Raw genomic sequence first — 110,810 nt, forward strand, 5'->3', positions numbered from 1 at the left:
CTATCTATACCAATCCAACTTCAGATTACGGCTTGTAAGTCAATGTGACTGTTTATATCTCCCCGCATAGCAGGGGAGATATAAGACGCATTCTGAAAGGCGATTGGTATAAACATTCCATTAATATGTTGATTTTTAAAGAGTCACCGTGACTTTACATTATTGTCCATTTATAGCCATAGCATGTGTTGGTTTTAATGATAAATAACTTTATCTTCTAGGCCATGGGTAAAAGCAAAAGGTAATTGTTAATTACCACATAAAATGTCATTTTCATCCAGTTAATTCAAATCACTTTTATTTATCAGCTAATAATTATTTTTTATCAATCAGATCATTTGATTCAGAAAACAATTAGAACTATAAATTATCACAAATATCTCAATTAAAACTCAATAAGTAATAAATAGGTTTTCATAATACTGAGAGTATCAGATATTGGAGTTCCTTACCCCGCGCAGAGCGCGGGGTAAGGAATACTCCTATCATTTTGAAACGCTATTTATTACTTGTAAACTATACCAATCTAACTTTAAGACACGTGTGATTTCTCCCCACGAAGCGGAGAAAAATCAGGTTTCATATCGTGTTGTAAACTGCAACTTGAAGTTTAATGCGTATATGTGACATTTGCATTTAAAATGGCAATGGATTGTCAAATAGTATTCAGAAATAAAAAAATAGGCTATCAGACCTATTTTTGTAAAAATTTACAGATTGCGATTAATGAGTTACACCTAAAGAATGATAAGCATTTTGAACTTTCCATAAATAACGCGAAGCCTGTGGTGCAGGATGATTATTTTGAACATACTGATAGAACTCATTTGGAGTCATTCGATTAATTTTATTAATTGCTAAAGCCCGGTTTGAGTCAAACGTTCGCAATAATGCCCCGGCACCATTTACATAAGCAACTATCGTTGCATAGTACAGTGTTTCTGGATTAGAAATACCTTCCAGATGCTGTTTTTTCAAAATGCTGATATAAGCAGTACCAAGGTCGATATTGGTTTCAGGATCTTTCAATTCACGTGTTGTTGGTTGTCCTGGTTTCCCTTTCACTCTGTAAGCATCTCGTCCAGCCGTGGATGCCTTAATCTGCATGAGTCCAACTGCATTCGATTTACTAACAACCTCTGGACGAAAATCTGATTCCACCTGAATAATCGCTTTGATGAGCGTTTCATCAACACCATAACGTTTTGCAGCTTGCGCAATAAGACCATCAAATGGGGTGGATTTAAACCTATTTGTCAATTTACGGCTACCAAAAACAGCTTTATTGCCATCAAGCATACGCTTTACCGTTGTTTGTCCATTACTGTCTGATTGCTGTACTTGTTGGCTTGCACATCCAGACAATAACAATGCCACCGCAATGTAACGGAGTTTTAATTTCACCCTGCTTCCCCTAAATAAAATTAATCTTATAAAGGATATATAATTTTACTGATAAACCAAAAATATTTTTCTATCGCTTATACCCATCTAACTTCAAGATGCGTGTGATTTCTCCCCGCGAAGCGGGGAGAAATCGTGTTGTGAATTGCAACTTGAAGTTTAATGCATATATCAAAATAAATCTCGTTATTGCTCGTGGTTAACGCTAGACAACATGCTGTTTTTCTGTTCGCATGAAGTGCGCCATTGTCATATCAATCAATAAGAATTTAAGGAGCGTCTATCGAATTTATTGTTAATTTTCTCTCTATCGCCTTGACTTTATACAAGTGATACTGATAATCATTATCAATAATTATATGTACAACAAGTAAGGGTTATCATAATGAATAAAAAATATTCTCTTTCTGATTTTCCGATATTCAATCTGATCCTTGTTCTATTCACAATGGCGCTATTTAGCCAGCAAGCTCATGCCGAGAAAACATTCAGAGTGGTTACAACATTTACTATTATTCAAGATATAGCCCAAAATGTCGCAGGAGACGCAGCAATTGTCGAGTCAATCACTAAACCTGGTGCAGAAATCCATGATTATCAACCCACTCCTAAAGATATCATAAAAGCGCAGCGTGCAGACCTTATCCTCTGGAATGGCTTAAATTTAGAACGCTGGTTCGAACGTTTCTTTGAAAACATGCAAGATATCCCTGCTGCAGTGATAACCGAAGGTATTACTCCTCTACCGATTCGTGAAGGACCTTACAATAAAAACCCTAACCCCCACGCCTGGATGTCGCCCAAAAATGCGCTGATCTATATCGAAAATATTCGTAAAGCCTTTGTCAAATACGATCCCGATAATGCCGAAATTTACAATCGTAATGCCAAAGCTTATGCAGAAAAAATGGCTCAATTGGATGCGCCTCTTAGGGAACGTCTTGCTCGTATTCCTGAAGAGCAACGCTGGCTAGTCACCAGTGAAGGCGCTTTCAGCTACCTCACACAAGATTATGGTTTCAAAGAAGTTTACTTGTGGCCAATTAATGCTGAGGAACAAGGTTCCCCACAACAGGTTCGCCGTGTTATTGATACAGTAAGAGCTAATAAGATCCCAGTTGTCTTCAGTGAAAGCACTGTTTCAGATAAACCAGCAAAACAAGTCAGTAAAGAAACGGGAGCACGTTACGGCGGGGTACTTTATGTAGACTCCCTCTCCACTCAAAAAGGACCGGTTCCAACTTATATTGATCTACTTAACACCACTGTAGACACTATCGCAAAAGGATTTAATCAATGAATCGCTCATCATTAAACCATCTATCGTTATTTGAGCATCCTCATTTAATTGTGGATAACGCCACTGTCACTTACAACAATGGGCATACGGCTATTTATGATGCCAGTTTTGACATTACTGGCGGCACAATTTGTGCACTGGTAGGTATGAATGGCAGCGGCAAATCCACATTATTCAAAACCATTATGGGATTAGTCACACCTTCACAAGGAAAAGTGACTCTCAACAAGCAACCTATCAAAGCTGCATTAAAACAAAATATCATCGCATATGTTCCTCAAACTGAAGATGTAGATTGGAATTTTCCGGTTCTGGTTTCTGATGTTGTAATGATGGGACGCTATGGAAAAATGGGATTTTTGCGCCGCCCCAGTAAGCGAGATCATGAAATCGTCAATAAAGCCCTTGAACGTGTTGGGCTGACGGACTTGCGTGATCGCCAAATTGGTGAACTTTCTGGCGGACAGAAAAAACGCGCATTTTTAGCCCGTGCATTGGCTCAAGAAGGGAAAGTTTTGCTACTGGACGAACCTTTTACTGGGGTAGATGTTAAAACAGAAAATGCCATTATTGACTTACTTCGTGACTTACGTGACGAAGGGCATTTGGTCTTAGTGTCAACGCATAACCTCGGCAGTGTACCTGAATTTTGTGATCACGTTATTTTGATCAACCGCACGGTGCTCGCCAGTGGCCGAACTGAAAATACGTTTACTCAAAAAAATCTGGAAATAACCTTCGGTGGCGTCTTGCGCCATATTAATCTTTCCGCGCCTGAGCTGCATAAAGATGACGATCCACGCTCACTGACAGTAATAACCGATGATGAACGTGCTGCCGTCTTTTACGGACATGATCACCATATTCCACCGCGGCAAAACCCCAAACAAAAGGAAAACCAACCATGATGGAACTGCTTTTACAACCATTCAGTTACAACTACATGGTGAAAGCCATGTGGGTAAGCACCATTGTTGGGGGTGTCTGTGCTTTCTTATCTGCTTATCTGATGCTAAAAGGTTGGTCACTAATGGGAGATGCCCTTTCCCACTCTGTTGTGCCTGGTGTCGCAGGTGCATATGCTCTCGGTTTACCTTATGCAGGTGGTGCTTTTTTTACAGGGATGCTCGCTGCATTATCAATGACATTGGTGCGTCATATCACTCGGTTACGTGAAGATGCGGTGATAGGTTTTATATTCTCCACTTTTTTTGCCGTCGGATTATTGATCGTTTCTTTAAACCCTACATCCGTGAATGTACAAACCATTATATTAGGCAATATTCTCGGGATCGCTGATGAAGATGTTTTACAAGTGGAAATCATTATTGCCGTTTCCTTCATCATCTTAATGGTACTTTGGAAAGATCTGTTGGTTGTTTTCTTTGATGAAACTCACGCACGCTCTATTGGATTATCACCGTTACGGTTGAAAATCATTTTCTTCACTTTATTAAGTGCCTGTACTGTTGCTGCATTACAGACAGTAGGCGCTATCCTGGTTATCGCAATGGTTGTAACGCCTGGTGCAACCGCCTATTTATTGACAGATCGATTTAAACATTTGTTGATTATTGCCGTCGCTATCGGCTCACTCACGAGTGGTATCGGCGCATATGTGAGTTATTTTCTCAACGGTGCAACTGGAGGAGTGATTGTCACCATACAAACAGTCATTTTCTTACTCGCGTTCTTCTTTGCCCCTAAGCATGGCACGTTAGCCTCCCGCAGACGAGCCAGAAAGGAATCTCTGGCATTGATTCAGGAGCAACGCTCATGAACACATTTATTGAATTAATAACTGAACCTTTCATGCATGAGTTTATGCGACGAGCTATCTATGCGGCCATTATGGTGGGCGCTGTTTGTGCTGTACTTTCCTGTTACTTAGTCTTAAAGGGTTGGTCATTGATGGGAGATGCCATTTCCCATGCTGTTTTGCCAGGGATAGTGCTCGCTTTTGTAACCGGCATACCACTTGCAATAGGTGCTTTCCTTTCTGGTATATCTTGTGCATTCGCGACAGGCTACCTAAAAGAACATAGCCGAATCAAAGAAGATACTGTCATGGGAATCGTTTTCTCAGGTATGTTTGCATTTGGGTTAGTCCTGTTTACTCGTATCGATACGGATCAACACCTGACACACATTTTATTTGGCAGCATACTCGGCATTACCCAGCATGAATTACTCCAAACCTTGTGTATTGCCGGGATCACGCTGGCTATTGTGTTGCTAAAGAGAAAAGATTTCATGCTCTACTGCTTCGACCCCAACCAGGCACGAGTGGTTGGTCTTCCCGTAAAACTTCTCCATTACGGGTTATTATCACTGCTGGCCCTAACAATTGTCGCATCGTTGCAGGCTGTCGGTATCATCCTGGTCATTGCGATGTTAATCTCCCCCGGTATTATTGCTTTTATACTTTGCCGGAGCTTTGATCGCATGTTGATTGTAGCAATGGTTGCTTCTATATCATCCAGTGTACTTGGCACTATCATCAGCTTCCATATTGATGGTGAAACAGGCCCCTGTATCGTCATCATTCAGGCAATTTTCTTTGCTATTGCACTGACTTATGATCAAATAAAATTAGCTTGCAAGAAAGCAAACAAAAGATCGTTTGAGAAAATCTCATCCCAAGAAGTATCAATTCCAGAAAAATCAAATTAAAAAATAATAGAGTGCCATATCAAATTTGAGATATGGCCTTATTAATTCCTATTAAAACGCCTTTTATCCTGTTCAAATGTTACATCTGTCTGTAATATAAGCATAGCAACTGTCAACTTAATGAGGTGAAACATGTGGCAAACAGTGAGCCGACTATTAAGTGAGCATTTTGGTGATGCTGAAATTCACGATAAAGAGGAATTGACAGGAGGAGATATTCACCGCGCCTGGCATGTTAAATATGGTGAACAGCATATCTTTATCAAATCCAACGTGAAAGAAATGCTGCCAATTTTCAAAGCAGAAGCAGAGCAACTGGAATTATTAGCTCGCAGCAAAACAACCCGAGTTCCCGACGTTTATGGTGTAGGTCACGACCGCAACTATAGCTTCCTGCTACTGGAACATTTGCCCATAAAACCCTTTAACCCACACAGTGCGTATCTTTTTGGTCAACACCTTGCGAAGCTACATCAATGGAGCGAACAACCTAAATTCGGTTTTGATTTTGATAACATGCTGGCAACGACCATACAACCTAACGGATGGCAAAAGCGTTGGGCCCATTTTTATGCCGAAAAACGCATTGGATGGCAACTGCAACTTGCCGCTGATAACGGGATGGTGTTTGGAGATATTAACCAAATTGTTCAAGTAATCAGCGATAGACTGCACAATCATCACCCTCAACCCTCTCTCCTGCATGGCGATCTATGGCCCATGAACTGTGCATCATTGAACGATAATTGTGCCGTCACTTTTGATCCTGCCTGCTATTGGGGAGATCGCGAATGCGATCTGGCGATGCTGCCACTTTACCCAGATCTTCCTTTGCAAATATTTGATGGTTACCAAAGTATTTGGCCATTGCCTAAAGATTTTCTTGAACGTCAACCCATTTACCAACTTTACTATTTGTTAAATAGATGCAATCTTTTCGGAGGAGAGAATTTTATTCTAATCCAAAAGATAATTGATAAAATTTTATCTGAGCAGACATAAGAGAACTTAATATTTAATTATTGATAATAGTCCAATGATTCAAAAAAAGATAAAATTTATTATATTAACCCCAACGTGACATTGAGCATCCTTGCCGTGTTATTAACTATCGCATTACCATCCTAAAAATTTAAATAAGAAGTACGCAATTACACCGATAATGATTGGTGATATGTAAAGGATAAAAATCTGGCTAAATAAAGAATGAGAGGGGAACGCAATTTTAGCTTCCAATTGTTCCTTAGTTATTCCACTCTCCTGCGCGTGTTCAAAGACCATTTGATCTTCAATACGTTCTTTGACGAATTTAAATTGACGATACATTCTCAATCCAGATGCACTCATTGCCAGCCCCACAAACATCAGCATATAAATGACAAAAAAGCTGATATTCTCCCCAGTTATGCCAGCAACACGCTCAGGGGTTGGAGAATGCTTCCAGAAAAAATCCAAAAATGGTGTATTGAATTTAATCATTTCTGTCATCATCTGAAGAAAATCATTCAAGACAGCATTAACTCCACCACCTCCAATACCGTCACCTTTAACACCATGCTGCCCTGCGGCTAGATTAATCACTGAGACAAAAGTTGACAACAGGGAGGGGACAAAAATAATCCAGCCCAAAATTCGCTTAGCGATAGCAATATATCTGGCTTGTTGATACGTCATGACATTCTCCATTGGCATAAATAATTTTATTTTTTAGTCAATGATAGCTCATAAAGAACCAACTTTAATCCTATTTACGGAGTCAATCTCTTACTTTACTGATGAAACTATCTCTTTCTTTGCTATCACCCATAACGAGATTTAATTTATTGGAATTGTTACAATCAAACTTCTTTAATCACTGTTATCATCGCGGAGAGATTTGAGATGTCATTTTGTTTATCTATGGAAGCTGCTATTTTTGATATGGATGGTTTACTGATTGATTCTGAACCTTATTGGGCACAGGGAGAAAAAAGCGTATTCAGTGAACTAGGACTGGATTTAAATTTAGCCAAAAACCTACCTGACACATTGGGATTACGAATCGATCACGTTGTTGAGTTATGGTATCAAGCATCACCCTGGCAAGGTGCCTCTAAAAGTGAAGTTGAACAACGTATCATCGATTACGTAGTTCAGTCAGTTGAAAAAAACCGTCCCTTACTGCCTGGAGTAGAACATGCTTTAAATCTCTGTCGCGAACGTGGGTTAAAAATTGGTCTGGCCTCCGCCTCACCCTATGAGATGATCAAAAAAGTGCTCGAATTGTTTAACCTACGACACTACTTTGATGTTGTCGTTTCTGCTGCACACTTACCTTACAGTAAACCACATCCCGAAGTTTATTTGCTGGCAGCCAGTCAACTTGGAGTCAACCCAACTAACTGTCTTACATTAGAAGACTCATTCAACGGTATGATCGCAACCAAAGCAGCAAGAATGCGCTCAATCGTCGTCCCCGCCTCCCACCATTTTGATGATCCCCGCTGGTCATTGGCTGACGTTAAACTGAATTCGCTGGAAAAATTAACAATAGAAAATATTACTTAATAGCCACTGCGCTGCCCTATTTCTCGTATAAGGCAGCGCAAATATCAGCTGTCTCCTCAACCAACCAAGACACAGTTTCAAAATTTTCCTGGTTACCCTCTATCTTCCTCAGACAAAACCCTCTATACTGCCTCACTGTATGTATAAACAGCAATCAGCATAAATAATTAGTATAAATCGTTATGACAGCAGAAGGGCATCTTCTTTTTTCCGTTGCCAGCCTTGTATTGGCTCACCAGCTAGAAATCACACCAGAAATAGCACAGGGAGACTGGTTACACATGCTTCCCGGCGTACTTCTGGCTTCATTGTTACCAGATATCGACCATCCAAGTTCAACCTTAGGCAGATTGTTCCGCTTTATATCCATTCCAATCGCGCGATTATGTGGGCATCGTGGATTTACACATAGTTTATTAGCACTGCTTGTGGGGGTTACCCTATTCCAGACTGAAATACCGTCTAGTTGGCCCATTCCAACTGACTTTGTCCATGCAATGGTTATCGGTTATATCAGTCATCTTATTGCTGATATGCTTACTCCCGCTGGTATCCCACTGTTATGGCCGCTAAGAATACGTTTTTGCTTACCTATTCTTAGAGGTAAGGAACGTAAAAAAGCCGAACGTTTTATTGCCGTACTGATAGTAGTTATCGCTATTATCCTTCCACAACACATCGATTTCTCATTCGCACGCTATTTCGACAGCTTACAATTTAACAAAATACAGTTTGATAAATTACCTATCGATAAGCTACAGAATCTCTACAAATAACTGCTCAATATTCACATACAGCAAATACCGCAACCCCATTTTAAAATGGGGTTGCCTGCAAAATATCAATCATTTTTATTCACTTCCTGTCACCTTACAAAAACCTTTAACTCAGTAAGATACAAAGTTAACAGTTGCAATTGAGCAATAAACCAACACCGATAGATTAAGATATATAATCAATTTCACTAGCTAGTGAAAAATAATTATATTAAATTCCATTTAATTATAAGGAAGTAACTTCTTATACTGATAATATTTCACTTTAAGCATTTCAGGGTACGTAGGCGATAGATTCAAATTGGAATAAATCTATATTCCAAACTACATACCGCAGCTCGAAATAGAAAGAGTATATAATTTTTGGAGACTAGAGATGGATTTACCACTCATCATCAACGTGCTCGTTTTTGTAGCACTGCTTATTCTATTAGCAAAAACGAACTCAAATAAATGGAGCTTATCCAAAAAAGTTCTTGTGGCTCTAGTCGTGGGCGTCGTTTTTGGACTGGCACTAAACATCATTTATGGAGCAGATAATCTTACCGTAAAAGAGTCAATTAAATGGTTCAATATTGTAGGTAATGGTTATGTACAACTGCTACAAATGGTTATCATGCCATTGGTTTTTGCTTCGATCCTAAGCGCCGTTACCCGCTTACACAAAGCATCTTCCTTAGGAAGGATCAGCTTCTTCACCATTGGTACATTATTGTTCACTACAGCAATTTCCGCTTTAATCGGTATTGTCATTGCCAATTTATTTGGGCTAAGTGCAGCAGGACTCATTCAAGGCACGCAAGAAACTGCACGTTTATTAGCAATTGAAAACAATTATATTGGCAAAGTTGCAGATATGAGTGTGCCTCAAATCATTCTCTCCTTTATCCCTAAAAATCCTTTTGCTGACCTGACGGGAGCACGCCCTACTTCTATTATTAGTGTGGTAATTTTTGCGGCATTTTTAGGCATCGCTGCGCTACAAATGATTAAAGATAATCAGGAACGCGGTAAACTGGCTCTCGTTGCCATTGATACTCTGCAAGCATGGGCAATGAAACTGGTCAGGTTAGTTATGTGCCTCACTCCATACGGTGTAATGGCCTTAATGACCAAAGTTGTCGCCAGCTCCAATATCCATGACATTACTCAATTAGGTAGTTTTGTTGTGGCTTCCTACATTGCCCTTGGTCTGATGTTTGTAGTACATGGCGGACTTTTGGCATTCACGGGTATCAATCCTCTGAAATTCTTTAAAAAAGCAGGTCCTGTACTGACATTTGCATTTACCAGTCGTTCAAGCGCTGCAAGTATTCCCTTGAATGTCGAAACACAAACTCGTCGCCTCGGTGTACCTGAGTCTATTGCCAGCTTCTCCGCTTCTTTTGGCGCGACTATTGGGCAAAATGGCTGTGCTGGCATTTATCCAGCTATGTTGGCAGTGATGGTAGCGCCAACTGTAGGCATTGATCCCTTTGATCCATTGTGGATTGCAACGCTTGTGGGAATTGTGACTATCAGCTCTGCGGGGGTTGCTGGTGTTGGTGGTGGTGCAACATTTGCTGCATTGATTGTTTTACCTGCTATGGGCTTACCTGTCACCTTAGTGGCACTGCTTATTTCTGTTGAGCCTCTGATTGATATGGGACGTACAGCATTAAATGTTAATGGCGCTATGACAGCAGGGACTATCACCAGTCAATTGATGAGAAAAACGAATAAAGAAGTATTTGAACAAGACGAAGACGTGGTATTAAATCAATCTTAATTCAAAATAAGAATTAGTAAATATAATATATTTTTATCGAATAAGGCAGGTATATTAACTGCCTTATTCGTTAGCTTGTTTGATTTTTAGTTTTAATATACCAATCTAACTTCAAGATGCGTGTGGTTTCTTCCCGTGAAGTGGGAAGAAATCAGGTTTCATAGCGTGTTGTCAATTACAACTTGAAGTTTAATGTGTATATAACGATTTTTAAATAAAAATTAACACTATTACTGAAGTATTTATTAACTAAACTCATAATTCATAAATAGACTGCAAACAATTAGTAGAATATGACAATTCTACATAAAGATACATGGTATCACTACTAAGTGTTAGCAACACATCCCCATTATCGTTTGGGGAGATATTACAATAGAAATTACTTTTTATTGTATATACACGCAGATTTTTTGTCGTTAACATTATCCACCAATAATCGAAATCAGGAAAAAAGAAGCTTACATCATAAACAATATTCATGACAAATCTATGTGCTTCAAACATACCAACATTATCTAAACGCATATGTTCTTCTTTACTAGAATCATTCGCTCTGCGGTGACGTATTATCACTGAGTCAACATCGTCCTTCCAATAATTAGAAAGGAAAACGGTCATGCTTCCAAAAATTAGATCATCCGGCAAGATAGTATTCTCACTCAATGAACGTTCCGATGACTTTGTCGTGCATCTCTTCGGATTTGGAATAGCCATACATGCGCGATAACAGTTTTTCGTTCAGAATCCCAAGCATACCAGAGCCAACGTGGGTTTTTCTTGTTACCGACAAACGACCCCATTATTTATCACCATATTAACGATCTGTGCTTTTACTCCGGGGTTGCAGGCTTGATAGGTGTAATTTAATTGAAAGGTTTTATGGCAGGCGTAGCAGTGATAACACTGATGACTACTGCTGCCTTTTCCATGTCTTTCGCCATATCTCACCTACCATAAAAAACGGGGATCTTACCACAACATCTAATTATTGGGTGCATGCCCCTTTAAATCCGGATCAAGCCAAAAATTCATCAAAAATAAATGTTGCAAAGAGGAGGGGAACCATGATTCTTTGATTCCCCTACCATTTTTAAAAACTATTTAGACCTGAAATTAAATAATCACAGCTTAATTCCTTATACTTTTTGTCTCCCCCATAAACCAACGGATCAAAGGCGTTGTAATAAACGTACTCAAAATAGCCATAATAACGAGCATGGTAAAAATATTAGGCGGTAAAATTCCCAAATCATAACCAATATTGAGAACAATAAGTTCCATAAGCGCTCTTGTGTTCATTGAAACACCAATAGTTGCCGCAATACGACGATTTTCACCTAATAATCTACTTGCAATGTAGGTTCCGCCAAACTTTGTCGCAAATGCCACTAAACAGACCAATAGACATATCATCCATTCATCGGAACCGTTCAGGCTACCAATGTCTGTACGAAGTCCTGTGTACGTAAAAAATATAGGGAGAAAAAATACATGTACCAAGCTACCAATGCTTTCTTTCCAACGTACAACAAACTCTCTATTGTCATGTAATATGATACCAATAACAAAGCTACCGATTAGAGCAAAGATCCCAAGGTAACTTGTTACAGAGGCAGATAAAAACAGAACAATGATCATGTAAGCCATAACGGGATGACTGAGCCGTTTTTCTTTTTTTAACCTCGAAGAAAGCCAACGACGCAGAAGTGGTCTGACAATCAAAAATATCAGTATGATATAAATAACTATGCCAAACATGTTAAACATAAATTGATCAAACTGATAATTGGAGACAAAGAGCGTCAGTATAGCGCCCAACAATATCCAGCCGATGATATCATCAATTGCGGCGGCTCCGATGATTAAAGCGGCTGTTCGCGTGTGAGCCAATCCCAACTCCATAAAAATCCTTCCCAGCACAGGAATAGCCGTAATCGATAGTGCTAAAGCAAAAAATAATTGGAAAGCTGTTTTATCGGGACGAGACGCTGCAATCGAGTTCCATATCCATTCAGCAGAAAAGAAACCCACCGTAAAAGGCAAAACAACACCCGCAATGCTTATTACAGCGACCGAAAATCGACTCTTCTTTAGTTTCTCTCCGAATTCAAATTCAAGCCCTATTTCAAACATCAATAAAATAAGTCCAATCTGGGCAATACCGATAAAAATCGTTGAACTTTCTTTTGGAAAAATACTTCCCATCAGTTCCGGAAAGAATGCGCCCGCCACACTTGGTCCTAAAACCAGACCTGCTAATATTTCTCCTGCAACGGCGGTTTGCCCTAAAAAAGAGCGGCTAATCCAAACAAAGAGTCGTGTAACAATAAAAATAATAATTAACTGATAGAGCAATCTAAATAAAATATCTTCAGCTGAAGAAGGAACAACCGACGCCCCCTCATTGACCAATGTGTCAATGAGCGTATTACTTTTTTCATTCATATCAATAAATTCCATTTAATGTTAAATGGAATGAAAGACCCAAGGCCATTCATTCATAAATAAACCATTATTGAAGACATATAGAAACCCAGCCAGCGCTTGTAACTGTAATTATTCGCCTCTCTTTTTTAATAAACAGAGCCACACACAATAAATAAAATTAATTTGGCATTTAAAATGCACGCCACATTTAGATTATTTATATCGTTATCACTATTTATCTATACAATTATCTCTGATATTTATTAAATATTTCTTTCTTCCTAATAAACTTAACTTAGCCATTAAAAAAGTATATTGGGGAGTACCTTAATATATTTCAATTATGATGACTAAGGATAAATAATAATTGATTACTTTTAAGTTAATTATCTCAGGCAACTTTATTATAGTTGCCTGTGTGCATCTTAGTAAGAGAGATTATCCCTGTAACATACAGAAGACATTCAATTTATTACCGTCGAGATCTCTAAAATAGGCGGCATAAAAACCATGCTCGCCACGAGGTCCCGGTTTTCCTTCATCCGTTGCTCCAAGAGCAATTGCTTTGTTATACACTTTATCGACCTTCTCCTGACTATCAATATTGAGCGCGATCATTCCCCCATTACTCACCGTTGCCGGATTGCCATCAAAGGGCTTAATAATGCACAAATTCGTCATGTTAAAATTCGGGCCCCAGGCGATAAAAGCCGGTGTTTCCATGACACGCTGGGCACCGAATTCGGCAAGCAGCTCATCGTAGAATGCGGCTGCACGGGAAAAATCATTCGTACCCAATGTGATATAACCAATCATTTTTACTCCCCCATGTTCTATTTTTACAGATATCAAAATTTATTTTATTAGAGGCCAGCAAAAACCGCAATTAATTACTCCACTCTATAAATTGATGATGAAAATAGAACAGGGATAATCTTAATGTAATATCTGATCGATATAATCACTATAAGTTTAAATTACACTATTGTCATTTATGTCATCTTTACCCCATCCAATCTGATTTAAGTCCAACTTTCCGTTTTTATTCATCGGAAATTCCACAACGCTTGCTGTAAAATCAGGCAACATATAATCAGGAAGGTATTTTTTTAATAACTGTCTGATCTCTTTATGCTGAATATTATCAGCGGTGTTAGATTGATATAATACAACAATTTTTAAGTCATTAGAGTCCTGTCGATAGGTTGTAGCAATAGCATCTTTTACAAAACTTAATTTTCGCATTGCAGATTCGATGTCACCCAATTCAACCCGAAAACCTCTAATTTGAATCTGATTATCGATACGCCCCAGATAATATAACCCCCCATTTTCCTTATATCGAGCAAGGTCACCAGTACGATATAAATTTAAAGATGATTTATCAAAGGTATTAGGAATGAATCTCTGGCGACTTAACTTTGGCCGATTTAAATAGCCATTGGCAACACCTAAACCTGCAATATACATTTCTCCAGCTTGATTTTCTTGTACTGGTTGACCGTCTTCATTTAATAAATGGATGATCACACCTGGTAAAGGCAAACCAATCGGACTTATATTACTGACCAAATCATCGGGTTTAATCTGATGAAAAGTCACATGCACTGTAGTTTCGGTAATACCATACATATTAATTAATGCAGGTTGTTCATACCCATACTTATCTATCCATTGACGGAGGCTCGATACATTCAACATTTCTCCACCAAAAATAACGTATCGCAAGCTAAGAGGTTCTGTTCTGTTTGACATATAATCATCAGTTTGAATCAGTAACCTAAATGCCGTTGGTGTTTGATTTAATACCGTGACTTTTTCACGTACCAATAACTCATAAAATTTTGGCGGATTCCGACTGATATTATAAGGCACCAATACCAGCGTTCCTCCTTTCAAAAGTGCCCCCCAAATTTCCCAAACGGAGAAATCAAATGCTATCGAGTGGAAACAGGTCCAGACATCTTTATCCGAGAAGTCAAACAGCTTCTCTGCCGCACGAAAAAGATGAACCACATTGTAATGTGCGATTGGCACGCCTTTGGGTTCTCCCGTTGAACCCGAGGTATAAATAACATAAGCCCATTGTATGCCTTTAACCTCTTTCTCCGGATTTACTGCCCATGAAGGTAAAAGTGCCGGATAATCACTATCAAAACAAAAAGTCTCAACTGAAAAGCCGGATAGCGTTTTCAGATATAAACATTTTGTGATGACAATATCCGGTTTTGCATCATTAAGAATGGATTTTATTCTTTCACCGGCATTATTAATATCCACTGGCAAATAGGCGTAACCCGTTTTTAATATCCCTATAATACTGATCACCATTTCAAAGGAGGGTTCTAAAAAGATACCTATACATTTGCTTTCCGGTGCTTTTTTAATTAAATAATGGGCAACTTGATTTGCTCTCCTATTCAGCTCACCGTAACTCATTCTCTCCTGATTTAATACCAATGCTGTTTTTTCATCATGGTGTTCAACGATTGATTCAAACCATGAAATCAGTGAAATATTATCCAAATCATGCTGGGTTAATCGCTCATCCAGATCCTCAGAATCATTCTGAGAAGAACTTAAACCAAGTAATTGCGATAATACTTTTTGTTGATGTCTTTCAGACATATTCAGAAAATTTTCTTTATCCATTTTTAACCTTTTAATGAATGCTAAATAGGTTTTCATAATACTGAGAGTATCAGATATTGGCGTTCCTTACCCCGCGCGTCGCGCGGGGTAAGGAATACGCCTATCATTTTGAAACGCTATTTAGATACCAAAGAAATAGATGAATTTCATTCCAATATAACTTTCATTACGGAAGCCATATAACAGCTCTTCGGGATTTAAATTTTCAAAAATGGCGCCATTCAATGACAATTTGAAATTATCTCCCAATCGGCGACTGCCATTAAATATCCATGTCCTGGAACCGTAGCGCATATCCTGAGTTACACCTAAAAACAAAGCTGAGTCCTGTTCATCATTGGCAGAAAATTGAACACCGGCAAAAACATCATTTTCAAAAGGTGTATCTGAAAATTTATTACGGGTATCTTTCATATACTCCAGAAAAAAAGTCAAATTAGTACTGCTACCCAAAACTCCATAATGGGTATATTCCAAACCACCCGAATAAACTAAAAATGATGTTTTAGGGCTTCTCGAAAAATGAGGATCTTTTTGCCGATAAGCCCCTTCTTCCCATTTAACAATCAAATTATTAATGTTCCATTGGTATTCCAATCCAATCTGCTGAATTTGCCCATAATAGGGAACCAATTGATGATGGTTATTTAAAACAAACTCCGGTGTACGTTCAGTGCCATTAAAGTAGGATAATCCTAAATCAACATTACCGAATGTATGATGGCTGCGTACAGCAAAGTCCAGCTTTGATTTTTTATTCGCATACTGATAAACGGTATTGCGCGTGTCAACATCTAATTCGGCACGTAACCTTGCTTTGTGACCGGGAAACGTTCTCTCTCTGAATCCAGTAAGCAGAAACAGATCAAAAATACCCCAGTCATTTACTTTGGTTAAATTAATCATTGGCTGACCAAGTTTTTCATTTCCAAAAGGATCATCGACCAAATCTGACTGATTAATGATATCTACCGGGTGACTAAATTCTGTCACGCCCCAAAATACTTTTCTGAAACCCGCATAAAGTTCCCACGAATTATGGATATACCCCCAATATAAATCTCGTGGCTCAAAAGGCTCTCGGTTATTGCTGCTGGAGTCTTTTCGGTACAGTGCATCCATAACGACGTGCTGTTTACCGTCATCCCACTCTGTAAAGTATTTGCCTCCGACCTGAAAGGAATGGCTTTCCCTTTCCTGCTTATCTGATAAACCCTTCTCAAAGAAAACCCGCTGTTCCCATCCGACAGAAACATCGAGTTTTCCAGCGGATACATTCCAACAAATGAACACGGCCAACGCGCTGATCAGCTGTGAAATAACGCGCCCCTTTGTCCTTATTATTGACCGCATCAAAATATACCTCCGAGCACTATCTCGTTCTCTTCAAGGCAGCAATATCAAAATCCCGATCGGTTAAGCCAGCCTGAAATTGGATATTTCTCACAGATAATTTCGTTATTTTGTTCGATTGATGATTCTTCATCGTAATGTTTAAAGAACGCCAGTACTTATCCATATAAAGTTGATAGTCGTCGAATGTTCTTGTTTTCAATAGCGCATTACGGCGGTCGTAATAATCAATTCTGATAAACCGGTAGAATTCTTTGTCTATCCACACGATTTGCCGGACATAGCCTGATTCTTTATCAACGGGTTTTCTCTCAACAATAAAGCAGAATTGTTGTCCACACGGTTTTTCCCCCAGATAGTTGTACATTTTGTATTTCTCTATCTCTTCAGAGGCCAAATCTTCATAGGCAAATTCGCTTCCCATAAAAGATCCCGATTTATTGCTGGAAGAAATACGTTTTACCCGTCGTGACGCCGGCAAATATATCCATTGCTCATCATCCCGATCTAAATGTGTAAAGGCCAATAAAGCGGTTCCTTTTATATCTCTGGGCTGCTCAAAAAAAGTTAATAATTTGTCTCCATCCCCTGTCACTTCTAGCGTATTAATCTTTAAATAACGATAACTTTCCTGGCCTTCTGCATTCAATAGCGTCATTTTAAGATCAGTGATCGTATCACCGAAACCGTTATCTCTGGCGATAGCCTCCTGAAGAATTTTTTTCCCCCGTTCTTCCGAAGCTAATGTAGGGAAACTGAATAAACCTAAAATAAATAGAGAGACCAACGATAATCCTTTTATTCCGACAACGCATTTTTTCATTATATGTTCTCCTAAAAACATGCTAATTATTCGTTTAATACCAACAACGCCATATCGTTATATTTTTATCATCAGGGGTTCATCAGGAACGGAAGGTCTATTTTTCTTACTGTCTATTGCTATTAACAACGTTGGCAATAAAAAGAAATCAAGCAAGAGGGCAAAAATCACCGTCATCACGGTAAAAATCCCCATTTGGGCATTCATTAAGAAATCTGAGTGCACCATCGAGCCGAAACCACAGATAAAAATGATGCTGGTTGATAGCAGAGCAGTCCCCACCGTTGAGAAGGCATAGCGTACGGCGTCCTCTGGCGACATATTGTGTTCACGACGTGCGCGAAGGTATTTGTAAACAAAGTAAACCGTGTCATCGACAACAATACCTAACGTCATGGTTGCGATGGTTGCCGCTGCAAGCCCCACCACCCCGTCAATAATGCTCCATAAGCCGAAGGCCATAAAAATGGGCAATATATTCGGCAGCATGCTAATCAATGCATATTTCGCACTACGAAAAACAATGCCTAAACAGAGTGTAATAATCAGAAACGAGATCACAGTACCCACTAATAGCCCTTTAATATTGGTGTTCATCAGGTAGGTGTACATTAAAGATGCGCTGGCAGCATGAGTATGCATGGATGAAGGCGCATTATTGATCAGCCATTTTTCATGAGCCTCTTTTGTCCTTTGCATTTCAAAGGTACTTAAATCAGAGAAAGTTACCGTCATTTTGGTTGCAGAACGTCTGACATCAATCTGGTCGTTAAGATCCAGCCCCAAAGGAAGAGACATTTCATAAAGCAAGAGGTACTGAGCAATGGCCTCTCTGTCTGTCGGTAACTTATAGTAAGCGGCATTATCCCCATTCATACTTCGGTTGATGCGTTTCACGGTGTCAGTGATCACATTGACATTCATAACAGCCGGTTGAGCACGTGACCAATTCGCAAACTCATCCACTTTTGCCATATATTCAGGCTCATTGATTCCACCTTCTTTCCCTGCTCCTAACGAAAACTCCATATTGAAAAGTCCCGTTAAATGATCTTGGGTAAAGTCAGAGTCATCCCTGATTTCAAGTCCTTTGGCAAAGTTTTTAACAAAGTTTTCATCAACCGTCAGTCTAGGTATAAAGGCCAGCATGACAAGCCCGAACGCCACTGTACCAAACTGTAGTTTTCGCCTGTTATCGATAATCCAATTCGCCAGAAATGCAATGGATAACTGCGTTTTCTGGATACCAGGTTTCACTCTGACAGGTAAAACAGCAATCAGTGAAGGCAGTAAAAATAAGGCATAAAACAGTGCGGCTCCCATACCTATTGCCGTCATATTACCCAAATCATGAAAAGGTGGCGCATCACTCAAATTCAGACCTAAAAATCCAACAGCAGTGGTCACACTGGTAATCACAACCGGAGAGAGATTAACCCGCAAACTTTCCCTGATTGCGTCATGTTTGCTATCCCCCTGCTTCATACGGTGAATCACAGTCACTAAAATGTGAATACTGTCAACAACCGCCAGCGTCATGACAATGATCGGCACATTGGCGGAAACCTGAGTCAGTTTTATGCCTATGTATCCGGCTGCACCCAATGCCGCAATGATGGAAAAAATAATCACCAAACATACAACAAAAGTTGCACTAAACGATCTCAGCACCATAAAAGTCAGAATAAGTACAATCAGAAATACAATAGGTATTGTTGTTGACATTTCCTTAATGCTGATTTCAGGAAAGGCATTTGACATCATTGCCACACCCGTTAGGTGGATATCAATATCCGGATACATTTGTGTGTACTGGTTTTTCAGTTGACGCACATACCCTGCGACTTCAGCAACAATTTTGTCGTCTCCATCGGGCAAGCGTACTGACACATTTACTGCGGTCACATCACCATTTTCAGAAATGATGCGTTTGACTAACAAAGGCTCATCCAACGCTGTCTTTTTGATCTCCACCAAGTCATGTTTTGTTAACTTTGCCGCATCAGGAACCAGTTTCCTGATTTCCAGATTGTCATCATCTGCTTTAGTGACCTGAAAATTAGTTATAGAGTCAACACGATACGCATTTGGAACTTGCCAGGCATCTTCTGTTAACTTTTCAACTATAGAAAGAAACTGTTTACTGAAAACATTGCCATCCTTTGGTGCCAGTACAATCAACGCACTATCACCATTACTATAAGTCTTCTGCATTGACTCATACGCATTCAAAAATGGGTTTTCCCGGCTAAAAAAAACTTTATAACTACTGGGGCGTGTTGACGTTTCGTGGAGGGAAGTTTGAACAGCATGATGATCTGGTATCATTGTCTTCGCGAAAAAACCATTACCCCAGCTCATCATGCCAAGAACAATGTTATCAAAATCTTTATGGAATACGCTAGCTGTATTAATGCAACAACATGGATGTATTTACCACAAAGACGCGCATTACCTGACTTTCGAAGGGATCCTTTATCGAATGAGAACGGGATGTCCGTGGCGGGATTTACCCGATGAATTTGGCAAATGGAATACGCTTTTTAAGCGCTTTAACGCCTGGTCAAAGAAAGGTGTTTTTGAATTATTATTCAAATTGTTATCTGAAAATACAGACACCGAATGGTTATTCATTGATGGGAGTATTATCCGCGCTCATCAACATAGCTCAGGGGCAGCTTCAACAGAAGATGAAGCCATCGGTAAAAGTCGAGGTGGACGTTCGACTAAAATTCATTTGGCCGTAGACAGTTATGGTTTGCCTGTCCATTTTGAGCTGTCAGGGGGTCAAACGCACGACATTGTACATGCAGAAAGTTTGGTCACCCATTCACCCGCATCCGATTTTGTGATCGCGGATAAAGGTTACGATAGCGGTACTTTCAGAGATTTCGTTGAAAAACAAGGTTCAAAAACGGTCATTCCCTATCGAAAAAATAGCCGAAAACCCGATAAAAGTATTGATGAAGTTTTATACTGTTATCGGCATTTGGTCGAAAATGCGTTTGCCAGAATAAAACATTTTCGAGCTATTGCGACAAGATACGATAAATTGGCGCGAAATTACGCCAGTATGTTGGCACTGGCGTTTGTCATTATATGGTTACCGATGTGGGTTGAGTAAATGGTGAACTCAAAACGTCAACAGCCCCTAGTTTTTTCATTCAGCATGTTACTAAAAATAAATGCCATCTAGAAGTAACCCTTCACCAGTGGTTCTGTCGCATTAACGGAGGCCAAACGGAGTAATGGTGGGGAGGTTATCTTTTATACAGTCATCAGGTAAAATTGTTCAGCAGGCGATGTTCTGCTCAAGAGCTGGACATGCTGAAACTCAATTGTGAACTGAGAAGACCGGGGCGCGAACCCTATGACGTAGTTGAATACCTCACGTTACTTATCCGCAAAGATGACGCGGAATTACGTCAAACAATGGAAACACTGGCAGAGCAGCAATGTCAAAAATGTGGTGATGCACTTCCGGTGACAGAATGCTGCCTGTCTGGTGATTCAGCCTGTTGGGCAACTTTAGGCTGGCATGAAGTAAAATTGTGACATGTCACGGAATGGTGTTCAATCCCGTCAATGATAGGCAGGATGGGAAATGCATTAAATCTGCGTTAGTGTTCGAGTGCCCAATGCTGTCTCACGCGGTGGACAGCATTTTGTATGTGTCTGGGGAGTTGATTTAAGGCAATGTCAGACCACATATCGTTTTGAAGTAACACAATAACGCCTAACGAGTAGGACCGACGGTAGAATATTTCATCTAAGTCGCCAAAGGCATTATATTTTACAACTAAACGGGGAATATTATTTTGAGGAGCGAGCCCCCAGGAAGTGATACCGCGATTGTCTTTGAGAACGATTTCATGCCTAAAAGCATTATTTTCCCAATTGGTTTTATAATTTTCCCTTTCTGAGTCAATAAAAGTATTAATATACTTATTAGTTGTGTGTAATCGATCCATAAAACCTCCTGCAAACTATAATGTAATATCAGTAAAACAGTTGCCGTTTTTGAATGAAATATAAACGATATTTCCCTTGCATAAAACTCACCATTCTGTGCACCAATCCGCAAGATCAAACAAGGATCTCATACCTCTTCAAGCCCCAGCACTGGCGCGCTTTAAACGATCTCGTGCAGGTGCATAAAAAGCACTGCATTTAGTGGGCAGGCGCGGCGGGGGTTATTGGCTATGCCGAGTGCTAATTTCATAATGACATTATTTCTATTTGAAATCATCTTTTTTTAGGTAAAAAAATGACCGCCTTCACAGACAGTCACTGCATCAGGGTAAGCAAGAATAAGGATTAACTGTCCCCATCCAGCGAGTAAGGCTCAAACCGGATCACCTCTTCCCCGAGCCAGTCATTGAGCTGTTTCATTTTGCTCTGTAGCGGCAGCAGTTCATTGCGCACAAACACTTTCGCCGCTTTCTCCACATCCCCAAAGCCGCCAGTGTTCTGCGGGATAATGCCCATCATCGGGGGCGGGACGCGGTGCGCCGCCAGATATTCCGGCAAGCCGTACAGTTCCTGATTAATATCCGGTTCAATCAGGTGGAACACCTGTCCGGTCGGGAACGGGTACGGCTGGCCGAGGCGGTTTTTCCGTAGTTCCAGATAGGAATTACCGAACAGCAGAAAATCCAGCGCCCACGAATCGAAGGTCTGGCGGTTCAGCAAACGATGAGGCATAAAGGTGTTGTACAAAATATTACGTTTCACATACACCGCGCTGCTGTGGTGCGGGGCGGGGTCATGCTCCCAATGATTAGATCTTGTGATAAACTCCCTACTTTTTATTCTGGGTGAGATATGGCTAAAGTGGATGTGATTTGTCGTTACTGTCATAAAACAGACGAGGTTAAAGGGCATGGAAAAGGACGTACTGGACATCCTCGCTATCACTGCTATGCCTGTCGCAAAACCTTCCAACTGCACTATACCTATCAAGCCTGCCATCCCGGTATGAAAGAGCGAATTATTGATATGGCCATGAATAACGCCGGTGTTAGGGACACGGCTCGGGTTCTGAACGTCGGCATTAACACCGTCATTCGCACATTAAAAAGCTCACACCAAGACAAGTAACTACGCTGCCGCTTGCGGGTAGTGGCACATGTGTTTGGGGATCGCAGCAGGAAAACGTTGAAAAAGCTGCTGGCTCTCTTGTCTCCTTTTACTATCCGGTTTTACTGTACAGATGATTATGCCGTTTACGATTGTCTGCCTAAAGAAAAACACCTCACGGGAAAGAAATTTACCCAACGTATTGAGAGAACAAATCTTACGCTTCGTATCCGGATAAAGAGGCTGAATAGAAAGACAATAGGTTATTCCAAATCCGAAGAGATGCATGACAAAGTGGTCGGTACGTTCATTGAGCGTGAATACTATCTTTCATAACAGATCTAACTATTGGGAGCATGACCCATAAATATACCCGCGATGGTTTTAACAGCCGCTGGAAAAAAGCCAGAGCCGCCGCAAAAGAGGCATTTCCTCATCTGGATTTTAATTTCACCTTTCACGACTTAAAGGCAAAAGGCATCTCCGATCTGGAAGGTACGCTGGCCGAAAAACAGGTAATTTCGGGTCATAAAAACATTACCCAGACCGCAAGATACAACAGAAAAATTGAAGTGGTTCCGGTTGTTGGCGGCCAACACACGGGATAATATTAGGAAAGGATATTAGGAATTTATTAGGAATGTGATTTGTGTCATGAAAAAAGCCACCGCGAAGGTGGCTTTTTCTAACCCTAACTCAATGTTTTACATCAAGTTTTTATTTGGTGCCAGGGCGGGACTAGTAAAATGCTATAACTAATTGAATATACTTAAGTTATATTAATAAATTTATTTTATGCCCCCTTTTATGCCCCGGAGTTTTTTTTGCTTCTTGAATCTGTATATTTAAATAACTTTACTTTTCTATGTGTTTTTTTGCTCGCTTTAGGGCAAAAATATGCCATTATCTCAGAGCGTAATGTTTAGAGAAAGTAGTATCAACTCTAAATGAACGTATTACAGTCAGGGACATGGGTTTTCAATTTATAATAGATTGTGGCTAATTTTGAACGCACTTGCAAAGCACTATACGGATATTGATGTATCCGTATAATGGAATAGTAAGACATTAAGTTTGTTTTTGAAATTTTGAGGCAAGGTCTATAGCTGCAAGAAGACTTGATAAGAGAGTTTCAGGATCGTCTGTTGTGTTGTTTAATTGTTCAATATACGCCAAGAATGCTGCATCAGCTTGGGGATAGTATTTTGTGTAATCAGCTTTAATAGACTTAAATATATCTTGTGCAGCATGACCACTTGCCCCAACTGGAATTACAACAAGACCGAGATTATGTGCAATTTCAAATTCCTTGATGCATCCATCGGCTACAACGATCTTATCACCTTCGCTTTTGTTACCCATGAAGAAAATTGCAATACCAGCATAACTAATAACTTCTTGACGGTATTGTTTCCATATTCTTTGTCGTTCATCTATCTCTTTGATGTATTGCGGAAATGGTCTCATTATTAGATGATCAGCAATACTATCACCGTGATTTTGATATACCTTCTGAATAGCCCCTGTAATCAAAGCATTTCCAATGCCTAAACCGATTCCTGATGAAATACGATATCCTTTTTCAATCAGGATATGCCCTAATCTACACAAAAATCCTTCAACTTTAGTTCGTGTCCAAGGTTCAAATACATGAGCACTCCCGGACAGAAAAATGGTATTACATCGATAAGTCATTTCGATTCGCCTCAAAATCGTAGCTATCTGGTCATAGCTGTCGATTAAGAGAACTTTAACTTGGAACCGCTTCAGATCGTTAATGACTAGTTGTTGTTTAATCTCTGCATGGTTAAAGTCTTCGTCATTGTCGTAGTCTGTTCGACTACATGTTTTAAATATGCAGTAATGCTGCCGTTGATGTTCATTAAAATGAATTCGAATTCGACTCATAACATAATCGAGATTCGGGTCAGTAAAACTAAAGCCAAGGAAAAGAAATGTTTTTGATATTAGATCACCACTTAATGCATTGATGAAAGGCCCAAATGACATTTGGTAACGTTCATAGTCATCTTTCGTTATTACAGCTTTATCTGGATGGTCGATATCACCGTGCATTTTGTAGATAACTGCATCTCGCTTTTTTTTAGTTATCGCTAGTTGGTTAGTTGTGTATTTAACATCTGGGATTTTCCCTGCCTGCTCTAGTGCTTTTTCAATAAGCTTGTCATAATTAGTCGTCCAATATGTTGAAATCGGCAATCGAGCGAGAATATTATGGTTCATTGTTGGTTCTCGACTTACCCCTATTTCATCCATCAATTGCTGATTAAGTTTTCCCCTACCATTCGCATTATTGTGATATTGAGCAAGACTCACTAGGTCATGTTCGCGTTCAATATCGATTCCCAGCTCTTCAGCTAATGGGGTTAACAGTCGCTTCCAGTTTACATAACCAGCAGGTACGGATAGACCTGCCCCAGCAAATATTGCGGCGTTATTCTCGTTAAGCTCTTTAACGAAGTCTCTTATAAAGAGATCTATAGGTTGGTTATTTAAACTTGCCATTAACCTTCCACCCAATCAGAGAAATTGTTGTAACCATCATTTTCCACCCAGTCGTATACAGCTTTAAGCTTAGATAGCTGAATGCATTTGCCTCGATATTCAACAGGTGCTAGATTTTCCAGTCGGTAGCTTGCCGAACCATCAATTTGAGTATACGGATTCCATTTACCATTTTTCCATTCAAGCATTGTGACTGTTTTACCTGACTCACTCCACTCCACAGCCAGATAATCAAAAGGATTTTTTCCAAGCTCTTTAGTGGTACTGTCTTTGCCTTTGATGCTATTGATGTGAACCCCTAGTAGATTGTTTTCTCGTTTAAAGCTTTTAAATATTTCATAACGAACCCATGGGCGGAGGTAAGTCTGAGATCCAATCAAAACGCACGTGGTACTGGTATTTGTTAGCCCTCCATTGATAAGACGTTTTAATTCAATATCGCCTTTTTTCCTCGCTTCTTCCCAGATAGATGCATCGAAGTAACCTGCTTGCTCTCTATTTGGTTTCATTCTCCAGTGATTGCGCACGACATTTGCTCGAAAATCGATTACATCTTGGTAATGAAAACTGAAAAATACTCGCTTTGCCATAGTTAGTCTCATGATTTTATTGTACTTATAAAATCCATGTTGGGCTGCGAAGCCTTAAAAACAAGTATTAATGTTAGATTTATTTGAAGATTGAGAAGTTGTATCCATTAACAAAACACGATGTGCTTATCTGTTTCTCATTAGGTTCCCAGGCATACCAGAACCAGCTCTGATTCTTCTTGTTACCGACAAATGACCATTGTTGGTGAGTAGACCTGCCCAGTCACCCGGGCAGATCCCTCCTCAGAACCGGACATGCAGAACTACCGCATCCGGCTCCCGACAGATCCCAGTCGTCACACCTATTCAGCAAGAATTGAACATTGAATGGACTTTCCAGCTTGAAGGATAACCCAGCACTTTCAGGATCAGAGTCAGCTTTTCCCACGTTAGCCCCCGACGCCCTCCCTTCCGGTTAAACCATCTGTAGAGTACCCGCTTGCTTTGGTAGATAAATTGCCCGACTCGTCTCTGGTTATCAGAAATACCGTGATAATTTATCCAGCCTTTGATAACCCTGATGACGATAGTCAGAACACGCCTTTTGTCAGGTGTATTCAGGTTCTTCCAGAGGAAGTCCCTGAGCCCCTTCAATTTGGCGGCAAAACGGTCTTTTCGACTGGTCAACTTCAGTCGCCAGAAACCCTTTCGCGATACCCCCCAATAGCAGGTAAATCCCAGAAAGTTAAACGTAGGTAAGCGTCCGCCAGACTGGTTAGCTCTCATTGCTGCTACGTGACCCGCCGGAATTAATTGCGATTTGTCACTGTGCAACGCCAGACCGTATTGACTCAGTCGTTTCGGTAATATCTTATAAAAGCGTTTTGCCTCACTCAGGAACTCAAAGGTAAACACCCTATCATCAGCGTACCTGACCATTTCTGCCCGACCATGAATGTGTGAACGGCTGATTTCATCAAACCATTCATCTATCACATAGTGCAGGTAGATATTGGCAAGTACTGACGATACGATTGACCCTTGGGGACATCCGCACACATTGTCGGATATCTGTTTATCCTCGATAACGGGTGCCGTTATTAAGACCTTGATGAGTCTGAGGAAACGGCGATCTGATATCTTCTTCCGCAGTCAATTCATCACCTCAATATGAGGTATCGTGTTAAAGTACTGTCGGATGTCAATTTCCACAACCGCCCCATTCCAGTTACGGTATGTTTGCTGTTGTAGTGCCTTCAATGCCGCATGGCAATTTAATCCCGGCCGAAACCCGTATGAACACGGCAGAAACAGCGGCTCATAAATTTGGCTGAGAATATCACTGACCGCAAGTTGCACCAGTTTGTCCTCTATGCACGAAATTGCCAGTGGCCGTTGACTACCATCCTCTTTCGGGATCTGCGTGATTCTGGCGGCTTTCGGGCGATACGTCCCTCTGCGTATTTGCAGGATGAGATTGTGAATATTCCCATCAAGATGTTCACCGTAAGCGGATTTTGTCATGCGATCAATACCTACCGCTTTATTCCCGTCAAGCCGTAGGAATTGTCCTTTCAGCATGTCACTGTTCAGCAGATGCCCTAAATTATTGAACACTTGCTGTTTGTTACAGGCTGATTTCTTGCCTATACGCTCAAGTTTTGTTAACCATGGTTGTCCGTCGTTGCTGTGTACGGTCATTGTTTCCCTCTCACGTTCGATCTGTCTGCCAGCCCTTCGCTCCGCGATCATTACTCGTTTCATTACTACTATGGCTGACTCCGACTTCCTGATACCCATCTCTCAGGCCTTGTGTTTTGGCACTTGTGCCCGATATACTCATTCCCTTGAGAGGTGTCAGGATCTCCTGGGTTCCGCACTGTTCTCTACAGACTCGCCGACGCCTGAGACTCCGGTGTGTGCTTCTGACTGGAAAAAAAATCGCCAGTGTGCCCATTCAGAAACTATTGCCTGCTGGTTCGACGATACCATCGGCACAACACAATCAGTGAATTTCGGAGTTATCACGTTCACCTATTGGTTTCGGCTCGAATGTTTCGCTGTCTACGCTTCATCTCCTTTGTTACCGCCGGAGATGCAAGACTCGCTACGTAGTGATCTGGCTAATCTTCTACGACGGGACTTTCACCCGCAAGAAACAGTGCAGCTTTTCCCAGCGCACCATCAATTTCACAGATAATTTGGCTTTTACTTCCCGCCAGAGGCCTTGTAGTTGACTGTTTTTGCTCAATTTTTAACATGCGAAGCACTGTATTTATGCCCACCTTCAGAACACGAGCGGTGTCTCTGATACTGCCGTTATTCACTGCCATACTCTCAATCTGGTCTTTCATTCCAGGTTTGCAGGTTTGGTAGGTGTAGTTCAGTTGAAAGGTTTTACGGCAGGCATAACAGTGATAATGCTGGTGTCCACTGCTTCCTTTTCATGCTCTTTGACCTCCTCTGATTTGTGGTAGTAACGACATTATAGTTAATATATTAATTTATGTGATAAGTAGTAGGCAATTATGTAATTAATCTCTTCCCCAGCACCAACTGCACATATATGATATATGTAGAGTATAAAACTGAGAGCAATGTAGAGCTAATAACTTCTTAAAGGCTGCTAGGTATTATAGAAGAAAATTATTTATGAATTAACAGCAGCCTTCTTAAGCCACATTGCAATAATGTGAAATCTATAAAAACACTCTATCAACTAAGAAAATGTTTATTTCATAGCATGAGGTTTTGTTTATGCACGTCGTTTACGGAGAAACTATTAACGGTGTAATAATGAAGGTTCTAGAAAAAGTGCTCACTGAAGGTGTCAGAGTATCTACTAGAAACGGGGATGCAATAACTATCTATGATGTCAGTATGATCTTGCAGAATCCGAGATCAAGGCATTTAAGTTTAGTTGGCCGAAAAAACAACATATTCTCCACTTTCGCTGAGACTATGTGGGTTCTAGCTGGTGACAACAGGATTAAACCATACCTAACTTTTTTTCTCCCGAGGGCACCCAAGTATTCAGATGATGGTGTTATTTGGCGAGCAGCTTATGGAGAGAGGCTATATGCCTATGGACAATTAGAAAATGTTATACAACAGTTTAAAGAAGACGGAATCTTTACTAGACGTGCAGTCATTAGTTTATACATGCCCGACAGAGATACTAATAAAAGTCTCAGAAATGTATACAATTTAGGAAATAGTTTAGATATACCCTGTAATAATTTAATACACTTCTTTATCACTCCAGACAAAAAGCTAAATATTAAAATTATTCAAAGAAGTGGAGATCTGATATTTGGTGTAAGTAATATAAATATTTTTGAGTTTAGCTTACTTCAAGAAATGGTACTTTGCATATTGCAAAGGGAAGTTGACAGCCAAATACAATTAGGATACCTGCATCAATCAGTCACAAACCTACATATTTATGAAAACAGAATACAGCAAGCTGAAGAAATATTAAAAAATAAAGAGCAGCAAATAACGAATCTCATAAATAATGATGAAATAACATTCCCTCCATCAGTATCCGAAACAAAGTTTTTATTTAATGATATAGTTTTATTTATAGAGAAAAAAATAACATCTAAATCCACCAAAATAAACACCTTTAATAAGGAAGTCGAAGAGTTAAAGGATATATTCGATAAATATTTTGTAAAAACTGAGGGCAACTTACTTTGGGGATACGCAGAAGCAACTTTAGCATATATTTTTCAAGAGAAACTTAATCAACCAATCGTATTAACCACCAAATTAAGTGATGATTTTAACTTAAGTGTAAGTTCAAGTTATTTCAATAAGTTCACTAAGGAAAATATATGAAAATTGCATTTATGGGAGTGTCAGGTAGTGGTAAGGATTTCCTGGCTGATTATTTAATATTAAATAAGAATTTTATTAAATTATCGTTTAGTGACCAGCTTAAGAAATTAGCTAACTATATTTACCCATGGATGGAAAAAGACTATCCTCCTGAAAGAAAAATGTTACCACTAAATATTACCCTACCTACAGGTGAATCAATCCATCACTCTCCCAGAGATATATGGCTAAACCTCAACAATCTAAGAAATATTGAAGAAAAAATATTTATCAGAATGCTCTCTGAAGAGTTAAAACTCTTGGAAGAAAATGGCAAAGTTAAAAAAAATATAATCATTACTGACATAAGGTCTAATGAAGAGTTTTTATGGTGTAAGAATAACCATTTTACTGTGGTTCATATCAACAGAAAAGACAATGATTATGAGAATTATGATATTGACAAGTATATAAGTAAAAATAAAATAAGAGCAGATTATCAATTTAATAATGATATAATAGGAATAAATAAATTTAAATCTTTCTTCGAAGAGGTATTATTCTGTGAATAGCAAAAATGATCAGCTTTTTTGTAATGTCAGAGAAAAGAAAATAAAAAACGCTAATCCTAGTTTGAATGAGGATGTTATTAAGGAATGGTTTCATCATCAACGAGAGCGAACGTCCATATATTATAAAAAAGAAATACTTAACCTTCCTCCTTTTTGGACAAATGACGAAATATTGAAAAAGTATAAATTTGTAAATACGAAAAGAATATGGGATAGAGAAACAAAGTGGTTATTAAAAAATGTAATTAAAAATAATTATGTAACTTATGAGAATAAGCTTCTTAATTCATTTTTGTTTAGAGTTATAAACAAAAGTAGCACCTTAACGAAAATTAACGCTCCTTTTGATTTCTCAAGAATGAATATTGATTACATCAATACAACAATCAGAGAAAAAACTCACACTATACATATAACAAATCCAGACTATGTGTTTTTTAGTGCCGCTTATATTTTAGGAGGTCCTAAAGTTAGTTTTGGAAGATTTCTATAAATAGAGGAGGGTATAACTGAAAAAGATATGGTTCTTAGGATGATAAAGTTTGTGTTTTACAACCAAGAAAAGATAGTAAAAGGAATCAAAGTAGCGGCGAATCAACTTGAAGTATTTAATCATCTTAAATCATTCCCTGGGATTGGGGACTTTCTTGCATATCAGATATTTATAGATTTTACATACATAGCAGTTTTCCCTTTTACTGAGATGAACTTTGTTGTTGCAGGTCCCGGATGTGAAAGAGGGATAAATTGGATTTTTTCTAACAGAGATGGAATGAACAGTGAAGAGTGTTTGTTTTGGTTTACAATGAACCAAAATAAAATTGCAGATAAGTATAATGAAAAATGGATCATGGATGAAATTTTTCACTTTCTACCTAAAGAAGAAAGAATCTATACTCTAATGGATATGGAGAACAGTGGCGCATGTGAAATTGACAAAAGATGCCGCACAAAGTTTAGTAACAAAAGACCAAAACAAAAATATCATTACCAATGACAATAATAACTTGAGATTATTTTGATATAACCAATCTCTTAGAAAAGGTTTAGAAATGACTAAAGAAATTAGGAAAAACGTCTTTGTTAGTCATCATCACAAAGACGATGCTAGTGTTGATGGAATTTCACGTTTAGCTGCTACAAAGGGTTATCAACTAAGAAATAGTTCTGTAAGAATGAAACCTGAAAACCAACGAAGAGTTGAGGAAAAAAAGGTTAGTGATAGAACAATAGCGCGTTTGCTGAGAATGAAAATGAGATGGGCTAGTCAAGTTATAGTCGTTATCGGCAAAGAAACACATACAAGACCTTGGGTAAACTGGGAAATTAAAGTAGCTCACCAACTTGGAAAACCAATCATAGGTGTATATGAAAATGGTTTAAAAGGAGATGTCAAACTACCAGAAAATCTCGAAAAATATGCAACCTCTATCGTAGGTTGGAGAAGTGACTCCATTATCAACGCATTAGAGGGTAATACTAGCTTTCAAAATCCCGATGGGACAGAACGAGATAAAATCCAAGGTAGGAATGTTGTATGCTAATCGAACCAGACTCTCATCTCTATGCCTATGCGATAACACGAGACTTCGGTTTTGCTCCTAACCCATTTCAAGGCAGGTGTACGTTGGCTACATGCAAACCTAAAATTAGGCAGTCTGCTAATGTAGGTGATTGGGTTTTAGGAATTGGTGGAGCTAATTTAAAACTAGTCAAAAGGAATTGTATTCTCTTAATGAAAATTACTGAAAAAATTAGTTTTAATGATTATTGGGAAGATCCTAGGTTTTCTATCAAAAAGCCAGTTCGAAATGGGAGTCATGTACAGATGTTGGGAGACAATATCTACCATCACGATGATAACGGTGAATGGATACAAGAAGATTCACACCATAGTAATGCTGATGGTTCATTTAATATGGCCAATTTAGAGCGTGATACTCGTTCTGATCAAGTATTGATTTCAGAACATTTCTATTATTTTGGAGATAAAGCTGTTGCAGTAGACTTAGAGTCAATTGGATATCATAGGAAAATTAGAGACTATATAAAAATTCGCTTAGATGACTGTATACCTGCTATTAATCTTATAAAAAAAATAGATCTTGAGTATAGAGGCGATAAAAATTTAGTCATTTCAGATCCATGTCAATTTTCTGATTTCTATAAGCGTGTTGATCAGAAAACTGGAGAGTTCTACTGAATATAAGAAGGTGATAGAGAGGCTCACTAGAGCCTGTAATGAGCTCTGGCAACATCAATACCGGCACAAATCATTTCAGTCATGGTTCTTCGGCTCCCATTCTTGCAAATGCGAATTTTGTTTCAAGCACTGTTCGGGTTTCTCGAAGAAAAGTAACAACCATGCGTCGAAAGCTCATTAACGGGCTTAATCCCTTGATGGTTATCTGACTGCATGATTGTTGCCAATTACCGGTCCGACTGGCGGTTATTATTGAAACCGCCACACTCAATGCGACTGAATTGGCTGAATATTGCCGTCAGAAAAGGTTCTATCATTTCACGCTCAAGATTTTAGGTGAAAAATTATCATTTACAAACTAGATTACAAATTAAAGTAGATTATTTCTATAATTTATTGCGAATCTTACGCTCAACCAGCTGGCCATGCTGATCAAAATATCGACTGGGCCAGATCTCTGAGGGATGGATGCCAAGGTAATTTGCGATAATCCATTCACCTTTAGGCCACGGCCTACTAAATGTATTTGCTAATGTCGATGAACTGAGTCCTGCCTCACGAGAAACTGCGGCTAAGGTTGTGCCACGTTTACGCAGTGCAGCGATGATATCGGCCTGATGCCAATCATTTCTAATGTTGTTATTCATTCCTGCTACCCCTTCCATTAATTAATATTGATGGTGGTGATTCAGACAGGGTTCGCAGTACCGGGACACTCGTCCGGCGAGACCGAAGTCTCCCCCGCCTGAACCACCATTGAAAAGGCGATAACAGGCACACTGGTAGAAACATCCTACCAGTGGAGTGTCTTTAAGGCTGCGAAACCTTACCATTAGATTTTGCTAATGGCGGGAATACTTTAACTGATTGTTTTATCTAACTCAATAACCGAACGGCTAAGTTGAACGACTATAAACCCGCTCAACATAACGCCCGCGGCCATCACCGTGCCCCAAATCCATTGAAACCAGCGCTCTTGCTTCCTGATGGCTAAAACCATTTTGTTGGTAAAAATTAAGCGCATCCTGCGCCCACGCATAGCGCAAACTATGGGGAGAATAGCAGCCGATTAAACCAATCTTTGTGGTATGTGCCCGCCAGTAGTTCATGGCCTGCCGGAGATCGGGTTTATCAATCAACCTGCCGCCACGTTGTTCTGTAATAACAATCGCCTGTTCAACAGCCTCTTTCACCGCTGCAATATCCAGTACGCGGGTTTGCCTTGGCCGGCCTCCTTTTGTACCAAAAACAACATGCAGTTTTGGCTCTGGTTGCTCTAATTGTTTGCGCCAGCTTTTCAATGACGCACTACATTGCACAGCTTCCTGAGAACGTAATCCCAGTAAGCGGGCAAGTTTCAAGGTGACGGCAAATCCAACATCACGTTCAAGCGCTTTCTGATAAACAACCTGAAATGTAGTATCAGGGATCGCCTGTTTCGTTCCGGCGCGGCTGGTGCCGCTTAATCCTAATGCCTGATTACTCAAGCGCGGCGAAGTTTCCAGTTTCTCACGACCAGCCATACGGAAGATATTACGCAGTGCCGCCATTTCATTTTGCACCGTTCGCTTAGCAATGCCTTGAGATAAGCGGGCATCAACATACTGTTCTACATGCTTGGTCTTCAAATGACCGAGACTTTTCACCTGAATATTCAGGCTCAACAACAATGCGCCCAGACGTCCGGCAATCCGAATGCGGTCATGGCAGGTTTTATGGCTGCCGCCGCCTTGCCGGGCAAAAAACTTTAATTCTTTCATCAATCGACTCATCCATTTTTCTCCACTGATATCCTACAACCTACGATCTCTGGCGCGCGTCAATGTGGCAAAACAAAATGCACCGGTTTTGCCCTTGACGAATATCTGTGCGCCAGAGTGAACGCAGGTTGAGGTATTGCGGGGTATCGGTTGAGTACACGGTACTGCCGCCTGTATGAACAGGTCATCCCCACCGGCGAAAAGCCAGCCTCGATATCGTCAAGTTCTCCTTTTCCAATCTAAAAATGCAGTGTCAGATTCACTGTATAGTGAAGCAGGCGTGAGTCTGTCAGGGTTGGGTTGTGCTTTGGCTGCGGCGTCACTTTCAGCGGTAACCCGCAAAAAGTGACGCCTTGAGTTTTCGAACAATCAGCAAAGACTATGAAAGCGTTGAAATACCAACGGGTACAGCAAAACGCCGCCAGATTCAATGTCAAACGGTAGTCATGCGTTAATGGTTTAGCGGTAGAAAAATTGTCTGTTGAATAATTCAAACAGGGATAGATAAAAGTATGAACGGATGCGCAAAAGCCATCCTGTTGTTCATTGAAGATAAATAGGATTTATGTTGATTTGAAAAGTCAGTGTATGAACCCACGTTCAACACCCTTCGGCGACAAGATAAAAACACCTTTTGGGCGTATTTTTAGTTTAAGAAACCTTCATTACCAGACAAGGGTTTTATGTCTGACAATATCTGCTTCCAAAGGTGGGCAGATGTACCGCAATCTTGCTCTCCCTTTCAGGCTACAGGAGTTTTGTTTCGCCACCCGAAGGCGATCCTGACAGGCGATGGATCTTTGATAACAATTAAATATTTTATCGGTTGGAACGAGTAGGGTCAAATTTTTATTTGATATGAAATTGAGAAAAAACGATAGGGATAATCTAGGTAACAGCTCTTCCTACCGCTTTCAAAGTAAATTTTCTTATTGAGGTCTGTGATGATTCCCTTATACTTATCTGCTATGCAGCCATTCGCTCTCCATTAAAGGAGACATATGTCCTCCTATCCAATTAATTAACCGTGCATTTAGTCGGCTGGCAAAAGTATGTTGTAGTAAAGGAGGTGTTAGCAAATCTTGCTGTGTGATTACATAGCTAACTGGACAGCTCAAGTTAGTTATACGTGGTGGTGGCGGAGCAAGTAATAACTGCACTGGCTCACTTGGTGCTAAAGGAACAGATTGGCCTAAAAGTGTGAGGAAGCGTTCAGGTTTATGTAAGTGGATACGACCACTACTTATATCCAACCTACAAATTTCTGATAACGCCTCTTGTCCACTCTCTTGATAGCTTTCAAAAGCACTGCCACCTTGGCTAGTCAGCGCACTCAATAACCATAAATGGCTAACCTTTTCTCCCAATCGTGCTGCCAGGCATTGTGCTAGATATCCTCCGAAACTGTGACCAATAATTTCTATTGGTTTATTAAAAGTCGAGGCAAGCATTTCTGCTTCATCTAACCAATATTGGAGGTCACACTCTGATTGGTCTCTAATATCATCTACATCTTCCCCAATCAAATTTGGAGACCAAACACCACGACGTAAAAAAAAACCTGAAATCAGAATACGTGCAGTCATAGTGTAGTTACCCCACTTTGTGTCCGTTTCATCGCATTTACAGTACGTTGTAGTATCATGGTGAGCAAACAAAGCCCAGCCAGACTAAGAAAAAGTATCTGGTGGTTGCCAAGATCCAACATTAAACCACCATACAATGGAGCAACGGCACTACCCAGTAGGTAGAGGTTAGCGGCACCAAAATAGCTCCCACGTAACGCATTTGGGGTTATCTGATCCACTTCAACACTGAAGGTAGGGAATACTACCAATTCCCCCAGACTAAGGATGATCGTTGCTATAGCGAGCATATAAAATTGTGTAACAGGAGCAAAAGCGAATAACAGCTGTGCCAGTAACATCATTAATAGTCCTGTTATTAGCCTAACTCCAGTCGAATAACGTTGTAACAGACGTAATAAGGGAAACTGAGAGATAATAATAGTCAGAGCATTAATCGCAATCAGGGTAGCAATCAACGACATAACATTTGGTACATGACTACGAGTGAGATATTGGACCAATGTGGAATCAAAGCTGGCATATACTAAGGCTGCTAACATATTACAAAGCATCAACAAAGCAAAAAGTCGATGACGGATCATTTGTCCGCAGGCGGCAAAAAACGTAGAAGATGTGGTACTAGTTTGCTTTGGTGTAGTACTTCGCCATACGGTATAGTGCAGTGAGCGCCATAGTAACAGACCATAAATAAAATAGATTGAGGCAGTGATTAAAAAGGTTAAGCCTTGTTTGTCAACACCTAAGGTCACCCCAAATAATGGGCCTACCGCAGCGCCGGCATTGATAGCGTAATAACGGCAATAGAGTGCCAGCTCACGCGAAGCCTTATCATTAATACGATCTCCTATCAATGCCTTGCAGCTGGATTCAAGTAGAGCACAACCGATACTGACACCAGCAATACCAATGCCATACAGTGCGGGGTTATTACCATAGCTTAGCAAGACAAAAGCCAGTGCACTCAATGTGGTTCCACAAAGTATAAGGCGTTTACGACCAAAACGATCTGATAACCAACCAGTATAGACGCCGCTGATTGCACCAAAGATGATAGCTATGGAGAGTAAGGCACCAATGGTAGTTGCAGAGAAGTTGAACTGGCGGTACAAGATCACTGCTAAAAAAGGCCAGATCATAAAATAGGCTCCCCGCGTTAGCAGGGTGCCTACCAACATCAAATGAATTTCTGCAGGTAGAGCACGAAAACGTGCCAAGGTAAAGGTTTTACTCTGCATCGGATCACCATGTCTTATCTGCCAGGACGCCACCACGCAAAGTTCCTGCGTCTACACTATGAAACAAAGGCAAAAAACTTGTGGGTAATGGACGAGTAAACTCACTGCTAAGCCAACAACGCAACAAGCAACGATCATGTTTTTCATCATTTTCAAAACAAGTGCGAGCATGTAATGTAATGTGGTTATTGACCATTACCAACATTCCTTTACTGAAGTTCAGTTCAGCGTAATGACCAGGCTGTTCAACAATTGAATCCATATCTGTTAACATCTGTTTGATTTCTTGTGACTGCTCTATGCCATGGCGAACTACTGAGTCGTTAAATTTACGTATATAACGTAAAACGAATTGATCATGATTTTCACTCAATAGCGGCAAAGCAATCCAAGATTGATCACCTTCATCACGCAAATCATGAGGAATGGGCTTTTTTAGGTGAGAAAGCCAAGTAAACTGGCGTTGTTCTGCTTGCAATACTACATCGGCAGAAGAACGAATGCGAAAAGCACCTCCGCGAGCAGCAGGGCTCCAACAACCCAGCACAGTGATATCTGCCCTATCAGAATGAAAAGCGAGCTCTTGATTAGTTAAGTGTCCACGTTGTGGCATATTAAGACTATCGCGTACACCATGATCACGAACTTCTTTTAAGTAATGTCCTTGTTTGTTAATTGAAACTGGAATACCAAACCAAAGGCAAAACTTATTAAACAATGCTCGAAATGGCTCAGCCGATAGAGATTTGAGCATTGGGGAATCATGCACTACTACACCACTTTCCAACTCAAGTTCTCGATGCAAATTACGACGCAATATATCATCGCTTTTATCAGGTTGATAGCCTTCCGCCATTGCGCTAAGCAGAGCTTCCAGCGACTGATTAAAACGAGCCGAACGTTCAAACACGATATTTCCTCGCCAGGCAATCGGGCGCGGGTAGGAAGAAAAACTCATAAATTCACCTCATATTCTTGTTGCCAAAGGGAAAGCGTAGTTAGAGTAAAAAGTTGAGTATTATCCGCCGTTTCTATATATGCAGGCGTTAAATTCACCAGACCGATATTGCGTAATGTCTCGCAGTGTTCCTGCAGATAATGACGCATTTCCTGTACTGCTTTAGGCCAATAGGCGAAGGGTAATCGGAAGTGCTGCTTAGGTTTCCATTGCCAGTTTGGTAGCCGTTTCTTGAGTAAATTACATAGTGGGGCTTTAGTTATACCATCCACAAGGCGTGTAGAACGACTTGCCAGCATACCGAGTCCAGCATGTAAATAAGGTGTCCGAGCTTCAATTGTGCGTGACATCAGGAGATGATCAGCTCGACGCAGCAGAGGCTCCAAAGAGTAATGCAGATCGAAATAGTCAATAGCTGCTTCATACCCTTTCTTTAGGGCTGAATGAGAAATTTCTTCAATTTGATCATTCAATTCAGAAGCAATTTTAGAAGAAAATAACTTTGCTTTGTTTTGGTAGTCGCCGAACCAAATGCGAGCAAAGCTGCCTGCATCATGTATCTTTGATTGTTGTAGGTCAAGGTGGCGAGGATAGCCCCAGAACAACTCGTCAGCACCCTCCCCCAACAATACACAGTGGTATCCTGCATCCCCGACTGCATCCGCTAATTGTTGATACATCAGCAGGCTAGACATACGGGTTGCTGTACCAAAGTTTTTTACCGCCTTTCGCAACACAGGCATAAAAGCGGCTTGTTCCAGATAAATCCGATGCAAATTGGGTTGTTGGTGCACTGACTCCTCGGCACTTTCTAAGGCCAAAGTGAATTTAGCTATATCAGGCTTCATCCAGGTATTAAGCAGAGTTGAGTCTATCCCTCCACTGAGTAACAGTGCTGATGGACGAAATGTCGCTTTACAATGGCTGATAGCCTCACCTAATGTTTCTTCAATTGAATGCGATGATGGTTCAGTTTGAGGAGAAAAATGCTGGCGTTGAATCAACTGTGCTTGCCCTTTGCTAAGCGTAAATCTTAACTGCTCCCCGGGGGCGACAAGGCGTATACCGGAAAATAAACTTTCGCCTTCTAAAGTAACCCCTGTTGCCACAGCCTGAGCTATCGCAGCGATATTTGGTGCACACTCACCCAACAAAGTCAGTATCGGTGTAAGCTCGGATGAAAATATCAGCCGTCCACGATCTGCTTGATAAAAATAGTAGAGAGGTTTGATGCCGTAACTATCACGTTGTAGTGTCAATGAAGCACTATGCGGTTGCCATAATGCCAGCGCAAACATTCCATCTGGCAGTATTCCTTTTTTTATTCCCTCACAAAGCAAGCGAACTTCATCCACAATTCCCACATTTGGAGAGTAAACTTCACCATTATATGCGGCATAAGTTTCTCCATATTTCACTGGTATTGGTAGTGAGGCTGCACTAGACATTGGCAGGCGTGTCATTCCTAATGCACCTGCAGGCAAGTCAACAAATCCATTACCATAAGGACCTCGATGATGAAGATCCTGAAGTGCTTGACGAAAACGAGCACCATCAAACCCTGGTCCAATATCACCCAAAATGCCACACATTATGATACTCCCTGGGTAATAAGTTCAGTAATAGCGCATCGGTCGTGTTTACCGGCACCATTTAGTGGGAGTTTTTTATTGAGGCAAAAAACAGAACGCGGGGCACGGGATATACCTAAATGCTGCTGTAACCAAATTAGCAGAACACTTTCTTGCCCAAGTTCTCCTTGAATAACCGCGATGTAATCTTCACCATAAATATCACAGTGCACTTTCAGACAACATACATCTATCACATCACTACGGGTATTTAACAATTGTTCACATTCGTTAAGGTGGAACAGATTTCCCCCTTTATTTACCGTTCCATCCACGCGACCCAGCACATAAAACCCACCCTGCTCATCGAAATAGGCTATATCTTGGGTATCCAACCAGCCATCATGTACCATTTGTGCCGTTAGCTCAGGCTGATTTACATATCCTGAAAACAGACTGGGTGTTTTCACCCATAATCGCCCGCGAAAACCAGGTTGGGTAATTTCATGGCCCTGTTCATCAGTTAAACGTAGTGTCAGGCCAACAGCAGGTCCTACCGTATTGTCAAATCTATTTCTATTTAAGCGACCAAATAAAAAGGCAAAGCCACACTCACTCAATCCATAAATGTTCGCTAGCGGAGCAAAATTACGCTGAAATTCATCTTGTAAACCAGCATCCAAGCGAGCTGAACCAGACACGCACAATAAGCGGGATAATGGAAAAGGAACCGTGAGCGGAACCCCTTCCTTAACCATAAAATTGACAATGGGTGGAACCATATAGAGAAAACTGATATTGAATCGTTCTACTAGCGACCAAAATTGTATGCAGTCAGACCAGCAATGTTGCGGAAGTAGTACTACACTGCCACCATATAGTAAGGGAAACAGGAAGTTGATACCAAGTATCCCTAATCCGCTAACTCGATAAAAGCAGCCGGCACGAGTATGTTCTCCTATCTTTAGGCAGCGCTGACCAATGGCATAAGCGCTCACCATAGCTTGCTGACTGAGAACGATACCTTTAGGTTTACCTGTAGTTCCTGAGGTAAAAATAATCATTCTGCTATTTGCGGCTGCATGCTCATCAAACATCTCAACAGAATCGAATGAAAAGTCAGGAATAAATTGCAATGTGGCAAACTCATCCTGAATAGGGACAGCACTTACCAATATCTGTAGCACCATCTCATCAATAATTGCCTGTTTTGCTGTAATACCCCATTCAGGATCGATTAGGACCAAATCTTTTCCTGAACGGATAACGCCATAAATCATACACAGGCAGTTATAGCTGTTGTCCAGTATCACACCAATACCTTTGCCAGGTAAATCCGCAAACTGCCAAGCCAAAGCATCGACAAGCATATTGGTTTCTTTCCATCGATATTCAATAGCTGATTCGGGTTTTAAGGCATCAATCAACAAAGATTGCTGTGGCGAACTAAGGGCTTTCTTACGGAGTGTAGTATCCAGCGTGATAGGCAGATATTCCATCTGTCCTCCTAGCGCTTTACCGCAGTAAAAGCATGGATATCAAAGTTAACAGCAATCGGATTGACACCGCCAATTGTCATGACATTTTCCATAAATTCATGAGCGTAAGCCTCCCCGCCTTCCAGTTCAATATAGCGAGTCACGTAGCTAGTCGACAAAAAAAACAAGGCTATTTCTTCCGCAGAAAGGAAAATAATATTGGCAAACACCTCACGTTGTGCGTTATGCAGGTGTGGACAGTTACGCATCAGTTCGAGCGTATCATCATATTGTGTCAGACGGGGATCTCGGTGTTTTGCCCAGCGCGAGATCAACTCTTTTTCTATATAATCGCGCAATGGCCCATAAACCATTGGAAAATCATATTTATAGGCGCAAAAAAGCCCTCCGGATTTTAACCACTTTTGTAAATTCATTAACACTACTTGACGATCCATCCAGTAAAATGAGGTTGCACTGGTTATCAGGTCATAATTGCGTGGCGGAGAAAAAGTTTCTGCTGGAGATACGCTAAACGTTATATCAGGATAGCTATGACACGCTCGCTCAATAAGAGCATCACCAAGATCACATCCTTGAACATAAACAAAATACTCTTTCAGACGAATGGTAGAAACCCCATTACCGCAGCCAATATCCAATGCAGCTTCATTTGAAGGTGCTCGGACAGAGAGTGAACGATATAACTCATCGGGGTAGGTGATCTTTCCTCTTACGACATCATAAGATCCTGCATTTTTATTAAATTGTTTCACTGTGTTATCTCCAATAAACTTTCATGGTAATCGCCTTTATGAACAAAGTTAATATAGGTGCCACAACCGCGAATAAAGCGATAGGAGTGAGCCACACCCGCTGGGATAAAAACACTGGCTGGGCTATGTATATGACGAATATCACCCCCAAGATCGACTTCCACCTCTAGGCCGATATAGTCCTGACCATCTCCTAAGAACAAGAATACGGAGTCACAATTATGAGTGTGGCTATCAACATGACCTATCTCTGCAGACTCATCAGCGCCTATCATCGAAAATTGGCGGGCAATAAAATAGTAGGGAGACCCATCTATCAACCGTTTATCCAACATCACAAAACGTTTTCCTGGACCGTGGCGGTGATACTTAAGTTCTGTTGAAGATTTTTCCAACGGAACCAGAAAAAGTTCTTGTTCTTGTAAGGGAGTAAAATGCTCCAGAGAGATGTGTCCCTTGATGAGTTTTGGATCAAAAATGCTGTAAGCAGCACTGTCTTTCTGCATAGCAAGTTGGTGCAAGCGGGCAACATGTACAAACGCATTTTTACCTACAACCGGTTGCATTGGAGACATGGGTATTCGGCTATACGCTTCTACTAATTCAGAAAGCGCCAAAATTCGGGAAATATCAAAACGATTTTGTTCAAAACGTGTAGCAAGCAGCGTAATCAATTGGAAAGTATCAGTGATACCTGCACGTTCACCTATGCCATTGCAACTCGTAGAGATCCATTCAACTCCCGCTTCAATCGCTTTTAACGTGTTAGCTAGCGCGAGTCCTCTATCGTTATGAACATGATATTCAAGAACAATATCAGGAAACTCATAGCGTAATAGCGATAACACATCAAAAGTTTCATCAGGTAGTAGAATACCTACACTATCAGCGAAACAAATACGATTAGCACCTGCTTCACGAGCAGTTATAATCATACTGACCAAGTCAGGGACTGCAGTACGCCCGGCATCTTCAATGGTTGCCCTAACTAACAACCCTTGTTCACGGGCATATCGGATAGAAGAACCAAACATGGCTAACAACTCTGCGCGGCTCTTACCTTTAAACTTCGTTGCCATTGAAATTTCATTAATAGAGGCGAACAATCCAACCCAATGAGCCCCAGTTTGTAACACGGCATCGATATCTTCCAAACGAGCTCTGGCGTGAGCTAATACTGGCACAGGTGAGGTTGCTACCACAGCTTGAACACGTTCTACTTCTTTCGACGAAATAAAAGGATGTCCACACTCAATCGTATCTACCCCTAATGCTGCTATTTCTCGGGAAAGTAATACCGACTGTTCAGTAGTAAAACAACACTGGCGAGTTTGCATGCCTTCTCTCAAGGTGCAATCAATAATACGTATCATGTAGGGTGCTCCATACTTCTGACCAAGGTTTCAAAACAAGGTGCAGCCTGAAAATCCATAATTTTTGGTGCATGATTAAATTGTCGAGCAAAGCGTGCTAGAAAAGTCACCATTTTCATTGAATGATTTAATAGTTCCTTGAGGGATTCATCAATATTGGCTTCTGAAATCTCTCTATCAGGGAAAATAATTTTTAGATTATCAATTACCCATACTTTCATATTTGCCTCACATTAGTCTTTGATATTCGTTCTCTTCAACAAACACTATTGGCATGCCTATACGCAATTGACCGCTGATATTCATGTAACTCCCATGGGGGGTTTTTGCAGGCCATACCGAGATATCTCCTGCTTGAAGTGATACATCCTTTAGTTCTTCCTGAGAAATTCGGTTTTTTTCGAGGTCTATACACTTAAACATGGGATAATTTAGATCGAACTCATGCGGATAAACCACATCAGTATCGGGCAGATAAAACATACCTCCGTTCTCTTTAAATGCCGGGGTCAAAGCTACCCAGAACGTCCAAGCGGTATTAAAGGGTTTTTCCCACAATGCAATGTCCTGATGTAGAGGAATAAACGATTCATCAGCATGACGTTTAATAAAAGCTGCATGACGTAACAAACGAGGGTTATCAAGGTACTGACTTACGATTTTCGTCAGCCCGGAATCATAACACCATGCCTGCCAGAATTGCGGGTCATGATTAGAGATGTTACGGATTTTTTTTGCATAACGCAGTTTATCATCACCAATATCAAACTCTGGCTCTAGCCCTGCAGACGGAGAATCGGATTGTGCAAGAATCCAGTCCAGCGCCAGTTTTTGAAAATCGGATGAAATTGCCTGCTTATGAAATATCATGAAAAGGTAACCTCTTGAGTTAGTTGGATAAGGTAAGAAATCACGTTACTCTCTTTCATCACCTCATGGTGACATACGGAGGCATCGAATTGATGGATATTCTGGATCAACAAATGCCAGTCAATGTTTACGTTGATATTATTTCGAGTGCTACGTATCCACCATGCTTGTTGCAAGGCTGGTTTTGGTTGCCATTGGCTGAATAGGCTAATGTTATTTAGAATGACAGGTAACTTTATTTCATTAAGCTCCTGCATCAAGGAAAGCCAGTCTTGTATATCTGTTGTTAGCCAGTGCTGGTACTGTTCGTCGATAGGCATTTCACGTAACGAAGACGAAGGCAAATGGCTGTCCACCATAACTAAGCGGGCAGTAGGGAAATTGCGTTGGCAGAGTTCATATCCCAGAGCACCACCGAACGAATAGCCAATAATCCAAGTCGGCTTATATTTCAATCCATCAGCGATAAGATCAGCCAGTTCAGAAAGATCTTCTTTCATAGCTAATGTGTGATAATTAACGCTTTCCACCTGTTCAGGCAGATGGGAAAGCAGGGACTGAAAACAACTGGGATGTCCGATGAAATCAGGAAGCAAAAGTATCATCAGGTCAGCTCCTCCACCAAGATACTGTGTAAAGCATTGCTAAATGTTTCTCCCCAGCGGGTTGTCAGCTTAACGTGCCAGAATCCTGGTTCTCCATGAGTGACAGTTATGGTGATAGGTTTCCTGCTACGAAATTCAGGATGATGCTGAAATCCTTCCATTACTATTGGTGTATCTATGAAGTTGATCATCACGATAGCATCACGATAATTAAGCTCACACAGAGAAGTAATTTCCTCCTGGGGCAGCTGTGCGTGCTCTAGCCACGACAAACGTAGCTGGTCAAACTCTGTGACTTCATAGCGAGCATCCAGCAGTATCGGTAACAGATTGACATAACATCCACTGCCCGTATTTCGCCGCCCTATACGGCGCAAAGTAACCGGGGTTATTGCTAACTGAGGACCATTAATATTCAGCTTAGCCAATGTCCGTGATAGGGACAGAATCATACGGGTAAACATTTGTGGCTCATCGTGTAATGTAAAGCTCATCAATGAGCTATCGGGTAACAACTCCCATGTCGGAGGCATGACCAGTGTGCTGAAAAGCGCTTTTTGATTACACCAGAAAGTTTGTAGCCGTTCTCGGTGTACTATAATTTGTTGTTCTAAGACCCAAATTTGTTGAATAAAATCCAGGTCCGGCTCTGGCCATGCTGCGGTCTTTAACCAAACATGTACCCGGGAAAGTAATGTCTGAACAAAATCAACATCCGCAATCAGGTGATGCAGCCATATTCCCCACCGCATATCCTTACTACAACGTGCATATACGACCCTCAGCATTCCTCTTTTAAACACAGAGTGAGGGTACTGTAATTGTTCGCGAATAAAAGCCTGAGCATCTGCATACTGCACAGATTCCTGATATTCAGGTTCAGCATTATATGGTGAGGTAAAAAGGCGTAATTCGAGTCCACTATCTCCCCACTCCACCGCACTATTGAGAAGTGGAAAAGTTCTATATAGACCTTCGATCAAATTTTTTAGTTTGGAAGGTTCTGGAGGGACAGAGTCTGGTGCCAGGTAGAACAATCCGAATTGTGAACAGTCTCCGGAAATAATCTCACTCAGTACCATTGCATTAAGCCAGCAAGGAAGTGACAAAATGCAGGAACTATCACTATAAGAGGTAAGCAGCTGTTCTTTTTCTTGCTGTAGCCAGGAACGTTCCTCTTGATCTAACTGTTGCCACTGACCATAAATAATCAGCCGATTACCAAATGGTAAGCAATAAATTTGCCGCTGAGAGAACTTCTCAAAGATTTCATTCATAGTACCAGAACCCCCTCAGGAATAGGATTCTGTAATGTATTGACATCAATTCCCTTGTGGGTTAACAGGGAAGCAAAATCAGCAAGAGTCGCATGCTGATAAAGCTCCTGGAGGGAAAGTGCCACATCAGAATAGTATTGATAACAAGTAGCCAGTAAGCGCAAAGCATGTAATGAATTACCGCCTGATTCAAAAAAATTGTGTGTTGGAGAGATAATTGGGTAGCCCAGCAATTCTGACCACCAAATGGCACAAGCTGCTTCTTGCTGGCTCATTTCCATAGCTGATGATTGTGATTGTAATGCTTGCCATTGCGAAAAAAGCGCTCGACGATCCACTTTTCCATGCTGAGTCAAAGGTAGTGAACGGACACAAAACCAAAAGGACGGACGTTCCCAAGAAGGAAATTTCAGCATAGCTTGACGAGCTGGACGATCATCTTCTGCTTGTAGTGCGGCTATCAGCTGTTTACTACCATGATATTGCTGCACCAATAATGAACAATCTTCTACTCCCGGAATATTGCGCAGTCTATTTTCTATTTCACTTAAATTAATGCGGTAGCCATTAATTTTTATTTGACTGTCCGCTCGACCAATAAAATGTAGATTTCCCTCTTCATCATAATATGCAAGATCACCTGTACGATAAGCTCGTTGGGATATTCCCTGCCAAGTAATAGTAACAAAGGCTTGTGCTGTACGTTCTGGATCACCGAAATATCCCAATGCTAATCCTTCCCCAATAGCATATATTTCACCACTGACACGGGGTGCAGTTATATGTTCACCTTGCAAATCGCAAAGTAATACCTGCGTGCCGTTGATTGCCTGTCCGATAGGGATATCATGCCCCGTTAAATCCTTAGCCCGAATTATGTGGCAACAAGTAAACGTGGTATTCTCAGTTGGACCATAGCCATTTACAAAATTGATTTTTGGGTGAGCATTAAATGCCTTACGTACATGAGAAATTGATAAAATATCTCCCCCAGTTAGTACAGTATGTAACCCATGTAGACATTGAATATCAGTATCAACGAGAGTATTAAAAAGGGCTGTAGTCAGCCACAAAGTATTGACGCCATAATAATGTATAGCTTTTTGTAGAGCCTGTGGGGTCAGTATTTTTTCTTGATGGACGATACAAGTGCCACCATTGAGCAATGCTCCCCAGATTTCCAGAGTAGCAGCATCGAAAGATAAAGGGGAATGAAAGAGAAATATTGGACGAGAATCAAAGTCGAGAAATTTTTGTTGGCGACAAAGACGGATAATACCCGCATGAGCACAAACAATTGCTTTTGGTTCACCCGTACTACCGGATGAAAAATTAACATAAGCCGCCTGATGAGTTAGTACATTGGGAAAAGTACTTGGAACAAAGTAACTATCACTCTTAATCCTCACAGGAAACAATGTAATACCGTTAGGTATATTTGTAGGGTAATTGCCTGTAGAATAGAGCATTATATGGCAATCTAGTCGGCTAAGTTGCTGTTCAATCCAAGTTTTTGGTTGATTTAAATCAACATAAACATAGTAATTTCCGGAAAGTACGATTGCCAATAAAGCAACAACAGTTCTGACGTTATGAGGACCTGCAACAGCAATGCACCCCCCTCTACCTCGCTGGATATTCGCCAAATGCACGCAGAGCTGGCTTGCCGCAGCATATAACTGCGAATAGCTTAAGGATTCTGTTTCATCAATAACAGCCGGTGAATTCCCATAAAGATCAACAATATGGGGTATTATAAAATTTATTGATTTATAATTATCCATTTTCTCAGTGACAATATAGTTTAATCTTTTTAGCCCGGAAAAAATCTTAATTAAAACTAAAGAGACAATCCATATAATAAGAGCTGGTTAATTAAACAAATTTTAAATAAATGTTATTATTTTTGTTAATAACATGTTATTTAAATGATTTTATACGTGCATAGAGAATGCCATGAACTGCATATTTGGAACTGCAGTGGCACAAAACTAATGACCAGCCAGAAAAAGTTTCTCGCTTAATCGGGTAATAACCATTTTGACTGATGACGTCACTGACGCGCTGCGCTTGTCTTCTCCGAGTTACCGGGCTAATACATTAACCCGGTAACTCGGAGAGCTGAAAAACACCTGCCAGAAAAAAATTCTTATTTAACCCACCCTATTAAAGAATTAGTGATAAAACTGTTCACCTATTCACTTTTAAATATTTTTATTTAAATTCATAATGTTAAATGGTGATAACCTGAAATCAAATTCATCATTACTCTTCAACTAACCCTTCACCTCAAACTTGAAAAAATGGTGAACAGGGCTGAATACTTGCGAACAGTTTAAAAATAACTATAAATCCTATAATAGATTGATATATCTGGTTTAAATTACAAAGTGAATAATGGTGAACACTTTTTTATATTTCTTTGAAAAATGTCTGTATAAGAAAAAATTATTCTTCTGGCTGGTCATTCCTTGTCAGTTTTGGCAGCCATTCATTAGCTGTGTCGACATTGAGGTTCATATTGCTGCGAATACCGTATTTGCTTTTCTTGCGCAGGTAATGCAGCCCATACTCTGCCAGTGCGCCCGGCATATCCATGCCAAAACGCGTTACGGAAACAGGTTTATTCAGGTTATTGCCTTTCATATAAGCAAGGTAGGCGTGATAAAGGTATTTGCGAGGATTGAACGGCATAATTTCCGCATTGCCGATTAACAGGCCATCAGCTTCATCGGACGCAATCAGATGGCCGCAGAAATCGACCAGTGGATCGGTGCCGCGTTTGATATCCAGCGCTTCTTCTGATTTTTGTTGCTCTGTCAGTAAATGCCTTGCGGTTTGTGGGTCAGCGAACCGATGCAGCAAATGTCGGATAATCACAGGCAATTCTGCCGAAATTTTATCCCGCAGGAGTGGATCGCGTTCATTTTCCGGTATAACTTCGGAAAAGTTGAAAATCACCCGACGCCGCGACACACCACCACTGCGATCACTGAAACTCATGGCGTTATTGTTCACTGCCAGCACGACAGCAGGAATACGGGTTGAATAGGGTTGTTTGTGCTTCGGGTCAATGGCAACTTCATCGCCGCCTGTAATGGCCTTAATGCCGGAACCATCACCTACATAGCGAGTCTGGTCTGGCAGGATAATCAGCGAATATCCGACAATCAACGCCCGTTCCCGTGGGTTTTCTAGAGCAGCCATACTGGCGGAAACGGTGTTGCCTTTGCCTGCCAGCATAGCGCAGATTTCAGCAAAGATGCTTTTTCCACTGCCTCCGGCGCCGGTGACCTCCAGAAAAAGCTGCCAGTCATAACGGTTCGCCAGCACCATAAACAGTGCCGCCAATACACGATTGAACTTGTTTTCACAGTTGGCTGTTGCCCGATTCAGCCAGTACCAGAACTGTGGCGCATGGTTTTTCAGGGTTTCCCCCGAAATGGGGGAATTGAATTCAACATCATTAGCAAGTAGCAGCCAGTCACTTTTACGATGCGACCGGAACTGGCAGGTTTTCAGGTCAAACACGCCATTATTGAACCCGATTAAGTGGCGTTTTGGCGGTTGCATCATGGGAAGCTGTAATTTCAGGGCATCCACGGCAGAGCTAATACCATGCGGTGAATACGGCTGCTTTTCTTCCATAAAGGCCGCCACCATTTCCCGCTTTAAATCACGGTCACTGACCGGACGCCAGACAATACCATCATAGTGATGAACGCTTTCCGAAGCGCCATCCAGTGCCAAATTGCCGTCATAACGTGCCAGTAGCACTTCCCCGCGCTGACCTGTCCGCTCATCAATAATCGGCGGGTTATCCAGCTCGAACACTTGACCGTCGAGTTTTTGATGCAACTTACGGGGTTCAGCACTGCCACCGGAGTGATGCCAGACCGCCTTTTTAATGCCTGCTGACTTCATGCGCTCATAGTTCGCCACCGTGGTGATCTTGCGGGTCTGGTCAACGGCGATAAACTGTGCCCGTTTCTCGGTCACACCGCCAATAGCTCTGATTTCCTCTAACAGTGTTTTTGCGCCTTCACCCGCCTGACTAATGGATCGTAAGGCGGCACTTTCAATGCGAAAGTGAAACTGTTGCGGAATGGATTTAATCAGGGCGACATTTTCAGCCGTGGCGGCGATCAAGCGGTCTTGCATATCTGCCGGGCGGTCAGGGGTTTTGATGGTTAAACCGCCAGACAGTTGCTTGAGCGAATCATCCAGATTGCGCTGGGAGTTTAAATCGGTCTGGCTGACAAATTTATCGGCCATCTCTGCGGCTTTGCGGTTAAAGATGCTATCCCAGCGGCGTTTCAGTTTGTTCAACCAAATTCGCGTCTGGCTGGCAATACTGGCATCCATCGCCACGGAGTCAAAGTCATCCTGTAAGTGGGTTAATGCCTGCTGATACTCCTTTATCATTCGGCGTATCAATCGTGACAGGTCACGCTGATAGCGATCAGTTGCCGCCGCCGAATAGTGGAGCGGCTTGCCCTTCATGACTGCCTGCCTCTGCACCGCCCAGCGTTCCCGCTTCGCTCGCAAGCGGATCTGCTTCGCCATAGTCTTCCTCGTTGATGTCTAAGCCGAAGTAACTGGATTCTTTATCCGCTGCCAACTTCTGGCGGATGTCGTGTCCATCCACTGCACCGATGTTGGCGTAGTTAACCGCCGTCTGGGAGTTTTTCAGCTCAATATCGGCATATTCTGCCGCAGTCGGGCTGTCCAGCGGGCGCCATGAGATGCTGATATCGACAATCGGTAATCCCTCACTGCGTAACAGAATTTCGTAGTGACGCTGTAGCAGGTCTTCCAAATCGTTGGCCTGAATGCTCTCCAGTTCTTCGCGGTAGGCCGCTTCTTCATACTCGCCACTGGAATTAAAGCCTTTGGGCGTGGTACCCAATAATTTGGTGGCAGGCACGTTAGCGGCAGCCGCGACAAGCTGATATTGCGTCATAATGGTGGCGTCCAAATCGGCCAGTGACGTATCAAACTGCTGAACGGTGTCTTGATTGCTCGTCACCTGTACCCCATAGTTATCCCGCATCAAGGCGAAATACTCGATATTCTCCGCAATCACGCCCTTATCAGCATTTTCTGCATCGGCCATCCCCAGTGTTAGTAAGCGTTTAGTCATCGCCAGTTGCGGGGCTTCGTTGGCGGTACGTTCGGAGGCATAGACCCGTTCGTAGACCCGCTCCGGTACAGAAACGCCGAAATAGTTGTACATTGGCTTGAGTACATTTGGCACGGGGAACGGCACAAACTTCACCAGATGGGATTTATGATAACGCCGTCCGCCGATGCGATAATACGTTGGCTCGTAGAAGTTCAGTGACGCCGGATCTTGCACATTATCGGCCGTCAGTTCCGGCGTCACCCATTGGGGATCAATCTGTTTGATACCTTTGTACGCTCCTTTCTGGATACCATCAGGATTAAACGGGTTTTCGTAGAATTCCTTGGGGTTAGAGGTTTCTACCACAAACAGCGCAATGCGTCCGCCGTATACGCGCCCGAAATGCACCAGCTCTTTCATCGCCTGATGGATACGATACTTTTTATCGCGCTTTTTCAGTTTGTCGATAATGGTGCTGTCTTCGCAGTCAATCTCGTAGCTCTGCCGGATAGCATCACGGGCAGGCATATTGCAGGCTTTATCCACCAGCCAGTGCTTGGCAATCACCGCACACAGGTTATTACCGATAAAGAGCTGATTGGCATACCACGCGGCTTGCGCTTCCGGTACGCCGTACAAACTGCCTGCTTTAAATGAGGGGATCGAGCCATCCACGGAATCCATCGCCACGCCTGCCATTGTGGGCTGTGGCAATTCCAGCCCCTTAAAACCGTTGTCTTTAGCAAGCGCTGGATATAAGTCGGTGGAAAATGCTGAACGTTGAACAGGGGGTGCCGTAGGCTTTCGTTTTGAAAACGGCCACATAACATTACCTCTTGGTTGTAAAGAAACTGCCTTTCTTTTTGATATAGCCGTCCAACCCGTATCGACTGGCATCCCAACAATGGTTATTGGCATCCTCAATAACAGGTAGTACCTCGCCGGTGATTCTGTCGGTTTTGTAGGAATAGAGCCGGGCTTCTTTGGCGGTCTGCTTACAGCGTGGGTGAATGAAAATTTGCTTAAAGCCACGCAGGTAAGAAATACCGTCCTCTACGCTGCCTTGCCACTTCTTCGCTGCTGAGATATTGAATCCTTGCCGCCTGAGATAGCTGATCGTTTCCGGTCTGGCAGAGTCGGCTTTGATAGGCCATTTGCGAGACTCTGGCACTTGGTCATAGAACGCAGGCATGTGATCGAGTTCCACCCCGATACCGTATGCTTCATAGTCGATATACAGGCAATCATTTAGCGTAAACATGCGGATCAGTGTGCTGGGGTCTTTGGCAAAACCGAAGTCAGCGCCAAATAACAATCTGTCCGCTTGCTGCCACAAGTCATCAGGAAATTCCTTGATAACGTATTTATTCGCCAACACCTGCTTATCGGAGTTTTCCAGATAGGCACCTTCCCAAATCCATGAGTAAGTAGCAGGATCTAACCTCGCTTGGTCACTTAGTCTTTCCTCTTCAAGCACAGAGGGGAACCACGGATTATCATCGTAGTTCATCTCGACAATGATTGAATTATCCGGTGGGTTCTTTCTGAATCGTTTATCGGTAGCGCTGCCATCTCTTTCCGGGTTCCATGTGATCCAGATTTCAGAGCCTTCTTCTCGAACTGTCGGTGTGAGCTTTGTCCATGCTGTTTCAGATACGGACTCTGCCTCATCAACCCACGCGATTAAAATTCGGGCCTTTGATTTGATACTGTCCAGATTGTGGCGCAACCCAGCAAACACATAGTTAACCGACCTGCATTTGGTGCGGATAAACTTTTCGCCCAGCTCATAGAAATCATTCAGCCAAGGTACAGACCTGATGGCCTGCTTAACCTCTTCCATTGAGGACTCTTCAAGGGAGTTCATATATTCACGAGCGCAAAGTATCACGCCGGATTGCCCGTTCTGCGCTGCCATATAACCCCGGATAGCAGTCATGAGAGCAAAGGTTCGCGTCTTGGCTGAACCACGCCCGCCGTATGAACCGCGATAACGATAATCACCACTGAACACCGGGATCAATTTCGGTGGCAGTTCAATCCGTGCTGTCGTCATGCTGGCCTCCGGCAACCAGAATGATTTTGGCGGGAGACATTGAGCCGTCAGTGGAAAGGTGATCATTCACCGTTTGCTCTTTCAGCCCCAAATCCCGCGCAATGATATTCGCATTGAGTAAATCCGCGGCTGCACCTGAAAACTTCTGGTCGTAGATAATTTGTTCCACGCGCGTAGTGATATTCGAAAAATCTTCGCGCTTGGTATATTCCGTCCATGTTGAGCGTGAAATATCCAGAAAAATACACAGACCGGATAAGGTCATCGCCCGCATTTTTGCCATCTTCGCGTAGACGATTTCACCCTGATTATGAAACGCCTTTGTCTCATACAGAGGATTTTCTTCTACCCATGCAAAGTATTCACAACATGCCTTCCACAGTTCCTCAGGCGAACCAAACTTCGGGTTCCGCCCATGACTGCTTCGGGTCTCCCAAAACCGATTGCCCTTTGGCGCGGCCATTTTCGTTTCCTTTTACTTCGATAATTCACAAGCTATTTTCATCACTTGCTCGAGTTCTTCATTATTGAGTCCGTGATATCGCTTTAGTTTGACGATACCCAGCAACATCCTGGCTTTTCGTTCTTCCTTGGATGCAAGGTCCCGTATTAGTCCTGGTGCAGTAATACGTGTCCGTATCTGGTGCTCAGGCATATTTACCTCTCTGTTGCTGAATTCAGAATAAACAACTGCCTCGGTTGATATAACCCCGACAATTTTTGCACTGTGGTGATATAAAATGCTGAGAAAATGTTCAGAAAGTGATTTATCGTCCAATATCCGATTATCGGACTTTGGTCTGGCTGCATTGCTAATACGGGCAAGCAATACCCCGACACAAAGGAGTATCGATATCGATATACCCCGAGGTCACCAAACTGAGGACCTCGACAGCATTCCCATTTTCACTAATGAAATCAGTCCACTCAATTTTGAAGAGGCTCCAATTTTAGAGCCTGCCTGTTATTTATATTGCATGGCGAGCTGTAATCTGTTTTCCGCTTGTTTCTTGTTATCGAGCAAATGAGCCTTACGTCCACCTCTTCCCCAATAATTAAGAGTGCGGGCGCAATCGCTGACAATTGTAGCTTCTTGGTTGTAGGTGTACGCAGCCATATTTGCCTCTGCCATGTAACTCGCTACTGAAATCAATTCACCAGAGAAATATTTATCAAGAACGGTATACACACCAACTTTGAATGCCGGATCAATATGACCAGCAAACTCATAAGCAACAAATCGCTTCCGAATGTACCGCCATGCTTTCCTTGTATAGTTTCTAAATGGGCTTTTGAATCCCATTTAGATAACTCCTTGATAAATAATTGAGTTGATTCCAGTCGTTTGAATTTACTTGGGCGAAGGTTTTCAATATCCCTGCCACCCAAGAAATCATTATCACCCGCTTCGACTCTGGCTTTAGCTATACGCCACATGTCAGTTAAACAAACCATTCCATCATCATTGATGCGGACAGGGGTATTAAACAAAGTCAGTGTTTTCATGCGTAGTTCCTTATAGAAAGTGAACCTGTTCGTACAGAAAGGCCGCCCCGAGACAACTACGCTATTAGCGGTTTTCTCAGGATCACTTTCTGTAAGGCTCTTGGATTAGATGTGCGCGTACGAATGCGCGTTAGATACAAAAATGCCACCAGCCGTGTGCGATAGGAACGGGTGGCGGCATGAGTTATTTCTGTAGCCACTCAGGGAATGGATAGAGAAATATTGGGTTTAGTTTCAGTGAGTAACTAATTGTTAAACATTATTCGCTTGTTTGTTAGAGGGGAGTAGGCATACTAAGGGATAAATATATAAATTTTGTTGGGGGTGTCTATGTCCGTTCCTAAATTTAATGAAGTTTTTGAGGAATTAATGCGTTATAGAAATCCCAGTGGTACACCTGTGTTACAGGAAGTTACTCACAATGGAACAAAGACACTGCTTATTCGTTTTGACGATATAAATGCAAGAACATCTTTCGCAGATAAAACTAGGCTAACGACTAAGGGTTATCTTAGAAGAAATAGTAATTCTTATTCATATGTCCTTGAGCAGTTGGGATTCGAATCTACCAATCCATGGTACATAAACTCAAATGTTGCAAAATTAGAATTCAGGTTAACCAACCATCCGGGGTATGATGTAACAATTCATGCATATCAAAACATACTACTACCTAGCTACTCACCTGAAGAAAGTAGCAGCCTTAACCTATTTAAAGAAAGGCTGGATGAAAACAAGCGTAAATACCAAAATATCCGGGACAGTTTAAGGAATTATCGTAGCCCTAGATCGTCTCCAGCAAAAAGCCCTCAAGTTGAGTCTTCTGGTTTTTTTAGTGCTCACAATCCTCCGAATCCACAGTATGAACAAGATATACAGCAAGCAATACGGGAAAGTCGTATTACGGCATATCAAGATGGAAGTATGCCGGGGACTTCTAATTTCTTACAAACAGCTCAGTCTGGTGGTCCTGTTAGGAGGCTAGTTCCTTCAACATCACAACGTTCTGCTCCATATCCGCAACCACAAAGAAGTTCAACTCCTGATCCTTATGCCTACCAACGAGGTGCTCCAAGGCCACCATCTAGGCCGCAAACGCCATCTTCACCTCAACCATCGACTTCTTCTCAGCCATCAGGCTATTCTCAAAGAGACGCAGAGTACAAGAGATGGTTTGACGAAGATGATGAATCTTGGATGTAAATGTAGGAGGATGCTCTTTCAACAAAAATAGGCAATAAGGCACATATCAAAATTCACCCACACTGTGCCCTAACATTCTCCAGCCACCCCAGTATCATTTGTTCTGGGGTGGTGAGGTTCTCTCTTCAATTTCCCGTATCGCATGTTTATCCAAATTGCATTGCTCAATGACCGTTAATAACCGCTCATTTAAAATCAGGCTGTCACCCCATGTCATTTTGTCCGGTATTACAGGCGGCTGACAGTCAGCGAGCAGATGCGCCGGAATCGGTATTGGCGGAATCTGAACGTATTCGGTTCGCGTGCTGCTGCAACCGGCTAACAGCCCCATCAGGCACAGTGCGGGCGGCGCAATCATGATTGACAACAACCGTTTTGATGGCAGCCTGCGTTTTCTCAGAATCCACGGCTGACCGCTGCCGGTTTTCGCTATTAATGCGTGAGATGTCATTGAATAACCTGATAGAGTGGTGGGCGTTATCGGTGATGAACTGCTGGCGTTGATTCTGCTGGGTCAGTGATTCATTTTCACTCACCAGCCGACCGTTTTCTGCATATACCGAATAGACGGAGTGTGCAGCATAACTAATCAGCGCGATACCTATAATCACAACGCCAAATTTCAATTGCCATTTCATAGCAACTCAAACGCCCGTTCGAAAACATCATCGGAATAAGGCTGCTGGCCGTTCTCCATCTGTATCATCGCTTTGACTAATGCTGTCATGATGGATTTATCGTTAACATCAATCACTGCACGACTATCGATACCAATTGAACGACTCACATAGGATATGTAACTCTCGGTATCATTCTCACTCGGTGGCGCCCAGCGGGTAATGATTTGTCGAATGGTGTTCAGGCCATACTTACGCTCGTAATTGCGGATGATAACGATCATCGCCCGTATGCCATATTCCGGTGCAATAAACTGACAGAATGATTTATCTGTCTGCCTACTGCACAGCCCCCACCATATATTCCCGCGGCGGATATTACCCGGATTATGATTGCGAATGCCTCTGCTCACTATTTATCTCCCAACCGTTTGTTAATCGCACGAATGGCAAACTCGCGTATTTTCTCAACACCAATAAAACCAACGGCGCCCCCGATAGCCGGTGCAAAATTGATAGGAATGCCAAACATCTCCAGACCACTGGATACACTCCATGACAAGGCACCACAAAGCAGCGCCTCTACCCAGCGGTTCTTACGTTCCACACCGTCGTAAATTAGTCGGCCATAACAAATCGCTATTGCCAACATTGAGCCGGATATTTGCGGCCACGAGTTTTTTAGGCCATTTAACATATCAGCCCATAAATCAGGATTTTCTTTCATCTTCATATTCCACCCCATTAGAATAATGGGCGTCCGTGGGGTGAAATAGGTTCGCCCCTGTGAGTTGTAGTAAGTGGGTTGCCAGCCGCAATAGCGATACTGAGGTTCTGTGAGTGATTGCGGTGGCAAATTCGATTAATGAATTGATGGCCACTTCTTATTTCCCCCTCAAATGAGGGAGCAAAAACGGAAAGTGGCGATAAAAAAGGCTACGCCAAATGAAGCGCAGCCCAAAACTCAACGTGTAAATTGAGGCGAGTTATTTCCAGTTGAAACAGTAAGGAAGCGGATTGCCTGCATTTGGTTGTTGCAATAGACTACCTAACTTTTTGGCATCACTGTTATCATACTCGCCAATAAACTCGTATTCGTGCTTACCAAATAAATGGCTGTCGATACTGCCACCCAATTGATAAGCGACGCCGTCCACCGTTATCGTGAGGCTTTTCTTAAATAAATCCACCAGCTTCTGATAACCGTCTTGATTATTATCCGAAGAAACTCGGATAAAGATTTTCTGGTTTAACCCATCCCATACGAACAACGAGAATTTTGTGATAATTGTTTTATTTTGGAGGTTAATCAATGTACCGAAAGGACCTAGATGTTCACCAGCAGGTTCAAATTCAGCGTCAGCCAGGTATCCCCACATTTGATCTTTGTTAGAAAAAGATCCCGTATCCACTGCAAGATCAAAGCTCAGCATACAATCAGCAGGCTGTGGTTTTACCCCTGAGTTCACCAGATGCCAGTCACATGCCATCAGGTCATCGGGGGTGGGCTGCCAAGGAAACCATTCACCATGCTTATTGCTCTTTTCTATATAAACAGGTTCATCAACTGATGATTGAGACGTCAGACGCATGTGTTCACCCGGCGCATCCCAATCACTGCGGTGTAATTTATTTCCCAGGTACACCTGTATGATCGCCCACGGACAAGAGCCGACAGGCGCGGTTACCGTGTTAATCTTGTATTGTGCGGGAATAATTTTGCACTGCTTTTCTGGATTATTAACTTCAGACATAAGCACCTCATTTAACGATGAATTAATAAAGGCCATTTCATTCCGCTGCTAAATAACCAGAAATTTTATTTAAGCCAAATTTTTATCTCAACGATATCTTCCCTATCGATAGGCATAAAATTTGATAGACGATGGTGCCTTATTGAGTGGTCAACTCTAAGTTGATCTCTTGCTCCGTCTGCTTAAACCGCGCTTTTTCCAGTTCAACACCCAACACGCGACGATTCAACTTCAAAGCCGCTTTCAGTGTTGCCCCAGAACCCATAAAGAAATCGGCGACCATATCCCCTTCACGGCTGCTGGACTGGATAATATGTGCCATCAGGTCAGCCGGCTTTTCGCAGGGGTGTTTGCCGGGATAATACTGCACAGGAACAAAATGCCAGACATCGGTATAAGTTACATGAATCATATTCCTGTCATAATTCTTTATACTGACGTGAAAAATCTAAGTAGTGTTTTTTACTAACACCTTGCAAAAGAACTAAATATAGTCTAAATTTAGTCTTCATCCGTTACTAACGGACTCCAAAGCGGAATTTGGAATTAAAATTAGACAATATTTGAAATCACAAAGCGGCTTAAGTGCCGAACGTATCTGACATCTTCTTAATGTCAGCACGAAGCTTACTGTCAGCAAATGCAAAAACGGCGACTCTTCGTCAATGAGTTTGAATGAAGCCTATCGTTATTAGCCAATGCAAACGTAAAAGCGGTAACTCTTCGTCAATAACTTTGTAAGATTCTTTCTTACAATAGGAGTAATTAAATGAAAATAGAAACAATAAGTTATATAAAAAAGCATGCCGCTATGCTTGAACTATCGGAGCCAATACTGGTTACCCAGAATGGCCTACCTGCTTACGTTATTGAATCATTTGAGGATCGCAAACAGCGAGACGATGCTATCGCGTTACTAAAATTGCTGGCGATATCTCAAAAAGACAAACAGTCAGGAAAGCTACACTCGCGTGACCAGTTGTTGGAAAGTATTTGATACTTATCAATAACTAGGAGGAAAAGTGCCTGAAGATACAACTGTAACAATAAAATACACTGATACCGCAAAATATAGCCTTAAAGATATTGCAAATTTTTTACGGTCTAAAGATATTGATCCCTTACCTATAGTTAACGATCTGATTTCAGAATTCGAAAGTAAAGTCAGCATTTTTCCATTATCTTGCCCGATTTCTCTTCAGTTAAGTAAAGTCGGTGTGATGGAATATCGTGAATGTAGTACAAAAAACGGATATAGAATCCTTTACACAGTCGATTCAGAAACTGATGTAGTAGTACACGTCGTTCTGCATCAAAGACAAGATATACAGGCATTACTTCTAAAACGCATGATTGAGTACCACATTTAAATCGGATTAGATGCTAATACTATTAAAAGTAAAACATGATATTACATATCAAAAAACCCGCATCTTAGGCGGGTTCTTTTCTGCATTTCGCTGCTTGCGGGTATAGCTTCGCGAAGCGTATATGAAAATATTAACTTCTTCGGCAAAAAAGTCAAACTTTATTCGAGTAATGATAATTTCTTTCGAATTCATCACACATTGGCCGGTAAAGCATAAACTCAGCTACCCCTAACCAAGCATTAACACGGTTTTGGCAAGTTCTTAATGATATTTCAGGATGCCTTTTATTCATTTCAACCGCTATCTTATATTTTGATTTCTTATAGCAATACCGTTCCTTAATAATATTCAAAAGCCCTTTGTCATTTTTAAATACTTGTCCAATAACATAATTCATTTTTAAACCTTCCGTGTCTGTACAGAACATCAGACTGCTGATTGCTTGCTTTTCTTTCATTTCTTCAAAAAATAATAAGAGATCTTGTTTAGATATTCCTGCCTGTTCTATTTTTTTAAGGGCTGCTTGAAGAGATCTTTTGGTGATAACAGTATCAGCCAGTAATCGGGAAAATATACCTGCTGCTTGAGGTGACTGACTAAATACAGACCAACGTCCCCACATTTTCAACCGTCCTTGAATCCAAACACTTTCAAGGGTACGCAATCTCAGATATTCGTCACCTTTTCCACATGTTACCGGATAAATCATTCTGCGCCCCTTGCCTTCATCTTGCTTGATATATTCACACCCGACATAGCCGTACCTCTTCTACTTCCCTTTTAACCTGTGCTAATAATTCAATTTCTGTCCCATGAGTCGTCTGCCATGTTTTCGGTGCCGCATGGAATCCTGTGGGATAACAGGCCCGATGGTGGCGGGGACATAACGGCAGCACGGAGAAGTGATCGGCTCGCTGTGCCATTCCCTGCCCAGCTCGTACATGATGGATTTCTGACTGCGACGCCCCCAACCCCAGATTACGGCAACAAATACAACCTAAAGAGGCCACATCCGACAGCCACTGTTTTTCACTGTTGGTCATTGGTCTTGCCTCCTCCTCACGCAAAATCAAACAACTGTGCAGCCGATTTTCGGCGGCATCACGGGTTGGGAAGTTGCGGTACAAGATGAAGTTCCACAGCACATTCAGTGTGGCTTTATAGAGTGCCTGAAATTCCAGTTCATCCATTTTGGCAAAACTGACAGAGCGGGGTTCCCGGTGCAGGCTGCCATTAGGCATTTCATAGGTGTCGTAATGCCCGGCTTCCACCGTGACCCAGCGCCGGAAGGCATCAAAGGATTTGGTGGCGGTGATGTTATGAGCTCGGTTTTTCGACAGGCCAGACAGGTATTCATCAGCCGCCGATTGTAAGGCATCCTGACTGCCGGCGAAGTGGGCCAGAAATTGGACATAGCCGCGCACAAGGGCTTTTTCTTCGGGGGAGATCGTGCCACCCGTGGGTTCCCAGTATTCGAACCCAAGATTCAACAGGGCAAAATATTTGCGGTGGAAACGCGGGTTACGGGCTTTCTTGAAATCCGCATACAGCACATCGCCACATTTCACTTTGAAATGAATCTAATTATACAAAATAAAAATAAAAACAAATAATTAAAAATAATAAACACCCCAATAAAACCATATATGTACACACTCATGTACAAACAAGACGCGTACATAATGCAGTACATAAAAATGGATTTTTTGCTCGTTAGATAGGGAAAGTTTAGGGTTATAGGTGAGGATGAGCTACTACAGGGCAGAAATCCGCCCTTTAACATAAATGGGCTTTCAAATCCCATTAGCGAAAAATTTCGCCGATTGGAGAGCCAAACTGAGGACCACGGCAATAAGCCCCCTTAAACTAAAGGAATTCCTATAGTTATTCACGCCTCCGTTTGAAACGGAAGAATCAATGACCTTTATTTATCGTGACGCGTCACTTATAATAATTATCGTGATGAGTCACGAATAATGGCAAACATATACCGGAGGGGTCGACCATGAATGACATGACAGAACAAAAACGAGGTCGGGGCAGACCGCGCACAGGTCATGCCTTAACCGATGCGGAGCGGGCAAAACGATATCGCGCCAGACGCAAAGCACGAGGGGGTATCACTTCTTCAGAATCTGCTGTTATCGAAGAACTACGCGAACAGCTTAAGAAAGCACAGGCACGCATCCAGTTTTTAGAGTCTGAATTATCGTTATCCGTCACGATAAATAATGAGCCGGGAACCTGGCAGGTACAAGAACGCAAAGGCACAAACGGACGCTGGCAGGTGTATCGCCGCGGGTTGTCAAAAGCTGAAGCTTTGCGTGAATTTGATCGGCTGTTAGAGGGATACACGGACAAGAAATATACCTACCGCATGATCAGTGAGTAACGGGTTAAAAGGTGAGAAATCCCGCCTTTATCTAAGTCGTTGATTATATTTAATTCCCGCACAGGGACAGAAATTAAGGAAATCAAGGAGTTAAAAGGGGGTAATTCTCTCCTTTATTTAACTGATTGATTTTTCCCATTTTTTGAAGAAATAGATAGATAGCGAAATTACTCAACCCACAACTTCCTGCGGGTTTATTATGTCAATCCCATCAATAATAACCATAAAATACAGTCTTAAACTGAAATATATTTTTTATTGCGTTCTGTGTGAATTAATTATGGTAGTTATCTCAAAAATCAGACAATCACCTATCAAATATCAATAAAAATAATGTAGTGTATGATGCCCTGTACAGGTGCGAAGTGATGCTTAATAGCATTATTTCAATAGGATGATAGCAGTGATTCTGAACGTTGGGGCATAAAGAGAGGTAGGTTTTAAGTTTAATATAGGTTAAATGATTATTTTTTAATTTATGGATTTAAATGTCAACTTCCACGCGCTGGATAGAAAATATTTAATGTAAATCAATGAATTATTGCAACCCTGATTTTATTTAACCTCTATCACACCTAAAATTTAGGTAAAGATTATTTACCATGCGTACCTTGTAAAATACATTGTTAAGTATTATATATGGAGTATAATTTGTGACCGAAATGCAAAAAGAGCGTGCATATTATATAGCTATATTTGAATCTCATTACAACAGAGTCTTACAAATCGTCGTTAAGGCTCTAGCACAAAGTAAGTTACTGGCTTTGAATACGGCGCTGCTAAAACAGGAAAGCCCTACATTTAAAGAAAGAGCCAATATATTAAGTGATGTTCAAAAAGTTATGCGCTCAGTAGCAGATACACTTGGACTTAATTATGATGCTACTGTTTTAGATGAATACATTGATTTAATGCACAAAATGGCTGATGCAATTGAAGATAATAACGCAGATGAACTCCAGAAAATCGTAGAAATTTTGGATAGAAAACCCTTCATATGCCAAGAGTTCAAATGATTTTTAAAACGAATAGTGCTTATTGGATTCAATAACTAACGTAACTATTAAATTGGAGATAATTCATGAAAATAAACATGATAGAAATTATGAGAAGTCTAAATGAGATAGATAAATTACTCACTCAGGCTGAGGCTCTGGGGCAAAAAATAGATCTAACTCTTTATGCTAGCCTTCAAAAGGCCGCTTAACTCCTCTTTTACTCTATTCATAAAAATGTAATTAAATTTATAAATATATTCATATATCATAAGGATATTAATATGACAAAACAATACGATTTTAAGAGAATTTTCGAGCTACTTGATAAGATGGAGTCATGTGTTAATAAAGTTAAGTATCTAAACCGTCAGTTGGATAAGGATCTTGATACCACTCTAAAAGCAGCTTGATTTAAATATAATAAAGCCCTCTTCACGAGGGCTTTTCCCATCACGTCCCCACCTCCCCTTGCCTCACATTCCACACCGAATTAGCTGGCATCTGAACACGGACATCTAATCGACAGCCTTCGGGGATGTCGCAGGGTTCATCATCGGCGTAATACAATTGTTCGTCCACGGATTTCATGCGCCGGTTTTGTAGTCTCGCAGGCATATGGGCGTTTTGTCGGTGCGTCACTTTGATATCAATGGTGCCATCTGGCCGCACTTTGTCCTCGACATACACCAATTCATTGCCATTTACATCGCGAGGTACGCTGATACCGCCATGGACACCCCATGCCCCGTCAGCGTTATAGCCCAGCACACCGGATATTTGATAATGACCGATGCCGAGTTTAGTGACGGTCGCGCCCTCGGATTCGTCGTTGGTGGTAAACTTGCCATCGGGGTGGATTTGGATGATGGGGGAGGCTGTTTTAATAAACCCACCACCGTCAACCCAACAATTCCCTCCCAGCGATAATGCCGTCCCGCTGGCTCTGGGAAAAGCAATGCTATACCACTGAGAAACCCCCCAGCTATACGCAATGTGTGGGCCGCCATCTTTAGTTTTTATCATCATGACATTTCGACCATCCATGCAGGTAATTTCACCAATGGCTACAACCGAATTTTCTATTTCAAGGGCGCTCTTGATTTTTTGTACTCCGCCATTAGACAAATCCATCATCACTGCATTTGCGGCTCTATTTACCGTATCCCGTAAACCGAGGTTTTTCACAAACTCAGATTTATTTGGAATATCTGCGCCGTTTTTGTTCTTATCCAGCATCGCCGCCTGCAATGCCCGTATCGATTGCAATGATATGGCTTGACCATTCGGTAATGTCACATCAACCACACCATTCTGTGACATCCATTTGTCCATGTTCTGGAGGAATTGAGTGATGTAGGTGGTGTTGGCCACAATATGCCGGACGCCATCCGAAACAGAATCAGGAACGGTAACCTGAATCTGGTATTTCACGTTATTCAGGGTGACAGCAACATTATCAGCCAGTACCAGTTCGGTATCGGAGTTCACCGCCTGAATCATGTGGATTAAATTGTTGTCACCAGACCGGATTAATATAATCTGTCCAGGCGCAACGCCGTTAATGTTCGAGATAAATTTGGTGCCCGTGCCGCGGACAATAGCCGAGCCGGACACGGTGCTGATTGTGCCTTGTTTATAAAGCATAATGTGTTCCTGTTAATCGTAGAGCGAACAGTCAATATAAGGGCTGGTGAAGTCTTCTACCCTGACCTCAATAATCCAAGAGGTCGCACCTGATACTGCTGCCGGAATGAATTGTGTGGATTGGCCGTTGAAAAAGGCCGAAAAAGAGGTGTCTCTATATTGCAGTCTGGAGTAGCCTTCTTCTGGGGGATCGATACTCGAACTAATCCAGCCCGTTCTTTGCATCAATAGGGCTTTCTTCCCCCGCAATATCATCTGCTGGTTGGCATTGTATTCCCCCGCAATCGCCAGCGGGTTTGTATCACTGGTCATAACGCATTTTCCGTTCTCATCCCAGACAGCAATCCCCCAGTCAGGGACGGGCTGCGGATAAACTAGGGTAAAAAGGTAAATGTCACACAACGCCGATTTGCGGGATTCCGGCGCTGACAACTCAATATTCCAGTGGTCTTTTCCGCTGATGAGTTCACCATAGGGGGCATCCCATGCACTCTCCGCATGGGCGCACATAAACGCCATGCACGGCTGTGTTGTGTTAATATGGGTGTCTACGTGTTCATACCATCGGCCAACGGTGACCGATATTTTCCTGACAAAAGAAAGCGGTGTCGTTTTGGGTGTCCACCACGGCACCCCTTCATTCGTTGTTAAAAATGCGCCCCAGTCCATATATCCCCTCACGCCGTGTAATACGCAATCAGCCAGCCCTCAGCAGCTGCCTGACGCCCAGTTGAAATAATGATTTGGTTGTCTCTCACCAAAAACTGGCGTTTGGCATTCGGCCATTCCCCCGTTTGCGTGCACATAAACACATAAGAGAGCCTCAACCCTTCATTCATCGGCTCTCTGGGAACCATCAGTGCGCCCGTTGTCTGTCCGCTGCTCAGTTTCATAAATCCCGCATAAAGAAAAGGGCGGATGCCTGTATTACGCTGCCGCCCCTGCTCATCCCACACCCCAAAACCATAATCACTCATCGAAATTGTCCTATATACCCCATTGCCGCCCTGACCCGTCCGTTTTGGTCATAACAGGCAATCGCCCCATTCGCCCAGCGTAACCCTGCCCGGAAACGCATGTCATTAAAATCAAACGCCCCTGTCGAGGCATCAAACCGAAAACCCCGCTGATTGGGAATGTAATTTGTGGATTTAATATCCAGTCCAACCAAGAGTTGCCTGATATTCGCCATGTCAATAAACGCATCACGGACAAACAACTGACCATTTTTAACCACCATAAACGGTTCCATCCTGCCATTGAGGGGGTTATAGAACGCAAAGTTATTAGCAGAAAATCCGATATATGATTCCAGACTACCATTCTTGAATTCACCGCTAATCACCATGCCACCCGCGTTATATTTTGTCCCATTGCGGTTAATGGTGATATTAATACTGTGGATGGCGTAACCGGCATTCTGGCTAAATTCCGCCTGCATTTTGCTACTAATCACAGCGGACTGTTCTTTGAATTGAGCCTGCGTGCGCCGCTCACTCTCGGCCTGAGCTAAATCTAATTTCGTAATAGCCTTTTCGTTCTCTAGTACAGAAGCTTTAATATCGTTCTGTATCTCCGCTTTTACCTCAGTGATTTGTTGCGCCCATGCCGTTTGTGAGTCAGCAAACACCCGATCCAGTCGTCTGATTTCTGCCTTGTTTTCCCCATCCTTCACCATAATTTGATAGGCATTTTCTTGATTGGCCGCTCCGTTAATCAACGCAGCCTCAGCCTGATAGTCCAGTTGCGATTGCAGGCGTTTTCCGGCTTCGGCGGTCATAAACTGCTCGCCGGCTGCATCAATAATCCAACTGGCATCATCGGACGATTCCCCCCTGACAAACTCCGTCCATGGGGATTGATTGCCCGATTTATCCACCAGACGGGCACGAAACCAAAATGCCACCCCTGCCGCCAGTCCCTGCATAGTATGCGTGCGTTGCGGATAGGGAATGTCTGCCAGCAGCATCAATCCCTCGCCGTCATTCGTCCGGCTGTATTGGATTTCGGTTTTTAATGTGTCATCGGTCTGGGCGGCGAAGCCCCAATCAAGCTGGATACCGAAGATAATCGGTGTTGTTTTGAATGCCAGTGGTGTTGGTGGGTTGCCTTGTTTACCCGTGATATTCACCTCCTCAGAAGATGTGAATAGACTCGGTATATCAAAGGAATTAATCGCCTTAATGCGAGCTTGATACCTTCCTGAATAAGCGTTAGGTATTTCAAAACCCAACGACGCGGAGCGGGGGATAGAAATCCAGTTACCGCTATCCCTGCGCCACTCACCTATATAAGCGACTGCGCCTTCTGCTGGTTCCCATGAGATTCGTACAGTCGTAGTCGAAATTCCCTGCTGAACAAAAGAAAAACTTTCAATATTGACCGATTTTGACGGCTGCTGAACACTCGCCGGGATGATAGAGATGGGGCGTTCGTCAATCCGCGCCCCCGTGTCGATACGGGCATACTTGTCAGGGTCATGGTAAAGACCGTTAATTTCGAATGTACCATCATTATTGTCCTTGATGCCGACGACGCGATATTGTTGAATGAATAAATCATTAGCATCCACCGCCCAACCTGCCTCAGCCTGTGGTATTTCACTGTAGGTGGTCGTGACCGTCACGATATTGCCATTAACCTCCTGAACCGTCCGGCCTTCTGTTTTTCCTGTCAGTAAATTAACCAATAAACGATCACCTGGATGCGCATCAGGTTTTCTGTCCAGTATGATGTTACGTCCAGCAGCCGACCGAATACGACCGCCGATAACACGCCCAGCCCTATTTTTATGCGCCACACCGATAATTTGGCCAGGCATGGGGATCTGACCATCCAGACCCACGCGGAATGAAATCATAGTGTCGCGTGAATTGGTCAGAATTGCCCATTTCCCCCGGCGTTGTGCCTCACTTTGGCGGGTACAGCCAATGGCGGCGATATCAATTTGGTTGATACCATAACGCCGTATTAAATTATCATCTGAAACAACCTCGACCTCATCATTGTAATGATTGTCTGGATTTGACCAGCTCACCATTGCAACAGTGCTCCGGTTACGTTCGCCGCCACTGCTGTAGACAAAATCGCCATTGATAACGCTGGCCTGAGTAAAAATATATTTAATGTCGTCTGGCATATCCGCCATGGCAACAAACTGATTTGCGCCCCAGTAAACCGAACCACGAAATATTGCGCCAATGTCGGTCAGCACCTTATGCGCCTCTTCGCGTGACTGAATGTAGACATCGCAGGTAAACCGTGGCTCGTGCCCCCCTTTCCCATCAGGGACGGGTTGATCGCAATATTGCGCCACACGATACAGCTCGGTTTCATCGATTTGCGTCTTGTCGATTTTGTCACCAAGACCACACAAATCATTCAATAATAGGTCGTACAGAACCCACGCCGGATTATTGCTGTGCGCCCATTTAAATGTTCCATTCCAGATACCGCTGTAAGTTCGGTTAACTGGATCGTAATTGGACGGCACGCGAATAATGCGCCCTTTTGGCTTGCATGAAATTAGGGGGACATTGCCATTGAATAGCCTGGCATCGAATTCAACATACAGTAACGCGGTATTAGGGTAACGTAATTTGGCGTCAATAATTTCAGTGAACGCCATAAGGTTCATTTTATCGATGGTTCGTTCACTGGTGCTGCTCGCTGTTTTTCTGACCACCCGAACAGTCCAGCCTGTTTTTGCATCAGGCAGGTTAATGCGATATGAGCGCTCATACAATGTTGTGGTTTTGGCATCGATATGGGTATCAAAAATAGTCTGGTAACTGCCGCCATCGGTCGATAATTCAATGGCGTAATCAATGCGATATCCTACTGTATCACCGTTATCTTTCTGCATTCTCAATGCAGGCCAACCTAGACGAACACGAACGGCTGACAATTTCGTATTAGAAATATATTTTGTCCAGGGTGTGATGTCCTTTATTTCTGTGTTAATACGAATTTCATTTTCAGCCGCAGGCATACCTTTGATATAGGATTGATGTTGTGTGCCGGGGCGAAATTCCCATTTAACGCCCTCAAAGTTCATTCCATTGTCGCTTTGTAATGGAGTACCGTCCAGATAGATGTCTTTTGCAGTTAGATCACTAACAAATTCACCCTCACCCAGTGCTAATAGTATCCTAGCTTTTGCGTTGGACTGTATGTTATCGGGCATTTCGTAAGGTGTATGTCCACCACCGCCACCACCCTTTGCGCCCTCTATATTATGATTATGCTCAATCATCGTGTTAGCCCCTCCTCTGCTCTTCCTCTTTTTTACGCCACTCTCGGTCTTTTCTTCGTTCCTCTTCGGCTTTCCAGTCTTCGTATGGTTTTCCTGTCAGGATCTCGCCAAAATTGTATTTTCGCTGCCTCTCAATTTGCTCGGTTTGATACTGGTCTTCGGTGTAGACACCAGCAGAGATAATAGCCCCGCCGATCTCGCGCGAACCATAGAGAATGGGAACGGGGTTGCCCTGAGCAGTTGTATTAACCGGACTGCCGAACGCATAAGAAGGTTTATTGTCCGGTGACTCACGCATCCCTAATCCCGGTGGCTGAGGTGCCAGCATTTGAGAGACACCACCCATGGCCATCGCTGCCCCTGACATCCCGATAAATGACGCAGCCTGCCAGCCTAGCGGGTTCCACCATGCGACGGCTATCAGGGCGATACCCAACACAACGTTAAACAGCCCGCCGCGCTTACTACCGGCGATCAGCGGCATAATATGAATATCTTCGTTGCCCTTGGTCATATCCAGTTCTTCTTTACGGTAGCTTCTACCGCCCACAATGACCGAAAATGTAAAACCCTGCTTGTGGGCATTAAGCATAAATTCTTCGAAACCAACAATGAGTTTGCTCATGGCTCTGATAGCGTGCGGAGCGTCTCTGGCCGCGTATTCAAATGTTGTGCCGAATTTGGCAGCAAGGACGCCATGAAGCCGGATAGTACGAAGCGGGGGATCTGTATAAGTCATAATGACCTCATAAAAAAACCCTCCGAAGAGGGTTGTCATATTATTGAATAATGCTTATTTGATATTTTCTCTGTAGACGTTCAGAAAAAATGTTTTTTGAGGTTCATTTAATCCAGAGGATATTCTATCTATTTCAACTTGGAATGCTTTTTTTGCTGACAAAATAGATAAGTTTTTAGCTTCAACTTCTATCATGAGGTTATTATATAGGTTTGCTATATCTTCCACTTTATACCGTACTACAGGACCTCCCATTTCCAGTATATCGGTAGATTGTAATTTCCGCACTCTATCTAAGTGTATTGAACTTATTTCTATATTCCCTTTATCACCAGATAATAATGCAGTTTGAATTCTTAATTCTTGTAGTAATTTTTTCTGAACATCCAGTAATTCATTGGCTCTACTTGCATATCGTATTATGAAAAAATTAATTGCAAGTCCAATCAATACGATTATGATTAAAATGAAAAAAGCGCCTGATAGTGAAGATGCTGAATCATAATAACTGTTGTACATAGATATCCTCGATTGATTTTATATGCAAAAAAATAAATTTATCATTCGAAAAACAAAAATGAAATCACTCCCATTTATTATAATGTAACACAAGAATCGTGCGATCTTTCCAATACCCACCATACGGCACTTTCTGGCTCAACTGCCCGTAAAGATGATGAAGCAATAAATTACCGTCCAGTAAAATTCCGGCATGATTGGGTACATCGGCCTGAACCTGCATCAGTACCACATCGCCCGTCTGTGGATCGCCTGTAACTTCGATGAATCCGGCTTTCTCAAAATTTTCCATGTACAGGTTTTTGCCTTGCTCCCACCACGGATAATTGACCCGGTAGTCGGGGAGTTCAATGCCGCATTGTTGGCGGTAATAGCTCATAATGAGACCGTAGCAATCGTAAATCCCCAACACGAACGGGCGTCCCACCAGCGGCAATTCACCGCGCGGGTAAATAGTCCTGAAATCACCCTCTGGCCAACTAACAATATGCCACGGTAATTCGGTGAAATCGCATTGCGCCTCATCCAGATCACTAGGCAGGGTGGTAGCGTCCGGGTGACTATGAACGATACCGGTGATCGTGCCCCAGATTGATACGGCCAGATAATCGCCGGCGTCTAACTGGAACTGCTCGGCAGGATTAGGCGCTAGGTTTTTGCAAGGGAAATATTTTTCTACGCGACCCTTCTGAGCCACCACGCCGCAGCATTCGTTGGGATATTCAGTTTTAGCGTGCTCAAATACCGATGCCAGCGTTTTATCGCGCATAGTTATCTCCTGATGAGAGAGGAGGCGGGGAATCCACCGAATGGCAGCTCATTGTCCTCACCGTGACGCAACTTACAGGCAATCACGGTTCCGGGGCACCGATCTTTACTTGGGTCATCCGTCGGGTTGTTGTCGATATCAAAATATTTCGTTCCGGCATAATCACAACCCTTACCTGTGCGATACCAACCGCGCGCGCACCATGTGCACACACCGTGAATTTGTCGGGTGGGAATAATCAGGCCATCCAGTGATGCCGGGCTTGCCAGTTCAAAAACAATTACAGTGTCCGTCTCGGATATCTTTCTATTCACATAGAACATTAACTGGCGTTCTTGCTGTGGATCAGCCGTGGGATTTCCCTCCATAAAATTTTTAGCATCCAGATAATGCATAAAGGTATCATGGATGATGATTTTCGCCTGAACCATGTCATCAAATTGCAAGCATAGCGCAGTGACCGTTCCCTCAACATTGGCGACGGATAAGCGAGGGTGGGTAGCCTGTCCATCCGTGGACATTTCCAACCCCTCTATCTGGACAGGCCACGGATCATACTCTTTACCTTGCCACCAGAGGGATTTTGGCTGCGGCTGACTGCCCTTCTCCTCTGCGGCTTCAATCTCTTCGGGCGTCACGGGCATACCATGCGCATGAAAACGGAGCACATCGGCACCGAATTTTGTTCCGTCAATCTCATAGAACCGGACAATATTCCCAGCGTCCAGCTTTTGTACGTCAGCAGTAAACATGATTGCCCCTATGGCGCGTGCGCCTCAATGAATTCAGTTGAAAGGGAGTAGGTTTTGTAGTCAATAGCTTGATATTTATAGCTTTCACACCGGAATAATCCCTTATTCGCCAGTGGCGGCGTCCAGATGAATGACTGATGACCTGTATGTCGGTCAAGAAATGCGATAATTTCAGTGATGTATTTTTCATTACCGACAAAATCAACGTTCCATCTCATCGATTTGGGGTTAATCCCCGCGCCAGAAACCTGTTCATAACCATCGCCGAATTTCGCTTTTCGGATAGCAAATTCAACGTTGGAGCTGGCGTTAACGCGTGGCACCCATTTAAACGTTTCCATTATCGCCCCCTTATTGCCTTGTTGATTGCCCCGCCTTGTCGCAAATCCCGATCCCGCTCAGTGTAATAAACTTGGGCTACAGCCTGAGCAAATCGCCTTCCGAAGGCCTCGCTGTCTCCTTTGGATGAGGCGCTTTCGGTTTTCCCGTCCGTGATATAAACCTGAATATTCGGCGCACCTCCCCTATTTTCAGTGGGGAAAATAGCCCGAACACCGAGTGAACCATCCGCACTGCGCTTAAGGGGCATAATCGCCTCTGGACCCGCCTCGCCCATCAGTCCTGCACCTTTAGCAAAAGCAAACAATGTCGGGCTGCTGACAACATGGTTACTGTAAGCGCTGAGGCTAGGTGAGTTATAAACGCCGCCTTTGGCGTTCTTGGTGAACATGGAAGCAAAACCACTGAACATTCCACCACCGCCGCCACCGAATGAAGATGCCAGCATTTCAAACGCCTTATTCGCCGCGATTTTCATCAAACTCTGCACAACGCTTTGTGCCATCGAGGCGAACATTTCGGAAACACCTTCTTTGAGTGACTTAGTTCCGTTTAACATGCCGGTAATCATGTTGCTCATACGTTCACTGACAGTATCAAACAGATTGATCGCTATTGCGTGATAGGCGCTTTGGGCAGAGAATAGCTGTTTTGCTGCTTCAATGCGTCTCGTGTTGTTTTCCGTTTCGGCTGCTGCGATCAGTTCATTCTTGCGCTGTTCAGTGATAACCTGTGTTTCCGCATAGGTGTCATACAATGCTTTTTTGCGCGCCAGTTGGTTATCCAAATCCTGTACCGGATCAACGTCACCCCGCAGGGCGTCCTTAGCAGAAACAGCATAGGACTGCTTAGCATCTGCGTTACCCCTGACTTCATCTTTCCATATCTCCCCTTTTCGGTACGTGTATTCGGCAGGTGACTCAATTTGACCATGGGCATTCTGCCGCTTTAACTGCTCTGTAGCTTCCTTGGTTCTTTTGGCGACATTGCGGAACGGATCGGCTTCTACGGCAGCCTGTAAGTCCTGATAACGTTGTTTGGTCTCTGTCAGTCGCTGGTTAAGCTGGTTCAGATGGCGGTTTTGTTCCTGAGTGAATTTGGTGACATTCCCCTGAGAGGCTGCAAACAACTCAGCCGCCACGTTACCTTCCTTGTGGCGGATGGCTTCTATGGCCAGCTGCGCGTTCAATTCAGCAACTTTGTTGCGGTAGTTTTCCTGTGCACTCGCCGCTTCACGGGCGGCTTTTGCGGCCTCACTCGCGGCTTTAGCGGCGGCGGCCTGCGCAGCTTTAGCCTTTTCGCCATTTTGATATGCGGTTATCGTATTATTGATGTACTTTTGATAATTATCATGATGCTGTGGCGTATTTAACCGCTGATCCTCAGCGGCAAATTCTGCCTGTCGTCTGACTTTTGCCTCGCCCTGCAACTTTGAAAGTTCAAGGTCACGGGCCGATTTCTTCAAAAAATCCGCTTGTTTGTCGTCCAGCGGGGCTTGCGGAAGGGCAAAGGGAACCGGAGTTAATGCCATCCGTTCCTGTAACAGGCGGTTACCTGCCGCTAACACCTTATTAAAATCCGAGCCTGCCAGCGTTAGCATTGGCAAAATATCGCTGGTTCTGAGCATTTCCACATAATTATCACGCAACAGACCTGTCTGGCTGGCCTGTAACATATTGAGTTCTTTTTGTTTGCTACTTAACCCCTCCTGCATAATAGCGAGGTTATTCAATTCGTTGTTATAAACCCGGATAGCCTCCGTGAGCTGCTCAGCCGGCGAAGCGGAATACAGGGTTTTTACCCCTTTTTCAGCCGCAATCCGCGCCCGCTCCATATCCATTTTTCGGGTTTCGACTAACTTTTTTTGTGCCTCTATGGCTTTGTTCTGACCAGTTATTTGGTCTTCGGTATCAAAAATTCGCTTTTTAATCTCCAGCGAATTCATGGTTTTCAACGATTCAACCAGCAGATCAGTATTTTTCCCCAATTCCAGCGCGGATTGCTTGGCCTGCTCTTGACTCTGGTGAAGGTAATAGATTGCAGAGCCAGCTAGCATCGCAGCACCAAAAGGCCCGCCAATCAGTCCCAGCGCACCGCCCATCACGCGTGATCCCAGCGAGGTGACGCTATTCAGCCTGTCCTGTGCTGCTGCCCTGGCATCAATATTGCGTTTCAGGGTTGCCTGTGTTCGGGACAGACGCTCTTCCGCCCGCGTCTGCATGTCGGTATTCTTTGCGGCTGCTAATGCCTGCTGTGCCCGATAAACTGCTGCTCTCGCTCTGGCTGTCGATACTTGGGTGCCGCGTACCTGACTCTCTGCAAGTGCCACCTCAGCGCGGTAGGCTTTCCAAATGTTACCTGTGGCTGTCGCAGCGCCGGAGGCCATGCCGCCGAAGAAGCGGGCAGCACCGACGGCCACCAGTACCCCGCCCGCCACGGCAACGGTATCCATATTTTTCGCTACTCCATCCAGTACTCCGGATAATGTCGCTGTCACCGAGGTGGTCCGGTTGGTTTCGCCGACCCACTGCTGAAAGGCATTCATCACCCGTGTTGACGCCGCACTCACGCTGTTCGGCATCGAATCAAACTCGTTACGCAAGGTGGCCAGCTGACTAACCAGTGCGGGCACAATCTTAGGCGTGGTCAGCTCACCCGCATCCGCCAGTTCTTTCAGGTCCTTCTGTGCTACCCCTAATCCATCTGACAGCGCTTTCATGATCCGCTGGCCGGACTGCGCCACGGAGTTAAAATCCTGCCCCCGGAGTACACCACGCCCCAACGCCTGGGATAACTGGACGATCAGGGATGACGTTTCGGCAGCGGTTGCCCCGGAGACCTGTAATCCGGTCGCTAAGGCATCCGTCAGGGATAAAATATCCTGAGTCGTATAGCCATATTCACGCAGTGAACTGGATACACGGGAAAAGAGAGCCGCATTGGACTCAAACGTTGAACCGGTATACTGGCTGATTTGCAACAGACCCTGCTTGGCGTGGGTAAAATCTTCCACTGAGGTAGTGGCCAGCTTGATACGGGCATTTAATGAGTCGTAACTGTCCGCCAGATTGATCAGTTGTCCGGTAGCAAACATCCCCGCAAAGGCGCCCGTCATGCCGACCGCTGACGCCTTGACCGACGCCAGCTGGCTATTGAGTTCCCGTAGCGCCTGCTGGCTGTCACGGGTGGCCGCCGCCGCCCCGCGCCCGCCCTTTTCCATTGTTCGGTAGTAATCCGCCCCCATCCGTGAGGCGCGGGCAATTTCAGCCTGAAACGAACTGGAATTCGCTGAAATTTTAATAATCAGTTCACGCAGTTTTGCCATAGAAATTACTCAAGACAGGTTAGAAAGGTTAGACAGGAAAGCTTCCAGCCCCGATGCATTGTTGTTGTCTTCTTCGGGTTCACCCCATTGCAGCAGGATATCAGGCAGGGAAACCTTGACCCCTTGTGACTGGTACACGGCTGTCGCAATTTGCGCTGCCTGAATATCCCCGCGCCGATCCCCTATCGGGTTGACTTTGTCATACGCCAACCAGTACAGTAACTCACTGGCGCTCATCTCCCGTTGCAGTTCATGCAGGGTTTTACCGAGCCGCAGCGCCAGTGTCATCATGAAGAAGGTGGCGGGGTCGTTGACTTTTTTTCTGCCTCCGCCTGTGAGACCATGAGCTCCAGTGCCTGCTGTAACAAACGGCTATGGACAGGACCATAAATCCCTGTCACCGTATCGATATCGGATTCGGTAAAGACCGGATCGCCGTTCTCATCCCGCAACACATCAATAAACAACACGACATCACCGCGGATATTACGGTGGGTTTTCTCAGCAATGGACAAGGTGGTGTCTTCCTCCCCCTCTTTGGGTGACGTGATATCCTGCCACAACCCCCATGCCCCCGCGGAGGGTTCGCGCAACGTGACTGTCACATCATCCCATTCCGGTACGGTCACGATTTTACTGCGAAAGCCGGCATTCGGCGCCAATGCCAACGCGCGCAGGTCAATTTTTTTCTGTTTTGCCATGATCTTATCCTTGTGGGGTGTTTTTGGTTAATGACGCTACGGGTTTCAGGGGAACCGGCTTGCCTTTTAGCCGTAATGTAAATGACGCTGTCACTACACCACTGGTGGCGACACTCCATGAGTTTTGGCGTACCTCAGCGAGAAAGGCGTAACCATTACCTGTGGGAAACGCTACCTTAAACGCGTGGAGTTCGTCGGTATCGTAGGCATTGCGCAAGGTATTCTGCCCCGCCTCATCGACTGACCAGTTGCCGGACAGGGTAATTTCCCCTAGGGCTGCGAGGCCGTTCGTCATTTCCTGTTCAGTGGAGCAGAGGGTCGTGACCTCAATATCGGATTTTTGGCCGCCGGTATAGCTGATCTCCTTGGTGGTGCAATCAATCGCCTGCCAGACGGCATTAGCCGGGTTAGCCTCAGTAGCAGGACTGGCCGAAATGCTCACCTTCGTGCCCTGGGTTTTTTCGTACTTACTTGACATGCTATTCTCCAGAAATAAAAAACCGCCCACGATGGACGGCGAGGTAAAACGGTGGGGTTACTGCCAGAGCTGGCATTCCAGTGTGGCACGGTACAATTTCGTATCAGGTTCGTAGCTGTGGGTTTCGCTCAATTGTGTGGGGTAGAGTCCGGCAATAGCCGATCTCGCCTTGCTTCGTATCCCTCGCGCCTCATCAATGGTGTTAGCATAAACATCAATTTGCAAATTAGTGAGGCTTTCCGCCTGCCCGTTCAGCACATCCTGATCGAGACTATAGAGCGAAAAGACACACCACGGTGGAACAACTGGCGGTTCGGATTGCGGCGCAACATAAGGAAAGACTTTCTCCGGCAATATCGGCGCTAACAATGGGAAAATGTCAGCCTCGGTCATTTTGACAACACCTCATCAATCGCCTGATTCAACCGTTTCATTGCAAATTCCGCCGCTTCATCCGATTTCGCATCAAACGCCGGACGAATAAACGGCTGCGGCGCCATTTTTGATGTCCCGTTCTCCAGAAAACGCCAATAATAGGCATTACGGGGGTCGCTCTTCTTCATTTTAGGGTCGCTGTTGGTGCCTTTAGCGTTTGAACCCCTGACATACACCCCCGCGGATGCGGTGCTGTCTTGCGTTCGTCGATTGGACGCGACAATATTGCGCGCCAGTTTGCCTGTTCGCTTGGGTGCTTTGACCCGCGCTTCATCGCGTAAAACACCCGCCGCTGCATAGGTGGCTTTTCGCAGGACCTGATTATTTTCGGCCTTGCTGAGTAGTTCCAAATCTTTCGCTATTGCCTGCAAGCCGGAAAAATCCAGATCCGTATGAATACTCATGGTTTCACCCCCTGTTTGCATAACAGCTCAAGCTGGGTGCGTTTCGGGTCAGGAATGACCGCCTGAATATCGTAAACCTGCCCCCTGAACACCAGACGGAATGCACTGGTCACATCGGGTCGATAACGTAGCCAGACTCGTACCGTAGTTTCTGAAAGCTCCGCCCCCGAAGCGAGTAATTCCCGCCCGCTGATATGTTTGACCTCCGCCCAGACCGTGGCGACATCGTACCATTCCTGCCTGCGCTGGCCTGACGGTAATTTGATCTGGGTAAAGCTCTGTAACAGGATACGATGGCGTAATCTGCCTGCCTGCATATTCATCTCCTATAGCGGAATAAAGCGATAAGGCTCCAGTAAGGCTTTAAAGCCGGTGGGTAGGGACTGAGCTTCACGGTTTTCATACCAGTACCCCACAGTCAGCATAATCGCCAGTTCAATATCATCAGAAATCATTAAGCCATCCGGATCGATTTCTGGTATTTCATCTTCATACAACGTCCGGTTGAGGTAATTTTCTGCCCGCTTCTTTGCTGCCCCCCGATAGGTCAGCAGCAAATCATCGTCAAGGTCATGACCCCCATCAATCCGGCATTGCTGCCGGAGTTTTTCCAATGTCGGTAATGGCATAAGTTCAGCTCCTGCCCGCGACCCTGACAGAATCGCAGGCACAAAAAAACCGCTAATGCGGCATCAGTGCGAATAACAGCGGATTAACCCGCAGAAGCAGTGCCCTTGCCGACCAGCGCTTTAATCGCGGCCGTGTCTTCCAGAATGCAGTCAAAGCGGTGGAAGGCCAAAAAGGCGACCTGATCGTACTCGGCATAACGCTCAACCAACCGTTTCAACGTCATGTAAGCCACACGGCGCACGATAAAGCGGTTAAAATCCCCGCAGTAGATGAATTTCTTACCCGCGCCCATATCCGCAATCGCTTGATCAATCACATATGGCACACCCAGCACCGTTGAGGGCACGACACCGGCAATTTCCGGTAACCACAGCGGGCGCCCCTGTGCATCTTCCATCTCAGTGATGAGTTTCAGCGTGCTGTCATTGAACGCCCAGCGGAAAGTTCCGACATTACGGTAGGCCGGGTCAATCGCGTGTTTCAGGGTGTTCATGTCTTTCCAGCTAAACTTGGCCGCCGCGTCCACGGTGCCGGTCACGGACGTTTCCAACCCCTTGGGTTGTTGCGGGCTGCCTGTGCCGGTGCCTTTCACCAGATACCGGGCTTCACCGCGGCCGATGCGCTGGGCGATGCGTTTTGCCAGATAGGCTTCCATATCAATACCGGAATCCTGCAACAGCTCATTGGATACCCGAATAATTTTGGAGGACAGTTTCTTCGCCCCCAGAGATTCGGTGCCGAACGCGGTGTCTTCTTCACTGGCCGCCGTGTTTTCGCCCAACAGCTCGCCCTCTTCCGTGGTGCCATCCGCGGTCGCCCACTCGATGGTCTGCCCGGTGGAAGTACTGAGAATCTGCGCTACACTGGCAATCCCGCCGTAAGCTTTCATGGCTTCAACGACTTTGTTTAACATCTGAGTCGGGACGGTGTAGCCACCTTTCTCATCCGGGGTCGTCCCCTGTGCCCGTAATTCACGCAGGGCCTGACGCTCTTCCGTCGTCATTTCCCCCAGGCCGTGGCGCAGGAATTTATCAAACGCCGCCGCCCGGCGCTCCTGTTGCTCCGTTTCCGGCTGCTGACGCTGCTCGGGTTCGGTGTTGTCCACCAGTTGCTGATCCAAACTGCGCAACGATTCCTCACGCTGGATTTGCTCGTTGAGAGTATCCAGCTCCGTTTTGGCTTTGTTCCATTCGGTGCGCTGTTCGTCAGTCCATACGGTATCCCCGATGGTGTCATGCAGGGCGCGCATTTCAGTAGCGATGGTGTTACGGCGTTGTTTCAGTTCATGTAATTTCATGATCACGTCCTAAATATTCAGTAAAGTCAGAATGCGCTCACGCGCCTGTTTTTGATTGATAGCTTTGGTTAAATCGCCACTGGCGCGAGCTTCTTGCCACGCGGTCAACGAGCGGACGGCAGAGTCCGCCTCCTGATACGCCGGATAGGTGACCGGACTCACGTCATACAAACGAGAGAAGCGGCTAATTTCCCGGATAACAATTCCTTCTTCATCTTCGTACCAGTGTTCGCCATCACGCGCGACACGGAAAGCGAAGCTGGACTGAGTAATATCACCCCGTTGCATAGGAGCCAGCACCAGATCACGGATAGTCTGGGTATCCGGCGCCTGAATGCCATATTGCAGTCCGCGTTCATCTACCGAGAGCGACAAGGTGCCGGCGGTGCTGCGCCCCAGAATAAAGTTAGGGTCATGGTTAAACAGCCCGCGCACATCATCATTCAACACGTCATCAAACGCGCCCGGCTTGATAATTTCACGAAAGCCCCAGAGCGGTTCAGAGCGACTGTTAAACACCGAGCCGTAACCGACAATGCGCGTCGGCTGGTTCTCCTGTGTTTCCGTCCGCACCTCACCGGGGTAACAGCGCATTTCTCTGTCACTCATCGGGTTTATCCTCTTGTTCAGGTTTAAGGGGGGTGTTATTGACCGGATTAGCAGCATTGACACTGACCAACATCTCGTCCAGTCCCTCAACCGGGTTCATGTCTTCAAATGCGCGGGCTTCATTGCGGCTCATCCAGCCATCGGTGATAGCAAAATGGTAGAACTGAGCGCGCTCCTGTGGGGTGCCGCGCAGTAATCCCGCCAGATTAAAGCGGACATAAAAACCGGCCATGCGCTCCTGTCGGGTAAATAACCGGCGGTTCAGCTCCTGCTCCCAATTCACTACCCACGGCATCACGGTATGGCGAACAAACTCAATCGCCTGATTGCCGATATTAGAAAAAGTTGCCTTCTCTAAATCGTTAATCATATGGGCGGGTACGTTGAACAACCCCGCTATCATAGAGCGGTTGAGTTTCATCATGTCAATCAGCTGCGCATCCACCGGCGAGACGGTCAGGGCTTTGTAATCCAGCTCGGCAGGCAGCAGCATGGTCTTGTTTTCTTCACTGCGCAGGGCCGCCGCCGCTTTACGCCACATCAGTTTAAGCCGTTCCCAGCCCTTATCATTGATTTCTCCTTTCACGGAGACAATCCCGGCAGGACGGGCATTACCGCCAAAAAAAGCAGTAGTGTACTTCTGCCCGCTCATCCCCATGCCGATCGTTTCCGCATGTTGCAGGATAGGGCTTAAACCCACTTTCCGGTTATTGCCCAGGGCGCGAATGTGGATCATATCGTCAGGGCTAATCGCAAAGCTGCCGTCTTCGTTATACACCCCGTAGGTATAGCGCCCGCCCGTGTTGAGTAACGTGGTTTCCCACGGCATACAGGCCTCAATCGTGGTCACTTCCCCGCGGCGGTTACGTTTTACCCACGAGTAACCATTCCCCCAGCCGAGAATATGGCGCTGTTTCAGCTCCCGCCATTTATAACTGGTCTGCCAGAGGTTCGGCTCATCGTGTATCAGGTAGAACACCGGATGATCACGCGCCATGTCTACCGACTGCCCCGTCTTGCGCATCACATGTAATGGCATCTGGGCGACCGACGAGGACAATACATAGATACAGGCATACACGGCGGCCAGTTTCATTGACGTTTCCGGGCTGACATAGACATCGGCACGGAATAGCCCGTCGCTCTCTGCCGACTCCGCAGTCAGCGGTATTTGCGGATTTTCCAGCGGTTCACTGCGAAACAGCGCATCAAGTAGCATGGGGCCTCCTGCGGGCAACCGCCAGCGCGTAGACGATCAACAGGCTACCGCCGATAATCAGGGTATTGGCCAACCCGTATTTCAGGTAACAGCCCGCCAGCACCGCCCCGACACCCGTCAGGGCAGTGATATCAATCAGTAAATTTTTCATAGCATTAACAGATCATCGGGATCGAGGTTAGAGAGAAAGTCGGGTTCGTCCCCCCCGTTCACCAGTAATCGGCTCAGGGCAGTAAACAGGGCAACAGGACCGTCGATTTTGGACTCGGGCGTGGATTTGTTGGGGAAGATATTGTCGTTCTTGTCCGGTTTGACAGTCACGTTACTCATCATCCAGTTCATCACCGGGTGGGCGTTATGGTGAAATTTACCGCTGTACACGGCCGCTTCCAATGATTTCATGGATTCGGACAGGTTGCGTACCGTCTGGGCGACCTCGACTAAAGGAATACCTTCTTCCGCTAAGGCTAAGCTGAACTGGACTGCACTCCACGGATCAAAACCCAGCTCTTTCAGATTTTCCCCGCTTATCCAAATCAACAGCTCTTCTTTTATTTGTGCATGATCAACAACTTCACCGTCCGTCAGGGTGAGCACTCCTAATTCAGCCCACTTGCGGTACAGTTCCGCCATCTGCCGTGAGCAACGTTCCAGCCGGCCTTCCGGTAACCAGAAGCGAAAATCAGCATGCACATGCCCGTTATTGCCCTGCCACACTTTCACAGCCGCACAGATATCAATCTTGTTCGCCAAATCCACGCCCACCCACATCGGGTAGGTTTTCAGCTCATGCGGGGGTGCCAGCGGTTCGCAGTCGTCCCATTTGAGCATATCCATCCACGCGGATTCGGCCGTCACCCACAAGTTCATGTGTTTGGTAAAGAAGTTATGCCGTGCTGACACTTGTTCTTTGGCCTTTTTCGCTAGCCGCCGTAAGTCATCCCAGCGTTTGCAAATCCCCAGACCGGGATTGGCTTTCTGCCACACGGTCTCATCAAACGGGTCGTCCTCTTTATCCAGCGTGTAAATCAGGCCGAAAAAAGTGTCATCCGGCACCTGACCACGCAGCACCTTGACCGCATAGTCACGTAGCTCATAACAAATGCCTTCCTTGTTAAAGCCGGCCGTGGTGATCCCAAACAGCAGGGATTGCAGACGCGCACCCGTGGCAGTTTCCAGTACGTCCCAAACATCGCGGGTCTTGTGTGCATGCAGCTCATCGACAATGCCACAGTGAATATTGAGACCGTCGAGGTTATTAGCATCGCTGGACAACGGTTCAAACTTGGATGCGGATTGTTCCTGATAAATTGCCAGCTTGTTAAATTCAAACAACCTGCCTAATGTCGGTTTGGCCTGCTTGATCATGTTTTTCGCATCTTCAAACACAATGCGCGCCTGATCACGGGTGGTGGCCGCCGAATAGACTTCCGCCCCGCCCTCACTGTCGGCGCCCGTCATATACAACCCGATACCGGACGACAGTGTGGATTTGGCATTTTTACGCGCCACTTCGTTATAGGCGGTACGAAAACGGCGAACCATCACCGGCCGGCCACTGCCGTCATTGCGCAGCACCACTTCCCCAGTCGCTTCATCCACTAACGGACGCACAAAGCCAAACAGGTTAATCAGAATAAAGACATGCCAGTCCATCAGTTCAATGGGTTTGCCTGCCAGTGCGCCTTTGACGTGTGGCACGAATTTGTAAAAGTTCAGGATATGCTGGGCGCGGGCTTCACTGAATATGATGTCTCGTGCTTCGCCTGTTTTCAGGTCATTTAGGAACCGCTGACAGGCAAGCTTCACCAGCTCACCGGATACAATCTCATCCGCCACGACCCGTTCGGCGTAGCGAATGCCATCGGCGACTTTTGCCATGTTAATCTCTCATTTGTAACAGTTCCGCCAGCGGATCGGCCTTGTCTTCCCCTGCCATATTGACCTTTGTCCGACTGGAGGGCGACATGCCGAATGCACTGAGCATAGTGTGAATGCGTTTCCACGCATCGGCTTTCATGCCTGCGGCGGGATGCGCTTTAATCAACCCCTGATCGGTTCGGTAGGTGTAACCCTCGTTCTCCAATGTCTCGCAATGCGTCCGGTATTCGACGTAGGCCTCGATCAGCAACTCAAGCGCTTTGGCGTCAAGGCTGGTGAGTACGCCGACTTTATCCAGTTCCTGTGCGATCCGTTCATGCCAATACCGCCCCATTTTCCCAAAATGCTTAGGAACATTAGGCACCCCTTTTTCCGGCATCGGTTCATGGGCGTTAATTGGCCGTTTTGATGGGTTACCCCTCACCAAACGCAGGTGAGTCGGGGTTAGCGGTCGTCCTGCCATGTGATTTCTCCTGTAAACTGGTGCAGTTGGGGCACCCCAAAAAAAGGTTTGCATTTCGCGGCGATCTGAAAAGAGGTAAGGCGGCGGTCCTTAAGGGTGAAAGTGGTAGCTATTTGACCTCCCCTCCCCTGATGTGACCATGACGTCAGCAATGATTTCGATCGAAAATTAAATCATCGCAGCATTAATCAGCCTGTGACTGCTGATGTGATAATGATGCATTGCAACTAAATGTGAAGTTGATCACTGTATGCTTTTAGTTTTCTTCTGCTGGACGGTCCGCTCTTGCCTATTCTTGGGCTAAATACTTTCTCTATTGGCCAGCCCCTATCTAACCTCCACTGCAAACTTGCAAATGATAAGCCTAGGTATCCAGCCCATTCATTTAAACACATCGTTTTACCATGAGCAGTGTATCGCCTGTGTGAGCGTAGCCGCATAGCACGCGCTGTCTTATGATGCCCTCTTTTTTGGTTACAGGTCGGACAACTGGCTACGAGATTTTCTGGGCTATTATTTGTTTTGCAATCATCAAGATGATCCACATGCATATCATCCCATGTCACAACAGACTCACACCAATGGCAGCGAAATGGACCATCACCATGATGCTGATAGTAAACAGCGCGGTGCTCGTAAATCCTGCAACTTTTTCTCTTCAGCGGATGATCAGGAGCATAAATCAATAAATAACCACCTGAGTGCTTCAGTTTGCCCTGCTTTAATGTTGAGCGTTTTTCTGTAGAGCCGTGTAGACGCATTCTCATGTAGTGTTTTTCACAATAAGGACTATTGCGAGAACGCACTTTTAAGTCACAACCTTCAACCTGACAAATATTCATCACAGGTTTATTACAGACGTGTAAGCGCTCTGCATCAATTGATCCAGTCACATTCACCTCTCATTATTTAGAATCGCTTTAGACGTTCGTGGGCTGTTTTGAATTTATGGCAGCTATGGCAAATCGAAGATAGATTGCTATCTGTATCAGTTCCCCCATGTGCCTTGGGGATAATATGGTCAACGGTCTTGGCTTCTACCGCCCGACCACTTCGTAAGCACGTCTGACACAGATATTTATCTCGCCTAAGAATCCTTTCCCGTAACTTGTCCCATTTGCTACCATAGCCGCGCTGGTGACGGCTCTTGCCCTGTTGGTGAGATTGCCAGCCAGTGTGCAGATGGTCAGGACAGTAGCCGCTGCGGTCGGTAGTGGTCTTGGGACAGCCACGCTTACGGCAGGCTCTCGGAATACGAGGAGGCATAGTGTCACCACCTCGAAAACAATCCGCCGCGCTCGCTCTCACGGACAACGAACTGGCGTATCTCTTCGCGCACTATCTGGCGGAGGTGGTTGTCATGGGCTTGATTTATCTTTGCGGGGTCAGTGGCTGACTTCACAAAAATCTTGCCTGCAAAACCGACTAACTTTTCCACCTCATTGTCATTCCGCCCCTGAATACGCTCCATCAGTTCAGCGATATGTTCTAGCTGTGACTCCAATTGGTTTAATGACTCAGTGTTGTATTTGATATCGATAGTGAGTGTACTCTGTGACATTGTGTTCCCCATAAATCAGAATAAATAACTAGCAGGGTTGATATAACCCCGACAAATTTTGAGACCACACCAGCCAGAAACCTATACAAAATTCTATCAAGCACCTGAAAACGGGTGATTTGCAGTATTTTGTATAATTGAGATGAGCGAAATATTTCGCCGATTGGAACTGAGCGAAAATAATTGCTGAGTGGTGCGCCAAAGTGCCGGCCTCGGTAATATCAATTAAAGTGCTTTTTCACACTTTGGCTTAATGCCTGACCGCTGAATAGCTGAATTCCCGCTCTACCGGTAAGATCAACATACCTTGCTCGCCTGATTTGCCAAATGACTGAACGCAGCGTGCCTCAAAGTCTTTGTAATCCACGCAGCCGTTGGCCAATATCGTGACCGCTTTCAGTTGCTCTTGTACCAGTTTCTTAGCTTCTGGCTTAAGATATTGATGGATCTTGTCTCCACTACCTTTGGCTGCTTCTCTTGCCTCTACATATACCGAGTCAGGCAACACCACCTGATACACCCATTTGGATGTAATCATGCCAAATAAGGATGGCGTACCACCGACATGACCGTGATAGGGCAATCCTGACATACGACTGAGCGCCTGATAGAAAGGCTGCTGAAACTGCTTTTCCCATGTAACAGGCTTATCAAGAAGAAAGAGGGCATTGATACGCTGGTCAGTGAATGTAGGTTGGCTGCCATGGATCAAGGTATCTATTTGTTCATCACACCAGATAGCAAAATCAATTGATAACCAGCGGGCAAAAAGGACAGCTAATTTGGGATGAAGCCATGTCCCACCTCCTCTATCTTTTCTTGCACGACTGGTTTTTACATACGGGATTTTCCCGTATCTACGCTCAAGTGCTTGAATATAAGCGATGGTTTCAGGCAGGCGAACCCACTCGTTCGGGATCTTACCAAACTTAGCTGCCACGTCCGTGGCATTGATCCATCCCTCTTCATTAAACCAAATAGGGTGACCGTCATACTCCAATGGAATGATGTTACTCATAACGTATTACCTACATTTGAAATGAACCCTCGTTCACATAGGAAATCAGCCCGTCGAAGCTCGCCAGCTATAACTGACTTCCTCGAAGGCTCATATCAAAGTGATTGGATTCGACGTTGAAAGAATGGCGCTGTGAGTGCGCAGTGAAAACAAAAAATGCCGCCAGCCCGTATGCGTTGGGTACGCGGTGGGAACGGGTGGCAGCATGGGTTATTTCTGTAGCCACTCAGTGAATGGGGACGGGAATAAAAAAGCCCCTAATTACTCAGAGGCTCACTAAATGCGTCCTAACATACTCCCACCACCCCAGTATCATTTGTTCTGAAGTGGCAATGCATCCTGAGCAAGAGAGTCTACCTCTGGATGCGGCGAATTATCCTGCCAGTGATTTTCTATCGCTTCACTCATGCGGCGCATCCAATCAGCCAGTTTTAGTGCCGCCTCTTTCTCTGATTTCAGTTTAGGAAAATCAGCAAATTCCATTCTTGCGATATATCGACCGAATTCGTCTTTGTTGATGAAAAGTATTTGGTCAAGAACTGTTTCTAAGTTGTTGTGTGATACATAGTATTTACTGAGTTGAGTTCGCTCTTCCCGATCTTTCTCAAAGTAAATCAAGTCAACGACCGTTCTCATTTCGTCACCTTATAACATTCAGTTTTAATGTAATCCTGCAAATAGCTCAGTTTTGCCCGGTCGCTGATAATGCCTTCTCGGATATCGAGAACAGTTGATCCAGTTTCTCCAGTGAGTTCGACGGCGGTTGTAGCGCCCACGCTGCTGGAGGTAACGGTTTCAGACACGGGGCAGGCGGCTTTGATGCGCAACTTGCGACGACCAGCGGCAACATCAGCGCGCAAAGTATCGATTTCAGTCTTGGCATGGGCGAGTTCCTGAGTGTGTTTGGTGTCCAGCTCGTGGAGTTGCTGGATTCGCGCTTGCTGGGTGGCGTTGATGGCGAGTTGTTCAGATAGTTTGGTGGTCAGTGATTCATTTTCACTCACCAGCCGACCGTTTTCTGCATATACCGAATAGACGGAGTGTGCAGCATAACCAATCAGCGCGATACCTATAATCACAGCGCCAAATTTCAATTGCCATTTCATGACTGCCTACCAACAAATTGGTTATATTTCTCACCTAATAAATAGAGTCCAAAAACAATCGGTGTCAAAATAACCCCTATCGGCCACAGAAATGAAAACAACAAAATGAATCCAAACGATTCTGGATTGCCATTTCGTTTTCCTATCAATGCAAAAATAATGAATGCCGCAATAACACCGATAAAATAAATTACGGGAACCAGAATAATTATGTTCATCGCTCAATCCCTCATAACATCTCAAACGCCCGTGTAAAAACATCATCGGAATAAGGCTGTTGGCCGTTCTCGTGCCGAATAATAGACTTGGACAAAGCAATCAGCGTGGATTTATTGACTTCAATCTTGTCGAACGGATCAACATTAAGCGCCTTAGCAACACCATTAATGTAAGCCGTAGTATTGTTCTCATTGGAAGGTGCCCAGCGATTGATAATCTTGGATACGCTGTTATGTCCACCTTTGTGATAATTACACAACAACTTCATCAGTGCTCGGATGCCATATTCTGGCGACTCGAACCGACAGAACCGAGATTCAATCTTAGGGTCATGGGATAATAGACCTTGCCACTTATTCGCTTTGTTGTAGTCAATGTTGCCGGGATTGTTGTTACGAATGCCTCTCGTCATTAGATAATCCCTCTTTTTTGGTTGGTTCTTATAAATAACTTAAGAAGTCGATAACTTCTTTCAAAGCTGAATTCATCACTTAACCTCTTGGAATAACGGACTTGCTTACGAACATATTGATCTGAATGCCAATATTTCCGCCATACACGCAGCACCCACCAACGGCGAATTTGATAAAACATTACAACCAGCGGAAATATCTTCACACCGTATATTTCCTTAATCATCTGTGAGCACCTGTCAGTCGGTTCCAGAAATACGTGAGGGCGATACTGCCCATTGCCCCGCACATACCTGCACTGGCGAATGTCATGTATAAGCTCAGCCCCGCCTCCAAACTGATAAAGCCCCCTATCAGTCCGGTAAATCCTGAAACAATGACCTGAGCAAATGCCCCAAACCAACTCCAGCGGGCGTTGCTGGTTTTTATATCAATGATGTAGCGGACTATCCCGCCCCATGCAGAAAGCAGCAAAAGTATCAGCCATTGAGATAGCTCAAAGCTGCTTGGGTCTTTATTTGGCATACGCATATTCCACCCCATTAGAACAATGGGCGTCCGTGGGGTGAACGATGGTTACCCCTGTGAGTTGTTGTGAATAGAGTGCCCCCAGAATTGAGGGCTGTAGATACGTAATGCGTACTGGTAGCAGGTATAACTCTGCATGATTTCAGATGTTAAATTGTGATCCTGCCTATGTGAACGTTTGCGGTCGGCTGGAATATGTAAAATCCGCAACGCACCCAACACTCTGGTAGTTGGCGACCAAAAAATTAAAAAGGCCACACCATGCGCAGCCTTAACTGTATGAATTTATTACGTTATGTAATTTCCCATCCCGGGATTTGAACTAATCGGAATTACCGTAATACCAGTCACCTTCTGCCAGCTGGCATTCGAGTGAAAAGATTTCATCTTGGTAGTTTGTAATAACTTGTTTTATAGCTTGCTGCTGCTCAGACGTTAAAGAGCCCCAAATTTCAATAATAGGTCCATCGTGGTGTGACCATTCTCTACCTATTGGACATTCATTGGTAGCAGAAGTATTAACGTTCTGTTTTTCTGCGCTAATATCCAATACCTGATTTGACTTTGAAGGAACGCATGAAAGATCACCTATTATCACTTTTGGCGTGCCAGTGCTGTCGTGAATAATAATCTTCTTATGATGTAGTTCCATACATTCCCCCATGAGGACTCTTTATGAATATAGCTATATTTAAACGGCTTTTTGCGCAAAATGATGATACATCCCAGTCAATAATGACAATATGTGAGAACAGCACGCCGTTAGTGACGGTTTTAACATTGCATTTAACATGTGAAAGTTTCTTAGAAGCCTACATTTGCGCTCACTTAGGTATTGAAGATCTGTTTGCCGAAAAACCCGACAATACAGAGAATGTTAAATTTAGAATGTCATTTGAGCATAAATCCAGACTCGCTCAGAGGCTAGGGCTTCCACGTAAAGCATATGACGCATTCGAGCAACTCAACCAAATAAGGAATCAATTTGCGCATAAGTTGTTACAATCTGATATCCCTGATAAACAGTTAACAACTATTACGAATCTAATCAAGAGCATCCCCGATTATCAAGCGGGGATAAATTTAGAAGAAGAAGGCATAAAATTCTATGGCTCAGAAAACGCAAAGCCATTCACCTTTAAATTTCAAGATCCAGCAATCCCTAAACAAATGAAACTGGTTATTGCTTATTTTTCGCTAATTAGACGCGTTTCCCCGCCAGTAGAAAATTAACTTCTTAACAACTGACCACCACGATGCACCTTATCAAGGTGGTTAGTTACAAATTAAAAAAAGGCTATGCGCAGCCTTGAATTTATAACCGATTGAATTTGTTCCGATGCCGGAATTCCGATATCGGGGTTTGAACTACTGCAAATTCTTCAGGAGTTGAGTTGTAAACTCTAAATTAACTGCTGGTTGTGGAGGTCGGCACTGATCTCCGACATGAGGCACCAAGTCATACCATCCCGCACACGATAAGTGAATATAGGTCAGTCTTTCAGGTAGCAGTTAAGCACACAGTATCTAAGCAGCCAATCAGCCTTGGCATTCTCCACAAGGGTTAAGATGCCTTCTCCATGCCAAGCAAGGATAACAAGTGTTATCAAAAGGCACCTTACCGTTGTAGATAGCAAAAAACCCCGCCAATAGGCAGGGTTCATTTGGTATTCAATAGGTGCAGTAAGCTTGTCATTGCCGTTTTCCGCACCTAGCTTCCATCACGGAAGTCTTACAAGTCCCATAAGGGTTCATGGGTATTATCGAACAATAACGCCAGAATGTCAATTTATTTCACCAGATGAGACATTCCTATCCCATGAAGGACGGCGTTCTTTATTTGTCCCATCTCATCGTTAGATAGCCGCGGATCTATGTAATTTCGTCCTTGCCATGTTCGTACCTTGATTCTATCAAGCCTTTCCGTGGATACGGTCATAATCATATCGCATTTTACCCAACACCTAATCTGTTCATTTTCTGGAATAGGGTTTTCTGATAACTCATAGTGATAATCAAATACCGGCATAGGCTCGGTTGTGCTTACTGGCACGACGGTAACTAGTTTATTGTTTCGCCTATGCCTGGCTATCACAACAACTGGCCTTATTTTCACAATTTCAGGAACAATTAATCCCTTAAAATCACACATAAGAACAGAACCTACCTTCGGTTGATATTTTAATCCCATTGCTCATATCTGGTTAGTCAACAATAGGGTGATATTACATCAAACATTGTATGTTTTCACGTCTAAACGGTAGGTTGCGTTATTCGGTCTTTCCGGTGGGTTGGATTCACTGCCCCCAGAAAACAAAAAACCCCGCGAGTGCGAGGTCTGAAAATTCAATAAGCGGTGTGACATTGCTATCACTCTTATCACAATAGCGTGTAAATTTCGTTACGAAAAGTCTTTATGCTACTTTTTCTGTTGGTGTCACTTTATGTGTCCAAGCGTCCATTTCCAGAGTAACGCCAGCCATAATTAAACAGGCTTCCACAAAAGTTTCTGCGACCATCAGATTTTGCCGTATCTTTCCTTCAGAACATTTTTTCTTTCTGGCTATGTCTGACTTAGAAATGTCGTGAATGTAATGCAATTCAATTAACTCGAATTCATCTGTCCGACCTGATTTTCTTAATTGACCTACAGCGCTATCTACAGCAATACCGTCATTATCACAGCAAGAAGGTCTTGATTTTGATGTGTAAGGCAATAAGCCTTTGAAGCCTGCCGCGATAGGTGAATAATTAATGCTGCTATTTCCGCTTGCTGCCCATCCACCCCAGCGTTCCAATACCATCTGAATATCACGCATTATGCTGTCTCCGCTGTCTTTCTTATAAATTCCAACTCTCTGGCCTGATCCCCGTTCTGGAGCAGGTCATTAAAATCCCCGGCGTCCGGCCAACGAACGCTGACTTTTTCAACGTCGTTATTCGCCTGTAAATTCTTGCGGGCGCACTCCATCGCGGCAGCATGACCTGTGGCGCTCCAGTCGTTATCTGCAAAAACAATGAGGTGTTTCACGCCCTGTGGAGCAATAAATTTCGCCATATATCCGGCGTTCATGGTTGACCATGTGTTTACGCCGTAAATTTGCTTACAGGAAAGCGCGGTCTCGATGCCTTCGGCAATCCCCAGTGTCGAATCCACCGGAAACAGACGAATAGCCACTGATTGGGCATGGGCTAAATAGCTCTCTTCTTGCAGTGAGTTCATTTTTTTCGTCACCTCTAGCGCGGCTTTCCGATCCCCATCTAAATACGTCCGGTGCAGATAACACGCCAGCCCTTTTGAATCGGTAGCCAGTGCCCATATCGCTTGCAGTGTTCCGTTACGGACAGGCTGTTCAGCGCAATATTTCACGTTATCAGCAGGCAGAACATGAATACCCCGGTTACGCAAATAAGCCTCACCCTGTGTGCCTCTGAGATGGGATAAATTGGCATAACAGGCTGTGACTCTGTTTCTGAATCCGGTGATATTGGTCTCTTTTTTCGCTGTGCTGCGTTTGTCCGATTGGATACCCAGCAGCAGATCAATCTCGTCCGCCAGTGTCTTGTAGTCTTTCCCCTGCGTCAGTGTGAGTAGCTTCCAGCCATCCCCGGCATTGCAGGTACAAATGAACGTCCCTCTGCCCTCCCTGTCATCAATCCGAAAGCTGCCTTTCCGCTCACATATCGGGCAATTCCCTTTAAAATGACGCTTGCCGGTTACAGGCGGTAATTGGTAGTAGGTAAAGATTTCAGGCCAGCGACCTATCACGGCATCAGCAGTTTTGATTCGGTTCATTGTGTTTCTCCCTGTGGCAGACCAAAGCGCTCTCGGATATCGCTGAGACGGTGCTGGATCACGTCAGGTTCGAGTGAGAGCTGTTCTTTAACCGGTGCTTGCTCGGCTTTCTTGCGGGACTTCGCCCACGCAATTTGCTTATGCTTGATAAAGTTGTTCACTTCGGGAGTCAGTTCCTGTGGGGTATCATGAAAACCGCGAGGCCAGACACCGAACTTTTCCTTAAACGTATTGGCTACCCAGCCATCACTGAACGTCTTACCCTGTGAAGCCCGTTGGTTCTGGTAATACTTCAATTGCGAGTAGAAACTCTGCTTTTCCGCCTGGGTGTAAACACGCTCTTTCTTGCTGAGTTTTTGGATGGTACGACTGGTATCGACCTCAATATCCTCACCTGACAATGGCTTAAAGTCGCATTTCGGGCAGGCATAAACGCCCGCGGGTTTCATGTAATGACAGGAGGGGCATTCTTTAGCTAACTTCTCGCGTTTCTCCTGCTCACGGTAGCTATCACGGGTTTTCATGCCATCGTTTTTATTGGGTAGCTCGTCATACTCGATATCATCGGGGTAACCGAGGCGATGAACCGTGCCGGAGTGATCAAGAATGATGCACCTGTCCTTACCTTTGGCAGTACGCAGGCCTCTGCCGATTGTTTGGAGCCAGCGAATTTCTGACTTGGTAGGTCGGGCGTAGATAATGCACCGCACATCACTGTCAAAACCCGCCACCAGCACACCCACATTGACGATGATTTTCGTTGCACCCTGCTCAAACCGATGGACAATCAGATCTCGTTCTTCGTGCGGCGTACTGGCGGTCATGACTTCCGCGTTAACACCAGCGCGATTGAATTCGACCGTGATAAAATTGGCATGGCTGACATTGACACAAAAGCAAATCGTGGGCTGGTTCTCACCCAGCTTAAGCCAGCTACTGACCACATCCCCCACCAAATCAGCCCCGCACATGATTTCGGCGATCTCATCTTCCCTGTAGTCACTGCCGTGCTCAGCACTTTGAGTGGATTTCACCCCGGTTAAATCCGGTTTTGTCGGGGCATAAAACTCATAACGACTCAGATCACCCCGCTGGATTAACTCTTTTATCGTGGTCGGCTTAATCAGCCGCTGGTAGTAAAACCCAAGGAATGGCGAGAACGGCGTGCCCGATAATCCGATAACCTTACAGTCCGTTTCGCTAGTCAGCCGCGTAATTGCGTCCAGTATCTTCTTGCGTTTCAGGTGCGCTTCATCAATCACCAGCAGATCGATATCTTCGGGAAACTCACGGCGAATTAGCGTGTCTGCTGACGCAATTTGAATTAGCTTAGACGAATCTTGATTGGGGTGATCACGCCAGATGTAAGCGATTTCATCTTCCGGTAACCCATACTCGATAAAGCGCTGGGCAGTCTGGTTTATCAGGATGGTAAATGGACAGATCATCATGACCTTCATCCCTTTTGATACAAAACCCTGTGTGATAAATGCGGATAATCCAGTCTTACCTGCGCCTGTGGGTGCGTAGACCATGAAAGAGTTAAAGCTTTTCCAGTCCTGACGCAGCATGTGTAAAGCGCGTTCCTGTGCAAAGTTAGGGGTAATGTTCAGCATAATGTTACCCCTTTGTTTATTTTCCCCGGTTCCCATGCGATAATTTGTGCAGGTAATCGCATCTGTATTACCGACCGCAAGAACCTGAACAGTTGTACTCGCCAAAGGTTGGCTGTTCGGTTTCTTGCATCCCTCTGCATTTCCATTCTGATTTAACATTGATACCCTCACTTGAATAATGTCCACTGCCAGAGCACAACCTTTCCTCACTTCTGCGGCTTCTCAGCCCTTACTGATCCCTGAACGGGGTAGCACGGATCACATCAACGCCGTTCACGCGATAACGCAAAGGTTGCTTGCCATCTTTGAGCAGCGCGAAGCCGGATACACCAACGGGCAGCTCGCTCAATTTCAACAGTGAACGCTGACGAGGAGAGCGATTGTCCGCCTCGATAGCGCATTTTTCACCCGCTCGCGTGGTCACCATGTAATCGACTCGCCCATTACGCCCATCGCTTAATCCGGTTACGGTGAAGTTCTTTTGCAGGAACCAACCGCGTTCACGGATCTTTGCGGTGAGTACCGCTTCAAAGTTCTGCATGTCGGTAGTGGTGAAAAATTGCTCTTCCAGTAAGGTGATTAATTTTGCTTTCAGCTCAATGCTCATTTTTGTTTCCTCCGGTTGTATCACTTCGGTAGTACGGTGATTTTTTCTGATATGCCCTTAAGATCGAGATCTACTTAACCTATGTACTCTTAATAAGTTCTATTTAATCTATTACTCACTTGGCTGTGCTTTACCTGTCTCAGCTCTCCAAACCTCCCCCCTTACCCCCCTCCTGGTTCTCTTCTCTATTGATGTACTAGTTAAGTGATACATGTAAACTCCAAAATTAATTACTGGTTAACCACCTTCAACGGCTTCTCGGTATAACCCTGTGCGGCTCGCTCATACTTCGTGACAAATTCCCTGAGCCGGATATTGGCCGCCCGTCGTGCTGTGTTATCTTTGCGGTATGGCATCGGTTCGTTATCCCACTCCGCCTGATACACTGCTGAATATTTGGCGGTTATCTTCGCCCGTGTACTCACTCGTAATTTCCCTAACATCTCCTGTATCCATGCGCCATCGTCAGGGTAAAAATGCGATGGCATGGTCACTTTGGTGTAATCAGGAAACATCATTCCCTCTCAGGTGGCGGGAAGACTTTAGGCAGATCAGGGCGTAGCTCATGGGCTTGAACTGCGCCGTTAGTTGCCTCGACAATAAGCACCACATTCTCTGGTGATATTTTCTTTAACCCATTCACCCATTTCCAAACAGCACCCTGTGTAACTCCAATTTTTCTAGCTAGCCCAGATTGGCTACCAAATAAAGAAACAGCTTTTCTTACTGCTCCAAGTCCTATAGTCATTCTCATTCACCTTCTTTTTTAATACCATAGTAAATATTAAAACCAAAGTAAATATTAAAACCTAGGCATTTTTTATTCAAGCTCTAAGTTTGTTGATGTTTTAATCACTTGGTATTAAAATGATTTTAATAATTACTATGGGGAGGAGGATATGACTACAGACACCCTAGCTAAGAGACTGCAATTAGCGATATCGCGAGCAGGAGTAACTCAAGCTGAATTAGCAAAACAAGCCAATTTATCTCAAGGGGCAATTAATAAATTGGTCTCAGGGAAAGCGAAATCAAGCAAGGGATTACTAGCAATAGCCCTGTCACTTGATGTTGACCCTAAATGGCTTCAGTGGGGTGCCGGTGAAATGACTCCAGATCCCAGCACCGTGGAAGAGAGAGAGAAGCAAGCTATTGAGCATGAGCGCAAGATAGAAAGACAAAGAAACATGAAATACCACGATGTTGAAGTTCCATTTCTTAACGGAATTGAATTCGTCAATGGTGATGGTAGTTATACTGGAGTAAACGAAGATGAGCCATTCAAGATAATGCCAAAGTCATTATTTGATGAGGCTAAACTATACCCTGGAAGTGTTAATTTGATATGTTTTCCATTCCGTGGAGACTCTATGTCTCCAGCCATAAAAGATGGCTCACTGGTTACAATTAACACTCGTAAAAAAATAATTTATGATGGAAGTATGTACGCAATAAATCAAGATGGCTGGAAGAGAATCAGAGTTCTTGATAGGATAAGCCCCTCAAAAATAAGGATTAGAAGTTATCAGCCTGACAAATATCCTGATGAAGAAGCCGAACTAGAGAGCGTGGAAATTTTAGGCAGTATATTTATTGTTACTTCTATTTATTAATGCGAAGCCCAGATATCTCTGGGCTTTTTTATGCCCTGAGTTATTTCCTTGGTAATTTTAAAAAATTTCATTGACACGCTTAAATACCTAGGTAATATTAACCGCAGAACGCATTATGACCTAATCCATAAATCAAGGATTGCAAAATGACCAGAATATGCACTAACACAAAGCTTTATTTATTCGCTGCAATTGAGCGAGCCAACACAGAGCAAACACGCCCTATATGCGTTAAAGCTCAAGCGCGCGATGAACAAGAAGCAAAAAGGTTGTTAGCCCCCGTATATGTCATTTACGGATGGATGGGACAAATAGTTAATTGTAACCAAGATAAATAATATTAATTTTGAGGGTATAAAAATGAAAAAATCAGTAACTAATATCAATAATACTTTGGTGACTGAGATAAACAATAACCAAATTAAAGGGCAGCAATCGCTACCCTGTGGCGATAAGCCTTTTATTTATGCTGCTAACTTAAATCTTTATGAACTTATTGCGTGGCTTCAAAATGAAATTAATGCACTTAATCGCCGTGAAAGAGCACTTTGCATTATATCGAAAACAGTCGATTCATTGGAGCTTGAAATTAATTCTCTTGTGACTCATCAGCCTTTTTCAGAGTCTGTTCACCTGAGCCAAGAATCCAATTTATTTTTAGATTCCAATCAATGCCAGATGCGTCTTTGTTCAGCTTTAAACTATTTACGTAGTTTTGGGCTTTCTGAGGTAGATTTTCCGGGACAAGGTCTTTCAGAAGAGCAAAGACAATCCATTCGAGCGGATTGGTTTCCAGTTCCCGAAGAGAAACTTGATACCGAGTAAACAGTAAATGTTTAAGAGCCTTATCACCTCTTAGCGGCTCAAATATTGTTGCATGCTGTTTTCGGTATTCATAGCTAACTATTTCAAGCAATAAAATTAAATAAGAATGTATTCTGGCGCTATCAGGATCACCTTTGGAAATTATGTTTTGGCTGGTGTAGCTGGCGCCATACGAAGGGAAAATAGCTTTTTGAATCTCTATAAATAAGTTCGAATAAACAGACATAAATAAATACCTTCTTGGTTGTTGTAGGGGCTACCAAGAGTACCACCACCCAAAAGGTAAAATAAAAAGGTGAATCAGCATAATTTGATCAAGGAGACAAAAATGTTAATTCTAACCCGTCGCCGACAAGAGAAAATCATCATAGGTGATGATATCGAAGTTGTAATATTAGGCATCAACGGTAATCAAATTAAAATAGGTGTTAAAGCACCAAAAGATACTCCTGTACACCGTGAGGAAATATATCAACGTATTCAGCAAGAATATAATGAGACAGAATGATATGAAAACAAAAATATCAGTTGGTGATAAATCTTATTTAGAGAATGCATTGGAAATTAATGAAGAAATGCAGGCTTTATTAGCACCATTATTAAAATTATCTGAGGAAGATATAGATACCGATGTTCTTTTAAAGTTACGAGCCACGCATAGATTGTCAATGTGTCAGTATCGTGACCTGAATGCATTAAACAATAACTTCAATAAATAATCAGGGTGGAATATGTCAAACAGCCTACAAGCAGCCGTCGAAATTGCAGAAGAAATTGAGGCGTCAATAGTTCCAGTAATGACTGCAACTCAAAATGAAGCGGAACCGGATACTTATTTAATGTGCCGTGGTGTGCATCGTCAGACTTGTGATTTAGCTCAGCGGTTAAGAGACATTAATAAAGATTATATCATGTCAGATAATCAGGCATTCAATGAATTGGAAGGTGTTGCGAGTGAAATAGAAAATCTAAGAACGTATGTTTCTTTATTAATTGATACGGATAAAAGTCTGACCGGTGCACAATTACTTAGTATTGCATTGATTGCGGTCTGTAATATAGACAAAGAAATAGCACGAGTCAGAGGAGTAGAATATTAATAAATAATATCCGTTTCTGTAATTAACACAATTATAAATTATAAGGAAAATAACCAATGACAACCCTAAAACCTATCGAAGTCGCAACAGACCAAGATATTACTATTGAAACACGTGAAGTCTATGTCGTTCGTGGTGCTAACAAAGCCTATCTGACTGAGAGCGGTGCATTGAATAAATTAGCTTATGTTCGTGCGCAAGAACAGTTTGATGATGAATGCAGACAAAGCAACTATCCTTTAAAAGAGGTTAAGCAGGAAGACGGAACGACTAAACTGATGTTTGGCAAAATGCGTCCTGAGTTTATAGTACGTCACGCTCAGGTACTGGAAGAACTGAAAGCCGATGTCAGGCGAGAACGGGAAAGAATAGCCCTACAGAAAAAGTATTCAAAAGCAATAAATGAAATTAACTCATTACATGAAAAGATATCTGAGTTAGAAATACAAATAGCCGAATTAGAATAATAAAAACAACAAACCAAATTTAATTACAGTGCCATCGCTGGGGAATCGCTTACTCCAAAAACGGAGAATATAGAATGACAGGATTAACTTTGCTTGAAAGAAAGCGAAAAGCATTTATTAACGCCAAACTCGGCGCATTACAAAAGAAACACGGTTGCCATTCTGTCATAGTTAAAGTGAATGGAACTAATTGTAGGCTGGACTTAGATGAGGAAATATTGACTCTCGCTTTAATTAAGTTCTTTGAAGATGAACTGGACGAACACCAACATAAATTACATGAACTTATAAATACATATGACAGCTTTTACAACAAGCACGGAAATTTAACCGCAGAAGGCAATGGGTTTATGAATGAAATTCTAAAACTGATCGCTAAGAAAACGGAGCCAATAACATGACAAAGAAAACCTATTTATATTTTGCTGATACAGCTATTCAGATGGAAAAAGAAGAAAAGTACGATCTGGCAGCCGAATATTGGGGAAAGGCAAGGTATTTAGCCACCAATTTAAAGAACCAATTATGGGCTGAATATCGCCAAGAGAATAATGAAAAAAGACATTCATTACATCATAGTCATAGCGCTGCATTAAGAAGCCAAAAAGAAAACCGGCGCATGGCCGCGGCATTAAAACGGCACATGAAAAAACAGGTGGTGAATAATGACTGCATATGAACAGGCAAAAGAATTAGCACGGAGTTTGGAATTGAAAGGTTTGTTTCGCCGCGCTGCCAATAAATGGGGTAATGCACTTTCATTATCTCAAGACAAAAAACAAGAACAGGAATGTATCAAAAATAATCTGCGCTGTGTTCGGAAAGCGCAAATCAAAATACAGGAGGGGTTGTAATGACTAAGAAAAATGAATTAGTACCAGTGTCAGCTAAAGAATTACAGATTGTTGAGTATCGCGGCCAGCGTGTTGTGACTACTGAACAGTTAGCGGCGGGTTATGGTGTTGATGTTAACAATATCAAGGTTAACTATCATCGAAATCAAGATCGCTTCATTGAAGGTAAACACTACTTTGATATCGAAGGTGATGAACTTCGAGACATGAAGAACTGGGTATCTTTAAGTAACTCAGTTGGTAAACGTGCGCGTAGTCTCAGGTTGTGGACAGAACGCGGCGCAGCGAACCACTCCAAGATGTTAGAAACAGACCAAGCATGGAACTACTTTGACGATCTGACTGAGTTCTACTTCACTCGTCGCGACAGTATCACAACGGAAGCTGAGCTACTCAGTAATCCCGCGAAGCTACGTTCAATGCTGTCTGTGTATGCCGAAAACGTCGAGCGCCTTGAGGGTGAAAATAAAACCCTGAGTGCCACCGTGGACAGTCTGGAAAAGCACTTTACCAAAGGCATGACCATTCCCGCTTTCTGTAAGGGTTTGAATGGTGTGAATACCACCAAAATCATGTGGTGGGCAATGGAGCGCAACTGGCTCTACAACGAACAAAAAGACCCGGAGAAAAAGCCGCGCTGGCGTGTCGCTTCATACGCCCGTGATCGCTATCTCACCGAAGACGAAAACGAAATAAAGCCTCATGGACAAGATCCCTTTATCACCCGCACCGCTGTGTTGCTGGAGAAAGGTTGCCATCGCCTGTATGCCCTGTACATGAAAGGCGAACTTCCCATGAAGAAGAGCTGGAACGGCGAATACCAACACGATAAAGCAGTTTATACACCGGAGGGCAAGTAATGAGCAAACACACTAAAACAGCATTTGATTACGGCAAGTATGGCGTGATTGTCATCACTGAGGCGGCGAATACTGAAATCGTAGGTTATGTAGAGGCACTGAAATCATTAGACGCGGGTCAGTATGACCGCGATTTATTGCTGGGTTTTGATTTGGTACTAGCGATTTCTCATGGCTGGAAAGCAGGCTTTTATAAGCCCACCAGCGAACAGAGTGTGATGCTATGGCGGTGGATTGTCTCAGCCTCATTTATCCGGGAGCAAATAGACAGAAACGGCACCCGTGAGGTTGATAACGGTCAGGGCGGCACTGATACCGCCGCTATTTATATTAATGGTGTATCCGCAATCACGGTATACCCACTAGCAGAGCGCCTGATGCTGGCAACCCATGTTGAGGGGTTCGCCTTTGAGCAGTTCGGTAACGAAGAGGGGGCGGACATAGCGGTAAAAATGTACATGGATTTCGTTAATAAGCAGCCAGAGGAAGGTAACTGGTTATCCGAGAAAGGGCGTGAGGGACTTTCTATCCTGCACGATAGCTTAATCGAAGCGGTCGAGTCTGGTGAGTTTGACTCTATGCCGATCTTTCATTGAGAGGAGGCTCACATGATAACGAAAAACTTTCGCCTCAACGCATTCGCGAATACTTACGCAGCCGCTATCTATCACGATGTAACGACCCGTAACGGCGGCGATCACTTCACGATGCAAGTTGGAAAAACAGAAATCAATGTCGCTATTGTCGATGGAATAAAAGGCATTCGTGAACTGGTGGATAGTTACGCACTGGAAGCGCTACAGCAGAATTACCCAGCATGGGAAGTCATCGCTATTAACCTGATGGAAAAATGTGTAGTCAATGGCTGTCTGACAGGTTACGGGCGTGAAATATGGCAAAGCATGATCAATGACATGGGCGACACGCTGGCAGCCAAGGGGATGTTTCAATGAAAATCAAGTATCAGGACAAAGGCAGCACAGCGCAAATCATTATTGCCAGTTTTATTACTGAACGCCGCAAGCACCATCGTTGCGTTGATGCTGCCCTGTTAGCTACGCCTGTTCGTGCGTTTTCTGTTGGCTTCCTTTTCAGAAAGACCACGATCACAGGTAAAGCAAACCACATGATGCGTGCTTACAAAATCATTTGCAAGGAGGCAGGTCGTGACTAAGGAACACCGCCAGATGGTGGACATTAACGACGAACTGGTCAGAACGGTAGTCTACATCGACGACGGCAGGGATCACACCAAGCGGCATACCCACCGCATGAGACGTAACCAACATATTCACGAGGGCATTTGCCCTCCTCTGCCACCCGCACCCAAAGTGGCAGACGTGAAGATAACGCCGAAGAAAAACAAAAGGGGGAAGAGAAAATAATGAAAAGCAAATTATTACCTGTGGTTGTTGGTGTCGAGATTCCTCTTGATGAGTTCGGGCGCTACAACCTGAATACATTACATAAGGCCAGTGGCGAGAACGAAAATAAAGCACCTAACCAATGGTTGAGAACCAAGTACGCAAAAGAGCTTATCGCAGAACTGGAAGCTAAGTTATTGAAAAACAATCAGACGGCATATTTGCAGTCTGGTCAAAAAGCAGTCGATATAAATAATGGTGGCTCTTCACCGGGCACTTACGCACATGAGCTGATAGCCGTCTCTTATGCAGGGTGGATTCGACCGGATTTTCAGCTTGACGTGAACCAGGCATTTATCGATTTCAAATCGGGAAAATCAAACATCGGGATTAATGCCCTGCCGTCTCTCGATCACATGGTTGGAAGATTTGATGAGTTACGCCACCAGCTCGCACGGGATGAAAGGAACGAAGCTGAGTTACTTTCTGTGTGCAGCCAAATCATGAACGCACGAAAAAAGACCAAAGGGAAGCGCCAGAAAATGATTAGCGCACTGGAAGAAGCGGGCCAAATGGCTATCGACCTAGATAACGGAGAAGAACAATGATCAGCATCGATAACGCACAGAATGAAATGGGTTTATCCGGTCACATTGACGACGGACGCGAGTGGGCAGATTGGCTGTTGAAGAAGGCGGATGAAAGTAAGAAAGCCCAAGGAGGGATCCCTTGGGTCAGCGTTCAGGACAGAATGCCAGAAGATGATAACGGATGGAGATGGACTCGCCCCTGTCTCGTTTATGTTTCTTTTGGTTCCATGTCCAGGGGAGGCTATGACTATTGGGATACCGAAACGAAACAATGGGAAGAACACGAAAATCATGAAGTCACACACTGGTGCTATATGGATGATGTTCCCGCTCCGGTAACAGAGGAGAACTGACATGAAAATCAAAACGAGTGAGCTGACAGGTAAGGCGTTGGATTGGGCTGTATGTTTGGCTATTGACGGTACTGTCAACGAAGGTAATACAGAGGTTGTAGCACCTAACAGCGGGTATTACTTGCTAAGTAATGGGCGCGGGAATTTCACCCCGTCTTCTGACTGGTCTATTTGTGGGCAGTTGATTGAGGCGTTCAAAATTAAATCACAACACAGTGTGCATATTTGGTATGCAAGCTGCAAAAGAGGAATGCTAGCTTTAGGCAGAACACCACAAATCGCCATATGCCGCGCTGTCGTCGCTGCTCAGTTAGGCGACGAGGTTGAGATACCGGATGAGCTGATGGAGGAAAACAATCATGACCAATAACTCATTCCACCTCACCCAAATCATCGCCTCAGTCTGGGGCGATCCGGCTGATATCACCGATGCAGTATGGCAAGCAGGATACCGTAAGCCAGAACGAGGAGAAAAGGAAATCGCTGAACTGATTATTGACATCATGAACGGGGTGCCCGATGAGGTGCCCTACTCTGAAAGACCAAGGAATTTGGACGATATCCTCACTACGGAGCTGTATACCATCATTTTTGAAGGGACACTTAGTGTTATGGCAACACCTGCAATGGTAGCAACGATGATTTTGTGGAACGGGTATCAAAAAGGAGTTGAGTGATGGCAGAGCACCCCTATTTCAAAACCTCGGAACTGGCAACGCGATATGGTGTAAAACCACACACAATAAGGTTATGGTGCGGCAATGGGAAGCAAAAACGAGAAGGCTTCCCAAAGCCCAGGTTTAAATCTGATCAGCTTAACTTTCTACGGCAGGACATTTTTGATTGGAAGACGGGAAACAATTTTAGTTAGTTTTTCCCACCAGCGCTCGTATGCCTCTCTCTGCTCATTCAGGTAGGTGTGCTTATCGTACACCTGCCACACGCCCGGTAATTTATGTCCAATCATAATTTCGGCCACGTGGGGCGGGGTTAATTCAGACACTCCTGTGCGCATGGTTCGGCGCAGGTCGTGGATTGACCAAGGAATATAGGAATCGTCAAAATATTCAGCCATTTTTTTATTGAGAGTCAAAACTATGTAAGAATAACTTCTCTTTGTAAATGGCTCTCCACGGCGCACAGTAAATAGGTATTCACTTCCATAATTCAATGTTTTTGCTTGTTCAATTAACTCATAAGCCGATGGAGTAATTGGCCTAATAATGGGTTTTTTAGATCTTCTGCCTGTCTTGTGATTTTTAGGAGGAACAACCCAAACATCTTTTTCATAATCAAAATCGCTAACTTTAGCTTTCAGTAATTCACCAATGCGACACCCAAATAACAAGCACAATTTTATTATTAGAGCATTGCGTGGATTATATTTAGGGGCATCGATAAGTCGGAAAAGTACTGTTAACTCTTCTTCGCTTAATGTTCTTTCGCCAATTTCAGAATCGAGATCATCAATATTATCACTCATATTTTTGTTACTTACATCACTTCTTTCTACATCAGATAATGGAGTGAGATTGGTTATCCCTCGCCGAACAGCCCACTTATGCGCTTTCTTGGAGTACGTTAATATGCGGTTACCAATTGATGGAACTTCTTTGACAACGCCTTCAATTAAGGAAAGCCAAACATGAAGCGTTACCTCATCATGGGGCAACTTACCAATTTTAGGGAAAACATGAATCTCAAAAGAACGCAAAATCTCATCGGCTTTCACCTTCGAGCCTTGCATCGTTGTTTTCCACCAATCCCGTATAAGACTTTCAACGGTTACAGCGCTTAGTGCGGACTCCTTGCGAACACGCTTAACTATTTTAGGGTTGCGGTATTGCTCCAGCTCCCCACGGTAAAAAGTTACAGCGTCACGAGCATCTTTTAAACCAGTCGCAGGATAGGTTCCTATGTCGATTCGATCCCCTTTGCCATTCCAGCGATATCTAAACTGGAAGACAATTTTCCCTTTAGGGGTGACACGAGCGGATAAGCCATCCCTATCGGATTTGGTAATCATTTTTTCTTGGGGTTTGCCATTGATGGAACGCAGCCATGAATCAGTAATCGCCATATCACTTTCCTCAAAAAAATAATACAGCTTTTAATGTAGTTTATGTACGCACTCGTGTACATTTTTTTCATGACACTAAGTGAATATATGTGACTATTAATGATTATGTAAAACAATAAATAAAAAAATTATAATTAAAATCATGATGTTAATTAAAAATCATGATTGTGTGTGACTGTTAATGATAAGGTATGACTAAGTAAATACATTTCACTTTGAAATGCAGGTAGTCTCTGGCCGCTGGGGTAGCCGGTTTCAGCGTGTCGTCGGAAATTTTGATAAAACTATGCTGCGCCATTCTTGATCCTTTGAGGTCATGGCACAACAGCTTCGGTTTAGGTTCGGGTGTTCAGGCCGATGGAATAATTTTAGCGGGTTACAATCCGTTATGCTACCGACATTTCTGCAAGCGGGACGTATCCAGATTTTGCTTAATATGCCAGATATCATAGGCATTCTGCATTCCCAGCCACACATGCGGGGCACTGCCGATAACCACAGAAAGACGAACCGCCATTTCTGGGGAAACATGCGACTGACAGCTAATCAGCCGTTGTACCGTAGAAGGGGCAACCTCCAGTGCCTTCGCTAATGCCCTGGCACTCATGTTTAAGGTTTCCATCGTTTCTTTGATTAGCTCGCCCGGATGGGGCGGATTATACATCGTACTCATCAGTGATGATCCTCAAGAATCAACAAACCATGTGTCTACTACGAGTAAAACTAAATAATAAACTTGTAAGCATCCAGCGCCTTGACCGTCATTGGTAACCCTTGTTTTAGCAACATATCTAAGAATTCACTTGTCGACATCGGTGGATTTTTTAGTGCTATGCGTTGTTGTCTGACAGCTTCCAGCGCAATGGCGTGATTTAAGTCAAAAAGGTCTGAAATAAATTCGTCCGGATGAAGTGCTTCGACATTGAATTCCTTTAAAATATCGGCAGGAAAATCTTTCAGGTTCATAGTAACGATGACTTCTGCATTTGCACATATGGCCGTTGCCAATACATGGCGATCGTCTTTATCAGGGAGTCTTAATCCTTCAATTAATGACTCAAAACCTGTGACATTGGCATCTGGCAAGGCTTTATTCATTAGCGCTGTTGTGTGTTCCAGCATTTCAGGCTTGATATCAGGGCGCTGTTTCAGTAAATTTCTCTTCCATTCTCCCTGAATAGTGGCTGACCATTTTGGTTGATACAGGCCAGCCAGACCTAAATGCATCAGTAAGTCACGCAATCTTGCCGGATACAGAACACAGGCATCAAGTACCACAGGATAAGGAGAATATTTCATCCTTTAATAACCTAGTTCAAGTTTTTGTGCCTGAGCTGCAAGTTCTTGCATCGCAGCCAAACTGTCAGCATCACGTTGCTTTTTGTATTTCATCAAATCAGAAAATAACACTCGACGATGTCTTCCCGTTTTATGGTGAGGTAATTTCCCTTCTTCCAATAGCTTCACCAAATGAGGGCGAGATACATTCAGTATATTTGCCGCTTCTTGTGTCGTCAGTTCAGCGTGCACCGGTACAATTTGCACAGCATTACCTACTGCTAATTCACCCAGTATATTCATCAACATGGTTAATGCTGAGGTCGGTAATTCAATTGAGTGAAATGTGTTATCTGCACCTTTGATAGTGATCTGTTGAGTTTCTAATTGGGTGGAAAGAAACGCAGCCAGCTCTCGTTGGCTGCGCATTGCGATTTCAATCTCATGCTTTGCCGGAAGATTCAAGCCGGCTAAGGTTGCATTACTCATATGTGTATACCTGGTATGTTAGTCATTATAACGAGTGTAATCGAAACAAACGAAAATCGCAATAAACGAAACAGATAACCGCGTCTTGTACCCATTAACAACTCTTTATAGTGTTAATTTCAGTTCATGCCAGCCCAATGTATTCCAACACGCGGCTTCACCCGAAAAACAGCATTCAGCCACCGGTAAAGACTCACCACATTTTCCACAGCATTGTTCCTGTAGCTCGGCCACCTGCTGTTTTAATGAACGGTCATCCATTCGAATTAACATCGTGAGGTATTCATTGACGTCGTAAGGCTCCCTGCCCGGTCTGCGCAGTGCACAATTGCGCTTCAGCATCGCCAATTCCTGATTATCAAGGAGCAATTCTATTTTGGTAACGCCAGCCTCCTGCTGGCGCTGACGTTGGGCGGCTTTACGTTCTGCGGGGGATTTAGCCATGATTGGATTTCCTGAGCTTATAAACCGAATTGCGGGTACGGATAAAGCCATCAGCATTAAAGGAATGAATATTCTTAACCAATGACGTAATGATTTCAGTGCCATCAGACCAGCGTTGATTAACATCATGGTAAATGCGCCCACTTGCCCGAAGATCAGCGTTACCGTAGAGAATAAACCCTGTCAGCTCGATTTCCGCCGTGTATACCTTGCTTTCCGTGTTTAATTGCTTATCCATCGTTATTCTCCCAGCCAGTCGTAAACAAACCGGATCAACGCCATCACCGGCAGTGAAACCGGAAAGGTCAGCAGCAGGAACAAGGCGAGCATATGGAGCCAGAATTCTTCATCGGTCAGAATTTCCCAGTAACCGATCACTTCGTCTTTTAGGTAATGCAAAAAGTTGTTTGATGTTTTCATTGGTCTTGCCTCTCTCAGTGAGTCTGATTTCTCAATGTCCAAAGTTTTTGTAATTTAATTAATCCCTTGCCCGTCACCAGTGACGTGATACATTCCTGAATGCCGCGTTCCGGGTGTTCCCAACGACCTAATTTCACATCCATCAAGCCTGCTTGTATTTTTTCCTGATACGGTTCATTGCGACGGGTGACCCAGCCGATTTGTCGCAGGAACGCAAACAAACGGGTTCGACCTGTACCTAAAACCTTAGCAACCTGCGCAATGCTGAGGGAACCATGTGACGCAGAGACTTTGTCATGAAATTCAACTTTCGGCGCATCTTCAAAGATCTGGTGCTCTAACTGGTTCACCGCCAGCGAAAGCCGCTCTTTCTCCTCTTCAGCCTGAATGACCATCAGCGCCAGTTGCTTAGCATTGGGTAAAACCGATTGTGGTGTTGTCAGCCTGCCTGAGTGGTAGTCAATAAAGGTTTGGTTAACCTGCAGACGGAATTTTGGGGAAATCCAGCCAGCATATTCGATAGCTAAAAGTTCGTGAGCGAAAGTCCCCCCCGTGCGCCCTGCTTTTTTAACTACCGTGATCTCGGTAGTTTGGTTTTGCAATTCTGAAATTAATTGGATAGTTCCCTCAAGTGCTAGCCAATAACTTGGGCCATGTTTCTTTTCCCTGCCACTTGCCTTATGTAGCGCATTCAGATTAAAACGTCCTTTGGCATCGGTGGTGATTTCAACGCCTGCGATTACGGGCAAGGTTTTCTTATCGATAACATTTAACATACGGGTTCCTTTGTTGAGTCTTACATCACATCACGCCAGTCATTCAGGCATGTTTAAAAAAACGGCTATTCCCTCGATTCCGCTGAAAGTCGCTTGATAACTTCTTTTTCAATCGGTTTAGGTGCTGTCATCACCTGTTTGTAGACTGTCTTTTGAACGGGCGTTTTACGTAATAACACCCGCTGGACATCGCCCAGTGGCATACGGAGCAAAATGGCGATGTACTCTGCTGTTCTGCCGAGCCGAGTGAGTTCATACATGCCCCGGACAATATTCTGGCCATAGTTAAATCGCTTCCCAATGTTGATGCTGGGTTCCGCTGCTGTCACAGGTTTTGCCACTGGAATGAGTTTCGGCTTAGGCTGGTAAGGCTGGCGACTACGTGCCCGTGCTGCTTGATTTAAATCATCAAGAATACGGTCAGTGTGATCGCAGCCATCATCAACAATATGACGGTTATCCAGGATCAGTTTGTTGACATCGTTTTCGTTGTTCATGGGGTCTTGCCTCGTGTTTGTTTATCCGCTTTTGGTCAGAAAGTGTTTTAGTTACTGGTCAGAACACGGCTCTTTCGCCGCCTGTTCCGCGGCCTGTTTCCAGATCCCACGCCAGGCAGCCAATGCCGGTACCTCACTCATCCGTCCTAAACCCGCTTTACGCGCAAGTTGCGCTGCCAGTTCCTGAATACGGTTCGTCGGTGTCCAGCCGGTTGAAAACAGTTGTTGGAACGTGGCATCGCGCTCCACAGTATCGATGGTGATGGCGGTTTCTCCGGCTTTCAGCCAGCGACCATTGACACAGGCAGGACGCCCCGCTTTGTCCCACTTGCATGCTTTATCAAAATACTCCGTGCAATTCTCCGGGCCAAACAGGGTCTTCGGGCGCAGGAAATCACGCATCTTGCCATCTTCTCGCCACTTGGTCGTCAGGTAGTCGGTGATCAGTTTCAGGTCATCTACCGAATAGCCGTCACCCAAACGAGCACGAATATAGCCCATCGTGGTTTTGCCGTTGCGATAGTTCGAATCCGTGACCTGATTGAAATAAATCAGAACTTGCCGGGCCAGGTCGTCGGGTTCGGCGAGAACCTGACAAGATTCTGTTGTACTCTCTGTAGTAATCTCTGTTGTAGTCTCTGTAAGATCAGGCCAATTTGACCCATTCAGAACGGCGCATTCTGACCCGTTGGAATGTGCCAAATTGCCCCTGTCGATAAGGTCATTTTGACCCGCTCGATGGTCTTTGTTTGCGTTGTTCGATGGGGTCATTTTGACCTTATCGGCTAACAATGGGTGTTCATAATTGATTGCGTAATAATTCGTCCGGTCATGGCTGGATTTATTAATTTGCTCAATCCGCAACACCCCCAGCTTTTTCAAATTTGCCAACGCTCGTTTAATGGTGGATTCGGAAAAAAACGGGAATTGCGCTTGCCATTTTTCGACCGTGTTGTAGATCCAGCGGCAGCCATTGACCTCAATACCCGACGACGTTTCTGTCAGCCAGTATTGGATCTGCTGCAAAATAATGGCCTCATTCAATCCCAGGCGCATGGCCAACTCAGGGATAACCACTAGTGGGCGGCTTTTTAACAATAACAAATTCATATCACGCCCTTACTTATTTTTGGCTCTGCCATTTTTCTGTCTTTTGCCCTGTTCCCAAGCTGTCAGCGCCGCTTCCCTGCGGCCTTCATAAATTTCTGACACTTCCTCAAAAGTGGCAGGCTTATCGTTCCGGCGAAAGCCATTGCGATAAGTGATCTTATCGATGGGTTTCATCATTGGTCTTGCCTCTCGTTAATGCACGTTGGTCAAACGGGGTTCAATGGCATTTAACGCAGATACCGCGATGGCTATACGGTGTGACATGTCACGCCCTCCAAGCAGGGTTTCACTTATGGCGGCAGCAAATTCCCTGATCGCAACAGACGCGAGATAATTCAGGCTCTCTTCGTTCATTAACTTCGCCCGCCGTTCTGCCGGCAATGCCGCTTCAATGGCCGGTAACAGTTCCGTGATCTTGCGTTGTGCTGCGTTCGAATCACTGCGCAACCAGCGAAAAATTTGTTGCCGGTTATTGTTTATCGCTTTCCAGTCAGCATTTCCTGTTGCGTCCTCAATCTGACGTAACCGATGGTGAGAACAACCCGCACCTAGCAGGAAATACATACGACTGACTTCAATGGCTACATGCTCCTGCCCTCGCTCCATGGCCCAAGCCTCAACTTCGGCTCTGAGCGTATTGATATCTTGCTCCACGATTTGCGTCTCCTGTCGCAATGTTGATTATTGAAAATCAGATTTCTACAGACTGTGTTGATAAGCTACGTCTTATCGAACGTTCTCCAGGAGGGAAAATATCATCAAGAGAAAATTCACCACCTAGTTCATTTAGTGCTAACACAATTTTCCGGCATGAGTCTAAATCAGGTTTTCTAATACCAGATTCATAGTTGCCAATTCTAGATTGTGACCACTTAAGTTTTTTAGCTAATGCAAATTGAGTAGCTCCGACTTGTCGTCTAGCGTCCGCAATTTTGTTCATGTTTGTCTCCACTTACTTAATTTAAAATCAGTTAAACACAAATCGTGTTATTTGTAAACACAAATCGTGAAAGCGGAATAACACGGTATGTGTTAAATAATGATCATGAAAATGAGTAATCAAATTGGTGCGCGTATCAAGCGCTTTAGAGAGCAATTGGGATTGAGTCAAGCAGCCCTGGCAGAACGCTGTGGTTGGTCATCCCAATCTAGGATAGGTAATTATGAGTCAGGCTCACGCAACGTCAGCGCTGACGATGCAGTGATCCTGGCAAATGCCTTAAATGTAACTCCAGCCGAGTTAATGTTCGGTCCAACTGATTGTGCGAACTTGCCCATGTCTTGTACAACAGAAGAAACCAAACTCACTCCGCGACAAAAAATACTCTTAGAGTTATTTGATGAGCTACCGGATAGTGAAGCTGATCAGCTCTTAAAAAATCTTGAGGAGAAAAAA

General features: G+C 43.8%; 136 protein-coding genes and 9 pseudogenes (1 of these 145 running past the window's edge). 44 read left to right on the plus strand and 101 right to left on the minus strand.

The window, feature by feature from the left end; genetic code table 11:
- Positions 1 to 723: 723 nt before the first annotated feature.
- Positions 724 to 1,404 carry a transglycosylase SLT domain-containing protein gene (locus tag WDV75_RS11135; protein ID WP_273571260.1) on the minus strand — a complete coding sequence of 227 codons (681 nt, stop codon included), beginning with the start codon at positions 1,402 to 1,404 and terminating at the stop codon, positions 724 to 726.
- Between the two features lie 385 nt (positions 1,405 to 1,789).
- Between WDV75_RS11135 and WDV75_RS11140 the strand changes: the two genes are divergently transcribed.
- The 5 genes from WDV75_RS11140 (at position 1,790) to WDV75_RS11160 (ending at position 6,379) form a co-directional block, all read left to right on the plus strand.
- On the plus strand, positions 1,790 to 2,704 hold the full coding sequence (locus tag WDV75_RS11140) for a metal ABC transporter substrate-binding protein (protein ID WP_273571261.1): 915 nt from the start codon (positions 1,790 to 1,792) through the stop codon (positions 2,702 to 2,704).
- The gene (locus WDV75_RS11145; RefSeq protein ID WP_273571263.1) at positions 2,701 to 3,612 is read left to right on the plus strand and encodes a manganese/iron ABC transporter ATP-binding protein; all 912 of its coding nucleotides are present in this window, start codon (positions 2,701 to 2,703) and stop codon (positions 3,610 to 3,612) included. Before WDV75_RS11140 ends, WDV75_RS11145 begins: the two co-directional genes overlap by 4 nt.
- Positions 3,609 to 4,484: a metal ABC transporter permease gene (locus WDV75_RS11150; protein WP_189760974.1), complete on the plus strand. Its 876-nt coding sequence runs from the start codon at positions 3,609 to 3,611 to the stop codon at positions 4,482 to 4,484. The genes WDV75_RS11145 and WDV75_RS11150 overlap by 4 nt, the downstream gene beginning before the upstream one ends.
- Entirely contained in the window at positions 4,481 to 5,377 is an 897-nt protein-coding gene (locus tag WDV75_RS11155; protein ID WP_273571266.1) for a metal ABC transporter permease, read from the plus strand. Before WDV75_RS11150 ends, WDV75_RS11155 begins: the two co-directional genes overlap by 4 nt.
- A 132-nt stretch (positions 5,378 to 5,509) precedes the next feature.
- Positions 5,510 to 6,379 (plus strand): fructosamine kinase family protein, encoded by an 870-nt coding sequence (locus WDV75_RS11160; RefSeq protein ID WP_273571268.1) that lies wholly within the window; start codon positions 5,510 to 5,512, stop codon positions 6,377 to 6,379.
- A 114-nt stretch (positions 6,380 to 6,493) separates the two neighbouring features.
- Here the strand turns inward: WDV75_RS11160 and WDV75_RS11165 are convergent, their stop codons facing one another.
- On the minus strand, positions 6,494 to 7,051 hold the full coding sequence (locus tag WDV75_RS11165; RefSeq protein ID WP_273571269.1) for a YniB family protein: 558 nt from the start codon (positions 7,049 to 7,051) through the stop codon (positions 6,494 to 6,496).
- Between the two features lie 207 nt (positions 7,052 to 7,258).
- On the opposite strand from WDV75_RS11165, the gene hxpB reads away from it, so the two are divergent.
- From hxpB to WDV75_RS11180, 3 genes are all read left to right on the plus strand, one after another.
- Positions 7,259 to 7,924 carry a hexitol phosphatase HxpB gene (gene hxpB / locus WDV75_RS11170; protein WP_273571272.1) on the plus strand — a complete coding sequence of 222 codons (666 nt, stop codon included), beginning with the start codon at positions 7,259 to 7,261 and terminating at the stop codon, positions 7,922 to 7,924.
- Positions 7,925 to 8,106: 182 nt separating this feature from the next.
- Positions 8,107 to 8,700, plus strand: a complete 594-nt coding sequence (locus tag WDV75_RS11175) for a metal-dependent hydrolase (protein ID WP_189760969.1) — start codon at positions 8,107 to 8,109, stop codon at positions 8,698 to 8,700.
- 376 nt (positions 8,701 to 9,076) lie between these two features.
- Positions 9,077 to 10,468 (plus strand): L-cystine transporter, encoded by a 1,392-nt coding sequence (locus WDV75_RS11180; RefSeq protein WP_273571274.1) that lies wholly within the window; start codon positions 9,077 to 9,079, stop codon positions 10,466 to 10,468.
- A 255-nt stretch (positions 10,469 to 10,723) separates the two neighbouring features.
- Here the strand turns inward: WDV75_RS11180 and WDV75_RS11185 are convergent, their stop codons facing one another.
- From WDV75_RS11185 to WDV75_RS11220, 8 genes and pseudogenes are all read right to left on the minus strand, one after another.
- Complete coding sequence (locus WDV75_RS11185; RefSeq protein WP_273571276.1) at positions 10,724 to 11,134, minus strand: hypothetical protein; 411 nt, start codon at positions 11,132 to 11,134, stop codon at positions 10,724 to 10,726.
- Positions 11,127 to 11,419: pseudogene (locus WDV75_RS11190) on the minus strand (IS1 family transposase). The gene WDV75_RS11185 and the pseudogene WDV75_RS11190 overlap by 8 nt, the downstream one beginning before the upstream one ends.
- A 180-nt stretch (positions 11,420 to 11,599) precedes the next feature.
- Positions 11,600 to 12,916: a cation:proton antiporter gene (locus WDV75_RS11195; RefSeq protein ID WP_273571278.1), complete on the minus strand. Its 1,317-nt coding sequence runs from the start codon at positions 12,914 to 12,916 to the stop codon at positions 11,600 to 11,602.
- A 420-nt stretch (positions 12,917 to 13,336) separates the two neighbouring features.
- On the minus strand, positions 13,337 to 13,714 hold the full coding sequence (locus WDV75_RS11200; RefSeq protein ID WP_187651824.1) for a VOC family protein: 378 nt from the start codon (positions 13,712 to 13,714) through the stop codon (positions 13,337 to 13,339).
- 156 nt (positions 13,715 to 13,870) lie between these two features.
- Positions 13,871 to 15,550 carry an amino acid adenylation domain-containing protein gene (locus WDV75_RS11205; protein ID WP_273571281.1) on the minus strand — a complete coding sequence of 560 codons (1,680 nt, stop codon included), beginning with the start codon at positions 15,548 to 15,550 and terminating at the stop codon, positions 13,871 to 13,873.
- 120 nt (positions 15,551 to 15,670) lie between these two features.
- Entirely contained in the window at positions 15,671 to 16,903 is a 1,233-nt protein-coding gene (locus WDV75_RS11210; RefSeq protein ID WP_273571283.1) for a hypothetical protein, read from the minus strand.
- Between the two features lie 19 nt (positions 16,904 to 16,922).
- Positions 16,923 to 17,726 carry an outer membrane lipoprotein-sorting protein gene (locus tag WDV75_RS11215; protein WP_273571284.1) on the minus strand — a complete coding sequence of 268 codons (804 nt, stop codon included), beginning with the start codon at positions 17,724 to 17,726 and terminating at the stop codon, positions 16,923 to 16,925.
- 57 nt (positions 17,727 to 17,783) lie between these two features.
- Complete coding sequence (locus WDV75_RS11220; RefSeq protein ID WP_338859800.1) at positions 17,784 to 19,940, minus strand: efflux RND transporter permease subunit; 2,157 nt, start codon at positions 19,938 to 19,940, stop codon at positions 17,784 to 17,786.
- Positions 19,941 to 20,088: 148 nt separating this feature from the next.
- Here WDV75_RS11220 and WDV75_RS11225 point away from each other — a divergent pair, with 148 nt between their 5' ends.
- The gene (locus WDV75_RS11225) at positions 20,089 to 20,850 is read left to right on the plus strand and encodes an IS5 family transposase (RefSeq protein ID WP_338802971.1); all 762 of its coding nucleotides are present in this window, start codon (positions 20,089 to 20,091) and stop codon (positions 20,848 to 20,850) included.
- Between the two features lie 200 nt (positions 20,851 to 21,050).
- Entirely contained in the window at positions 21,051 to 21,281 is a 231-nt protein-coding gene (locus WDV75_RS11230) for a hypothetical protein (protein WP_337927191.1), read from the plus strand.
- Between the two features lie 65 nt (positions 21,282 to 21,346).
- Here the strand turns inward: WDV75_RS11230 and WDV75_RS11235 are convergent, their stop codons facing one another.
- Both WDV75_RS11235 and WDV75_RS11240 read right to left on the minus strand, forming a co-directional pair.
- Positions 21,347 to 21,697 (minus strand): hypothetical protein, encoded by a 351-nt coding sequence (locus WDV75_RS11235; RefSeq protein ID WP_273572359.1) that lies wholly within the window; start codon positions 21,695 to 21,697, stop codon positions 21,347 to 21,349.
- A 346-nt stretch (positions 21,698 to 22,043) separates the two neighbouring features.
- Positions 22,044 to 22,538: a hypothetical protein gene (locus tag WDV75_RS11240; protein ID WP_273572360.1), complete on the minus strand. Its 495-nt coding sequence runs from the start codon at positions 22,536 to 22,538 to the stop codon at positions 22,044 to 22,046.
- 12 nt (positions 22,539 to 22,550) lie between these two features.
- Here WDV75_RS11240 and WDV75_RS11245 point away from each other — a divergent pair.
- Together WDV75_RS11245 and WDV75_RS11250 are read left to right on the plus strand one after the other, a co-directional pair.
- Positions 22,551 to 23,141 (plus strand): annotated as a pseudogene (locus WDV75_RS11245) (IS1 family transposase).
- Positions 23,142 to 23,170: 29 nt separating this feature from the next.
- Positions 23,171 to 23,413, plus strand: a pseudogene (locus WDV75_RS11250) (integrase); the annotation flags it as partial.
- Positions 23,414 to 23,873: 460 nt separating this feature from the next.
- Here the strand turns inward: WDV75_RS11250 and WDV75_RS11255 are convergent.
- The 5 genes and pseudogenes from WDV75_RS11255 to WDV75_RS11270 all read right to left on the minus strand — a co-directional run bounded on the left by WDV75_RS11255 (position 23,874) and on the right by WDV75_RS11270 (position 28,215).
- A complete protein-coding gene (locus tag WDV75_RS11255) occupies positions 23,874 to 25,331 on the minus strand; it encodes an SIR2 family protein (RefSeq protein ID WP_273559824.1) in 1,458 nt (485 codons plus the stop codon).
- Positions 25,331 to 25,921, minus strand: a complete 591-nt coding sequence (locus tag WDV75_RS11260; RefSeq protein WP_273559826.1) for a TIR domain-containing protein — start codon at positions 25,919 to 25,921, stop codon at positions 25,331 to 25,333. The genes WDV75_RS11255 and WDV75_RS11260 overlap by 1 nt, the downstream gene beginning before the upstream one ends.
- Before the next feature lie 112 nt (positions 25,922 to 26,033).
- A pseudogene (locus tag WDV75_RS22125) lies at positions 26,034 to 26,126 on the minus strand (IS1 family transposase); the annotation flags it as partial.
- 101 nt (positions 26,127 to 26,227) lie between these two features.
- Positions 26,228 to 27,562 (minus strand): annotated as a pseudogene (locus WDV75_RS11265) (reverse transcriptase domain-containing protein).
- Between the two features lie 422 nt (positions 27,563 to 27,984).
- Positions 27,985 to 28,215 carry an IS1-like element transposase gene (locus WDV75_RS11270; RefSeq protein ID WP_338859806.1) on the minus strand — a complete coding sequence of 77 codons (231 nt, stop codon included), beginning with the start codon at positions 28,213 to 28,215 and terminating at the stop codon, positions 27,985 to 27,987.
- Between the two features lie 403 nt (positions 28,216 to 28,618).
- Between WDV75_RS11270 and WDV75_RS11275 the strand changes: the two genes are divergently transcribed.
- From WDV75_RS11275 to WDV75_RS11295, 5 genes and pseudogenes are all read left to right on the plus strand, one after another.
- Complete coding sequence (locus WDV75_RS11275; RefSeq protein ID WP_338859808.1) at positions 28,619 to 29,704, plus strand: thymidylate synthase; 1,086 nt, start codon at positions 28,619 to 28,621, stop codon at positions 29,702 to 29,704.
- The gene (locus tag WDV75_RS11280; protein ID WP_273559830.1) at positions 29,701 to 30,255 is read left to right on the plus strand and encodes an adenylate kinase; all 555 of its coding nucleotides are present in this window, start codon (positions 29,701 to 29,703) and stop codon (positions 30,253 to 30,255) included. Before WDV75_RS11275 ends, WDV75_RS11280 begins: the two co-directional genes overlap by 4 nt.
- Positions 30,248 to 31,252: pseudogene (locus WDV75_RS11285) on the plus strand (nucleotide kinase domain-containing protein). Before WDV75_RS11280 ends, WDV75_RS11285 begins: the two are co-directional and overlap by 8 nt.
- Before the next feature lie 55 nt (positions 31,253 to 31,307).
- A complete protein-coding gene (locus tag WDV75_RS11290) occupies positions 31,308 to 31,799 on the plus strand; it encodes a TIR domain-containing protein (protein ID WP_273559832.1) in 492 nt (163 codons plus the stop codon).
- Entirely contained in the window at positions 31,793 to 32,458 is a 666-nt protein-coding gene (locus tag WDV75_RS11295) for a hypothetical protein (RefSeq protein WP_273559834.1), read from the plus strand. Before WDV75_RS11290 ends, WDV75_RS11295 begins: the two co-directional genes overlap by 7 nt.
- A gap of 386 nt (positions 32,459 to 32,844) precedes the next feature.
- Here WDV75_RS11295 and WDV75_RS11300 read toward each other — a convergent pair whose 3' ends face one another.
- From WDV75_RS11300 to WDV75_RS11400, 21 genes are all read right to left on the minus strand, one after another.
- Positions 32,845 to 33,105: a helix-turn-helix domain-containing protein gene (locus WDV75_RS11300; RefSeq protein ID WP_273559836.1), complete on the minus strand. Its 261-nt coding sequence runs from the start codon at positions 33,103 to 33,105 to the stop codon at positions 32,845 to 32,847.
- A 249-nt stretch (positions 33,106 to 33,354) separates the two neighbouring features.
- Entirely contained in the window at positions 33,355 to 34,230 is an 876-nt protein-coding gene (locus tag WDV75_RS11305) for an integrase domain-containing protein (protein WP_273559839.1), read from the minus strand.
- Positions 34,231 to 35,177: 947 nt separating this feature from the next.
- Entirely contained in the window at positions 35,178 to 35,804 is a 627-nt protein-coding gene (locus WDV75_RS11310) for an alpha/beta fold hydrolase (RefSeq protein ID WP_273559842.1), read from the minus strand.
- Positions 35,801 to 37,078: an MDR family MFS transporter gene (locus tag WDV75_RS11315; RefSeq protein WP_273559844.1), complete on the minus strand. Its 1,278-nt coding sequence runs from the start codon at positions 37,076 to 37,078 to the stop codon at positions 35,801 to 35,803. The genes WDV75_RS11310 and WDV75_RS11315 overlap by 4 nt, the downstream gene beginning before the upstream one ends.
- The gene (locus WDV75_RS11320; RefSeq protein ID WP_273559846.1) at positions 37,047 to 38,000 is read right to left on the minus strand and encodes a TauD/TfdA family dioxygenase; all 954 of its coding nucleotides are present in this window, start codon (positions 37,998 to 38,000) and stop codon (positions 37,047 to 37,049) included. The genes WDV75_RS11315 and WDV75_RS11320 overlap by 32 nt, the downstream gene beginning before the upstream one ends.
- The gene (locus tag WDV75_RS11325; protein WP_273559848.1) at positions 37,997 to 39,592 is read right to left on the minus strand and encodes an asparagine synthetase B family protein; all 1,596 of its coding nucleotides are present in this window, start codon (positions 39,590 to 39,592) and stop codon (positions 37,997 to 37,999) included. Before WDV75_RS11325 ends, WDV75_RS11320 begins: the two co-directional genes overlap by 4 nt.
- A complete protein-coding gene (locus tag WDV75_RS11330) occupies positions 39,592 to 41,070 on the minus strand; it encodes an ANL family adenylate-forming protein (protein WP_273559850.1) in 1,479 nt (492 codons plus the stop codon). Before WDV75_RS11330 ends, WDV75_RS11325 begins: the two co-directional genes overlap by 1 nt.
- 8 nt (positions 41,071 to 41,078) lie before the next feature.
- Positions 41,079 to 41,825 carry a class I SAM-dependent methyltransferase gene (locus WDV75_RS11335; RefSeq protein ID WP_273559852.1) on the minus strand — a complete coding sequence of 249 codons (747 nt, stop codon included), beginning with the start codon at positions 41,823 to 41,825 and terminating at the stop codon, positions 41,079 to 41,081.
- Positions 41,822 to 43,198 (minus strand): hypothetical protein, encoded by a 1,377-nt coding sequence (locus WDV75_RS11340; RefSeq protein ID WP_273559854.1) that lies wholly within the window; start codon positions 43,196 to 43,198, stop codon positions 41,822 to 41,824. Before WDV75_RS11340 ends, WDV75_RS11335 begins: the two co-directional genes overlap by 4 nt.
- Positions 43,195 to 43,419 carry a hypothetical protein gene (locus WDV75_RS11345; protein WP_189760454.1) on the minus strand — a complete coding sequence of 75 codons (225 nt, stop codon included), beginning with the start codon at positions 43,417 to 43,419 and terminating at the stop codon, positions 43,195 to 43,197. The genes WDV75_RS11340 and WDV75_RS11345 overlap by 4 nt, the downstream gene beginning before the upstream one ends.
- 7 nt (positions 43,420 to 43,426) lie before the next feature.
- On the minus strand, positions 43,427 to 44,068 hold the full coding sequence (locus WDV75_RS11350; protein WP_273559856.1) for a phytanoyl-CoA dioxygenase family protein: 642 nt from the start codon (positions 44,066 to 44,068) through the stop codon (positions 43,427 to 43,429).
- A complete protein-coding gene (locus WDV75_RS11355) occupies positions 44,065 to 44,673 on the minus strand; it encodes a thioesterase domain-containing protein (protein ID WP_273559858.1) in 609 nt (202 codons plus the stop codon). Before WDV75_RS11355 ends, WDV75_RS11350 begins: the two co-directional genes overlap by 4 nt.
- The gene (locus WDV75_RS11360; RefSeq protein WP_273559860.1) at positions 44,673 to 45,950 is read right to left on the minus strand and encodes a hypothetical protein; all 1,278 of its coding nucleotides are present in this window, start codon (positions 45,948 to 45,950) and stop codon (positions 44,673 to 44,675) included. The genes WDV75_RS11355 and WDV75_RS11360 overlap by 1 nt, the downstream gene beginning before the upstream one ends.
- On the minus strand, positions 45,947 to 47,734 hold the full coding sequence (locus WDV75_RS11365) for a non-ribosomal peptide synthetase (protein ID WP_273559862.1): 1,788 nt from the start codon (positions 47,732 to 47,734) through the stop codon (positions 45,947 to 45,949). The genes WDV75_RS11360 and WDV75_RS11365 overlap by 4 nt, the downstream gene beginning before the upstream one ends.
- Before the next feature lie 664 nt (positions 47,735 to 48,398).
- A complete protein-coding gene (locus WDV75_RS11370; protein WP_273559864.1) occupies positions 48,399 to 50,516 on the minus strand; it encodes a phage/plasmid primase, P4 family in 2,118 nt (705 codons plus the stop codon).
- Positions 50,413 to 51,900, minus strand: a complete 1,488-nt coding sequence (locus tag WDV75_RS11375; RefSeq protein ID WP_273559866.1) for a DUF1073 domain-containing protein — start codon at positions 51,898 to 51,900, stop codon at positions 50,413 to 50,415. Before WDV75_RS11375 ends, WDV75_RS11370 begins: the two co-directional genes overlap by 104 nt.
- 4 nt (positions 51,901 to 51,904) lie before the next feature.
- Entirely contained in the window at positions 51,905 to 53,131 is a 1,227-nt protein-coding gene (locus tag WDV75_RS11380) for a PBSX family phage terminase large subunit (RefSeq protein WP_273559868.1), read from the minus strand.
- On the minus strand, positions 53,112 to 53,594 hold the full coding sequence (locus tag WDV75_RS11385) for a DNA-packaging protein (protein WP_273559870.1): 483 nt from the start codon (positions 53,592 to 53,594) through the stop codon (positions 53,112 to 53,114). The genes WDV75_RS11380 and WDV75_RS11385 overlap by 20 nt, the downstream gene beginning before the upstream one ends.
- Before the next feature lie 12 nt (positions 53,595 to 53,606).
- A complete protein-coding gene (locus WDV75_RS11390) occupies positions 53,607 to 53,960 on the minus strand; it encodes a hypothetical protein (protein WP_338859824.1) in 354 nt (117 codons plus the stop codon).
- A gap of 135 nt (positions 53,961 to 54,095) precedes the next feature.
- Positions 54,096 to 54,263, minus strand: a complete 168-nt coding sequence (locus WDV75_RS11395) for a hypothetical protein (RefSeq protein WP_273559874.1) — start codon at positions 54,261 to 54,263, stop codon at positions 54,096 to 54,098.
- 17 nt (positions 54,264 to 54,280) lie between these two features.
- The gene (locus tag WDV75_RS11400) at positions 54,281 to 54,637 is read right to left on the minus strand and encodes a KilA-N domain-containing protein (protein ID WP_273559876.1); all 357 of its coding nucleotides are present in this window, start codon (positions 54,635 to 54,637) and stop codon (positions 54,281 to 54,283) included.
- A 330-nt stretch (positions 54,638 to 54,967) separates the two neighbouring features.
- Here WDV75_RS11400 and WDV75_RS11405 point away from each other — a divergent pair, with 330 nt between their 5' ends.
- A complete protein-coding gene (locus tag WDV75_RS11405) occupies positions 54,968 to 55,840 on the plus strand; it encodes a hypothetical protein (protein ID WP_273559878.1) in 873 nt (290 codons plus the stop codon).
- Between the two features lie 94 nt (positions 55,841 to 55,934).
- Here WDV75_RS11405 and lysC read toward each other — a convergent pair whose 3' ends face one another.
- The 6 genes and pseudogenes from lysC to WDV75_RS11430 all read right to left on the minus strand — a co-directional run.
- Positions 55,935 to 56,198, minus strand: coding sequence for an Rz1-like lysis system protein LysC (gene lysC, locus WDV75_RS22130; RefSeq protein WP_273559879.1), 264 nt, complete (start codon positions 56,196 to 56,198; stop codon positions 55,935 to 55,937).
- Positions 56,086 to 56,478 (minus strand): hypothetical protein, encoded by a 393-nt coding sequence (locus tag WDV75_RS11410; RefSeq protein ID WP_273559881.1) that lies wholly within the window; start codon positions 56,476 to 56,478, stop codon positions 56,086 to 56,088. The genes lysC and WDV75_RS11410 overlap by 113 nt, the downstream gene beginning before the upstream one ends.
- Complete coding sequence (locus WDV75_RS11415) at positions 56,475 to 56,870, minus strand: structural protein (RefSeq protein WP_273559883.1); 396 nt, start codon at positions 56,868 to 56,870, stop codon at positions 56,475 to 56,477. Before WDV75_RS11415 ends, WDV75_RS11410 begins: the two co-directional genes overlap by 4 nt.
- Positions 56,870 to 57,190 carry a phage holin, lambda family gene (locus WDV75_RS11420; protein ID WP_420497526.1) on the minus strand — a complete coding sequence of 107 codons (321 nt, stop codon included), beginning with the start codon at positions 57,188 to 57,190 and terminating at the stop codon, positions 56,870 to 56,872. The genes WDV75_RS11415 and WDV75_RS11420 overlap by 1 nt, the downstream gene beginning before the upstream one ends.
- A 253-nt stretch (positions 57,191 to 57,443) precedes the next feature.
- Entirely contained in the window at positions 57,444 to 58,211 is a 768-nt protein-coding gene (locus tag WDV75_RS11425) for a Thoeris anti-defense Tad2 family protein (protein ID WP_273559885.1), read from the minus strand.
- 139 nt (positions 58,212 to 58,350) lie between these two features.
- Positions 58,351 to 58,614, minus strand: a pseudogene (locus tag WDV75_RS11430) (site-specific DNA-methyltransferase); the annotation flags it as partial.
- 366 nt (positions 58,615 to 58,980) lie between these two features.
- Between WDV75_RS11430 and WDV75_RS11435 the strand changes: the two are divergent.
- Together WDV75_RS11435 and WDV75_RS11440 are read left to right on the plus strand one after the other, a co-directional pair.
- Entirely contained in the window at positions 58,981 to 59,208 is a 228-nt protein-coding gene (locus tag WDV75_RS11435; RefSeq protein ID WP_273559886.1) for a type II toxin-antitoxin system Phd/YefM family antitoxin, read from the plus strand.
- 25 nt (positions 59,209 to 59,233) lie between these two features.
- Entirely contained in the window at positions 59,234 to 59,581 is a 348-nt protein-coding gene (locus WDV75_RS11440) for a type II toxin-antitoxin system RelE/ParE family toxin (RefSeq protein WP_273559887.1), read from the plus strand.
- A 151-nt stretch (positions 59,582 to 59,732) separates the two neighbouring features.
- Here WDV75_RS11440 and WDV75_RS11445 read toward each other — a convergent pair whose 3' ends face one another.
- The 3 genes and pseudogenes from WDV75_RS11445 to WDV75_RS11455 form a co-directional block, all read right to left on the minus strand.
- A complete protein-coding gene (locus WDV75_RS11445; RefSeq protein ID WP_273559888.1) occupies positions 59,733 to 60,290 on the minus strand; it encodes a DUF1133 family protein in 558 nt (185 codons plus the stop codon).
- Positions 60,291 to 60,324: 34 nt separating this feature from the next.
- Positions 60,325 to 60,624 (minus strand): Ref family recombination enhancement nuclease, encoded by a 300-nt coding sequence (locus WDV75_RS11450; RefSeq protein WP_273559889.1) that lies wholly within the window; start codon positions 60,622 to 60,624, stop codon positions 60,325 to 60,327.
- A 16-nt stretch (positions 60,625 to 60,640) separates the two neighbouring features.
- A pseudogene (locus WDV75_RS11455) lies at positions 60,641 to 61,161 on the minus strand (DUF1367 family protein).
- A gap of 425 nt (positions 61,162 to 61,586) precedes the next feature.
- Here WDV75_RS11455 and WDV75_RS11460 point away from each other — a divergent pair.
- From WDV75_RS11460 to WDV75_RS11470, 3 genes are all read left to right on the plus strand, one after another.
- Entirely contained in the window at positions 61,587 to 61,973 is a 387-nt protein-coding gene (locus tag WDV75_RS11460; RefSeq protein WP_273559890.1) for a hypothetical protein, read from the plus strand.
- A gap of 653 nt (positions 61,974 to 62,626) precedes the next feature.
- A complete protein-coding gene (locus WDV75_RS11465; protein ID WP_273559892.1) occupies positions 62,627 to 62,989 on the plus strand; it encodes a hypothetical protein in 363 nt (120 codons plus the stop codon).
- Between the two features lie 65 nt (positions 62,990 to 63,054).
- Positions 63,055 to 63,180, plus strand: coding sequence for a hypothetical protein (locus WDV75_RS11470; protein ID WP_273559894.1), 126 nt, complete (start codon positions 63,055 to 63,057; stop codon positions 63,178 to 63,180).
- Between the two features lie 241 nt (positions 63,181 to 63,421).
- Here the strand turns inward: WDV75_RS11470 and WDV75_RS11475 are convergent, their stop codons facing one another.
- The 20 genes from WDV75_RS11475 to WDV75_RS11570 form a co-directional block, all read right to left on the minus strand.
- Positions 63,422 to 64,615: a hypothetical protein gene (locus WDV75_RS11475; protein WP_273559896.1), complete on the minus strand. Its 1,194-nt coding sequence runs from the start codon at positions 64,613 to 64,615 to the stop codon at positions 63,422 to 63,424.
- 12 nt (positions 64,616 to 64,627) lie between these two features.
- Positions 64,628 to 65,284, minus strand: a complete 657-nt coding sequence (locus WDV75_RS11480; protein WP_273559898.1) for a hypothetical protein — start codon at positions 65,282 to 65,284, stop codon at positions 64,628 to 64,630.
- A gap of 8 nt (positions 65,285 to 65,292) precedes the next feature.
- Entirely contained in the window at positions 65,293 to 65,592 is a 300-nt protein-coding gene (locus WDV75_RS11485) for a hypothetical protein (protein WP_273559900.1), read from the minus strand.
- On the minus strand, positions 65,589 to 68,870 hold the full coding sequence (locus tag WDV75_RS11490; protein WP_273559902.1) for a host specificity protein J: 3,282 nt from the start codon (positions 68,868 to 68,870) through the stop codon (positions 65,589 to 65,591). Before WDV75_RS11490 ends, WDV75_RS11485 begins: the two co-directional genes overlap by 4 nt.
- 4 nt (positions 68,871 to 68,874) lie before the next feature.
- Positions 68,875 to 69,609: a tail assembly protein gene (locus WDV75_RS11495; RefSeq protein ID WP_420497527.1), complete on the minus strand. Its 735-nt coding sequence runs from the start codon at positions 69,607 to 69,609 to the stop codon at positions 68,875 to 68,877.
- A 54-nt stretch (positions 69,610 to 69,663) separates the two neighbouring features.
- Positions 69,664 to 70,128, minus strand: a complete 465-nt coding sequence (locus tag WDV75_RS11500; RefSeq protein ID WP_273559904.1) for a YebO family protein — start codon at positions 70,126 to 70,128, stop codon at positions 69,664 to 69,666.
- A 64-nt stretch (positions 70,129 to 70,192) separates the two neighbouring features.
- Positions 70,193 to 70,897, minus strand: a complete 705-nt coding sequence (locus WDV75_RS11505) for a C40 family peptidase (protein ID WP_273559906.1) — start codon at positions 70,895 to 70,897, stop codon at positions 70,193 to 70,195.
- Between the two features lie 2 nt (positions 70,898 to 70,899).
- The gene (locus tag WDV75_RS11510; RefSeq protein WP_420497528.1) at positions 70,900 to 71,652 is read right to left on the minus strand and encodes a phage minor tail protein L; all 753 of its coding nucleotides are present in this window, start codon (positions 71,650 to 71,652) and stop codon (positions 70,900 to 70,902) included.
- 5 nt (positions 71,653 to 71,657) lie between these two features.
- Positions 71,658 to 71,990, minus strand: coding sequence for a phage tail protein (locus WDV75_RS11515; RefSeq protein WP_273559910.1), 333 nt, complete (start codon positions 71,988 to 71,990; stop codon positions 71,658 to 71,660).
- Positions 71,990 to 75,313 (minus strand): tape measure protein, encoded by a 3,324-nt coding sequence (locus WDV75_RS11520; protein ID WP_273559912.1) that lies wholly within the window; start codon positions 75,311 to 75,313, stop codon positions 71,990 to 71,992. The genes WDV75_RS11515 and WDV75_RS11520 overlap by 1 nt, the downstream gene beginning before the upstream one ends.
- Positions 75,314 to 75,322: 9 nt before the next feature.
- Positions 75,323 to 75,601, minus strand: a complete 279-nt coding sequence (locus WDV75_RS11525) for a phage tail assembly protein T (protein WP_273559957.1) — start codon at positions 75,599 to 75,601, stop codon at positions 75,323 to 75,325.
- On the minus strand, positions 75,601 to 76,014 hold the full coding sequence (locus WDV75_RS11530) for a phage tail assembly chaperone (RefSeq protein WP_273559914.1): 414 nt from the start codon (positions 76,012 to 76,014) through the stop codon (positions 75,601 to 75,603). Before WDV75_RS11530 ends, WDV75_RS11525 begins: the two co-directional genes overlap by 1 nt.
- 4 nt (positions 76,015 to 76,018) lie before the next feature.
- Positions 76,019 to 76,492, minus strand: coding sequence for a phage tail tube protein (locus WDV75_RS11535; protein WP_273559916.1), 474 nt, complete (start codon positions 76,490 to 76,492; stop codon positions 76,019 to 76,021).
- Between the two features lie 57 nt (positions 76,493 to 76,549).
- Positions 76,550 to 76,885, minus strand: coding sequence for a tail completion protein gp17 (gene gp17, locus WDV75_RS11540; protein WP_273559918.1), 336 nt, complete (start codon positions 76,883 to 76,885; stop codon positions 76,550 to 76,552).
- Positions 76,882 to 77,331 carry an HK97-gp10 family putative phage morphogenesis protein gene (locus WDV75_RS11545; RefSeq protein WP_273559920.1) on the minus strand — a complete coding sequence of 150 codons (450 nt, stop codon included), beginning with the start codon at positions 77,329 to 77,331 and terminating at the stop codon, positions 76,882 to 76,884. Before WDV75_RS11545 ends, gp17 begins: the two co-directional genes overlap by 4 nt.
- Positions 77,328 to 77,648 carry a phage head closure protein gene (locus WDV75_RS11550; RefSeq protein ID WP_273559922.1) on the minus strand — a complete coding sequence of 107 codons (321 nt, stop codon included), beginning with the start codon at positions 77,646 to 77,648 and terminating at the stop codon, positions 77,328 to 77,330. Before WDV75_RS11550 ends, WDV75_RS11545 begins: the two co-directional genes overlap by 4 nt.
- 9 nt (positions 77,649 to 77,657) lie before the next feature.
- Complete coding sequence (locus WDV75_RS11555) at positions 77,658 to 77,960, minus strand: head-tail connector protein (RefSeq protein WP_273559924.1); 303 nt, start codon at positions 77,958 to 77,960, stop codon at positions 77,658 to 77,660.
- Between the two features lie 83 nt (positions 77,961 to 78,043).
- Positions 78,044 to 79,258, minus strand: a complete 1,215-nt coding sequence (locus tag WDV75_RS11560; RefSeq protein WP_273559926.1) for a phage major capsid protein — start codon at positions 79,256 to 79,258, stop codon at positions 78,044 to 78,046.
- Between the two features lie 9 nt (positions 79,259 to 79,267).
- Complete coding sequence (locus WDV75_RS11565; RefSeq protein ID WP_273559959.1) at positions 79,268 to 79,867, minus strand: HK97 family phage prohead protease; 600 nt, start codon at positions 79,865 to 79,867, stop codon at positions 79,268 to 79,270.
- Positions 79,860 to 81,086, minus strand: a complete 1,227-nt coding sequence (locus tag WDV75_RS11570; protein ID WP_273559928.1) for a phage portal protein — start codon at positions 81,084 to 81,086, stop codon at positions 79,860 to 79,862. The genes WDV75_RS11565 and WDV75_RS11570 overlap by 8 nt, the downstream gene beginning before the upstream one ends.
- Here WDV75_RS11570 and WDV75_RS11575 point away from each other — a divergent pair.
- A complete protein-coding gene (locus WDV75_RS11575) occupies positions 81,085 to 81,228 on the plus strand; it encodes a hypothetical protein (RefSeq protein WP_338861223.1) in 144 nt (47 codons plus the stop codon). The genes WDV75_RS11570 and WDV75_RS11575 overlap by 2 nt on opposite strands.
- Positions 81,229 to 81,233: 5 nt before the next feature.
- On the opposite strand, the gene WDV75_RS11580 is transcribed toward WDV75_RS11575, so the two are convergent.
- The 13 genes from WDV75_RS11580 to WDV75_RS11640 all read right to left on the minus strand — a co-directional run bounded on the left by WDV75_RS11580 (position 81,234) and on the right by WDV75_RS11640 (position 88,927).
- Complete coding sequence (locus WDV75_RS11580) at positions 81,234 to 82,967, minus strand: terminase large subunit (RefSeq protein WP_273559932.1); 1,734 nt, start codon at positions 82,965 to 82,967, stop codon at positions 81,234 to 81,236.
- 1 nt (position 82,968) lies between these two features.
- On the minus strand, positions 82,969 to 83,430 hold the full coding sequence (locus WDV75_RS11585) for a phage terminase small subunit P27 family (protein WP_273559934.1): 462 nt from the start codon (positions 83,428 to 83,430) through the stop codon (positions 82,969 to 82,971).
- A gap of 227 nt (positions 83,431 to 83,657) precedes the next feature.
- A complete protein-coding gene (locus tag WDV75_RS11590; protein WP_273559936.1) occupies positions 83,658 to 84,323 on the minus strand; it encodes an HNH endonuclease in 666 nt (221 codons plus the stop codon).
- Between the two features lie 16 nt (positions 84,324 to 84,339).
- A complete protein-coding gene (locus WDV75_RS11595) occupies positions 84,340 to 84,696 on the minus strand; it encodes an HNH endonuclease (RefSeq protein ID WP_273559938.1) in 357 nt (118 codons plus the stop codon).
- Positions 84,697 to 84,700: 4 nt separating this feature from the next.
- Complete coding sequence (locus WDV75_RS11600) at positions 84,701 to 84,991, minus strand: hypothetical protein (protein WP_273559940.1); 291 nt, start codon at positions 84,989 to 84,991, stop codon at positions 84,701 to 84,703.
- A gap of 250 nt (positions 84,992 to 85,241) precedes the next feature.
- Positions 85,242 to 86,009: a KilA-N domain-containing protein gene (locus WDV75_RS11605; RefSeq protein WP_273559942.1), complete on the minus strand. Its 768-nt coding sequence runs from the start codon at positions 86,007 to 86,009 to the stop codon at positions 85,242 to 85,244.
- A 312-nt stretch (positions 86,010 to 86,321) separates the two neighbouring features.
- Entirely contained in the window at positions 86,322 to 86,645 is a 324-nt protein-coding gene (locus tag WDV75_RS11610) for a hypothetical protein (protein WP_273559944.1), read from the minus strand.
- Positions 86,642 to 87,115 carry a lysis protein gene (locus WDV75_RS11615; RefSeq protein ID WP_273559946.1) on the minus strand — a complete coding sequence of 158 codons (474 nt, stop codon included), beginning with the start codon at positions 87,113 to 87,115 and terminating at the stop codon, positions 86,642 to 86,644. The genes WDV75_RS11610 and WDV75_RS11615 overlap by 4 nt, the downstream gene beginning before the upstream one ends.
- Positions 87,112 to 87,333, minus strand: a complete 222-nt coding sequence (locus tag WDV75_RS11620) for a hypothetical protein (RefSeq protein ID WP_273559948.1) — start codon at positions 87,331 to 87,333, stop codon at positions 87,112 to 87,114. Before WDV75_RS11620 ends, WDV75_RS11615 begins: the two co-directional genes overlap by 4 nt.
- Positions 87,334 to 87,344: 11 nt before the next feature.
- Positions 87,345 to 87,746, minus strand: coding sequence for a structural protein (locus WDV75_RS11625; protein ID WP_273559950.1), 402 nt, complete (start codon positions 87,744 to 87,746; stop codon positions 87,345 to 87,347).
- A complete protein-coding gene (locus tag WDV75_RS11630) occupies positions 87,746 to 87,973 on the minus strand; it encodes a hypothetical protein (protein WP_273559952.1) in 228 nt (75 codons plus the stop codon). The genes WDV75_RS11625 and WDV75_RS11630 overlap by 1 nt, the downstream gene beginning before the upstream one ends.
- Entirely contained in the window at positions 87,970 to 88,278 is a 309-nt protein-coding gene (locus WDV75_RS11635; protein WP_338859848.1) for a phage holin family protein, read from the minus strand. Before WDV75_RS11635 ends, WDV75_RS11630 begins: the two co-directional genes overlap by 4 nt.
- A 319-nt stretch (positions 88,279 to 88,597) precedes the next feature.
- On the minus strand, positions 88,598 to 88,927 hold the full coding sequence (locus tag WDV75_RS11640) for a hypothetical protein (protein ID WP_273572391.1): 330 nt from the start codon (positions 88,925 to 88,927) through the stop codon (positions 88,598 to 88,600).
- Between the two features lie 23 nt (positions 88,928 to 88,950).
- Between WDV75_RS11640 and WDV75_RS11645 the strand changes: the two genes are divergently transcribed.
- A complete protein-coding gene (locus WDV75_RS11645; RefSeq protein ID WP_273572392.1) occupies positions 88,951 to 89,508 on the plus strand; it encodes a hypothetical protein in 558 nt (185 codons plus the stop codon).
- Between the two features lie 556 nt (positions 89,509 to 90,064).
- Here WDV75_RS11645 and WDV75_RS11650 read toward each other — a convergent pair.
- The 7 genes from WDV75_RS11650 to WDV75_RS11680 all read right to left on the minus strand — a co-directional run bounded on the left by WDV75_RS11650 (position 90,065) and on the right by WDV75_RS11680 (position 95,042).
- Positions 90,065 to 90,466, minus strand: a complete 402-nt coding sequence (locus tag WDV75_RS11650; RefSeq protein ID WP_273571001.1) for a type II toxin-antitoxin system PemK/MazF family toxin — start codon at positions 90,464 to 90,466, stop codon at positions 90,065 to 90,067.
- Positions 90,467 to 90,689: 223 nt separating this feature from the next.
- On the minus strand, positions 90,690 to 91,094 hold the full coding sequence (locus tag WDV75_RS11655; protein ID WP_273571002.1) for an antiterminator Q family protein: 405 nt from the start codon (positions 91,092 to 91,094) through the stop codon (positions 90,690 to 90,692).
- Positions 91,094 to 92,071: a DUF7146 domain-containing protein gene (locus WDV75_RS11660; protein WP_273571003.1), complete on the minus strand. Its 978-nt coding sequence runs from the start codon at positions 92,069 to 92,071 to the stop codon at positions 91,094 to 91,096. The genes WDV75_RS11655 and WDV75_RS11660 overlap by 1 nt, the downstream gene beginning before the upstream one ends.
- Positions 92,068 to 93,687 (minus strand): DEAD/DEAH box helicase, encoded by a 1,620-nt coding sequence (locus WDV75_RS11665; protein ID WP_273571055.1) that lies wholly within the window; start codon positions 93,685 to 93,687, stop codon positions 92,068 to 92,070. The genes WDV75_RS11660 and WDV75_RS11665 overlap by 4 nt, the downstream gene beginning before the upstream one ends.
- Before the next feature lie 229 nt (positions 93,688 to 93,916).
- Positions 93,917 to 94,294, minus strand: a complete 378-nt coding sequence (locus WDV75_RS11670; protein WP_273571004.1) for a hypothetical protein — start codon at positions 94,292 to 94,294, stop codon at positions 93,917 to 93,919.
- Positions 94,295 to 94,524: 230 nt separating this feature from the next.
- The gene (locus tag WDV75_RS11675) at positions 94,525 to 94,812 is read right to left on the minus strand and encodes a hypothetical protein (RefSeq protein ID WP_273571005.1); all 288 of its coding nucleotides are present in this window, start codon (positions 94,810 to 94,812) and stop codon (positions 94,525 to 94,527) included.
- The gene (locus tag WDV75_RS11680; RefSeq protein ID WP_420497547.1) at positions 94,809 to 95,042 is read right to left on the minus strand and encodes a transcriptional regulator; all 234 of its coding nucleotides are present in this window, start codon (positions 95,040 to 95,042) and stop codon (positions 94,809 to 94,811) included. The genes WDV75_RS11675 and WDV75_RS11680 overlap by 4 nt, the downstream gene beginning before the upstream one ends.
- A 151-nt stretch (positions 95,043 to 95,193) precedes the next feature.
- Here WDV75_RS11680 and WDV75_RS11685 point away from each other — a divergent pair, with 151 nt between their 5' ends.
- A complete protein-coding gene (locus tag WDV75_RS11685) occupies positions 95,194 to 95,907 on the plus strand; it encodes an XRE family transcriptional regulator (RefSeq protein ID WP_273571006.1) in 714 nt (237 codons plus the stop codon).
- 146 nt (positions 95,908 to 96,053) lie between these two features.
- Entirely contained in the window at positions 96,054 to 96,245 is a 192-nt protein-coding gene (locus WDV75_RS22135) for a host cell division inhibitor Icd-like protein (protein WP_420497548.1), read from the plus strand.
- Positions 96,246 to 96,496: 251 nt separating this feature from the next.
- On the opposite strand, the gene WDV75_RS22140 is transcribed toward WDV75_RS22135, so the two are convergent.
- On the minus strand, positions 96,497 to 96,958 hold the full coding sequence (locus tag WDV75_RS22140; protein ID WP_420497549.1) for an ECs1072 family phage-associated protein: 462 nt from the start codon (positions 96,956 to 96,958) through the stop codon (positions 96,497 to 96,499).
- Between the two features lie 102 nt (positions 96,959 to 97,060).
- Here WDV75_RS22140 and csrA point away from each other — a divergent pair, with 102 nt between their 5' ends.
- From csrA to WDV75_RS11770, 16 genes and pseudogenes are all read left to right on the plus strand, one after another.
- Positions 97,061 to 97,240 (plus strand): carbon storage regulator CsrA, encoded by a 180-nt coding sequence (csrA, locus tag WDV75_RS11695; RefSeq protein WP_273571008.1) that lies wholly within the window; start codon positions 97,061 to 97,063, stop codon positions 97,238 to 97,240.
- Position 97,241: 1 nt separating this feature from the next.
- Positions 97,242 to 97,451, plus strand: a complete 210-nt coding sequence (locus WDV75_RS11700; RefSeq protein ID WP_273571009.1) for a hypothetical protein — start codon at positions 97,242 to 97,244, stop codon at positions 97,449 to 97,451.
- A 12-nt stretch (positions 97,452 to 97,463) separates the two neighbouring features.
- Positions 97,464 to 97,832, plus strand: coding sequence for a hypothetical protein (locus WDV75_RS11705; protein ID WP_273571010.1), 369 nt, complete (start codon positions 97,464 to 97,466; stop codon positions 97,830 to 97,832).
- Between the two features lie 56 nt (positions 97,833 to 97,888).
- Entirely contained in the window at positions 97,889 to 98,299 is a 411-nt protein-coding gene (locus WDV75_RS11710) for a hypothetical protein (protein ID WP_273571011.1), read from the plus strand.
- Positions 98,300 to 98,373: 74 nt separating this feature from the next.
- Entirely contained in the window at positions 98,374 to 98,700 is a 327-nt protein-coding gene (locus WDV75_RS11715) for a hypothetical protein (protein ID WP_273571012.1), read from the plus strand.
- Positions 98,697 to 98,978, plus strand: a complete 282-nt coding sequence (locus WDV75_RS11720; RefSeq protein ID WP_273571013.1) for an ANR family transcriptional regulator — start codon at positions 98,697 to 98,699, stop codon at positions 98,976 to 98,978. The genes WDV75_RS11715 and WDV75_RS11720 overlap by 4 nt, the downstream gene beginning before the upstream one ends.
- Positions 98,965 to 99,153, plus strand: a complete 189-nt coding sequence (locus tag WDV75_RS11725; RefSeq protein WP_273571014.1) for a PerC family transcriptional regulator — start codon at positions 98,965 to 98,967, stop codon at positions 99,151 to 99,153. The genes WDV75_RS11720 and WDV75_RS11725 overlap by 14 nt, the downstream gene beginning before the upstream one ends.
- A complete protein-coding gene (locus WDV75_RS11730; protein WP_273571015.1) occupies positions 99,153 to 100,013 on the plus strand; it encodes an ORF6N domain-containing protein in 861 nt (286 codons plus the stop codon). The genes WDV75_RS11725 and WDV75_RS11730 overlap by 1 nt, the downstream gene beginning before the upstream one ends.
- Positions 100,013 to 100,609: a hypothetical protein gene (locus WDV75_RS11735; protein WP_273571016.1), complete on the plus strand. Its 597-nt coding sequence runs from the start codon at positions 100,013 to 100,015 to the stop codon at positions 100,607 to 100,609. Before WDV75_RS11730 ends, WDV75_RS11735 begins: the two co-directional genes overlap by 1 nt.
- 12 nt (positions 100,610 to 100,621) lie before the next feature.
- The gene (locus tag WDV75_RS11740; RefSeq protein WP_273571017.1) at positions 100,622 to 100,966 is read left to right on the plus strand and encodes a hypothetical protein; all 345 of its coding nucleotides are present in this window, start codon (positions 100,622 to 100,624) and stop codon (positions 100,964 to 100,966) included.
- A complete protein-coding gene (locus WDV75_RS11745; RefSeq protein ID WP_273571018.1) occupies positions 100,963 to 101,187 on the plus strand; it encodes a hypothetical protein in 225 nt (74 codons plus the stop codon). The genes WDV75_RS11740 and WDV75_RS11745 overlap by 4 nt, the downstream gene beginning before the upstream one ends.
- Positions 101,180 to 101,398: a hypothetical protein gene (locus tag WDV75_RS11750; protein ID WP_273571019.1), complete on the plus strand. Its 219-nt coding sequence runs from the start codon at positions 101,180 to 101,182 to the stop codon at positions 101,396 to 101,398. Before WDV75_RS11745 ends, WDV75_RS11750 begins: the two co-directional genes overlap by 8 nt.
- Positions 101,398 to 101,746, plus strand: a pseudogene (locus WDV75_RS22145) (KilA-N domain-containing protein); the annotation flags it as partial. The gene WDV75_RS11750 and the pseudogene WDV75_RS22145, both read left to right, overlap by 1 nt.
- Before the next feature lie 235 nt (positions 101,747 to 101,981).
- Positions 101,982 to 102,320, plus strand: a complete 339-nt coding sequence (locus tag WDV75_RS11760) for a DUF551 domain-containing protein (protein ID WP_273571021.1) — start codon at positions 101,982 to 101,984, stop codon at positions 102,318 to 102,320.
- Between the two features lies 1 nt (position 102,321).
- Positions 102,322 to 102,690 carry a phage protein NinX family protein gene (locus WDV75_RS11765; protein WP_273571022.1) on the plus strand — a complete coding sequence of 123 codons (369 nt, stop codon included), beginning with the start codon at positions 102,322 to 102,324 and terminating at the stop codon, positions 102,688 to 102,690.
- Positions 102,680 to 102,997, plus strand: a complete 318-nt coding sequence (locus tag WDV75_RS11770; protein ID WP_273571023.1) for a hypothetical protein — start codon at positions 102,680 to 102,682, stop codon at positions 102,995 to 102,997. Before WDV75_RS11765 ends, WDV75_RS11770 begins: the two co-directional genes overlap by 11 nt.
- Positions 102,998 to 103,143: 146 nt before the next feature.
- Here WDV75_RS11770 and WDV75_RS11775 read toward each other — a convergent pair whose 3' ends face one another.
- From WDV75_RS11775 to WDV75_RS11835, 13 genes are all read right to left on the minus strand, one after another.
- Complete coding sequence (locus WDV75_RS11775; RefSeq protein ID WP_273571024.1) at positions 103,144 to 104,400, minus strand: tyrosine-type recombinase/integrase; 1,257 nt, start codon at positions 104,398 to 104,400, stop codon at positions 103,144 to 103,146.
- Between the two features lie 391 nt (positions 104,401 to 104,791).
- Positions 104,792 to 105,073 (minus strand): HigA family addiction module antitoxin, encoded by a 282-nt coding sequence (locus tag WDV75_RS11780; protein ID WP_273571025.1) that lies wholly within the window; start codon positions 105,071 to 105,073, stop codon positions 104,792 to 104,794.
- Positions 105,074 to 105,123: 50 nt separating this feature from the next.
- Positions 105,124 to 105,699 (minus strand): PIN domain-containing protein, encoded by a 576-nt coding sequence (locus WDV75_RS11785; protein ID WP_273571026.1) that lies wholly within the window; start codon positions 105,697 to 105,699, stop codon positions 105,124 to 105,126.
- A gap of 3 nt (positions 105,700 to 105,702) precedes the next feature.
- Positions 105,703 to 106,167 (minus strand): helix-turn-helix domain-containing protein, encoded by a 465-nt coding sequence (locus WDV75_RS11790; RefSeq protein ID WP_273571027.1) that lies wholly within the window; start codon positions 106,165 to 106,167, stop codon positions 105,703 to 105,705.
- Positions 106,168 to 106,272: 105 nt separating this feature from the next.
- Positions 106,273 to 106,611, minus strand: a complete 339-nt coding sequence (locus WDV75_RS11795; protein WP_273571028.1) for a hypothetical protein — start codon at positions 106,609 to 106,611, stop codon at positions 106,273 to 106,275.
- Positions 106,604 to 106,849, minus strand: coding sequence for a hypothetical protein (locus WDV75_RS11800; protein WP_273571029.1), 246 nt, complete (start codon positions 106,847 to 106,849; stop codon positions 106,604 to 106,606). The genes WDV75_RS11795 and WDV75_RS11800 overlap by 8 nt, the downstream gene beginning before the upstream one ends.
- Before the next feature lie 2 nt (positions 106,850 to 106,851).
- Complete coding sequence (locus WDV75_RS11805) at positions 106,852 to 107,031, minus strand: hypothetical protein (RefSeq protein WP_273571030.1); 180 nt, start codon at positions 107,029 to 107,031, stop codon at positions 106,852 to 106,854.
- Positions 107,032 to 107,045: 14 nt separating this feature from the next.
- A complete protein-coding gene (locus WDV75_RS11810; RefSeq protein ID WP_273571031.1) occupies positions 107,046 to 107,807 on the minus strand; it encodes a phage antirepressor KilAC domain-containing protein in 762 nt (253 codons plus the stop codon).
- Between the two features lie 65 nt (positions 107,808 to 107,872).
- Entirely contained in the window at positions 107,873 to 108,304 is a 432-nt protein-coding gene (locus WDV75_RS11815; protein ID WP_273571032.1) for a hypothetical protein, read from the minus strand.
- A 51-nt stretch (positions 108,305 to 108,355) separates the two neighbouring features.
- On the minus strand, positions 108,356 to 109,414 hold the full coding sequence (locus WDV75_RS11820) for a conserved phage C-terminal domain-containing protein (RefSeq protein WP_273571033.1): 1,059 nt from the start codon (positions 109,412 to 109,414) through the stop codon (positions 108,356 to 108,358).
- Between the two features lie 9 nt (positions 109,415 to 109,423).
- Positions 109,424 to 109,591, minus strand: coding sequence for a hypothetical protein (locus tag WDV75_RS11825; protein ID WP_273571034.1), 168 nt, complete (start codon positions 109,589 to 109,591; stop codon positions 109,424 to 109,426).
- A gap of 15 nt (positions 109,592 to 109,606) precedes the next feature.
- The gene (locus WDV75_RS11830) at positions 109,607 to 110,068 is read right to left on the minus strand and encodes a toxin YdaT family protein (protein WP_273571035.1); all 462 of its coding nucleotides are present in this window, start codon (positions 110,066 to 110,068) and stop codon (positions 109,607 to 109,609) included.
- Between the two features lie 37 nt (positions 110,069 to 110,105).
- Entirely contained in the window at positions 110,106 to 110,354 is a 249-nt protein-coding gene (locus WDV75_RS11835; protein WP_273571036.1) for a helix-turn-helix transcriptional regulator, read from the minus strand.
- A gap of 111 nt (positions 110,355 to 110,465) precedes the next feature.
- On the opposite strand from WDV75_RS11835, the gene WDV75_RS11840 reads away from it, so the two are divergent.
- Positions 110,466 to 110,810, plus strand: the 5' portion of a protein-coding gene (locus tag WDV75_RS11840) for a helix-turn-helix domain-containing protein (protein ID WP_273571037.1). Its footprint extends 60 nt past the window's final position; 345 of the gene's 405 nt are visible here — the first part of the coding sequence; it begins with the start codon at positions 110,466 to 110,468; its stop codon lies beyond the right edge, outside the window.

This window comes from Xenorhabdus griffiniae (assembly GCF_037265215.1).
GTDB lineage: Bacteria > Pseudomonadota > Gammaproteobacteria > Enterobacterales > Enterobacteriaceae > Xenorhabdus > Xenorhabdus griffiniae.

Bases quoted from the DNA above. Each gene is read 5' to 3' on its own strand.
- WDV75_RS22135 (WP_420497548.1), top strand. From the start codon at position 96,054: ATGACCAGAATATGCACTAACACAAAGCTTTATTTATTCGCTGCAATT.
- WDV75_RS11370 (WP_273559864.1), bottom strand. From the start codon at position 50,516: ATGGCGAAGCAGATCCGCTTGCGAGCGAAGCGGGAACGCTGGGCGGTG.
- WDV75_RS11575 (WP_338861223.1), top strand. From the start codon at position 81,085: ATGGGGCCTCCTGCGGGCAACCGCCAGCGCGTAGACGATCAACAGGCT.
- WDV75_RS11280 (WP_273559830.1), top strand. From the start codon at position 29,701: ATGAAAATTGCATTTATGGGAGTGTCAGGTAGTGGTAAGGATTTCCTG.
- WDV75_RS11400 (WP_273559876.1), bottom strand. From the start codon at position 54,637: ATGAAAACACTGACTTTGTTTAATACCCCTGTCCGCATCAATGATGAT.
- WDV75_RS11350 (WP_273559856.1), bottom strand. From the start codon at position 44,068: ATGATATTTCATAAGCAGGCAATTTCATCCGATTTTCAAAAACTGGCG.
- WDV75_RS11650 (WP_273571001.1), bottom strand. From the start codon at position 90,466: ATGGGATTAAAATATCAACCGAAGGTAGGTTCTGTTCTTATGTGTGAT.
- WDV75_RS11365 (WP_273559862.1), bottom strand. From the start codon at position 47,734: ATGGATAATTATAAATCAATAAATTTTATAATACCCCATATTGTTGAT.
- WDV75_RS11505 (WP_273559906.1), bottom strand. From the start codon at position 70,897: ATGCGCGATAAAACGCTGGCATCGGTATTTGAGCACGCTAAAACTGAA.
- WDV75_RS11300 (WP_273559836.1), bottom strand. From the start codon at position 33,105: ATGAATAACAACATTAGAAATGATTGGCATCAGGCCGATATCATCGCT.
- WDV75_RS11800 (WP_273571029.1), bottom strand. From the start codon at position 106,849: ATGGATAAGCAATTAAACACGGAAAGCAAGGTATACACGGCGGAAATC.
- WDV75_RS11645 (WP_273572392.1), top strand. From the start codon at position 88,951: ATGAATATAGCTATATTTAAACGGCTTTTTGCGCAAAATGATGATACA.
- WDV75_RS11655 (WP_273571002.1), bottom strand. From the start codon at position 91,094: ATGCGTGATATTCAGATGGTATTGGAACGCTGGGGTGGATGGGCAGCA.
- WDV75_RS11485 (WP_273559900.1), bottom strand. From the start codon at position 65,592: ATGAGTGATTATGGTTTTGGGGTGTGGGATGAGCAGGGGCGGCAGCGT.
- WDV75_RS11155 (WP_273571266.1), top strand. From the start codon at position 4,481: ATGAACACATTTATTGAATTAATAACTGAACCTTTCATGCATGAGTTT.
- WDV75_RS11360 (WP_273559860.1), bottom strand. From the start codon at position 45,950: ATGAATGAAATCTTTGAGAAGTTCTCTCAGCGGCAAATTTATTGCTTA.
- WDV75_RS11290 (WP_273559832.1), top strand. From the start codon at position 31,308: ATGACTAAAGAAATTAGGAAAAACGTCTTTGTTAGTCATCATCACAAA.
- WDV75_RS11560 (WP_273559926.1), bottom strand. From the start codon at position 79,258: ATGAAATTACATGAACTGAAACAACGCCGTAACACCATCGCTACTGAA.
- WDV75_RS11815 (WP_273571032.1), bottom strand. From the start codon at position 108,304: ATGAACAACGAAAACGATGTCAACAAACTGATCCTGGATAACCGTCAT.
- WDV75_RS11740 (WP_273571017.1), top strand. From the start codon at position 100,622: ATGATAACGAAAAACTTTCGCCTCAACGCATTCGCGAATACTTACGCA.
- WDV75_RS11425 (WP_273559885.1), bottom strand. From the start codon at position 58,211: ATGTCTGAAGTTAATAATCCAGAAAAGCAGTGCAAAATTATTCCCGCA.
- WDV75_RS11405 (WP_273559878.1), top strand. From the start codon at position 54,968: ATGTCCGTTCCTAAATTTAATGAAGTTTTTGAGGAATTAATGCGTTAT.
- WDV75_RS11790 (WP_273571027.1), bottom strand. From the start codon at position 106,167: ATGAGTAATGCAACCTTAGCCGGCTTGAATCTTCCGGCAAAGCATGAG.
- WDV75_RS11835 (WP_273571036.1), bottom strand. From the start codon at position 110,354: ATGAACAAAATTGCGGACGCTAGACGACAAGTCGGAGCTACTCAATTT.
- WDV75_RS11550 (WP_273559922.1), bottom strand. From the start codon at position 77,648: ATGCAGGCAGGCAGATTACGCCATCGTATCCTGTTACAGAGCTTTACC.
- WDV75_RS11375 (WP_273559866.1), bottom strand. From the start codon at position 51,900: ATGTGGCCGTTTTCAAAACGAAAGCCTACGGCACCCCCTGTTCAACGT.
- WDV75_RS11305 (WP_273559839.1), bottom strand. From the start codon at position 34,230: ATGAGTCGATTGATGAAAGAATTAAAGTTTTTTGCCCGGCAAGGCGGC.
- WDV75_RS11410 (WP_273559881.1), bottom strand. From the start codon at position 56,478: ATGAAATGGCAATTGAAATTTGGCGTTGTGATTATAGGTATCGCGCTG.
- WDV75_RS11210 (WP_273571283.1), bottom strand. From the start codon at position 16,903: ATGCGGTCAATAATAAGGACAAAGGGGCGCGTTATTTCACAGCTGATC.
- WDV75_RS11745 (WP_273571018.1), top strand. From the start codon at position 100,963: ATGAAAATCAAGTATCAGGACAAAGGCAGCACAGCGCAAATCATTATT.
- WDV75_RS11665 (WP_273571055.1), bottom strand. From the start codon at position 93,687: ATGCTGAACATTACCCCTAACTTTGCACAGGAACGCGCTTTACACATG.
- WDV75_RS11475 (WP_273559896.1), bottom strand. From the start codon at position 64,615: ATGCTTTATAAACAAGGCACAATCAGCACCGTGTCCGGCTCGGCTATT.
- WDV75_RS11500 (WP_273559904.1), bottom strand. From the start codon at position 70,128: ATGTACAACAGTTATTATGATTCAGCATCTTCACTATCAGGCGCTTTT.
- WDV75_RS11330 (WP_273559850.1), bottom strand. From the start codon at position 41,070: ATGGAATATCTGCCTATCACGCTGGATACTACACTCCGTAAGAAAGCC.
- WDV75_RS11570 (WP_273559928.1), bottom strand. From the start codon at position 81,086: ATGCTACTTGATGCGCTGTTTCGCAGTGAACCGCTGGAAAATCCGCAA.
- WDV75_RS11180 (WP_273571274.1), top strand. From the start codon at position 9,077: ATGGATTTACCACTCATCATCAACGTGCTCGTTTTTGTAGCACTGCTT.
- gp17 (WP_273559918.1), bottom strand. From the start codon at position 76,885: ATGACCGAGGCTGACATTTTCCCATTGTTAGCGCCGATATTGCCGGAG.
- WDV75_RS11520 (WP_273559912.1), bottom strand. From the start codon at position 75,313: ATGGCAAAACTGCGTGAACTGATTATTAAAATTTCAGCGAATTCCAGT.
- WDV75_RS11600 (WP_273559940.1), bottom strand. From the start codon at position 84,991: ATGTCACAGAGTACACTCACTATCGATATCAAATACAACACTGAGTCA.
- WDV75_RS11555 (WP_273559924.1), bottom strand. From the start codon at position 77,960: ATGCCATTACCGACATTGGAAAAACTCCGGCAGCAATGCCGGATTGAT.
- WDV75_RS11320 (WP_273559846.1), bottom strand. From the start codon at position 38,000: ATGAGTTTTTCTTCCTACCCGCGCCCGATTGCCTGGCGAGGAAATATC.
- WDV75_RS11225 (WP_338802971.1), top strand. From the start codon at position 20,089: ATGCCAAGAACAATGTTATCAAAATCTTTATGGAATACGCTAGCTGTA.
- WDV75_RS11420 (WP_420497526.1), bottom strand. From the start codon at position 57,190: ATGAAGATGAAAGAAAATCCTGATTTATGGGCTGATATGTTAAATGGC.
- WDV75_RS11680 (WP_420497547.1), bottom strand. From the start codon at position 95,042: ATGACTATAGGACTTGGAGCAGTAAGAAAAGCTGTTTCTTTATTTGGT.
- WDV75_RS11175 (WP_189760969.1), top strand. From the start codon at position 8,107: ATGACAGCAGAAGGGCATCTTCTTTTTTCCGTTGCCAGCCTTGTATTG.
- WDV75_RS11525 (WP_273559957.1), bottom strand. From the start codon at position 75,601: ATGACACTGGCGCTGCGGCTCGGTAAAACCCTGCATGAACTGCAACGG.
- WDV75_RS11760 (WP_273571021.1), top strand. From the start codon at position 101,982: ATGATCAGCATCGATAACGCACAGAATGAAATGGGTTTATCCGGTCAC.
- WDV75_RS11805 (WP_273571030.1), bottom strand. From the start codon at position 107,031: ATGAAAACATCAAACAACTTTTTGCATTACCTAAAAGACGAAGTGATC.
- WDV75_RS11530 (WP_273559914.1), bottom strand. From the start codon at position 76,014: ATGGCAAAACAGAAAAAAATTGACCTGCGCGCGTTGGCATTGGCGCCG.
- WDV75_RS11715 (WP_273571012.1), top strand. From the start codon at position 98,374: ATGACAGGATTAACTTTGCTTGAAAGAAAGCGAAAAGCATTTATTAAC.
- WDV75_RS11810 (WP_273571031.1), bottom strand. From the start codon at position 107,807: ATGTTAAATGTTATCGATAAGAAAACCTTGCCCGTAATCGCAGGCGTT.
- WDV75_RS11640 (WP_273572391.1), bottom strand. From the start codon at position 88,927: ATGGAACTACATCATAAGAAGATTATTATTCACGACAGCACTGGCACG.
- WDV75_RS11635 (WP_338859848.1), bottom strand. From the start codon at position 88,278: ATGCGTATGCCAAATAAAGACCCAAGCAGCTTTGAGCTATCTCAATGG.
- WDV75_RS11200 (WP_187651824.1), bottom strand. From the start codon at position 13,714: ATGATTGGTTATATCACATTGGGTACGAATGATTTTTCCCGTGCAGCC.
- WDV75_RS11495 (WP_420497527.1), bottom strand. From the start codon at position 69,609: ATGACTTATACAGATCCCCCGCTTCGTACTATCCGGCTTCATGGCGTC.
- WDV75_RS11630 (WP_273559952.1), bottom strand. From the start codon at position 87,973: ATGATTAAGGAAATATACGGTGTGAAGATATTTCCGCTGGTTGTAATG.
- WDV75_RS11145 (WP_273571263.1), top strand. From the start codon at position 2,701: ATGAATCGCTCATCATTAAACCATCTATCGTTATTTGAGCATCCTCAT.
- lysC (WP_273559879.1), bottom strand. From the start codon at position 56,198: ATGATTGCGCCGCCCGCACTGTGCCTGATGGGGCTGTTAGCCGGTTGC.
- WDV75_RS11620 (WP_273559948.1), bottom strand. From the start codon at position 87,333: ATGAACATAATTATTCTGGTTCCCGTAATTTATTTTATCGGTGTTATT.
- WDV75_RS11220 (WP_338859800.1), bottom strand. From the start codon at position 19,940: ATGCAGAAGACTTATAGTAATGGTGATAGTGCGTTGATTGTACTGGCA.
- WDV75_RS11780 (WP_273571025.1), bottom strand. From the start codon at position 105,073: ATGAGTACGATGTATAATCCGCCCCATCCGGGCGAGCTAATCAAAGAA.
- WDV75_RS11435 (WP_273559886.1), top strand. From the start codon at position 58,981: ATGAAAATAGAAACAATAAGTTATATAAAAAAGCATGCCGCTATGCTT.
- WDV75_RS11775 (WP_273571024.1), bottom strand. From the start codon at position 104,400: ATGGCGATTACTGATTCATGGCTGCGTTCCATCAATGGCAAACCCCAA.
- WDV75_RS11260 (WP_273559826.1), bottom strand. From the start codon at position 25,921: ATGGCAAAGCGAGTATTTTTCAGTTTTCATTACCAAGATGTAATCGAT.
- WDV75_RS11195 (WP_273571278.1), bottom strand. From the start codon at position 12,916: ATGAATGAAAAAAGTAATACGCTCATTGACACATTGGTCAATGAGGGG.
- WDV75_RS11660 (WP_273571003.1), bottom strand. From the start codon at position 92,071: ATGAACCGAATCAAAACTGCTGATGCCGTGATAGGTCGCTGGCCTGAA.
- WDV75_RS11340 (WP_273559854.1), bottom strand. From the start codon at position 43,198: ATGATACGTATTATTGATTGCACCTTGAGAGAAGGCATGCAAACTCGC.
- WDV75_RS11700 (WP_273571009.1), top strand. From the start codon at position 97,242: ATGAAAACAAAAATATCAGTTGGTGATAAATCTTATTTAGAGAATGCA.
- WDV75_RS11705 (WP_273571010.1), top strand. From the start codon at position 97,464: ATGTCAAACAGCCTACAAGCAGCCGTCGAAATTGCAGAAGAAATTGAG.
- WDV75_RS11255 (WP_273559824.1), bottom strand. From the start codon at position 25,331: ATGGCAAGTTTAAATAACCAACCTATAGATCTCTTTATAAGAGACTTC.
- WDV75_RS11490 (WP_273559902.1), bottom strand. From the start codon at position 68,870: ATGATTGAGCATAATCATAATATAGAGGGCGCAAAGGGTGGTGGCGGT.
- WDV75_RS11295 (WP_273559834.1), top strand. From the start codon at position 31,793: ATGCTAATCGAACCAGACTCTCATCTCTATGCCTATGCGATAACACGA.
- WDV75_RS11565 (WP_273559959.1), bottom strand. From the start codon at position 79,867: ATGAGTGACAGAGAAATGCGCTGTTACCCCGGTGAGGTGCGGACGGAA.
- WDV75_RS11515 (WP_273559910.1), bottom strand. From the start codon at position 71,990: ATGGAAACGTTTAAATGGGTGCCACGCGTTAACGCCAGCTCCAACGTT.
- WDV75_RS11165 (WP_273571269.1), bottom strand. From the start codon at position 7,051: ATGACGTATCAACAAGCCAGATATATTGCTATCGCTAAGCGAATTTTG.
- WDV75_RS11675 (WP_273571005.1), bottom strand. From the start codon at position 94,812: ATGATGTTTCCTGATTACACCAAAGTGACCATGCCATCGCATTTTTAC.
- WDV75_RS11270 (WP_338859806.1), bottom strand. From the start codon at position 28,215: ATGAAAGACCAGATTGAGAGTATGGCAGTGAATAACGGCAGTATCAGA.
- WDV75_RS11150 (WP_189760974.1), top strand. From the start codon at position 3,609: ATGATGGAACTGCTTTTACAACCATTCAGTTACAACTACATGGTGAAA.
- WDV75_RS11535 (WP_273559916.1), bottom strand. From the start codon at position 76,492: ATGTCAAGTAAGTACGAAAAAACCCAGGGCACGAAGGTGAGCATTTCG.
- WDV75_RS11825 (WP_273571034.1), bottom strand. From the start codon at position 109,591: ATGATGAAACCCATCGATAAGATCACTTATCGCAATGGCTTTCGCCGG.
- WDV75_RS22140 (WP_420497549.1), bottom strand. From the start codon at position 96,958: ATGTCTGTTTATTCGAACTTATTTATAGAGATTCAAAAAGCTATTTTC.
- WDV75_RS11720 (WP_273571013.1), top strand. From the start codon at position 98,697: ATGACAAAGAAAACCTATTTATATTTTGCTGATACAGCTATTCAGATG.
- WDV75_RS11730 (WP_273571015.1), top strand. From the start codon at position 99,153: ATGACTAAGAAAAATGAATTAGTACCAGTGTCAGCTAAAGAATTACAG.
- WDV75_RS11385 (WP_273559870.1), bottom strand. From the start codon at position 53,594: ATGGCCGCGCCAAAGGGCAATCGGTTTTGGGAGACCCGAAGCAGTCAT.
- WDV75_RS11310 (WP_273559842.1), bottom strand. From the start codon at position 35,804: ATGACTGCACGTATTCTGATTTCAGGTTTTTTTTTACGTCGTGGTGTT.
- WDV75_RS11235 (WP_273572359.1), bottom strand. From the start codon at position 21,697: ATGGATCGATTACACACAACTAATAAGTATATTAATACTTTTATTGAC.
- WDV75_RS11580 (WP_273559932.1), bottom strand. From the start codon at position 82,967: ATGGCAAAAGTCGCCGATGGCATTCGCTACGCCGAACGGGTCGTGGCG.
- WDV75_RS11160 (WP_273571268.1), top strand. From the start codon at position 5,510: ATGTGGCAAACAGTGAGCCGACTATTAAGTGAGCATTTTGGTGATGCT.
- WDV75_RS11355 (WP_273559858.1), bottom strand. From the start codon at position 44,673: ATGATACTTTTGCTTCCTGATTTCATCGGACATCCCAGTTGTTTTCAG.
- WDV75_RS11765 (WP_273571022.1), top strand. From the start codon at position 102,322: ATGAAAATCAAAACGAGTGAGCTGACAGGTAAGGCGTTGGATTGGGCT.
- WDV75_RS11275 (WP_338859808.1), top strand. From the start codon at position 28,619: ATGCACGTCGTTTACGGAGAAACTATTAACGGTGTAATAATGAAGGTT.
- WDV75_RS11725 (WP_273571014.1), top strand. From the start codon at position 98,965: ATGACTGCATATGAACAGGCAAAAGAATTAGCACGGAGTTTGGAATTG.
- WDV75_RS11445 (WP_273559888.1), bottom strand. From the start codon at position 60,290: ATGATTTATCCGGTAACATGTGGAAAAGGTGACGAATATCTGAGATTG.
- WDV75_RS11615 (WP_273559946.1), bottom strand. From the start codon at position 87,115: ATGAAATGGCAATTGAAATTTGGCGCTGTGATTATAGGTATCGCGCTG.
- WDV75_RS11735 (WP_273571016.1), top strand. From the start codon at position 100,013: ATGAGCAAACACACTAAAACAGCATTTGATTACGGCAAGTATGGCGTG.
- WDV75_RS11325 (WP_273559848.1), bottom strand. From the start codon at position 39,592: ATGTGTGGCATTTTGGGTGATATTGGACCAGGGTTTGATGGTGCTCGT.
- WDV75_RS11140 (WP_273571261.1), top strand. From the start codon at position 1,790: ATGAATAAAAAATATTCTCTTTCTGATTTTCCGATATTCAATCTGATC.
- WDV75_RS11710 (WP_273571011.1), top strand. From the start codon at position 97,889: ATGACAACCCTAAAACCTATCGAAGTCGCAACAGACCAAGATATTACT.
- WDV75_RS11395 (WP_273559874.1), bottom strand. From the start codon at position 54,263: ATGGCAGAGGCAAATATGGCTGCGTACACCTACAACCAAGAAGCTACA.
- WDV75_RS11460 (WP_273559890.1), top strand. From the start codon at position 61,587: ATGAATGACATGACAGAACAAAAACGAGGTCGGGGCAGACCGCGCACA.
- WDV75_RS11215 (WP_273571284.1), bottom strand. From the start codon at position 17,726: ATGAAAAAATGCGTTGTCGGAATAAAAGGATTATCGTTGGTCTCTCTA.
- WDV75_RS11610 (WP_273559944.1), bottom strand. From the start codon at position 86,645: ATGAGAACGGTCGTTGACTTGATTTACTTTGAGAAAGATCGGGAAGAG.
- WDV75_RS11685 (WP_273571006.1), top strand. From the start codon at position 95,194: ATGACTACAGACACCCTAGCTAAGAGACTGCAATTAGCGATATCGCGA.
- WDV75_RS11785 (WP_273571026.1), bottom strand. From the start codon at position 105,699: ATGAAATATTCTCCTTATCCTGTGGTACTTGATGCCTGTGTTCTGTAT.
- WDV75_RS11585 (WP_273559934.1), bottom strand. From the start codon at position 83,430: ATGGCAGGACGACCGCTAACCCCGACTCACCTGCGTTTGGTGAGGGGT.
- csrA (WP_273571008.1), top strand. From the start codon at position 97,061: ATGTTAATTCTAACCCGTCGCCGACAAGAGAAAATCATCATAGGTGAT.
- WDV75_RS11480 (WP_273559898.1), bottom strand. From the start codon at position 65,284: ATGGACTGGGGCGCATTTTTAACAACGAATGAAGGGGTGCCGTGGTGG.
- hxpB (WP_273571272.1), top strand. From the start codon at position 7,259: ATGTCATTTTGTTTATCTATGGAAGCTGCTATTTTTGATATGGATGGT.
- WDV75_RS11795 (WP_273571028.1), bottom strand. From the start codon at position 106,611: ATGGCTAAATCCCCCGCAGAACGTAAAGCCGCCCAACGTCAGCGCCAG.
- WDV75_RS11625 (WP_273559950.1), bottom strand. From the start codon at position 87,746: ATGACGAGAGGCATTCGTAACAACAATCCCGGCAACATTGACTACAAC.
- WDV75_RS11770 (WP_273571023.1), top strand. From the start codon at position 102,680: ATGACCAATAACTCATTCCACCTCACCCAAATCATCGCCTCAGTCTGG.
- WDV75_RS11595 (WP_273559938.1), bottom strand. From the start codon at position 84,696: ATGCCTCCTCGTATTCCGAGAGCCTGCCGTAAGCGTGGCTGTCCCAAG.
- WDV75_RS11380 (WP_273559868.1), bottom strand. From the start codon at position 53,131: ATGACGACAGCACGGATTGAACTGCCACCGAAATTGATCCCGGTGTTC.
- WDV75_RS11450 (WP_273559889.1), bottom strand. From the start codon at position 60,624: ATGACCAACAGTGAAAAACAGTGGCTGTCGGATGTGGCCTCTTTAGGT.
- WDV75_RS11670 (WP_273571004.1), bottom strand. From the start codon at position 94,294: ATGAGCATTGAGCTGAAAGCAAAATTAATCACCTTACTGGAAGAGCAA.
- WDV75_RS11820 (WP_273571033.1), bottom strand. From the start codon at position 109,414: ATGAATTTGTTATTGTTAAAAAGCCGCCCACTAGTGGTTATCCCTGAG.
- WDV75_RS11545 (WP_273559920.1), bottom strand. From the start codon at position 77,331: ATGAGTATTCATACGGATCTGGATTTTTCCGGCTTGCAGGCAATAGCG.
- WDV75_RS11470 (WP_273559894.1), top strand. From the start codon at position 63,055: ATGAAAATAAACATGATAGAAATTATGAGAAGTCTAAATGAGATAGAT.
- WDV75_RS11205 (WP_273571281.1), bottom strand. From the start codon at position 15,550: ATGGATAAAGAAAATTTTCTGAATATGTCTGAAAGACATCAACAAAAA.
- WDV75_RS11605 (WP_273559942.1), bottom strand. From the start codon at position 86,009: ATGAGTAACATCATTCCATTGGAGTATGACGGTCACCCTATTTGGTTT.
- WDV75_RS11230 (WP_337927191.1), top strand. From the start codon at position 21,051: ATGCTGAAACTCAATTGTGAACTGAGAAGACCGGGGCGCGAACCCTAT.
- WDV75_RS11345 (WP_189760454.1), bottom strand. From the start codon at position 43,419: ATGAAAGTATGGGTAATTGATAATCTAAAAATTATTTTCCCTGATAGA.